At 74.2% G+C, this 112,158-nt stretch carries 103 protein-coding genes, 1 tRNA gene and 1 pseudogene (1 of these 105 only partly in view); 43 read left to right on the forward strand and 62 right to left on the reverse strand.

All coding sequences use genetic code 11. The features are described 5' to 3' along the window. Positions 1–114 precede the first annotated feature (114 nt). Both AB0398_RS27845 and AB0398_RS27850 read right to left on the reverse strand, forming a co-directional pair. Positions 115–780 carry a response regulator transcription factor gene (locus AB0398_RS27845; protein ID WP_015037008.1) on the reverse strand — a complete coding sequence of 222 codons (666 nt, stop codon included), beginning with the start codon at positions 778–780 and terminating at the stop codon, positions 115–117. A 270-nt stretch (positions 781–1,050) separates the two neighbouring features. Continuing rightward, on the reverse strand, positions 1,051–1,746 hold the full coding sequence (locus tag AB0398_RS27850; protein ID WP_366378378.1) for a DUF3000 domain-containing protein: 696 nt from the start codon (positions 1,744–1,746) through the stop codon (positions 1,051–1,053). 91 nt (positions 1,747–1,837) lie between these two features. On the opposite strand from AB0398_RS27850, the gene hemE reads away from it, so the two are divergent. Continuing rightward, positions 1,838–2,914, forward strand: coding sequence for a uroporphyrinogen decarboxylase (gene hemE, locus AB0398_RS27855; RefSeq protein ID WP_366378379.1), 1,077 nt, complete (start codon positions 1,838–1,840; stop codon positions 2,912–2,914). 119 nt (positions 2,915–3,033) lie between these two features. Here the strand turns inward: hemE and AB0398_RS27860 are convergent, their stop codons facing one another. Together AB0398_RS27860 and AB0398_RS27865 are read right to left on the reverse strand one after the other, a co-directional pair. Further along, complete coding sequence (locus AB0398_RS27860) at positions 3,034–4,407, reverse strand: FAD-dependent oxidoreductase (RefSeq protein WP_366378380.1); 1,374 nt, start codon at positions 4,405–4,407, stop codon at positions 3,034–3,036. Between the two features lie 10 nt (positions 4,408–4,417). Further along, positions 4,418–5,419 (reverse strand): DUF4349 domain-containing protein, encoded by a 1,002-nt coding sequence (locus AB0398_RS27865; RefSeq protein ID WP_366378381.1) that lies wholly within the window; start codon positions 5,417–5,419, stop codon positions 4,418–4,420. 156 nt (positions 5,420–5,575) lie between these two features. Here AB0398_RS27865 and hemG point away from each other — a divergent pair, with 156 nt between their 5' ends. Next, complete coding sequence (hemG, locus tag AB0398_RS27870; protein ID WP_366378382.1) at positions 5,576–7,072, forward strand: protoporphyrinogen oxidase; 1,497 nt, start codon at positions 5,576–5,578, stop codon at positions 7,070–7,072. Between the two features lie 17 nt (positions 7,073–7,089). Continuing rightward, on the forward strand, positions 7,090–7,803 hold the full coding sequence (gene hemQ / locus AB0398_RS27875; protein WP_366378383.1) for a hydrogen peroxide-dependent heme synthase: 714 nt from the start codon (positions 7,090–7,092) through the stop codon (positions 7,801–7,803). 212 nt (positions 7,804–8,015) lie between these two features. On the opposite strand, the gene AB0398_RS27880 is transcribed toward hemQ, so the two are convergent. The 3 genes from AB0398_RS27880 to AB0398_RS27890 form a co-directional block, all read right to left on the reverse strand. Further along, positions 8,016–9,050, reverse strand: coding sequence for a TIGR04222 domain-containing membrane protein (locus tag AB0398_RS27880; protein WP_366378384.1), 1,035 nt, complete (start codon positions 9,048–9,050; stop codon positions 8,016–8,018). 2 nt (positions 9,051–9,052) lie between these two features. Continuing rightward, a complete protein-coding gene (locus AB0398_RS27885; RefSeq protein ID WP_366378385.1) occupies positions 9,053–10,438 on the reverse strand; it encodes a DUF692 domain-containing protein in 1,386 nt (461 codons plus the stop codon). Positions 10,439–10,552: 114 nt separating this feature from the next. Next, positions 10,553–11,236 (reverse strand): peptidyl-tRNA hydrolase, encoded by a 684-nt coding sequence (locus tag AB0398_RS27890; RefSeq protein WP_366378386.1) that lies wholly within the window; start codon positions 11,234–11,236, stop codon positions 10,553–10,555. A 95-nt stretch (positions 11,237–11,331) separates the two neighbouring features. On the opposite strand from AB0398_RS27890, the gene AB0398_RS27895 reads away from it, so the two are divergent. The 3 genes and pseudogenes from AB0398_RS27895 (at position 11,332) to AB0398_RS27905 (ending at position 12,210) form a co-directional block, all read left to right on the forward strand. After that, the gene (locus AB0398_RS27895; RefSeq protein ID WP_366378387.1) at positions 11,332–11,661 is read left to right on the forward strand and encodes a hypothetical protein; all 330 of its coding nucleotides are present in this window, start codon (positions 11,332–11,334) and stop codon (positions 11,659–11,661) included. Beyond that, a pseudogene (locus tag AB0398_RS27900) lies at positions 11,658–11,885 on the forward strand (ABC transporter); the annotation flags it as partial. The gene AB0398_RS27895 and the pseudogene AB0398_RS27900, both read left to right, overlap by 4 nt. A gap of 115 nt (positions 11,886–12,000) precedes the next feature. Next, the gene (locus AB0398_RS27905; RefSeq protein ID WP_366378388.1) at positions 12,001–12,210 is read left to right on the forward strand and encodes a hypothetical protein; all 210 of its coding nucleotides are present in this window, start codon (positions 12,001–12,003) and stop codon (positions 12,208–12,210) included. Positions 12,211–12,228: 18 nt separating this feature from the next. Here the strand turns inward: AB0398_RS27905 and AB0398_RS27910 are convergent, their stop codons facing one another. The 5 genes from AB0398_RS27910 to zapE all read right to left on the reverse strand — a co-directional run bounded on the left by AB0398_RS27910 (position 12,229) and on the right by zapE (position 17,284). Continuing rightward, positions 12,229–13,122, reverse strand: coding sequence for a polysaccharide deacetylase family protein (locus AB0398_RS27910; protein WP_366378389.1), 894 nt, complete (start codon positions 13,120–13,122; stop codon positions 12,229–12,231). 102 nt (positions 13,123–13,224) lie between these two features. Beyond that, positions 13,225–14,106, reverse strand: a complete 882-nt coding sequence (locus tag AB0398_RS27915) for a PPK2 family polyphosphate kinase (protein WP_366378390.1) — start codon at positions 14,104–14,106, stop codon at positions 13,225–13,227. Between the two features lie 80 nt (positions 14,107–14,186). Beyond that, complete coding sequence (locus AB0398_RS27920) at positions 14,187–15,563, reverse strand: alkaline phosphatase PhoX (protein ID WP_366378391.1); 1,377 nt, start codon at positions 15,561–15,563, stop codon at positions 14,187–14,189. A 171-nt stretch (positions 15,564–15,734) separates the two neighbouring features. Then, complete coding sequence (locus AB0398_RS27925) at positions 15,735–16,160, reverse strand: OsmC family protein (protein ID WP_366378392.1); 426 nt, start codon at positions 16,158–16,160, stop codon at positions 15,735–15,737. 38 nt (positions 16,161–16,198) lie between these two features. After that, complete coding sequence (gene zapE / locus AB0398_RS27930) at positions 16,199–17,284, reverse strand: cell division protein ZapE (protein ID WP_366378393.1); 1,086 nt, start codon at positions 17,282–17,284, stop codon at positions 16,199–16,201. A gap of 63 nt (positions 17,285–17,347) precedes the next feature. Here zapE and AB0398_RS27935 point away from each other — a divergent pair, with 63 nt between their 5' ends. From AB0398_RS27935 to msrB, 4 genes are all read left to right on the forward strand, one after another. After that, the gene (locus tag AB0398_RS27935) at positions 17,348–18,124 is read left to right on the forward strand and encodes a pyrimidine reductase family protein (protein ID WP_366378394.1); all 777 of its coding nucleotides are present in this window, start codon (positions 17,348–17,350) and stop codon (positions 18,122–18,124) included. 105 nt (positions 18,125–18,229) lie between these two features. Further along, a complete protein-coding gene (locus AB0398_RS27940; RefSeq protein WP_366378395.1) occupies positions 18,230–18,700 on the forward strand; it encodes an indole-3-glycerol phosphate synthase in 471 nt (156 codons plus the stop codon). A 172-nt stretch (positions 18,701–18,872) separates the two neighbouring features. Next, a complete protein-coding gene (murC, locus tag AB0398_RS27945) occupies positions 18,873–20,264 on the forward strand; it encodes a UDP-N-acetylmuramate--L-alanine ligase (RefSeq protein ID WP_366378396.1) in 1,392 nt (463 codons plus the stop codon). A gap of 23 nt (positions 20,265–20,287) precedes the next feature. Then, complete coding sequence (gene msrB / locus AB0398_RS27950) at positions 20,288–20,695, forward strand: peptide-methionine (R)-S-oxide reductase MsrB (protein WP_366378397.1); 408 nt, start codon at positions 20,288–20,290, stop codon at positions 20,693–20,695. A gap of 115 nt (positions 20,696–20,810) precedes the next feature. On the opposite strand, the gene AB0398_RS27955 is transcribed toward msrB, so the two are convergent. The 4 genes from AB0398_RS27955 to AB0398_RS27970 form a co-directional block, all read right to left on the reverse strand. Continuing rightward, positions 20,811–22,448, reverse strand: coding sequence for a DUF4157 domain-containing protein (locus AB0398_RS27955; RefSeq protein WP_366378398.1), 1,638 nt, complete (start codon positions 22,446–22,448; stop codon positions 20,811–20,813). Between the two features lie 203 nt (positions 22,449–22,651). Next, a tRNA-Ser gene (locus AB0398_RS27960) sits at positions 22,652–22,724 on the reverse strand. A gap of 70 nt (positions 22,725–22,794) precedes the next feature. Then, on the reverse strand, positions 22,795–24,174 hold the full coding sequence (locus tag AB0398_RS27965) for a hypothetical protein (RefSeq protein ID WP_366378399.1): 1,380 nt from the start codon (positions 24,172–24,174) through the stop codon (positions 22,795–22,797). 70 nt (positions 24,175–24,244) lie between these two features. Further along, positions 24,245–24,607: a helix-turn-helix domain-containing protein gene (locus tag AB0398_RS27970; RefSeq protein ID WP_366378400.1), complete on the reverse strand. Its 363-nt coding sequence runs from the start codon at positions 24,605–24,607 to the stop codon at positions 24,245–24,247. Between the two features lie 171 nt (positions 24,608–24,778). Between AB0398_RS27970 and AB0398_RS27975 the strand changes: the two genes are divergently transcribed. Continuing rightward, a complete protein-coding gene (locus AB0398_RS27975; RefSeq protein WP_366378401.1) occupies positions 24,779–25,630 on the forward strand; it encodes an NAD(P)-binding domain-containing protein in 852 nt (283 codons plus the stop codon). A gap of 25 nt (positions 25,631–25,655) precedes the next feature. Here AB0398_RS27975 and AB0398_RS27980 read toward each other — a convergent pair whose 3' ends face one another. Next, a complete protein-coding gene (locus AB0398_RS27980) occupies positions 25,656–26,222 on the reverse strand; it encodes a CchlQ (RefSeq protein ID WP_366378403.1) in 567 nt (188 codons plus the stop codon). A 150-nt stretch (positions 26,223–26,372) separates the two neighbouring features. On the opposite strand from AB0398_RS27980, the gene AB0398_RS27985 reads away from it, so the two are divergent. Then, a complete protein-coding gene (locus tag AB0398_RS27985; protein WP_366378404.1) occupies positions 26,373–27,089 on the forward strand; it encodes a hypothetical protein in 717 nt (238 codons plus the stop codon). Between the two features lie 13 nt (positions 27,090–27,102). Here AB0398_RS27985 and AB0398_RS27990 read toward each other — a convergent pair whose 3' ends face one another. The 3 genes from AB0398_RS27990 to AB0398_RS28000 are packed head-to-tail and all read right to left on the reverse strand — an operon-like array spanning position 27,103 to position 28,981. Further along, positions 27,103–27,888: an SDR family oxidoreductase gene (locus AB0398_RS27990; protein ID WP_366378405.1), complete on the reverse strand. Its 786-nt coding sequence runs from the start codon at positions 27,886–27,888 to the stop codon at positions 27,103–27,105. 11 nt (positions 27,889–27,899) lie between these two features. Then, entirely contained in the window at positions 27,900–28,139 is a 240-nt protein-coding gene (locus AB0398_RS27995) for a DUF397 domain-containing protein (protein ID WP_366378406.1), read from the reverse strand. Further along, positions 28,136–28,981 (reverse strand): helix-turn-helix transcriptional regulator, encoded by an 846-nt coding sequence (locus AB0398_RS28000; protein ID WP_366378407.1) that lies wholly within the window; start codon positions 28,979–28,981, stop codon positions 28,136–28,138. The genes AB0398_RS27995 and AB0398_RS28000 overlap by 4 nt, the downstream gene beginning before the upstream one ends. 150 nt (positions 28,982–29,131) lie before the next feature. Here AB0398_RS28000 and AB0398_RS28005 point away from each other — a divergent pair, with 150 nt between their 5' ends. Further along, positions 29,132–29,599, forward strand: coding sequence for an ATP-binding protein (locus AB0398_RS28005; protein WP_366378408.1), 468 nt, complete (start codon positions 29,132–29,134; stop codon positions 29,597–29,599). Here the strand turns inward: AB0398_RS28005 and fusA are convergent. Both fusA and AB0398_RS28015 read right to left on the reverse strand, forming a co-directional pair. After that, positions 29,559–31,565 (reverse strand): elongation factor G, encoded by a 2,007-nt coding sequence (gene fusA / locus AB0398_RS28010; protein WP_366378409.1) that lies wholly within the window; start codon positions 31,563–31,565, stop codon positions 29,559–29,561. The genes AB0398_RS28005 and fusA overlap by 41 nt on opposite strands. Before the next feature lie 363 nt (positions 31,566–31,928). Continuing rightward, on the reverse strand, positions 31,929–32,345 hold the full coding sequence (locus tag AB0398_RS28015; protein WP_366378410.1) for a VOC family protein: 417 nt from the start codon (positions 32,343–32,345) through the stop codon (positions 31,929–31,931). Between the two features lie 185 nt (positions 32,346–32,530). Between AB0398_RS28015 and AB0398_RS28020 the strand changes: the two genes are divergently transcribed. The 3 genes from AB0398_RS28020 to AB0398_RS28030 all read left to right on the forward strand — a co-directional run bounded on the left by AB0398_RS28020 (position 32,531) and on the right by AB0398_RS28030 (position 35,356). Further along, on the forward strand, positions 32,531–33,055 hold the full coding sequence (locus AB0398_RS28020) for a tetratricopeptide repeat protein (RefSeq protein ID WP_366378411.1): 525 nt from the start codon (positions 32,531–32,533) through the stop codon (positions 33,053–33,055). 110 nt (positions 33,056–33,165) lie between these two features. Further along, positions 33,166–34,125 (forward strand): hypothetical protein, encoded by a 960-nt coding sequence (locus AB0398_RS28025; RefSeq protein ID WP_366378412.1) that lies wholly within the window; start codon positions 33,166–33,168, stop codon positions 34,123–34,125. A 73-nt stretch (positions 34,126–34,198) separates the two neighbouring features. After that, a complete protein-coding gene (locus tag AB0398_RS28030; protein ID WP_366378413.1) occupies positions 34,199–35,356 on the forward strand; it encodes an aminopeptidase P family protein in 1,158 nt (385 codons plus the stop codon). A 14-nt stretch (positions 35,357–35,370) separates the two neighbouring features. Here the strand turns inward: AB0398_RS28030 and treZ are convergent, their stop codons facing one another. Together treZ and AB0398_RS28040 are read right to left on the reverse strand one after the other, a co-directional pair. Next, positions 35,371–37,122, reverse strand: a complete 1,752-nt coding sequence (treZ, locus tag AB0398_RS28035; RefSeq protein ID WP_366378481.1) for a malto-oligosyltrehalose trehalohydrolase — start codon at positions 37,120–37,122, stop codon at positions 35,371–35,373. A gap of 81 nt (positions 37,123–37,203) precedes the next feature. Then, on the reverse strand, positions 37,204–38,151 hold the full coding sequence (locus AB0398_RS28040) for a GNAT family N-acetyltransferase (protein ID WP_366378482.1): 948 nt from the start codon (positions 38,149–38,151) through the stop codon (positions 37,204–37,206). 307 nt (positions 38,152–38,458) lie between these two features. Here AB0398_RS28040 and AB0398_RS28045 point away from each other — a divergent pair, with 307 nt between their 5' ends. From AB0398_RS28045 to AB0398_RS28055, 3 genes are all read left to right on the forward strand, one after another. After that, positions 38,459–39,007 (forward strand): DUF1707 and FHA domain-containing protein, encoded by a 549-nt coding sequence (locus tag AB0398_RS28045; RefSeq protein ID WP_366378414.1) that lies wholly within the window; start codon positions 38,459–38,461, stop codon positions 39,005–39,007. A 166-nt stretch (positions 39,008–39,173) separates the two neighbouring features. Continuing rightward, positions 39,174–40,373, forward strand: a complete 1,200-nt coding sequence (locus tag AB0398_RS28050; RefSeq protein WP_366378415.1) for a cytochrome P450 — start codon at positions 39,174–39,176, stop codon at positions 40,371–40,373. Positions 40,374–40,457: 84 nt separating this feature from the next. After that, on the forward strand, positions 40,458–40,955 hold the full coding sequence (locus AB0398_RS28055; protein WP_366378416.1) for a hypothetical protein: 498 nt from the start codon (positions 40,458–40,460) through the stop codon (positions 40,953–40,955). A 45-nt stretch (positions 40,956–41,000) separates the two neighbouring features. Here the strand turns inward: AB0398_RS28055 and treY are convergent, their stop codons facing one another. Together treY and glgX are read right to left on the reverse strand one after the other, a co-directional pair. Beyond that, positions 41,001–43,373 carry a malto-oligosyltrehalose synthase gene (gene treY / locus AB0398_RS28060; RefSeq protein ID WP_366378417.1) on the reverse strand — a complete coding sequence of 791 codons (2,373 nt, stop codon included), beginning with the start codon at positions 43,371–43,373 and terminating at the stop codon, positions 41,001–41,003. Positions 43,374–43,514: 141 nt separating this feature from the next. Continuing rightward, positions 43,515–45,638 carry a glycogen debranching protein GlgX gene (gene glgX / locus AB0398_RS28065; protein WP_366378418.1) on the reverse strand — a complete coding sequence of 708 codons (2,124 nt, stop codon included), beginning with the start codon at positions 45,636–45,638 and terminating at the stop codon, positions 43,515–43,517. 479 nt (positions 45,639–46,117) lie between these two features. Here glgX and AB0398_RS28070 point away from each other — a divergent pair, with 479 nt between their 5' ends. Further along, complete coding sequence (locus AB0398_RS28070; RefSeq protein WP_366378419.1) at positions 46,118–47,440, forward strand: SAV2148 family HEPN domain-containing protein; 1,323 nt, start codon at positions 46,118–46,120, stop codon at positions 47,438–47,440. A gap of 90 nt (positions 47,441–47,530) precedes the next feature. Then, positions 47,531–48,256 (forward strand): 3'-5' exonuclease, encoded by a 726-nt coding sequence (locus tag AB0398_RS28075; RefSeq protein WP_366378420.1) that lies wholly within the window; start codon positions 47,531–47,533, stop codon positions 48,254–48,256. A gap of 63 nt (positions 48,257–48,319) precedes the next feature. On the opposite strand, the gene AB0398_RS28080 is transcribed toward AB0398_RS28075, so the two are convergent. Next, positions 48,320–49,147: an alpha/beta hydrolase gene (locus tag AB0398_RS28080; protein WP_366378421.1), complete on the reverse strand. Its 828-nt coding sequence runs from the start codon at positions 49,145–49,147 to the stop codon at positions 48,320–48,322. A 111-nt stretch (positions 49,148–49,258) separates the two neighbouring features. After that, entirely contained in the window at positions 49,259–50,116 is an 858-nt protein-coding gene (locus AB0398_RS28085; RefSeq protein WP_366378422.1) for an aminoglycoside phosphotransferase family protein, read from the reverse strand. A gap of 309 nt (positions 50,117–50,425) precedes the next feature. On the opposite strand from AB0398_RS28085, the gene AB0398_RS28090 reads away from it, so the two are divergent. Next, positions 50,426–50,980, forward strand: coding sequence for a DUF1697 domain-containing protein (locus AB0398_RS28090; protein ID WP_366378423.1), 555 nt, complete (start codon positions 50,426–50,428; stop codon positions 50,978–50,980). A gap of 94 nt (positions 50,981–51,074) precedes the next feature. On the opposite strand, the gene AB0398_RS28095 is transcribed toward AB0398_RS28090, so the two are convergent. Then, positions 51,075–52,703 (reverse strand): FAD-binding oxidoreductase, encoded by a 1,629-nt coding sequence (locus AB0398_RS28095; RefSeq protein ID WP_366378424.1) that lies wholly within the window; start codon positions 52,701–52,703, stop codon positions 51,075–51,077. Positions 52,704–52,870: 167 nt separating this feature from the next. On the opposite strand from AB0398_RS28095, the gene AB0398_RS28100 reads away from it, so the two are divergent. Then, positions 52,871–53,071 (forward strand): hypothetical protein, encoded by a 201-nt coding sequence (locus tag AB0398_RS28100; protein WP_366378425.1) that lies wholly within the window; start codon positions 52,871–52,873, stop codon positions 53,069–53,071. 18 nt (positions 53,072–53,089) lie between these two features. Here AB0398_RS28100 and AB0398_RS28105 read toward each other — a convergent pair whose 3' ends face one another. Further along, on the reverse strand, positions 53,090–53,797 hold the full coding sequence (locus tag AB0398_RS28105) for a class I SAM-dependent methyltransferase (protein ID WP_366378426.1): 708 nt from the start codon (positions 53,795–53,797) through the stop codon (positions 53,090–53,092). A 203-nt stretch (positions 53,798–54,000) separates the two neighbouring features. On the opposite strand from AB0398_RS28105, the gene AB0398_RS28110 reads away from it, so the two are divergent. From AB0398_RS28110 to AB0398_RS28125, 4 genes are read left to right on the forward strand one after another with little or no spacing between them, the layout of a single operon-like run. Beyond that, positions 54,001–55,170, forward strand: a complete 1,170-nt coding sequence (locus tag AB0398_RS28110) for a polyprenyl synthetase family protein (protein ID WP_366378427.1) — start codon at positions 54,001–54,003, stop codon at positions 55,168–55,170. Further along, positions 55,167–56,723, forward strand: coding sequence for a phytoene desaturase family protein (gene crtI, locus AB0398_RS28115; RefSeq protein WP_366378428.1), 1,557 nt, complete (start codon positions 55,167–55,169; stop codon positions 56,721–56,723). Before AB0398_RS28110 ends, crtI begins: the two co-directional genes overlap by 4 nt. Then, a complete protein-coding gene (locus AB0398_RS28120; RefSeq protein ID WP_366378429.1) occupies positions 56,720–57,817 on the forward strand; it encodes a phytoene/squalene synthase family protein in 1,098 nt (365 codons plus the stop codon). The genes crtI and AB0398_RS28120 overlap by 4 nt, the downstream gene beginning before the upstream one ends. Positions 57,818–57,822: 5 nt before the next feature. After that, entirely contained in the window at positions 57,823–58,809 is a 987-nt protein-coding gene (locus AB0398_RS28125) for a DUF5914 domain-containing protein (protein WP_366378483.1), read from the forward strand. Positions 58,810–58,839: 30 nt separating this feature from the next. Here AB0398_RS28125 and AB0398_RS28130 read toward each other — a convergent pair whose 3' ends face one another. The 16 genes from AB0398_RS28130 to AB0398_RS28205 all read right to left on the reverse strand — a co-directional run bounded on the left by AB0398_RS28130 (position 58,840) and on the right by AB0398_RS28205 (position 75,509). After that, complete coding sequence (locus AB0398_RS28130; RefSeq protein ID WP_366378430.1) at positions 58,840–60,417, reverse strand: FAD-dependent oxidoreductase; 1,578 nt, start codon at positions 60,415–60,417, stop codon at positions 58,840–58,842. After that, on the reverse strand, positions 60,404–61,618 hold the full coding sequence (locus AB0398_RS28135; RefSeq protein ID WP_366378431.1) for a lycopene cyclase family protein: 1,215 nt from the start codon (positions 61,616–61,618) through the stop codon (positions 60,404–60,406). The genes AB0398_RS28130 and AB0398_RS28135 overlap by 14 nt, the downstream gene beginning before the upstream one ends. A gap of 258 nt (positions 61,619–61,876) precedes the next feature. After that, positions 61,877–62,626, reverse strand: coding sequence for a sirohydrochlorin chelatase (locus AB0398_RS28140; protein ID WP_366378432.1), 750 nt, complete (start codon positions 62,624–62,626; stop codon positions 61,877–61,879). A gap of 16 nt (positions 62,627–62,642) precedes the next feature. After that, entirely contained in the window at positions 62,643–63,530 is an 888-nt protein-coding gene (locus AB0398_RS28145) for an ABC transporter permease (RefSeq protein ID WP_366378433.1), read from the reverse strand. Next, complete coding sequence (locus AB0398_RS28150) at positions 63,517–64,311, reverse strand: ABC transporter ATP-binding protein (RefSeq protein ID WP_366378434.1); 795 nt, start codon at positions 64,309–64,311, stop codon at positions 63,517–63,519. The genes AB0398_RS28145 and AB0398_RS28150 overlap by 14 nt, the downstream gene beginning before the upstream one ends. 37 nt (positions 64,312–64,348) lie before the next feature. Further along, positions 64,349–65,488, reverse strand: a complete 1,140-nt coding sequence (locus tag AB0398_RS28155; protein WP_366378435.1) for an aliphatic sulfonate ABC transporter substrate-binding protein — start codon at positions 65,486–65,488, stop codon at positions 64,349–64,351. A gap of 211 nt (positions 65,489–65,699) precedes the next feature. Next, the gene (locus AB0398_RS28160; RefSeq protein WP_366378436.1) at positions 65,700–67,043 is read right to left on the reverse strand and encodes a GTP-binding protein; all 1,344 of its coding nucleotides are present in this window, start codon (positions 67,041–67,043) and stop codon (positions 65,700–65,702) included. Next, the gene (cysD, locus tag AB0398_RS28165; RefSeq protein WP_366378437.1) at positions 67,043–67,978 is read right to left on the reverse strand and encodes a sulfate adenylyltransferase subunit CysD; all 936 of its coding nucleotides are present in this window, start codon (positions 67,976–67,978) and stop codon (positions 67,043–67,045) included. Before cysD ends, AB0398_RS28160 begins: the two co-directional genes overlap by 1 nt. Next, positions 67,975–68,556 carry an adenylyl-sulfate kinase gene (gene cysC / locus AB0398_RS28170; protein WP_366378438.1) on the reverse strand — a complete coding sequence of 194 codons (582 nt, stop codon included), beginning with the start codon at positions 68,554–68,556 and terminating at the stop codon, positions 67,975–67,977. Before cysC ends, cysD begins: the two co-directional genes overlap by 4 nt. Beyond that, on the reverse strand, positions 68,556–69,263 hold the full coding sequence (locus AB0398_RS28175; RefSeq protein ID WP_366378439.1) for a phosphoadenylyl-sulfate reductase: 708 nt from the start codon (positions 69,261–69,263) through the stop codon (positions 68,556–68,558). The genes cysC and AB0398_RS28175 overlap by 1 nt, the downstream gene beginning before the upstream one ends. Next, on the reverse strand, positions 69,260–69,439 hold the full coding sequence (locus AB0398_RS28180; protein ID WP_366378440.1) for a hypothetical protein: 180 nt from the start codon (positions 69,437–69,439) through the stop codon (positions 69,260–69,262). The genes AB0398_RS28175 and AB0398_RS28180 overlap by 4 nt, the downstream gene beginning before the upstream one ends. Beyond that, positions 69,436–71,133, reverse strand: a complete 1,698-nt coding sequence (locus tag AB0398_RS28185) for a nitrite/sulfite reductase (protein ID WP_366378441.1) — start codon at positions 71,131–71,133, stop codon at positions 69,436–69,438. The genes AB0398_RS28180 and AB0398_RS28185 overlap by 4 nt, the downstream gene beginning before the upstream one ends. Positions 71,134–71,270: 137 nt before the next feature. After that, positions 71,271–71,354, reverse strand: a complete 84-nt coding sequence (locus AB0398_RS28190; RefSeq protein WP_310591794.1) for a putative leader peptide — start codon at positions 71,352–71,354, stop codon at positions 71,271–71,273. A gap of 135 nt (positions 71,355–71,489) precedes the next feature. Continuing rightward, positions 71,490–72,059, reverse strand: coding sequence for a GNAT family N-acetyltransferase (locus tag AB0398_RS28195; RefSeq protein WP_366378442.1), 570 nt, complete (start codon positions 72,057–72,059; stop codon positions 71,490–71,492). 178 nt (positions 72,060–72,237) lie between these two features. Continuing rightward, entirely contained in the window at positions 72,238–73,533 is a 1,296-nt protein-coding gene (locus AB0398_RS28200) for a GAF domain-containing protein (protein WP_366378443.1), read from the reverse strand. Between the two features lie 320 nt (positions 73,534–73,853). Next, complete coding sequence (locus tag AB0398_RS28205; protein WP_366378444.1) at positions 73,854–75,509, reverse strand: acyl-CoA dehydrogenase family protein; 1,656 nt, start codon at positions 75,507–75,509, stop codon at positions 73,854–73,856. A gap of 17 nt (positions 75,510–75,526) precedes the next feature. Here AB0398_RS28205 and AB0398_RS28210 point away from each other — a divergent pair, with 17 nt between their 5' ends. The 3 genes from AB0398_RS28210 (at position 75,527) to AB0398_RS28220 (ending at position 79,536) form a co-directional block, all read left to right on the forward strand. Continuing rightward, entirely contained in the window at positions 75,527–76,651 is a 1,125-nt protein-coding gene (locus AB0398_RS28210) for a YihY/virulence factor BrkB family protein (RefSeq protein WP_366378445.1), read from the forward strand. A gap of 336 nt (positions 76,652–76,987) precedes the next feature. Beyond that, entirely contained in the window at positions 76,988–78,097 is a 1,110-nt protein-coding gene (gene rsgA / locus AB0398_RS28215) for a ribosome small subunit-dependent GTPase A (protein ID WP_366378446.1), read from the forward strand. Positions 78,098–78,171: 74 nt separating this feature from the next. Then, on the forward strand, positions 78,172–79,536 hold the full coding sequence (locus AB0398_RS28220; RefSeq protein WP_366378447.1) for an AlkA N-terminal domain-containing protein: 1,365 nt from the start codon (positions 78,172–78,174) through the stop codon (positions 79,534–79,536). Between the two features lie 3 nt (positions 79,537–79,539). Here AB0398_RS28220 and AB0398_RS28225 read toward each other — a convergent pair whose 3' ends face one another. The 3 genes from AB0398_RS28225 to AB0398_RS28235 form a co-directional block, all read right to left on the reverse strand. Continuing rightward, positions 79,540–79,941 (reverse strand): PPOX class F420-dependent oxidoreductase, encoded by a 402-nt coding sequence (locus tag AB0398_RS28225; RefSeq protein WP_366378448.1) that lies wholly within the window; start codon positions 79,939–79,941, stop codon positions 79,540–79,542. Positions 79,942–80,026: 85 nt separating this feature from the next. Then, entirely contained in the window at positions 80,027–80,509 is a 483-nt protein-coding gene (locus tag AB0398_RS28230) for a DUF456 domain-containing protein (RefSeq protein ID WP_366378449.1), read from the reverse strand. A gap of 105 nt (positions 80,510–80,614) precedes the next feature. Next, a complete protein-coding gene (locus AB0398_RS28235) occupies positions 80,615–81,598 on the reverse strand; it encodes a helix-turn-helix domain-containing protein (RefSeq protein ID WP_366378450.1) in 984 nt (327 codons plus the stop codon). Between the two features lie 230 nt (positions 81,599–81,828). Here AB0398_RS28235 and AB0398_RS28240 point away from each other — a divergent pair, with 230 nt between their 5' ends. From AB0398_RS28240 to AB0398_RS28255, 4 genes are all read left to right on the forward strand, one after another. Further along, complete coding sequence (locus tag AB0398_RS28240) at positions 81,829–85,590, forward strand: S8 family serine peptidase (protein WP_366378451.1); 3,762 nt, start codon at positions 81,829–81,831, stop codon at positions 85,588–85,590. A gap of 123 nt (positions 85,591–85,713) precedes the next feature. Next, positions 85,714–87,330: a protein phosphatase 2C domain-containing protein gene (locus AB0398_RS28245; RefSeq protein ID WP_366378452.1), complete on the forward strand. Its 1,617-nt coding sequence runs from the start codon at positions 85,714–85,716 to the stop codon at positions 87,328–87,330. Positions 87,331–87,357: 27 nt separating this feature from the next. Continuing rightward, positions 87,358–89,100 carry a pyruvate dehydrogenase gene (locus AB0398_RS28250; RefSeq protein ID WP_366378453.1) on the forward strand — a complete coding sequence of 581 codons (1,743 nt, stop codon included), beginning with the start codon at positions 87,358–87,360 and terminating at the stop codon, positions 89,098–89,100. An 86-nt stretch (positions 89,101–89,186) separates the two neighbouring features. Further along, positions 89,187–89,591 (forward strand): ATP-binding protein, encoded by a 405-nt coding sequence (locus AB0398_RS28255; RefSeq protein WP_366378454.1) that lies wholly within the window; start codon positions 89,187–89,189, stop codon positions 89,589–89,591. Between the two features lie 39 nt (positions 89,592–89,630). Here the strand turns inward: AB0398_RS28255 and AB0398_RS28260 are convergent, their stop codons facing one another. Both AB0398_RS28260 and AB0398_RS28265 read right to left on the reverse strand, forming a co-directional pair. Next, entirely contained in the window at positions 89,631–90,743 is a 1,113-nt protein-coding gene (locus tag AB0398_RS28260; protein WP_366378455.1) for a DUF2637 domain-containing protein, read from the reverse strand. A 194-nt stretch (positions 90,744–90,937) separates the two neighbouring features. After that, entirely contained in the window at positions 90,938–91,804 is an 867-nt protein-coding gene (locus tag AB0398_RS28265; protein ID WP_366378456.1) for a (2Fe-2S)-binding protein, read from the reverse strand. 194 nt (positions 91,805–91,998) lie between these two features. Here AB0398_RS28265 and AB0398_RS28270 point away from each other — a divergent pair, with 194 nt between their 5' ends. Together AB0398_RS28270 and AB0398_RS28275 are read left to right on the forward strand one after the other, a co-directional pair. Next, entirely contained in the window at positions 91,999–92,862 is an 864-nt protein-coding gene (locus AB0398_RS28270; RefSeq protein ID WP_366378457.1) for a GntR family transcriptional regulator, read from the forward strand. Positions 92,863–92,927: 65 nt separating this feature from the next. Further along, complete coding sequence (locus AB0398_RS28275; protein ID WP_366378458.1) at positions 92,928–94,598, forward strand: WD40 repeat domain-containing protein; 1,671 nt, start codon at positions 92,928–92,930, stop codon at positions 94,596–94,598. A gap of 33 nt (positions 94,599–94,631) precedes the next feature. Here the strand turns inward: AB0398_RS28275 and AB0398_RS28280 are convergent, their stop codons facing one another. After that, positions 94,632–95,420 carry a hypothetical protein gene (locus AB0398_RS28280; RefSeq protein WP_366378459.1) on the reverse strand — a complete coding sequence of 263 codons (789 nt, stop codon included), beginning with the start codon at positions 95,418–95,420 and terminating at the stop codon, positions 94,632–94,634. 333 nt (positions 95,421–95,753) lie between these two features. After that, positions 95,754–97,451: a PucR family transcriptional regulator ligand-binding domain-containing protein gene (locus AB0398_RS28285; RefSeq protein WP_366378484.1), complete on the reverse strand. Its 1,698-nt coding sequence runs from the start codon at positions 97,449–97,451 to the stop codon at positions 95,754–95,756. 318 nt (positions 97,452–97,769) lie between these two features. Here AB0398_RS28285 and AB0398_RS28290 point away from each other — a divergent pair, with 318 nt between their 5' ends. From AB0398_RS28290 to AB0398_RS28310, 5 genes are all read left to right on the forward strand, one after another. Further along, entirely contained in the window at positions 97,770–98,660 is an 891-nt protein-coding gene (locus AB0398_RS28290) for a xanthine dehydrogenase family protein subunit M (RefSeq protein WP_366378460.1), read from the forward strand. A gap of 1 nt (position 98,661) precedes the next feature. Next, positions 98,662–99,249 (forward strand): (2Fe-2S)-binding protein, encoded by a 588-nt coding sequence (locus tag AB0398_RS28295; protein ID WP_366378461.1) that lies wholly within the window; start codon positions 98,662–98,664, stop codon positions 99,247–99,249. Positions 99,250–99,251: 2 nt separating this feature from the next. Beyond that, positions 99,252–101,657, forward strand: coding sequence for a xanthine dehydrogenase subunit D (gene pucD / locus AB0398_RS28300; protein WP_366378462.1), 2,406 nt, complete (start codon positions 99,252–99,254; stop codon positions 101,655–101,657). Positions 101,658–101,863: 206 nt separating this feature from the next. Further along, entirely contained in the window at positions 101,864–103,330 is a 1,467-nt protein-coding gene (locus tag AB0398_RS28305) for an NCS2 family permease (protein ID WP_366378463.1), read from the forward strand. 38 nt (positions 103,331–103,368) lie between these two features. Beyond that, positions 103,369–104,505 (forward strand): XdhC/CoxI family protein, encoded by a 1,137-nt coding sequence (locus AB0398_RS28310; RefSeq protein ID WP_366378464.1) that lies wholly within the window; start codon positions 103,369–103,371, stop codon positions 104,503–104,505. A 30-nt stretch (positions 104,506–104,535) separates the two neighbouring features. Here the strand turns inward: AB0398_RS28310 and AB0398_RS28315 are convergent, their stop codons facing one another. After that, complete coding sequence (locus AB0398_RS28315) at positions 104,536–105,312, reverse strand: restriction endonuclease (protein WP_366378465.1); 777 nt, start codon at positions 105,310–105,312, stop codon at positions 104,536–104,538. A 165-nt stretch (positions 105,313–105,477) separates the two neighbouring features. Beyond that, positions 105,478–105,651, reverse strand: coding sequence for a CsbD family protein (locus AB0398_RS28320; RefSeq protein ID WP_366378466.1), 174 nt, complete (start codon positions 105,649–105,651; stop codon positions 105,478–105,480). A 158-nt stretch (positions 105,652–105,809) separates the two neighbouring features. Between AB0398_RS28320 and AB0398_RS28325 the strand changes: the two genes are divergently transcribed. Then, positions 105,810–106,199, forward strand: a complete 390-nt coding sequence (locus tag AB0398_RS28325; protein WP_366378467.1) for a hypothetical protein — start codon at positions 105,810–105,812, stop codon at positions 106,197–106,199. Positions 106,200–106,212: 13 nt separating this feature from the next. On the opposite strand, the gene AB0398_RS28330 is transcribed toward AB0398_RS28325, so the two are convergent. Together AB0398_RS28330 and AB0398_RS28335 are read right to left on the reverse strand one after the other, a co-directional pair. Then, positions 106,213–107,055, reverse strand: coding sequence for an oxidoreductase (locus AB0398_RS28330; RefSeq protein WP_366378468.1), 843 nt, complete (start codon positions 107,053–107,055; stop codon positions 106,213–106,215). A gap of 126 nt (positions 107,056–107,181) precedes the next feature. Then, positions 107,182–107,562: a MerR family transcriptional regulator gene (locus AB0398_RS28335; protein WP_366378469.1), complete on the reverse strand. Its 381-nt coding sequence runs from the start codon at positions 107,560–107,562 to the stop codon at positions 107,182–107,184. Positions 107,563–107,647: 85 nt separating this feature from the next. Between AB0398_RS28335 and AB0398_RS28340 the strand changes: the two genes are divergently transcribed. Further along, positions 107,648–108,895: an MFS transporter gene (locus AB0398_RS28340; RefSeq protein WP_366378471.1), complete on the forward strand. Its 1,248-nt coding sequence runs from the start codon at positions 107,648–107,650 to the stop codon at positions 108,893–108,895. A gap of 7 nt (positions 108,896–108,902) precedes the next feature. Here the strand turns inward: AB0398_RS28340 and AB0398_RS28345 are convergent, their stop codons facing one another. The 5 genes from AB0398_RS28345 to AB0398_RS28365 form a co-directional block, all read right to left on the reverse strand. Continuing rightward, entirely contained in the window at positions 108,903–109,286 is a 384-nt protein-coding gene (locus AB0398_RS28345) for a GntR family transcriptional regulator (protein ID WP_366378472.1), read from the reverse strand. After that, positions 109,283–110,071: a hypothetical protein gene (locus tag AB0398_RS28350; RefSeq protein ID WP_366378473.1), complete on the reverse strand. Its 789-nt coding sequence runs from the start codon at positions 110,069–110,071 to the stop codon at positions 109,283–109,285. The genes AB0398_RS28345 and AB0398_RS28350 overlap by 4 nt, the downstream gene beginning before the upstream one ends. A gap of 101 nt (positions 110,072–110,172) precedes the next feature. Further along, complete coding sequence (locus AB0398_RS28355; RefSeq protein WP_366378474.1) at positions 110,173–111,489, reverse strand: ROK family protein; 1,317 nt, start codon at positions 111,487–111,489, stop codon at positions 110,173–110,175. 152 nt (positions 111,490–111,641) lie between these two features. Beyond that, positions 111,642–111,887, reverse strand: a complete 246-nt coding sequence (locus tag AB0398_RS28360; RefSeq protein ID WP_121832319.1) for a hypothetical protein — start codon at positions 111,885–111,887, stop codon at positions 111,642–111,644. Beyond that, on the reverse strand, positions 111,884–112,158 hold the end of the coding sequence (locus AB0398_RS28365) for a TNT domain-containing protein (RefSeq protein ID WP_366378485.1). Its footprint extends 361 nt past the window's final position; the window shows 275 of its 636 coding nt (coding positions 362–636); its start codon lies beyond the right edge, outside the window; it ends in the stop codon at positions 111,884–111,886. Before AB0398_RS28365 ends, AB0398_RS28360 begins: the two co-directional genes overlap by 4 nt.

A 112,158-nucleotide genomic window follows, 5' to 3' on the forward strand; every position in this document is an offset into this window, starting at 1 on the left:
CACTTCATTTTTTTTTTTTTTTGTTTTTCGTGGTGCGGTTTCCGCGCCCCGCCGCGCGGGCCGTCGCCCCCCCCCCCCCCGCCCCGCCCCCCCCCGCCGCCTGTCCACCGCAGGTCAGTGGATGATCCCCGTCCGCAGGGCCACCGCGACCATGCCGGCGCGGTCTCCGGTGCCCAGCTTGCGGGCGATGCGGGCGAGGTGGCTCTTGACGGTCAGGGCGGACAGGCCCATGGAGACGCCGATCGCCTTGTTCGACTGGCCCTCCGCGACGAGCCGCAGCACCTCGACCTCACGGCCGGAGAGCTCGCGGTAGCCGCCCGGGTGGCTCGGGGCACCCGGGGGGCGGCGGTGGCCCAGACGGGCCGCCGCGGCGCCGATGGGGGCGGCGCCGGGACGGGTGGGGTGACCGATGTTGGTCCGGGTGCCGGTGACGACGTAGCCCTTCACGCCGCCCGCGAGGGCGTTGCGCACGGCGCCGATGTCGTCGGCGGCCGAGAGGGCGAGGCCGTTGGGCCAGCCCGCGGCGCGGGTCTCGGACAGCAGGGTCAGGCCGCTGCCGTCGGGCAGGTGGACGTCGGCAACGCAGATGTCGCGCGGGTTGCCGACGCGGGGACGGGCCTCCGCGATGGACGACGCCTCGATCACGTCACGTACTCCGAGGGCCCACAGGTGACGGGTCACGGTGGAACGGACGCGCGGATCGGCCACGACGACCATGGCCGTCGGCTTGTTCGGGCGGTAGGCGACCAGGCTTGCGGGCTGCTCGAGGAGAACGGACACCAGGCCTCCTGGGGGGAAGGTGGGGGGACGGAGCCGGCTCGGGGAAGAAGCCGGGGGCGGACCCGTGCTGTGAACGGGGTCACTGACTCCTTCGGCAGCATGACCGCCCGCCTTTAGGGAAAGATCACGATTTGGTGAGTAACAATTAGGGCAATTCGGACGCCTGATCGATCATCCTACGAGCGGGCCCCGCTCCGTCACCCTCCCGGGGGAGCCCCGGAGCGCCTTTCCGAACGCCCTGTACAACGCGCCGGAGCGCTCCGGGAAACGTCAGACCTGCTGCGGACCCCGCCGCTGCGGCAGCGAGACGACGCCCCCGCCCGTGGCCGTCCCCGCCGCCCCCGGCTCGGCGGACGCGGGCGGCAGCCCCGCGATCTGGCAGAGCAGGTCGCACCAGGCCGCCAGGTGCGCCCCCGTGTCCGGCACCCCGTTCAGGCCCTCGCGCGGCGTCCAGGAGGCCCGGATCTCGATCTGGGTCGCCGGCCGCCGGTCCGCGAGTCCGCCGAAGTAGTGCGAGCCCGCCATCGTCACGGTCCCGCTCGCCTCCCCGTACGCGAGCCCCCGCGCCTCCAGGGCCCCCGTCAGCCAGGACCAGCACACCTCCGGCAGCAGCGGGTCCGCCGCCATCTCCGGCTCCAGCTCCGCCCGCACCAGCGTCACCAGGCGGAACGTTCCCTTCCAGGCCTCGTGCCCGGCCGGGTCGTGCAGCAGGACGAGCCGCCCGTCCGCCAGGTCGTCCTCGCCGTCGACGACCGCCGCCTCCACCGCGTACGCGTACGGGGCCAGCCGCTGCGGCGGTCTGGTCGGGTCCACCTCGATCTCGGGCCGCAGCCGCGCCGCGCGCAAGGCCTCCACCGCCCGCCGGAAGGCCGGTGGCACCGGGTTCGCCTCCGTACTGCCCGCCGTTTCGTCCGTCCCTCGATCGCCGTCGGAATGATCGGAAAAGTGTCCCTGAGCCGCAGCCATGCGGGGAAGAGTAGGCGGAACGGGGCCTCCGTGCAGGGAGGGACACCCGGCCCGGACGAGCGGCTTCCCGCCACATGCGAAGATTCTGGGCGTGAGTGCCAACGACAGCCCGCAGGGCCAGCAGACGAAGCAGCAGTCGCGGACGTACGACTCCGCGTTCCTCAAGGCGTGCCGGCGCGAGCCGGTGCCGCACACCCCCGTCTGGTTCATGCGGCAGGCCGGGCGCTCCCTCCCCGAGTACCTGAAGGTCCGCGAGGGCATCCCCATGCTGGAGTCGTGCATGCGGCCCGAGCTGGTCACCGAGATCACGCTCCAGCCGGTGCGCCGCCACAAGGTCGACGCCGCCATCTACTTCAGCGACATCGTCGTCCCCCTCAAGGCCATCGGCCTCGACCTCGACATCAAGCCCGGCGTCGGCCCGGTCGTCGCCGAGCCGATCCGCACCCGCGCCGACCTGGCCCGGCTGCGCGACCTGACCCCCGAGGACGTCCACTACGTCACCGAGGCCATCGGCATGCTCACCGGCGAGCTGGGCGACACCCCGCTCATCGGTTTCGCCGGCGCGCCCTTCACCCTCGCGAGCTACCTCGTCGAGGGCGGTCCGTCGCGTAACCACGAGCACACCAAGGCGCTCATGTACGGCGACCCGCAGCTCTGGGCCGACCTCCTCGACCGCCTCGCCGAGATCACCTCGACCTTCCTCAAGGTCCAGATCGAGGCCGGCGCCTCCGCCGTGCAGCTCTTCGACTCCTGGGTCGGCGCCCTCGCCCCGGCCGACTACCGCCGCTCCGTGATGCCCGCCTCCGTGAAGGTGTTCGACGCGGTCGCCGGCTACGGCGTCCCGCGCATCCACTTCGGCGTCGGCACCGGCGAGCTGCTCGGCCTCATGGGCGAGGCGGGCGCGGACGTCGTCGGCGTCGACTGGCGCGTCCCGCTCGACGAGGCCGCCCGCCGCGTCGGCCCCGGCAAGGCGCTCCAGGGCAACCTCGACCCCGCCGTCCTCTTCTCCTCCCGCGAGGCCGTCGAGACCAAGACGGACGAGGTCCTGGCCGCCGCCAAGGGCCTGGAGGGGCACGTCTTCAACCTGGGCCACGGCGTCCTGCCGACCACCGACCCGGACGCGCTGACCCGCCTCGTCGAGTACGTGCACACCCACACGGCCGTCTGACCCGACCGCCGGGAAGCACCGCCGAGCACCCGCACGACCGGCCGACCGCCGGGAACCACTCACGCGACGGCGACGGCCGCCGGGGCACCCCCCGGCGGCCGTCGCCGTACGGGCTCCCTTCAGCCCGCCGCGCGGACCGCCGCCGTCGCCTTGCGGGCCGCGACGAGCACCGGGTCCCACACCGGCGAGAACGGCGGCGCGTACCCCAGGTCCAGGGCCGTCATCGCCTCCACCGTCATCCTCGCCGTGAGCGCCACCGCCGCCACGTCCACCCGCTTCGCCGCGCCCTCCCGGCCCACGATCTGCGTCCCGAGCAGCCGCCCGGTCCGCCGCTCGGCCAGCATCTTCACCGTCATCGGCGCGGCCCCCGGGTAGTAGCCCGCCCGGCTCGTCGACTCGACCGTCACCGTCACGAACCGCAGCCCCGCCTCCCGGGCCTCCTTCTCCAGCAGGCCGGTCCGCGCGATCTCCAGGTCGCACACCTTCGACACCGCCGTGCCCACCACGCCCGGGAAGGTCGCGTAGTCGCCGCCGACGTTCGTCCCGATGACCTGGCCCTGCTTGTTCGCGTGCGTCCCGAGGGCCACGTGCCGCATCCGGCCCGAGACCAGGTCCAGGACCTCCACGCAGTCGCCGCCCGCCCAGACGTTCCCGTGCCCCCGCACCCGCATGCCCAGGTCGGTGAGCAGCCCGCCGTACGCCCCGAGCGGCAGCCCCGCCTCCTCGGCGAGCGAGGTCTCCGGCCGCACGCCCGTGCCCAGGACCACCACGTCCGCCGGATACTCCTCCTCGTCCGTCGCCACCGCACGGACCCGGCCGTCGGGCCCGGTGAGGACCTTCGTGACCGCCGCCGAGTTGACCGTCCTGATCCCGAGCCCGTCCATCGCCGCGTGCACCAGCCGGCCCATGTCCGGGTCGAGGGTCGCCATCGGCTGCTCGCTGCGGTTGAGGACGGTCACCTCGTAGCCCCGGTTGAGGAGCGCCTCGGCCATCTCCACGCCGATGTACCCGGCGCCGACCACCACCGCCCGCCGGCCCTCCGTGCCGGAAAGCGCGTCGATCAGGGCCTGGCCGTCGTCCAGGTTCTGCACGCCGTGCACCCCGGGCGCGTCGATCCCCGGCACCGGCGGGCGCAGCGGCCGCGCCCCGGTCGCGATCACCAGCTTGTCGAAGCCGGTCCACTCCTCCGCGCCGGACTCCAGGTCCCGGGAGCGGACCCGCTGCCGCTCGACGTCGATCTCCGTCACCTCGGTCCGCGTCCGCAGGCCGATGTCACGGGCCCGGTGCTCCTCGGGGGACCGGGCGATCAGCTCGTCGCGCGAGCCGACGTCCCCGCCGACCCAGTACGGGATGCCGCAGGCCGAGTACGAGGAGAAGTGACCGCGCTCGAAGGCGACGATCTCCAGCTCCTCCGGGGACTTGAGCCTGCGCGCCTGCGACGCGGCGGACATGCCCGCCGCGTCGCCACCGATGACCACCAGTCGTTCGCTCATGGGGACGACGCTACTTCTCCGGCGCCTCCGCCGGACGGGGGGCCGCCTCCTCGGGGCGCGGCCCCGGCACCGGGGCGGGGCGGCGGGCGGCGAGCCGGGGGCGGACCAGCCGGCGCCAGAGGACGAGGGCGACCAGACCGACCGCGAGCCACGGGGCCAGGGCGGCGAGCACGACCAGGACCCAGGCCACCACGGCGACCAGCGCGTTCCAGCCGCCGCCCAGCGCGTCCAGGAAGCCGGGACGGCCCTCCTCCTCCGGCTCCCCGGCCTTCGGCTCCTCCTTCCGCTCCTCGGTGAGCTGGAGGGTGATCGTCGCCAGCGACGTCCGGTCCTTCAGCGAGGACTGCTGGGCGAGCAGCGCCTCCAGGTCCGCCTGACGCCGGCTCAGCTCGGCCTCCAGGGTCACCACGTCGGACAGCCGGTCCGCCCGGTCCATCAGCTCCCGCACCCGCGCCACGCTCGCCCGCTGGGTGGCGATCCGGCTCTGCACGTCCACCACCTGGTCGGTGACGTCCTGCGCGTCGGCCTTGCGGCCCAGCAGCCTGCCGGTGCCCGCCAGTTCGGCGAGGACGGAATCGTACTTCTCCTGCGGCACCCGCAGCACGATCCGCGAGGCGAGGTACGCGTCGTCGACCCGCTCCGTCGACTCGTTCTCGACCCGCCCGCCCGCGTCCACCGCCGCCGTACGGGCCGTGGCCAGGGCCTTCGCCGTGTCCACGACCTCCACGGACAGTGAGGCGGTGCGGATGACGTGCTGCGGGGCCGGCGCCTTCGCCGGGGCCTTGCCGGAACCGGAACCGGAACCCGTACCGGAATCGGCCCCGGAACCGGAGGAGGGCCCCGAGGCCCCCGAGGACCCGTCCGCCGTGCCCCCGCCCGGCGCCCGGTCGGCGGGCTGCGCCGCCCGTGCCCCCGCCTCCTTGTCGCCCGCGTCCGACCCGCCCGCGCCGCAGCCCGTCAGAACCAGTGAAGCCGTCAGCAGGACGGCGGCCGCCGTACTCGTTCCCCGCACGGGATCCCCCAAGGTGGTGATGTCTTCGGCAGTGCCTTCTCGGTGATGCCCCTTTGACGCACGACCCCGTGGCGCGGGTTGCCGTTCCGCGGTAGCGATGCGGTCACGGTCGGGCCTCGGAACGGGAGCGGACGGGCGATTTGAGAGAGTGGTCCCATGAACGCGGACACCACGGCACCCCACGTCGTCGTCGCCGGGGGCGGGATCACCGGCCTCGCGGCCGCCCACCGGCTGGCCCTCGCCGGCCACCGGGTGACCCTCCTCGAAGCGGACGGCCGGCTCGGCGGCAAGCTCCTCGCCGGGGAGGTCGCGGGCGCCCCCGTGGACCTCGGCGCCGAGTCGCTGCTCGCCCGCCGCCCCGAGGCGGTCGCCCTCGCCCGCGCCGTCGGCCTCGGCGACCGGCTCCTCGCCCCCGCCACCGCCACCGCGTCCGTCTGGTCCCGGGGCGACCTCGTCCCCATGCCGAAGGGACACGTCATGGGCGTCCCCGGCGACGCCCGCGCGCTCGGGGGCCTCCTCTCCGAGGAGGGCGTGCGCCGGATCGCCGCCGACCTCGACCTGCCGCCCACCGAGATCGGGGACGACATCGCCATCGGCGCGTACGTCGCCGCCCGCATGGGCCACGAGGTCGTCGACCGCCTCGTCGAACCCCTCCTCGGCGGGGTGTACGCCGGGGACGCCCACCGCATCTCCATGAGGGCCGCCGTCCCGGCCCTCTTCGAGGCCGCCCGCGAGCACCCCACGCTCACCGCCGCCGTCCGCGCCGTCCAGCGGGCCGGCGCCGCCGTCCCGGCCGACGCGGCGGGCGCCGCCACCGGCCTCGGCGGCTCCGTCTTCGCCGGCGTCGAGGGCGGTGTCGGCACCCTGCCCGGCGCCGTCGCCGGCGCGGTCCGCGCCGCCGGCGGCGAGATCCTCCTGAACGCCCCCGTGACGGCGCTGCGCCGCACCGGGGCCACCGGCTGGCAGGTCGTGAGCGGCGACCGCGTCCTCGCCGCCGACGCCGTCGTCCTCGCCACCCCCGCCGGGCCCGCCGCCGCGCTCCTCGCGGAGCACGCCCCCGCCGCCGCGCGCGAACTCGACGCGATCGAGTACGCCTCCATGGCCCTGGTCACCTTCGCCTTCCGCCGCTCGGACGTCTCCCTCCCGGCCGGCTCGGGCTTCCTCGTGCCCCCCGTCGACGGCCGCACGATCAAGGCCTCCACCTTCTCCTCGCGGAAGTGGGGCTGGGTGGCCGACGCGGCCCCCGACCTGTTCGTGCTCCGCACCTCCGTCGGCCGCCACGGCGAGGAGGAGCAGCTCCACCGCGAGGACGCCGACCTCGTCGACGCCTCCCTCAAGGACCTCGCCGCCGCCACCGGCCTCGGCGCCCGCCCGGTCGCCACCGAGGTCACCCGCTGGACCGGCGGCCTGCCCCAGTACCCGGTCGGCCACCTCGCCCGCGTCGCCCGCGTCCGCGAGGCCGTCGCCGCCCTGCCCGGACTGCGGATCGCGGGCGCCGCGTACGACGGCGTCGGCATCCCCGCCTGCATCGCCTCGGCGCACCGCGCGGCCGACGGGATCGCGGGCGCGCCCACCGGCGGAGGCTCCGGTTCCGCCGACGAGATCATCGCCACGTCGGAAACGGCGGCCCCCGGTGCGGGGCACTCCTCGTGACGGGCGAGAATAGGCGTATGAGTGCGCCCGAAAAGATCCCGAACGCCGGTAAGAAGGCGAAGGACCTCAACGAGGTCATCCGCTACACCCTGTGGTCCGTCTTCAAGCTGCGCGACGTCCTGCCCGAGGACCGGAGCGGCTACGCCGACGAGGTCCAGGAGCTGTTCGACCAGCTCGCGGCCAAGGACATCACCGTCCGGGGCACGTACGACCTCTCCGGTCTGCGCGCCGACGCCGACGTCATGATCTGGTGGCACGCCGAGACGAGCGACGAGCTCCAGGAGGCGTACAACCTCTTCCGCCGCACCCGCCTGGGCCGCGCCCTGGAGCCGGTCTGGTCGAACATGGCGCTGCACCGCCCGGCCGAGTTCAACAAGTCGCACATCCCGGCCTTCCTGGCCGACGAGAACCCGCGCGACTACGTCTCGGTCTACCCCTTCGTCCGCTCCTACGACTGGTACCTGCTGCCGGACGAGGACCGCCGCCGGATGCTGGCCGACCACGGCAAGATGGCCCGGGGCTACCCCGACGTCCGCGCCAACACGGTCGCCTCCTTCTCGCTCGGCGACTACGAGTGGCTCCTCGCCTTCGAGGCCGACGAGCTGCACCGCATCGTGGACCTCATGCGCCACCTGCGCGCCTCCGAGGCGCGGATGCACGTCCGCGAGGAGGTCCCGTTCTACACCGGCCGCCGCAAGGACGTCGCCGACCTGGTGGCGGGCCTGGCCTGACGGCCGTACGAAACCCGGTGGCGGCCCGGCTCCCGGCCGGGCGCGCCATCCTCCGACCCGGAAGGTCAGACGGCCGGCGGAAACCATCCGCCCGCCGCTCCAGCGACACCGGGTCCGGCTCCTGGTGCGGCGCGCGTCACGCGCGCCGCACCGGCGTCATTTCCGGGACCTTTTCCGCGCCTTTTCCGCCCCTTCTCCGCGCGTACGGGCGGTCAGCTGCTGGAGCTGGAACACGAGCTCGAACTGGAGCTTGAGCACGAGCTGGAGCTCGAACTCGAACACGAGCCGGAACTCCCCCCACAACTGCCGGCGCCCCCTCCCGAGCAGGATCCGGAGGAGCAGGAGCCCGACGAGCAGGAACCCCCGCCGCCCCCGCCTCCACTGCCGCACGAGCCCGAGTCCGCGCACCACACGGCGACCACGCCGAGCGCGTCCGCGCCCGGGGAGGACGAGGAGGAGTGGTGGTGCGGGGACGGCCCCGAGCGCCCGCCGCGTCCGGGCCTCCGCGGCCCGTTGACGCGGGCGGCGGCGAGGAGTTGCTCCCGGAGCACCGGGTCCGGCAGCGCCCGCAGCCCGTGGAGGGCCACGAGGTGGCCCGCGTCCGCGAGGTGCCCCCGCTCGCTCCCGTACGCGGCGAGCGCCCGCCGGCCCGCCGGGGTGACCCGCCCGGCGGAGGCCGTCCCGCAGACCACGGCCGCGGCGCCCATGGCGAACAGCGCCGGGACCACCTTGAAGGTGAACGGCACCGAGAACCCGTCGTCCGTGGCGAAGTCGGCGACCGTGAGGAAGAACGAGACCGGGAACAGGACGAACGCCGCGACGCCGACCACGACGCACCACCGGTTCGTGACGCGCCGCGTCGCCGGGTCCACGAGGAGCCCGCGCTCCGCGAGCCCGTCGCCGATCTCCTGCACCGCCGGATGCCGCATCACGGCGAGCCGCAGGTGGTGCAGGGCCCCGTGCGGGGCGGCGGCGTGCTCCTGGAGCACCGCGCGCTCCACCAGGTCGCGCGCGGTCGGGCGCACGACGGCCACGACGCCTGGCCCGCCGACCGCGATCCGGCCGTCCGCCTGGAGGGCCGCGAAGGCGCTGTCGGCGACCCTGGCCGGACCGCCGTGGAGGAAGGCGGCCTCGTACCGGTCGTGGACCGGCCCGCCGGAGCCGCCGCGCGACCGGACGACCCGGGTGACGAGCAGGGCGACGGCGACGGCGGCCACGAGGTAGTACAGGGCGATCGGGAGGCCCATGGTCATCTCCGTACGAGTGCGTGGCGGGCGGCCCGGACGAGCCGCGCGGCGGGGCCCGGCGGGCGGCTGCCGGAACGGTCCTGCCACCACCGGGTGAGCAGGCGGTGCGCGGCCGGGTCCTCCGGGCGCCCGGCGAGCAGCAGGTGCTCGGCGAAGTCGAGCGCGTCCCGGCGGTAGCCGCCGTTCATGGGACGGGACCGGGCGTACGCGAGGAACGCGGGCCGGAACTCCCGGCCCAGGATCCCGGGCAGCTCCGGCGCGACCTTCGCGACCACCCCGGCCCGCTTGGCCGCGAGCGCCCGGCTCTGCACCCCGATCCGCCGGCTGTCGAACCCCTCGGGCACGGGCGTCCCGGCGACGAGCGCCGAGAGCAGCGAGGCCTGCGCGAGCCCGAGCCGCTGCCGCGCGCCCCCGTCCGGTACGGGCACGGGCACGACGGCCTCCGGCGCCGCCGGGGGCGCGTCCGGGACGACCCCGGGCATCGGCCCGCCGGAGACGCGGGCACCGGCGCCGATGAGCAGCGGCCGACCGGCCGGCCGCTCCGCCGCCGCCTCCCGGCGGACGGACGCCCCCGCCACCGTCGCCCGGATCACGGTCAGTTCCTCCGCCAGCTCCGCCGCCGCCGGGAAGTCGTCGTCCCGCTCCAGGAGCACCCCCGGCGGGGAGACCCGGGAGGCGAGGTCGGCGAGGACGTCGAGGACCGGGCGGGGCACCGGGTGGGCGTGCGTGTCGTGCCAGACGCCGTCCCGCTCGACGCCGCCCGCCACGTGCACGTACGCGATGGCCTCGACGGGCAGCTCGGACAGGGCCCGCGCCGGGTCCTCGCCGCGGTTGACGCGGTTGGTGTGCAGGTTGGCCACGTCGATGAGGAGCCGCACCCCCGTGCGCTCCACCAGCTCCGCGAGGAACCGCCCCTCCGTCATCTCCTCGCCCGGCCAGGAGATCAGGGCGGCGATGTTCTCCAGGGCGAGCGGCACGGGCAGCGCGTCCTGGGCGATGCGCACGTTCTCGCAGAGCACGTCGAGGGCGTCCCGGGTGCGGGGCACGGGCAGCAGGTGGCCCGCTTCGAGCGCCGGGGACGCCGTGAGCGCCCCTCCGGCCCGTACGAACGCGATGTGCTCGGTGACCAGCGGCGCCCCAAGCGCCACCGCCTTCTCGCCGAGCGCCGCGAGCCGGCCGGGATCCGGCCGGCCCGCGCCGCCGAGCCCGAGCGAGACGCCGTGCGGCACGACCGTGACGCCGCGCCGCCGCAGCCGGGTCAGGGAGTCGGGCAGATGGTCCGCGCAGATGTTCTCCGCGACGACCTCCACCCAGTCGACCCCGGCCAGTCCCTCCACCGCCTCCGCGATCTCGGGACGCCAGCCGATGCCGATGCCGAGTTCCGTCATGGTCCCCCTCCTTCGGTCCTCAGTTCCCCTGTGATGGCCCACGCGGGAACGTTCGAACCCCGGGAGGGGGACGTTCAGAGCTTCATTTGAGGTTTCGGGGCTCCGGTGGTCGTCTCAGTCGGTCCGGGGGAACGCCGACACCACCGTGGCCGAGCCCGGGGCGATCTCCGTGAAGCCCGCGTCGCGGACGACCGGGAGGCCGCTCGTCGTGAGGGCGGGCCAGTCCGCGGCCGGGGCGGTGCGCACGGCGAGCGGGAAGCCCGCCTTCCGCCAGGCCTCGCGCCCGTCCTCCGGCATGGCCCACCAGAGGAGCTGGGCGCCGTGGCCCGCCTGGGCCATCGACTTGCCAGCCGACATGTCCAGGTCCGGGTTGAACCACAGCACCGCCGCCCCCTCCGGCACGGGGCCGGGGGCGGCCGGGTCGTCGAGGTCGGTGCCCGAGACCTGGAGGCGGGCCAGGTCCTTGGGCCAGCCGTCGAGCGGGACCGGCGGGAAGACCCGCACCTCCGCCTCCGCGCCGGTGACCGTGATGCCGGGGAGCGCGCACGCCCGCCGCCACTCGGCGCCGCGCGCCCGGCGCACCACCTTGCGGATCCGGGCGTCCTGCCAGTCGGCCATGGCTCGCGCCCACTCGCCCTCGCCGGTGGAACGCCCGTCGGTCAGGATCTCCAGGACGGCCCGCGCCGCGGTCTCCAGGGCGTCGGTACGGGCCGGGGGCGCGTCGCGCTCGATCCGTACCACCAGGGGGAGGACGAACTGGGGCTTCTCGTCGCGGAGATCGGTCTCGTCGCTGTTCACCGGGCAAGTCTGCCATCGCCGCCACGAGCGCCGTCACCGGCGCCGTGACGAGCGGTTCTTGTGGGAATCGCCGCGTCCGCGCCAGGATGCCGCCCATGACGGGTGATCTCTCCGCCGGTGGGCGGCCGAGGCTGGAGAGGGCCGGGCGCCGGCACGGCCCGCGAGGGCCGTGGGCGCTGCGCGGGGTCGACCTCGCCCTGCCTCCCGCCGCCCTGGTGCGGATCACCGTCTCCGGCGGGCGCGCGCTCCCCGAACGGCCGCCGGGCGGACCGGCCGTCGCGCCCGGCCCCGACGGCACCACCGTCCCCACGATGGGCGAGGCCCACTCCGACGCCCTGCTCGGGGCGCTCCTCGCGGCCTCCTGGCACGTCCACCGGCTCCACACCGGGCGGACCGAACCCTCCGAAGGGGGCGTACGGGCATGACGGCGCTGCTGCGCTACCAGTCGGGTCTCCTCCTCCGCTCGCGGCGGTGGCTGGCGCCGCTCCTCCTGTACGCGGTCTTCATCGGCGTCGGCGTGCGGGCGGCCGAGCCGGTGCTCGACGCGCTCGGGTTCGCCGCCGCCGCCCTGCTGCCGGTGACGGCCTGGACGGTGCGGATCTGCCTCACCCAGGAGCCGCCCGCCGCGCGGAACGTGGTCGCGGCCGCCCTGCTCCTCGCGGCGGGGGCGGCGTTCCTCGCCTGCCGCGCCACGGCACGCCTGGAGTGAGCGCGGCCGGATCGCGTACGGCCGGGGCGGGCGCGCCGGGAGTACGCTCGGACACATGACCGAGACCACGCCCGCGTCCGCATCCGTGTCCGCGTCGTCCTGCACTCCCGAGCCCGCCCCGAGGCCCGAACCGGCGGCCGAGGGTCCGTTCGCCGCCTGCGTGCTGTGCCAGGAGCCGACCGAGTACCCGGCGTCGGCCAAGGGCGTCACGCTCTGCCCGGTGTGCGAGTGGCAGGAGGCCCAGCGCATGTCGTGCTCCGGCTGAGACTCCTCCCGGGGCGCCTCAGCCGCGCATGAGGTCGGACACCTTCACGAAGCGGTAGCCGCGGGCCCGCAGCTCCGGGACGATCCGGCGGATCGCCCGCTCGGTGACGGGCGCGGCGCTGCGCGTGCAGTGCATGACCACGAGCGAACCGGGCTTCACCCCGTCGAGCACCTGCTCCGCGACCGCGTCCGCGTCCTTCGCGAAGGCGTCCCCGCTGACCACGTCCCACTGGACCGCCGTCACCCCGGCGGGGCCGAGGGCGCGCAGGGCCGTGTCGTCGTAGCAGCCGCCGGGGAAGCGGAAGTACGGGACGACGTTGACGGCCCCGGCGTCCCGGAAGGCGTCGAAGGCGCGCTGCACGTCCGCCGCCATGTCGGGCCCGGGGACGGTGGGCAGGCCGTAGCAGGGGGACGCGAAGGCGTAGTGGCTGTACGAGTGGTTGGCGATCTCGAAGCGCGGGTCGCCGCCGATGGACCGGGCCTGGTCCGGGTACTCCTCCGCCCAGCGGCCCGTCATGAAGACGGTCGCGTCCACTTCCAGGCGGCGCAGGGTCGCGATGAGCTCCGGGTTGTCGAAGCGCTCGCCGCGCGCGGCCCTGGGCCCCTGGTCGGCCGTCATGTCGGCGTCGAAGGTGAGCGCCACGACCTTCTCGGCGCCCTTCGGGGAGTTCGCGGCCCGGCGCGTGTAGACGGGGGTGAGCCCGTTCGGGCCGGGCGCCATGGTGGGCGCGGCGGCGGGCTCGGCACCCGGCTTGGGCCGGGCGGCGTCGCTCGTGCTCGCGCTCGCGGAGGGCGAGGGGACGCCGGCCGACGCCTTCGCGCTCGGGGCCTTGGGGGCGGCGCCCTCGCCGCAGCCGACGAGGACGGCCCCCAGTAGACCGAGGGCCGCCACTTTTCGTACAGGAATATTCACGATCGGAAGTTATCCGATCAAAGTTATTAATGCTCGCGACCCGGCAGGAGGGGTGCCCGAGTCCATGCGCCGGGCCGACACACGGCCCTGCGGGCGGCCCGCTCAGGAGGCCAGGAGCAGTTTCCGGCTCTCCTCCACGTCGAAGTCCCCCGGCGGGTACTTCGGGTCCAGCGCCTCCAGGTGTTCGAGGAGGAGCTTGCTGATCGCCCAGTTCCGGTACCACTTGCGGTCCGCCGGGACCACGTACCAGGGCGCCGTGTCCGTCCCGCAGCGCTCCAGGGCCAGTTCGTAGGCCTTCCGGTAGTCCGGCCACAGGGCCCGTTCCTCGATGTCGCCCATGTTGAACTTCCAGTGCTTGTCGGGGTCGTCGAGGCGCTGGAGGAGCCGGGCGCGCTGTTCCTCGTACGAGAGGTGGAGGAAGACCTTGACCACCGTCACGCCGTCGTCCGCGAGGGACTTCTCGAAGTGGTTGATCTGCCGGTAGCGGCGCTTGATCTCGGAGCGGGAGACCAGCTCGTGGACGCGCGGGACGAGGACGTCCTCGTAGTGCGAGCGGTCGAAGATGCCGATCTCGCCCGGGAGGGGCAGCGCCTTCTCGATCCGCCAGAGGAAGGGGTGCTCCTTCTCCTCGGTCGTCGGGGCCTTGAAGCCCCGCACCCGGCAGCCCGACGGGCTGAAGAACCCGATCACGTGCTTGACCGTGCCGCCCTTGCCGCTGGTGTCCATGCCCTGGAGGACCAGGAGCAGCCGCCGGCGGTCCCCGGCGGTGCTCGACGCGTACAGGCGCTCCTGGAGGTCGGCCAGGCGCGGCCCGAGGCCGGCGGTGGCGGCCGTGCCGGCCGCCTTGTCGGCGGGGCCGGCCGGGATGCCGCGGGCGTCGTACGAGGCGAGGTCGACCGGCTCGCCCACGGGGACGCGCAGGACGTCCCGCAGCACCGGCTCCCGCTCCTCGCGCCGCTTCTTGCCCTCGTGCTTCTTCGGCATCTCGCGCTCCTTCCGCAGTCCCGCCCTCCTGCCCCCGATCCTCCACCGCAACCGGGCCGCCCGCGACCTCCGGGGACGGGTCAGCGGCGCCAGGGGCCCGTCACGGCGAACGTCGTCCCCGGCGTGTAGCAGTTGACGTACATCGTGCTCCGGTCCGGCGAGAAGGTGACCCCGGCGAACTCGCCCCACTCGGGCTCCCCGGGCGTGCCGATGTTCTGCCGCCCCCGGGCCACCGGATAGACCTCGCCCCGCTCGCTCACCCCGAAGACGTGCTGCGCGCCCCCGCCGTCCTCGCTGACCATCAGGCCCCCGGTCGGCGCCAGACAGATGTTGTCCGGCGACTCTCCCGGCAGTTGCACGTCGGTGCTCGGGCCGAAGAGCACGACGAGGGTGAGGCGGCGCCGGTGCGGCTCGTACTTCCACACCTGGCCGAAGTGGGTGGCCGCCGAGCCGTCCCCGGCCCGCGCGAACGACGACACGAAGTAGACGGCCCGCCCGCCCCAGTAACAGCCCTCCAGCTTCTGCGCGTGCGTGATGCCCTGGGGGCCGAAGTCCTGGAACCTGATGGGCGTTCCGGCCGCGAGCGGATCCGGTACGGGGACCCATGCGACGCCCTCGAAGCGGGCGCCGGTCTCCTGGACCGCGGAGAGGTCGGGGACGCCCGGCACCCGCATCGCCTCCAGGGCGCCGCCCGCGCGCAGCGAGCCCGTGCCGCCGAGCGGCTTGCGGGGGAGGAAGCGGTAGAAGAGCCCGAAGGGGCGGTCGAAGGCGTCCTCCGTCTCGTACACGATGCCGCTGTGCGGGTCGACGGCGACGGCCTCGTGCTGGAAGCGGCCCATGGCGGTGAGCGGGACGGCCCCGGTGCGGCGCGGATCGGCGCCGTCGACCTCGAAGACGAAGCCGTGGTCCTTGGCGTAGCCGTTCGTGCCGGCCTTGTCCTCGGTCTCCTCGCAGGTCAGCCAGGTGTTCCAGGGCGTGGGCCCGCCCGCGCAGTTGACGGCCGTGCCCGCGACGGCGACCCGCTCGCCGAGGACATTGTTCCGGCTGTCGAGTTCGAGGGCCGTGCAGCCGCCCTTGGCCGCCGGGTCGTACGTGAGGCCGGGGACGGCCGGGACGCCGATCTTCCCGGTGACCTTGTTCTCGTGGTTGCGGACCAGGTGCACCCGGCCCCGGTGGCCGGGGAAGGCGCCCATGCCGTCGTGGTTGCTCGGGACGGGCCCCTCGCCGGAGCGGAGCGGGTCGCCCTGCCGGGAGAGGACCTTGTACCGGAAGCCGGCCGGCAGGTCGAGGAGGCCGGCGGGGTCGGGCACGAGGGGGCCGTAGCCGCCCCGGGGCGGACGGTCGCCGGGCGCGGCCGAGGCGCTTCCCGCGAAGAGTTCGGAGAGGGCGCCGGTGAAGGCGATCCCGGCGACGGACGCGCCGGTGCGGGACAGGATCTGACGTCGTGTTGCGGACATGGGCAACGGGCTCCCCTGCTGGAGGACAGGATGTGACGCTCCGTCGTGTCACGTGTTGCCTGTGTGACGTGCGACCCGCACGTGTGTATCACGCACTCCGGTGGCGCGTGAACCATGCGGGCCGCAACTGTCGGGTGTGGTGCGGTTCCTGACCGGTGGTCAGGTGCGGAATCAGCCCAGTTCGGCGGTGAGGGTGATGTTCGTGCCCGACAGCGCCTGGCTGACCGGGCAGTTCTTCTTCGCGTCCTCCGCCGCCGCCCGGAAACCGTCCTCGTCCAGGCCGGGGACCTCGCCGCGCACGGTCAGGTGGATGCCGGTGATGCCCTCGCCCGGCTGGAAGGTGACGTCGGCCTTGGTCTCCAGGCGGGCGGGCGGGGTGCCCGCGCCGGCCAGGCCGTGGGAGAGGGCCATCGAGAAGCAGGAGGAGTGCGCGGCCGCGATCAGTTCCTCGGGGCTGGTCTTGCCGTTCGGCTCCTCCGACCGGGCGGGCCAGGAGACGTCGAACTGTCCGACGCCGGAGGAGTCGAGGGAGACGACGCCGGAACCCTGGATGAGGTTGCCCTCCCAGACGGTGTGGGCGTGACGCACGGTGGCCATGGTGGATCCCTTTCGATCGGTCGGGTACGGCCCCCAAGCTACTGCGCGACGAGCCCCTTCGCGTCGCGGGCGAGCGCGGTGAGCCGCGAGATCGCCCGGAAGTACTTCTTGCGGTACCCGCCGTTCAGCATCTCCTCGCTGAACAGGCGGTCGAAGGGCAGGCCGGAGGCGAGCACCGGTATCTCGCGGTCGTACAGCCGGTCGGCCAGGACGACGAGCCGCAGCGCGGTCGACTGGTCGGGCACGGGCCGCACGTCGGTGAGGCAGACGGCGGTGAGGTCGTCGGTCAGGGCGCCGTACCGGCTCGGGTGCACCCTGGCCAGGTGTTCGAGCAGGTGCGGGAAGTCGTCCAGGGAGGCGCCCGGCGTGGCGTAGGCGGTCTCCGTGACGGTCTGGTCGGAGTGCGGCGCGGGGGCCTCGGGCAGGCCGCGGTGGCGGTAGTCCTCGCCGTCGATCCGCAGCGGCCGGAAGTGGGCGGAGAGGCCCTGGATCTCGCGGAGGAAGTCGGCGGCGGCGAAGCGGCCCTCGCCGAGCTTGCCGGGGAGCGTGTTGGAGGTGGCGGCGAGCGCCACGCCCGCCTCGACCAGCTTGCCGAGGAGGCTGGAGACGAGGACGGTGTCGCCCGGGTCGTCGAGCTCGAACTCGTCGATGCAGAGGAGCCGGTGCCCGCTCAGCGTCCGCACGGTCTGCTGGAAGCCGAGCGCGCCGACCAGGTTGGTCAGCTCCACGAAGGTGCCGAAGGCCTTCAGGGCGGGGTCGGCGGGGGTCGCGTGCCAGAGCGAGGCGAGCAGGTGGGTCTTGCCGACGCCGTACCCGCCGTCCAGGTAGACCCCGCGCGGCCCGGTGGGGGCGGCCGGCTTCTTCGCGAACCAGCGGCGCTTCCCGGCGCCGGAGGCGTGCGCCCCGCCCAGACCCTCGGCGAAGGCGCCCAGGACCTCGACGGCCTGCGTCTGGCTGGGCTGGTTCGGGTCCGGTATGTACGTGTCGAAGCGCACGGAGTCGAAGCGCGGCGGCGGCACCATCTCCGCCACGAGGCGCTCGGCGGGGACGTGGGGCTCTCGGGAGCAGAGCGAGAGCGGGGCCGCTGCGGAGGAGACGGCTTCGGTGAGGGCACGGGTCGACACAGTTCCCCACTGTAAGCGCCATGTCAGACTGCCTGGATGCGACGCCTGTTTCCTGTGACGGACATGACAGCCGGACCGGCCGCGCCGACCGCGCCCGCCGGACCGGCCCCCGGGGCCGGGGACGGCGACTGGTCCCTCGACGCGCTCGCCGACGCCTACGCCTACCCGGAGGGCGACGGCCCCTGGCTGCGGGCCAACATGGTCTCCTCGCTCGACGGCGCCGGCCAGCACGAGGGGCGCTCCCAGCCGCTCTCCTCCGACACCGACATGAGGATCTTCGGGACCCTGCGCGGGCTCGCCGACGTGATCGTGGTGGGCGCGGAGACCGTACGCCTGGAGGGGTACCGCCCCGCCCGCGCGCGGGAGGCCTTCGCGGAGCGCCGGGCCGCCGCCGGGCAGGGTCCGGCCCCCGTGATCGCCGTGGTCACCGGCTCCCTCGACCTGGACTTCTCGCTTCCGCTCTTCACCGCGCCACTGGTGCCGACCCTGGTCCTGACCGGGAGCGGGGCGCCGGCCGAGCGGGTCCGGGCGGCCCGGGAGGCGGGGGCGGAGGTGCTGTTCGCGGGCGACGGGGCCCGGGTGGACCCCGCCCGTGCCCTGGCGGCGCTGACGGAGCGCGGCCTGCGGCGCCAGCTCACCGAGGGCGGGCCGAGGCTGCTCGGCCAGTTCGTGGCGGCGGGGGTCCTGGACGAGCTGTGCCTGACGATCTCGCCGACGATGACGGCGGGGGACGCCCAGCGGATCGCCGGAGGCCCTCCGGTGGCCGTCCCGACACGCTTCCAGGTGGCTTCCGTCCTGGAGCGGGACGGCTTCCTCTTCACCCGCTACCTTCGGTCCTGAGAAAAGCGGAATTCGCCGTTCCGCTTACCGTCCGCTGGGCACACTTACAGTCGCAGACCCCGTGCGAACACGGGGAAGGATGGTTTCCGCAGAAGGGCTCCCGAGGTGTTCACAAGCGTTCTGATGATCGAGAAGCCGCTGACGTCCGTGGACGTGGAATTCGTCACCACGCTGCACGGCGACGAGGGCGTGTCCTTCATCGTTCTGATGCAGCCGCGCGGTGACCAGGCCGATGTACTGCTGCGTGCCATCGACGACGTCGCCATGGGCGAACTGAAGGAAGCGGCCCGCGAGGGCGAGGAACCGGAGGGCCGGGAGGCCAGGCCCCCCGCCGAACAGGCCCTGGAGCACTCGCTCCAGGCCCTCAGGGACGCCGGCTGCGAGGCGGTCGGCCAGGTCGTCGAGGACCACCCGCTCGACCGGATGAGGGCGGTCGTCGACGAGGCGGGGGCGGACGAGGTGATCGTCCTCACCGCGCCGCACTACGTGGAGGAGTTCTTCCACCGGGACTGGGCCTCCCGGGCCCGCCACAAGGTCGGCGTCCCGGTGCTCAAGCTCTTCGCGCACAGCGAGTGACCGGGCGGTGACGGCCGGGCCCGCGCTCCGTGCGGGGGGCGCGGGCCCGGCCGTGCCCCGCCGGGCGGGCCCGGTGTGAACCACTAGGCTGGGTCCCACACCTGAAGCACACCCAAGAACACCCAAAGCACACCCAAGAACACCCAACGAAACGTCTCGGGGAGAGATCCACATGGCACCCGCCATTCCCGCCGCCATGGAACGGCCGCACTTCATCGGCATCGGCGGTGCCGGGATGTCGGGCATCGCCAAGATCCTGGCCCAGCGCGGCGCCAAGGTCGCCGGCAGCGACGCCAAGGAGTCCGCGACCGCCGAGGCCCTGCGCTCCCTCGGCGTCACCGTGCACATCGGCCACGCGGCCGAGCACCTGGCCGACGACGCCTCCGCCGTCGTCGTCTCCAGCGCCATCCGCGCCGACAACCCCGAGCTGGCCCGCGCCGCCGAGCTCGGCATCCCGGTCGTGCACCGCTCCGACGCGCTCGCCTCCCTCATGGACGGCCTGCGCGCGATCGCGGTCGCCGGTACGCACGGCAAGACGACGACCACCTCCATGCTGGCCGTCGCCCTCACCCACCTCGGCCTCGACCCCTCGTACGCCATCGGCGGCGACCTGGCGGGCCCCGGCACCAACGCGCTGCACGGCGACGGCGAGGTCTTCGTCGCCGAGGCCGACGAGAGCGACCGCAGCTTCCAGAAGTACGACCCCGAGGTCGCGATCGTCCTCAACGTCGAGCTGGACCACCACGCGAACTACGCGTCCCTGGAGGAGATCTACGAGTCCTTCGAGGCCTTCACCGCCAAGATCCGCCCCGGCGGCACCCTGGTCGTCGGCGAGCACGCGGGCGCCCGCGAGCTGGCCCGCCGGGTCGCGGACCGCGAGGGCCTGGAGATCGTCACGGTCGGCGAGTCCGAGGACTCCGACGCGCGCATCCTGAAGATCGTCCCGAACGGCATGAAGAGCGAGGTGACCGTCGCCCTCGACGGCGCCGAGCACATCTTCACCGTCTCGGTCCCCGGCCGCCACTACGCCCACAACGCCGCCGCCGCGCTCGCCGCCGGCGCCCGCGTCGGCATCGACCCGGCCGAGCTGGCGCAGGCCCTCACCGCCTACACCGGCGTCGGCCGCCGCCTCCAGCTCAAGGGCGAGGCGAGGGGCGTGCAGGTCATCGACTCGTACGCGCACCACCCCACCGAGATGACCGCCGACCTGGAGGCCATGCGGGGCGCCGCGGGCGACTCCCGGCTCCTCGTGGTCTTCCAGCCGCACCTGTTCTCCCGGACCCAGGAGCTGGGCGAGGAGATGGGCGACGCGCTGGCCCTCGCGGACGCCTCCGTCGTCCTCGACATCTACCCGGCCCGCGAGGACCCGATCCCGGGCGTCACCAGCGAGCTGATCGTCGAGGCGGCGCGGAAGGCTGGCGCCGACGTGACGCCCGTCCACAACAAGGGTGCCGTGCCCGAGATCATCGAGGGAATGGCCGGACCCGGCGATCTCGTTCTCACCATGGGGGCGGGCGACGTCACGGACCTCGGCCCGCGCATCCTGGACCACCTGTCGAAGTAGTGCGGAGCAGAGGGAGCGAGCCGATGGCGTACGACGTCGAGAAGCCGGACGAGCAGTGGCGTGCGGAGCTCAGCCCGGCGGAGTACCAGGTGCTGCGCCAGGCGGGCACCGAGCCCGCCTTCCGCGGCGAGTACACCGACACCACCACCAAGGGCGTCTACTCCTGCCGGGCGTGCGGCGCGGAGCTTTTCACCTCGAACGAGAAGTTCTCGTCGCATTGTGGCTGGCCGTCCTTCTACGACCCGAAGGACTCCGACGCGGTCGAGCTGATCGAGGACCGCACCCACGGCATGGTCCGCACCGAGGTCCGCTGCTCCCGCTGCGGCTCCCACCTGGGCCACGTCTTCGAGGGCGAGGGCTACCCGACCCCGACGGACCAGCGGTACTGCATCAACTCGATCTCGCTGCGGCTGGAGCCGGTGGAGGGCTGAGAGGGCCGACGGAAGGTCTCCGGGCGCGCCGCCCGCCGTGCCGGGCGCCGCGCCCGGCACGGCCGACAAGCCCCCGGCCCTCTCGAACCGACCTCTGGCCCTCTCGAACCGACCTCTAGCCCTCTCGAACCGACCCCTGGCCCGCCAGGATGTCGGCGAAGACGATCACGGCCGCGCTCTCGCCGTACTTCGCCGACTGCTCCTGCCGGAAGTCGCCGCTCCGCACGAGGATCCGGCGGATGTGGATCTTCGTGCCGATGGGGAAGGTCATCTCCTGCTCGGACTGGTTGTTCCTGCCGAGCGCCCTTCCCCGGTGGCCCTCCGGGAGGCCGAACTCCCAGACGATCTCCTTGCCGGCCACGTACGTGTGGGTCAGCGGATCGCCGTACGTGGTCGACAGGATCGCCGGCCACTCGATCGTCTGGTCGACCGAGACGTAGCCGCCGTCCGGGTGGCTCTCCTGCTGCTTGAGGACGCCGCCGAACGAGTCGTACATGTGCCTGCTGTCGCCCCGCAGCACATTGCCCTCCTCGTTCGCGCGGGACGCCTCGAAGTCGTCCCACACGCCGTTGATCCGGGCGAAGATGTCGAAGGTGTCCGCGAGGTGCTTCTCGTCCCACGACCCCGTGGTCTGCTCGTCCGCGTAGCCCCGCGCCATGGCGATGCTGCGCCACGCGTCGAGCACCGCGCTCTCCTTCGACGTGTAGGAGAAGCCGGGGGCGGCGATCTCGCCAGGGGCGAAGCCGACCTGCACGAGTGCCGCGAGGAGCGGGTTGATCCGGCGGTAGTCGGCGCTGAGGTAGTTCTCGCCGAGGTCGAGGTCCTTCTGCTTCTGCTTGGCCGCGACGGCCGCCGGGTCCAACTCCAGGGCGCGAGCCGCTTCGTACTCCGCGCGGGACGCCTCCCGCCCCTCGGCCGTCCCCCACGACTTGTCCTTGGTGGAGGCCCGGGGCTTCCTGCCGTCCGCGCCCGCGGAGATCAGATAGGACCCGAAGCCGAAACCGAGGATCGTCTGCCCCTCCACGTCCCCCTCGTCCGTGTGCTTGACGACCGGGGTCCCCTTCGGGAGGCCCGCCGCGAGGGTGCGCTGCACGGGCGCCTCCGCCGCACCGGCCGTCCCGGAGCCCGCCGCACGCCCCACGTCGGAGGAGGCCCGGGGGGCCGGACGGCTCATCACCGCGCGGGCGTTGGCCTCGGCCTCGCGCTCGAAGCGGTCGGAGGGGTCGGAGACTTTCAGCCCGTCGCCGTTGTCGGTGCCGCTGACCGGCCCCCGGCGCTGCTGGATGACGTGGGTGAGCTCGTGGGCGAGGGTGTGCGCGTCGTGCCCGCCCTCGCCGAGGACGACGTGGTTGCCGGAGGTGTAGGCCCGCGCGCCGACCTCGGCGGCGGAGGCCCTGGCGGCGCCGCCGGTGTGGACGCGTACGTCGGAGAAGTCGGCGCCGAGCCGGGACTCCATGTCCGTACGGGTGGCCCGGTCCAGGGGCCGGCCGGGGCGGCGCAGGACGTCGTGGACGGAGGAGCGCTGGACGGCGGGGGCCGCGACGCCCTCGTGGCCGCAGCCGTCTCCGTGCCGGTGCCCCTCCGCGTCCGGGCCGTGACCGGCCCGGCGGAGCATCTGGACGACCGCCGCGTTGCCCACGGCGCCCTGGAGGGAGAGGAGTTCGGACCGTGGGCGCTCGGCCTCGGCGGGCGCGTGCCTCGCCTCCCGGCCGGCCTTGGCCCCGGTGGCCTGCTCGTTCTCCCGCTCACGCATCGGGCTCCGCCCCTCCTGGGATCGTCGGCAACGTCTCAGTCAACCCGAAGGGCACGGCCCGGCGGAAGGTACTTCGGGGCAGAATCGGGGCCCCCGCGACGGTCTCCCGCGGCACTTCCGTACAGACGCCGCGGCTCGGTGGGGGCCGTGCCCCGCGCCGTTCCGCTGCGCGGATCATGTCCGACGCCCGGAGAGGGGAACGGCGGCAAGGACAGGATTCGAACCTGCGTCCACCCGGAGATCGAGCCGGGCGCTCCTCCGCAGAGCTTCCTTGCCGCCGCCCCGATCATCCGTCCGGACGGACGACCGGAGCAAACGATTAACACCACCGGGACCGGCCGGCCCGTCACAGCCATTCGGCCGCCGCGGCCCGCTGGCCCCTCCCCGAGAAGACCCCGGCCGACCGCCGCAGGGCGCTCGCCGTCAGCGGATCGGCGACGGCCACGCCGTGGACGAGTTCCGGCGTACGGCGGAACGGGGCGGGCTCCGCCACCGGCCGGGGCGCCGTCCAGCCGCCCGCCACCGGATCCACGCCGTACCGCGCGCAGACCGCCTCGACCAGCGAGCGCGGACACTCCTCCTCGCCCCGGAGGACCGCCCACGGCCGCGGCAGCTCCGCCCACACGTACGTGTCGGGGTGCAGGCCCCCGCCGCTCCTGCGGTGCCAGTACGCCACGTCCGCTGCCATCAGCCGCGGCACCTTGCCCGGACACACGCGGTCCAGGACCTCCTCCTGTCCCAGCTCCGTCATCAGGGCGAACCAGTGGGCCCGCGCGGTGCTCCACGCCTGGGCCGCCTGGTTCCACGTCGAGGAGTCGTGCCCCGGGCGCACGACCATGCTCGCGGGCTCGATGGAGGACGAGCGCTCCCACGCGTCTTCGAGGAGTTCGGCCACCTCGCGCAGGAAGCGGTTCCAGCGGACCAGGAGCCGGACGAGCTCGTCGTCCGACAGGTGCCCGAGGACCTCGGGGACGGGGTGCACGTGCGCCACCGCGTACCAGTTCGTCCGCTCCTCCGCCGCCCGCAGCCGCTGGAACAGCGCGTCCGCCACCTCGTCGTACGGCCTGCGCTGCCCGCCGTTCGTGAAGACGCTGCGCATGTACCCGCGGGCCGTGAGGTAGGCGACGAAGGCCGCCGTGTCCGGATCGCCCGCGAACTCCTCGTACGACAGGGTGTGCGCGAGCGCGCCCTTGCCGGTGACGACGACCTCGCGACGGCGCTGCTCGTGGAGGAGCCGGGCCAGCTTGGCCTCCATCCGGCGCAGCAGCCGGAAGCGCTTGTTGTACTGCCGCTTGGACAGCTCGCCGATCCCGGCCTCGGCGCGCTCCGCCCGGTTCAGCCGGTCCATGCCGAAGTCGTTCTCCCCGTACTCCCGGTGTATCTCCTCGCCGGCCCGCCGGATCACGGCCTCGATCCGGGCGGGGTCGTCCCCGGCGTCCTCGGGGAGCGGGGGCAGCGAGGGGAAGAGGGCCGCGGCGCGGCCGAGTTGGCGCCGGGCGCCGACGGGGTGGGCGAAGTCCTCCAGCATGGAGGTGTATCCGTGCCACACCCTGCTCAGCGCGTGCGCGGCGGCCTTCTCCAGAGCGGCCGCGGTCGCGGGATCGGGCGTGACCCGGCGGGCGGCGAACAGTTCCTGGACCAGATGGGCGATGTCCTCGGGGCGCTTGCGGAGCCGGAGCGAGGCGTGCAGATGACGCAACTGCTCCTCGGCGGGGTGCGACGGCATGCGGCTCACCCTGTCAGCACCGCCGCGGCGGCTCCACCGAATAAGGGGACCGCGCCTTCGCGACCAGGGCCTACCCGGCGTCGACGGAGACCTTCTCCGCGCCGATCCGCCGCATCCGCTCGGTGCCCCACTCGCCGAGGGAGTCCAGGGCGGCGTTGAGCGAGACGCCGTGCTCCGTCAGGGAGTACTCCACCTTCGGCGGCACCTCGGGGTACACCTCGCGGTGCACGAGCCCGTCCTCCTCCATCTCCCGCAGGTGCTGGACCAGCATCTTCTCGCTGACGCCCGGCAGGCCGCGCCGGAGTTCGGTGAAGCGGCGGACCCCGTGGTGTTCCAGCTCCCAGAGGATCAGCGACTTCCACTTGCCGGTGACCACGTCCATCGCCGCGTCGATCCCGCAGAAGTAGGGACCGCGTCGTGCCGATGCCGCCATCAGCCCTCCCTCGCACCGTACTTACCTCGGGGTGAGTACCCCACTAATTAGTCCGTACTGGTCAACCCTACCGGCGGCGCGGAGGATCGAAGGCGAACGGGGAACACGAGAGGGAGCACCGAAGATGACGACCGACGGCACGGCAACGGCAACGACAGCGGTAGCGTCCGGGTGAGCGTGCTCGGCCTGGGAGCGATGGGCGGCGCGCTCGCGACCGCCCTGGTGAAGGCCGGACACACGACGACGGTCTGGAACCGTTCACCGGGAAAGGCGGACGACCTCGTCGCCCTCGGCGCGCGGGCCGCCGCCACGGCCGCCGACGCGGTCCGGGCCGGAGAGCTGGTGGTCGTCTGCCTCCTCGACCACGCGTCGGTCCACGAGGTGCTCGATCCGCTCTCCGGCGACCTGGCCGGACGCGCCCTGGTCAACGTGACCACGACGTCCCCCGAGCAGTCGCGCGAACTGGCCGCCTGGGCCGACCGGGCCGGGATCGCCTACCTGGACGGCGGGATCATGGCCGTGCCCCAGATGATCGGAGGGCCCGGCTCCTCGGTCCTCTACAGCGGATCGGCCGAGGTCTTCCAGCGGTACGGGCCGCTGCTCGACCTGTGGGGGACCGGCGACTACTTCGGCGAGGACGCCGGCCTCGCGTCCCTGTACGACCTCGCCCTGCTCGCGGGCATGTACGTCATGTTCGCCGGGTTCATGCAGGGCGCCGCCATGGTCGCGCCGGCCGGGGTGTCGGCGCGCGAGTTCGCCGCCAGGGCCGCGCCCTGGCTGACCGCGATGACCGGCTCCTTCCAGGAGTACGCCGAGGTGATCGACGGCGGGGACTACACCGTGGAGGGACAGCAGAGCCTGGAGTTCTCCGACCTCGGCGACATCCTGGCCGCCGGCTCCGCCCAGGGCGTCGGCACCGAGGCGGTCGCCATGGTCCAGGAGCTGATCCGGCGTCAGGTCGACGCGGGCCACGGGGCGGAGGGGTTCGCCCGCGTCTTCGAGAGCTTCAGGCGTCCGGCCTAGGGCGTGCCGGGCGTCGTGGCCCCGGTCATGATCCGCCCGAAACGTCCTGAGCCGTACGCCCCGCGCAGTGCGGGCAGCGCTCGCGGCCGTCCCACGCGGACCAGCCGAAGTCGGCCGGGGCGAGGGCGCGGCCCTCCAACTCGTCGCGGACGGCCTCGCGGTAGGCCCAGACGGCGTCCAGGTAGGGGTGGTAGACGTCGTGGAAGGCGGGATCCGAGATCCCGGCGCCCCCGGCGACCGTCCTCCGCAGGGCGCGCAGGTGCTCGAACATGGTCTGGCCCGCCCTCGTGACCCCGGCACTGCCGTCGAGGAAGAGGCGTTCGCGCACCTCGTAGACCCGGGCGTCCGTCAGCGCCGACCGGCTCGCCTCCTCCAGGCCGTCCGCCCCGGCGCCGTCCCCGTTCTGCGCCAGCCTGCGCAGCTCGGTGTGGGCCGCGCCCGCCGCCGCGATGAACTCCGTGTAGACGTCCCGGCGGCGCTCCTGGAGACCGCGCCGGTGCTCCTGCCCGGTGCGCAGGCGGTCGGCGAGGACCGCGCCCGCCATCGCGATCAGACCGCCGCCCACCGTGGCGACCAGCGTCCCCCACTCCATGCCGTGCCCCCCCGTCGGCGTTCCGGAGGGACGCCCCCGCGCCGCCTCCCCGCCCCCGATCATGCCCGAAGACCGAGGCCCGCCGCCGCACCTGCGGCGGACCCGGACCGGGCTGGTAGCTTGAGCCGCTCGTATCTTCCTGGGGGGCTCGTGCGAACGACATCGACCGTGGTGACGGCCGCGCTGCTGTGCGTGGTGACGGGTGCCGCCCTGGCCGGCTGCTCGGACGACGCGGCCCCGCCGGAGCCCTCCGCCGGGGAACTGCTCGACCGTGCGAACGAGACGATGAAGGCGCTCACCTCCGTGACCGTCGACTGGACCCACACCGGGGTCGCCACCGGCGCCCGTCAGACCGGCCGCATGACGACCGACCTCAAGGACACGTGCACGTCCAGGGTGACCTGGACCAACAGCGGGACCTACGAACAGATCCGGCTCGGGGACACGGCCTACGCCCGCGTCGACCGTGCCTCCCTCAAGGGCCCCGAGAGGGAGACGACCAGCCCGAGGACGGCCAGGCCGGGGAAGCCGGACCTCTGGCGCAAAGCCCCCGTCGACAAGGAGACGGCCGAGGACGGACCGACCGCCTGCACCCGCGAGTTTGCCTCCTTCGGCACCGCCGTCAAGGGCGGGCGGACCAAGGTCGGCGACACCCCCGCCGTCCCCCTGGTCGTGAACGACAAGGCGGAGGAGGGCGGCACCTACACCTTCTACGTCGCCACCGAGGGCGAGCCGTACATCCTCAAGGTCGACTACAAGGGCCCCACGCACCGGACCACCACCACGTTCAGCGCCTTCGACCGCCCGCTGGACGTGCGGCCCCCGGCCGACGCCGACGTGCTGGTCGCGGCCCCGGCCGGGGACTGAGGAGCGGCCCCGCTCAGTGGACGGACAGACCGCCGTCCACGAAGAGGGAGTGCCCCGTGACGTACGCGGAGGCCGCGCTCGCCAGGAAGACGGCCGCGCCCGCGAAGTCCTCCGCGAGCCCGTTGCGGCCGATCATCGTGCGGGCGGCCAGCGCGGCGACCTTCTCCGGGTCGGAGGAGAGCCGCTCGTTCAGCGGGGTCATCACGAAACCGGGCACGAGCGTGTTCGCCGTGACCCCGTACGGAGACCACGCCTCCGCCTGCGAACGGGCCAGCGACTCCAGACCGCCCTTCGACACCCCGTACGCCCCGCTCTGCACGAACGCGCGGTGCGCCTGCTGCGAGGTGACGTGGATGATCCGCCCGAAACCGCGCGCGGCCATCCCGGGCCCGAACCGCTGACCCAGCAGGAACGGCGCCTCCAGGTTCACCGTCATCGTCGCGTCCCAGACGTCCTCGCCCAGCTCGCCCAGCGGCGGGCGGAGGTTGATCCCCGCCGAGTTCACCAGGACGTCCGGCTCCCCGAAGACGGCCGCCGCCTCCTCGGCCCCGGCCCTGATCCCCTCCCGGGTGCTCAGGTCCGCGCTCACCCAGGCCGCCCGACAGCCGTCGGCCGTCAGTTCGTCCACGGTCGCGACGAGCTCCGGTTTCCTACGGGCGAGCACGACCACCTTCGCCCCGGCGCGGGCCAGCGCCCCGGCGACGGCCCGGCCGATACCGGAGCTGCCTCCCGTGACGAGGGCGGTGCGCCCGTCGAGCGAGAAGAGGCCGGAGAGGTAGTCGGCCGGGTTCGTGCTCATGGTGACGCCCTTCAGCTCAGCCGGGTCAGGAACGCGGACCAGGCGCCGGGGGAGAGGGCGAGCTGCGGACCGGTGACGTTCTTGGAGTCGCGGACGTGGACGGTGGAGGGGCAGGAGGCGACCTCGACGCAGTCGCCGCTGCCGCCGCTGCTGTAGCTGGACTTGTGCCAGGACAGGGCGACTTCGACGCAGTCGCCGCTGCCACTGCTGCTGTAGCTGCTCTTGAACCAGGCCAGGTCTGTGGTGCTCATGGCGCTCCTCGCATCTCCTGCAACAGGCTCACGGAGTCCTCTGCGGAGAGAGCCTGTGCCCGCATCCTGGCATATCGCTTCTGGAGGATGCTGACCACTTTGGCGTCGGACATGAGGAAGCCGTTTTCCTGCCCTTCGCAGTACGCGTACCACTTGTTCTCCGGAGTCTCCAGGAGCTGAAGTGGCCCGTCGAGGCCTGCGTGGTGTCCGCGTACCTGCGGCATGACCTGGATGTCGATGTTGCGCCGCGCGGCCATGTCGAGGATGTGCTCGATCTGCTCCCGCATGACCTCCGGTCCGCCCGTCTGGCGACGCAGCACGTGCTCCTCGATGATGAAGCTGTAGATCGTGTGGGGGCGGTCGGTGAGCAGTTTCATCCGCTCGACACGCGCCACGAGCTTCGACTCGATCTCGTCGTCGCCCAGCGCCGGGATCTGCTTCTCGAACAGTGTCTTCGCGTACGTCGGAGTCTGGAGCAGCCCCGGCACCAGCCGGTTCTCGTACGTGTAGAGCGTCACCGCCTTGAGTTCCAGCTTCGCCCACTGGCGGAACCACTTCGCGAGGCCCGGCTTGCGCGTCAGGTGCTTCGCCGCGCCCTGGATCGCCCCGAACGCGTCGAGCACCACCTCCGACTGCTCCACGAAGTCGTCGGACGGGAAGCGCCGGCCCTGCTCGATCGATGCCACCGTCGGTACGGAGTACCCGACGCGCGGCGCGAAGGCCTCCTGCGTCAGCCTGGCCCGCTTGCGGAAGGCCTTGACCACCTCCCCGAAGGCCTTCAGGCTGTCCGTCGCCTCCGGTTCGCTCCCGCTCTGTCCCTCGTCCGGCACCGCGTCCGTCACTCCGGCCACCTCCCGCACCCGTGCGCTCGTCTGAACGGCCCCATCGTCACGGATGGTGACGGGTACGGTCCAGAGTGTGAACCCGTACGCTGTCGCAGCGTACGGGTTTCTGAGCTGGCAACCCGCCCCGCACGACGTCACATTGGCCCCATGACCTCCCCCGTGACCCGCGAAGTGCCCGTCACCGTACGTGTGTTCGCGCAGCGCTTCAGCTCGACCCCGCGCGGCGCCCGGCTCGCCCGCCGGCTCGCCGTGCTCCAGCTCGACCGCTGGGGCGTCCCGTACGGCTCCGAGACCTCCGAGACCGCCGCGCTGCTGGTCGCCGAACTCGCCGCGAACGCCGTCACCCACGGCCGGGTGCCCGGGCGCGACTGCGAGCTGACGCTCTCTTACACGCCGGGGCTGCTGCTCCGCGTCGACGTCTCCGACACCCGGGGCGAGCGGCGCCCGGCCGCCGTCGCGCAGGGGCCCTTCGACGAGGGCGGGCGCGGATTACTCCTGGTCGAGGCGCTGGCCTCGCGGTGGGCCGTGCTCGACCGCGTACCGGTCGGGAAGACCGTACGGGCCGAGCTGGACCTCAGCCCCGGGCCGGCTCGTACCCGGCCGGGCGGGTCGTGAAGGTGCCCCGGCCCTGGGTGCGGCCCCGCAGGCGGGACGCGTAGCCGAACAGCTCGGCCAGCGGCACCGTCGCCGCCACCACCGCCGTACCGCCCCGGGCGGTCTGGTCGGTGACCCGGCCCCGGCGGGCCGCGAGGTCGCCGAGGACCGCGCCGACGGACTCGGCGGGGACGGTGACGGTCACCTCGGCCACCGGCTCCAGGAGGGTCATCGCGCTCGCCCGGAGCGCCTCGCGCAGGGCGAAGCGGCCCGCCGTGCGGAAGGCCATCTCCGAGGAGTCCTTCGGGTGCGTGGCGCCGTCCGTGAGCGTGACCCGGACGCCCGTCACCGGGTGGCCGCCGAGCGGGCCCTCCAGGAGGGCGTCCCGGCAGCCGGCCTCGACCGCGCGGACGTACTCCTGCGGCACGCGACCGCCCGTGACGGTGGACCGGAACGCGAACCCCTCGTCTCCCTCCAGCGGTTCGACGTCGAGGACGACGTGGGCGAACTGGCCCGCGCCGCCGTCCTGTTTGACGTGGCGGTACAGCAGGCCGGTGACGCCCTTCGCCACCGTCTCCCGGTACGCCACCTGCGGGCGGCCGACCGCGACCTCCAGGCCCCGGTCGCGGCGCAGCTTCTCCACCGCGACCTCCAGGTGCAGTTCGCCCAGGCCGGACAGGACGGTCTGGCCCGTCTCCGGGTCGGACCGGACGACGAGCGACGGGTCCTCCTCCGACAGGCGGGCGAGGGCCGTCGCGAGGCGGCCGGTGTCCGTGGTGCGGCGGGCCTCGACGGCGACCGAGACCACCGGGTCGGCGGTCGTCGGCGGTTCGAGGACGACCGGCGCGGCCGGGTCGCACAGGGTCGCCCCGGCGCGGACGGACTTCGGGCCGACGACGGCGACGATGTCACCGGCGCGCGCCGCTTCGACCTCCGTCGCCCGGTCCGCCTGCACGCGCAGGATGCGGGCGATCCGCTCGGTGCGTCCGCCGGTCGCGTCGAGCACGGTGTCCCCCTTTCCGATCGTGCCCGCGTAGACGCGGACGTAGGTCATGCGGCCGGTGGCCGTGGCGTTCACCTTGAAGGCGAGCGCGGTGAACGGCGCCTCCGGGTCCGCCGGGACCTCGCCGCGCACGGGCGGCAGATCCGACGGGGCCGGGAGGTAGGCGACGACGGCGTCGAGCAGGGGCTCGATCCCCCGGTTGCGGTAGGCCGAGCCGCACAGCACGACCACGGCCTCCCCGGCGAGGGTGAGGTCGCGGAGCGCGCCCCGCAGGGTCTCCTCGGCCAGCTCCTCGCGGGCGAGGAACTCCTCGAAGGCGCCCGGATGCAGCTCCGCCACGGCCTCCTCCAGGCGGCGCCGACGGTGCCGGGCCTCGTCGAGGAGGTCGTCGGGGACGGCCCGCTCGTCGTACGCGTCGGCGCCGTCGGCCCACACGTACGCCCGCATCCGGAGCAGGTCCACGACGCCGGTGAAGCCGTCCTCGCGCCCGATCGGCAGCTGGACAGGGAGCGGGACGGTGCCGAGCCGGTCGCGGATCGACGCCACGGCGGCGTCGAGGTCCGCGCCCGCCCGGTCCAGCTTGTTGACGAACGCGAGGCGCGGGACGCCGTGCCGGTCGGCCTGCCGCCACACCGTCTCGCTCTGCGGCTCGACGCCCGCGACGGCGTCGAAGACCGCCACCGCGCCGTCGAGGACGCGCAGCGAGCGCTCGACCTCGTCGGAGAAGTCGACGTGGCCGGGCGTGTCGATCAGGTTGATCCGGTGGCCGGCCCAGTCGCAGCTGACGGCCGCCGCGAAGATCGTGATGCCCCGGTCCCGCTCCTGCGGGTCGAAGTCGGTCACGGTGGTGCCGTCGTGCACCTCGCCCCGCTTGTGGACGGCTCCGGTCAGGTACAGGACCCGCTCGGTGACGGTGGTCTTGCCGGCGTCGACGTGGGCCAGGATGCCGAGGTTGCGGACGGCGGTGATCTCAGGGGTGCGCACGGTCTCGTGCCTTTCGCTGCTGCGGTGGTGGAACGGGCAGCGCGATTCCCGGACGACGTTCAGGTACGGCAGGCGTACGGGGTCGTCACGGGCGGCGATGGCGGGCGCGCAGCCGCCACCGCGCGGACGGGGAGGCGAGGATCACGTCGTACCGGGCACGGGAGGAGGACACGGCGACGGCGGCGTGGCTGCGCACGGTCTTCTCCCCTCGGACGGACGTCTGACGGCGCCACCGAACGGTGCGCCGGGACGTGAGTGTAGGGAGCCGAACGGGCCGTGGGACAACGGTTTTTCACGGGGCCGCGCGGGACGCGGCCCCTGGACCGGGGCCCGGCCGCGAGCCGGCCCCGGAGGCCCCCGGGACTACGCGGCCGCGTCCGCCGGCTGGAGGAGGTCCCAGCGGTTGCCGTACAGGTCCTCGAAGACGGCGACCGAGCCGTACGGCTCGTGGCGCGGCTCCTCCAGGAACTTCACGCCGGCCTCCGTCATGCGGGCGTGGTCGCGGGCGAAGTCCTCGGTGTGCAGGAAGAAGCCGACCCGGCCGCCGGTCTGGTTGCCGACCGAGGCCTCCTCGGCGTCGTTCTTGGCGCGGGCGAGGAGCAGCCCCGCGTTCCCGAGGCCGCCGACCCCGGCCGCGCCGGGCGGACGGACGACGACCCAGCGGGTGCCGCCGCCCCGGTCGGTGTCCTCGACGAGGTCGAACCCGAGGGCGTCGGTGTAGAAGGCGATGGCCTCGTCGTAGTCACGGACGACGAGGGTGACGAGTGCGATGGACGGCATGGAACCAAAAGTAGTACGTATCGGTCTACCCGCGTCAACCGGCACGCCCGCCGTGAAGAACGCCCGACATGGACACGCAACAATTCGAGCGCCCCGCGGCCCGGGGAGGGCCCGGCGGACATCGGGACCGCGCCCGCCCCGACGAGCCGTACCGGCGGAGCGGCCCTGCCCCTAGGGTGGGCGCCATGACCGACGACCAGGACTGGGAGCGCCGGATCGCCGCGCTCTGGGAGCGCATCGACGAGCACGAGCCCGCCGACTTCCGTGCCCGCGTGGCCGGGCTCGCCGCCGAGCGGCCGGACGGGGACGCCGCCGCCCTCTTCGAGCAGGGCGCCGCCCACGACTCCACCGGCCTGCCCGAGGAGGCCGTCGCGTACTACCGGCGCGCCCTCGACCTCGGCCTCACCGGACTGCGCCGCCGCCGCGCCGTGATCCAGCTCGCCAGCAGCCTGCGCAACCTCGGCCGGCCCGACCGCGCCGTCGAACTCCTCACCGCCGAGCAGGCCCTCCCCGCCGACCGGCTCGACGCCGACGAGCGGGCCCTCGCCGGAGCCGTCGACGCCTTCCTCGCCCTCGCCCTGGCCGACACCGGCCGCGACCGCGAGGCCGCCTCCCTCGCCCTGGGTGCCCTCGCGCCCCTGTTGCCCCGCTACAACCGCTCCCTCGCCCACTACGCCCGCGCCCTCCTCACCGCCCCCGACGGCTCCTGAGCGGCGGCGCGGCGAACCGGCCCCGCCGGTGGCCGAGTTGACCCGTCCGTAAGAGGGCCGACATCCGCACTCGCTACCCTGGCCCCAACGGCGACGGAAGGCGGGCGGGCGTGGGCTGGCTTCGGCGGGGACCCAGGCGGGACGGCGACGACGCGCCGAGGGATCCCGAGTTCGCGTACCTCTCCCGGAACGAGGCCGCGCTCTTCCGCGGCCGGGTCCGGGAGACCTTCGCCGAACTCGGCCTGGAGGTCACCGTCTACGCGGACCACGTCATCGACGACCGGGGACGCCGCTTCGGACTCACCAACCTCGCCGCCGTCTGCCACCAGGACCGGCGCGGCCCCCGCGTCTGGCCCGGACTGATCCGCCGCCACATCGAGCTGGTCGTCCGCGCCATGGACGGCCCCTCCGCGCTCGACACCCTGCCGCCCGAGCAGATCCGCTCCCAGCTCTACCCCCGGGTCGTCAGCGGCGACGGCATCGACGCCGGCTCCTTCGGCTACGCCAGGACCGTCGCCCCCGGCCTGTACGAGATCCTCGCGCTCGACCTGCCCGAGAGCGTCATGATGCTCACCGACGACGCCCTCGCCCGGCTCGGGAACCACGCGCAGCTCCGCGACCGGGCCCTGCGCAACCTGCGCGGCCTCCCCGTCGAGGGGCACGAGACCGTCCGCGACGCCGACGGCATGTGCTTCGAGGTCGTCCTCGGCGACTCCTTCTACACCGCGAGCCGCGTCCTCGACCTCGACGGGGTCGTCCGGCGCGTCACCGGCCTCCCGCTCGGCGAGCACGGCGCCCTGGTCGCCCTGCCCTTCCGGCACCAGCTCGCCTTCCACCCCATCCGGGACACCTCCATCATCCCGGCCCTCGGCGCGATGGCCTCCTTCGCCGCCACCGGCTACGAGGACACCTCGGGCGCCATCAGCCCGTACGTCTTCTGGTGGCGCGACGGCACCCTCACCCAGCTCAGCGAGCACGACGAGGAGCGCGGCGACCTGCGGATCGTCGTCGGCGACGACTTCCAGGAGCTCCTGGAACGGCTCATCGCCCAGGGTCCCGACCGCCACTGACCGGTCGCGGCGCGGCCCCCCGCCGGGCAGGATGCTGTACGTCCGGGACGCAGCGGTCCGAGAAGGAGCCCCCATGCCGAGCACCCCCGACGGCGCCCCCTCCTCCGCCGAGGAGCCCGTGCCCTTCACCGCCGACGACTACCGGGCCCGGATGGCCCGCGCCGCCGAGTCCGCCGCCGACGCCGGGCTCGCGGGCCTGCTCGTCGCCCCCGGACCCGACCTGGTCTACCTCACCGGGTACCGGCCCACCGCGATCACCGAGCGCCTCACCGTCCTCGTCCTGGCGGCCGGACGGGAACCGGTCCTGGTCGTCCCCACCCTGGAGGCCCCCGACGCCGAGCGCTCGACCGGAGCCGCCGCGCTCACCCTGCGCGACTGGACCGACGGCAAGGACCCGTACGCCGTCACCGCGCCCCTCCTCGACGACGGCGGGCGCTTCGGCATCAGCGACAACGCCTGGGCCCTGCACCTCCTCGGCCTCCAGCGGACCCTGCCCGGCACCTCGTACGTCTCCCTCACCGAGGCCCTGCCGATGCTCCGGGGCGTCAAGGACGCCCACGAACTGGCCCGGATCGCGGCCGCCGGGGCCGCCGCCGACCGGGCGTACGGCGAGATCCTCAAGGTCCGCTTCGAGGGCCGCAGGGAGACCGACGTCGCCGCCGACCTCGCCGCGCTGCTGCTGCGCTTCGGGCACTCCCAGGTCGACTTCACCGTCGTCGGCTCCGGTCCCAACGGCGCCAACCCGCACCACGAGGCCGGTGACCGGACCATCGAGCGCGGCGACATGGTCGTCCTCGACTTCGGCGGCCTCAAGCACGGCTACGGCTCCGACACCACCCGCACCGTCCACGTCGGGGAGCCCACCGACGAGGAGCGGCGCGTCCACGACCTCGTACGGGAGGCCCAGCAGGCCGGTTTCGAGGCCGTACGGCCCGGGGTGGCCTGCCAGGACGTCGACCGGGCGGCCCGCAAGGTCATCACGGACGCCGGCTACGGCGCGTACTTCATCCACCGCACCGGCCACGGCATCGGCGTCACCACCCACGAGCCCCCGTACATGATCGAGGGCGAGGAGCTGCCGGTCGTGCCCGGCATGTGCTTCTCCATCGAGCCCGGCGTCTACCTGCCGGGCCGCTTCGGCGTCCGCATCGAGGACATCGTCACGGCCACGGAGGACGGCGGGGCGCGCCGCTTCAACAACACCCCGCACGAGATGGCGATCGTGGAGTAGGGGGAACCGGCGGATCAGCCGTCCGCCAGCACCACCGCCGACTCCGCCGGCACCCGCAGGACCCCGTCCTCCGCCGGCGGGTCGACCGGCTCCCAGGACGCCAGGACCCGGTCCCGGCCGTTGGAGCCGAGCGGGATCACCGCCGGCTCCTTGCCCAGGTTCACCGCCACCCGCAGGTCCCCGCGCCGGAAGACCAGCCAGCGGTCCTCCTCGTCGTAGGCGACCTTCACGCCCCCCAGGTCCGGGTCCGTCAGGTCCGGCAGGGTGCGGCGCAGCGCGATCAGCTCCCGGTGCCAGGCGAGCAGCCGCCGGTGCGGGTCCTCCTCGCGCTCGGTCCGGTCCAGGACCGAGCGGTCCCGGGTGGCCCGGTCCTGCGGGTCGGGCACCTCGTTCTCGTCCCAGCCGTGCTCCGCGAACTCCCGCCGCCGCCCCCGCCGCACGGCCTCCGCGAGCTCCGGATCGGTGTGGTCGGTGAAGTACTGCCAGGGCGTCGTCGCCCCCCACTCCTCGCCCATGAACAGCATCGGCACCGACGGCCCGGTCAGGACCAGGGCCGCCGCGCAGGCGAGCAGACCGGGGGAGACCGAGGCCGAGAGGCGGTCCCCGAGGGCCCGGTTGCCGATCTGGTCGTGGGTCTGCGCGTACCCGAGGAAGCGGTGGGCGGGGGTCCGCTCCCGGTCCACCGGCCGTCCGTGGTGGCGGCCCCGGAAGCTGGAGTACGTGCCGTCGTGGAAGAAGACGTGCGTGAGCGTCTTGGCCAGCGCCGCCATCGGGGCCCGCGCGAAGTCGGCGTAGTAGCCCTGGGACTCGCCGGTCAGGGCGGTGTGCAGGGCGTGGTGGAAGTCGTCGTTCCACTGGGCGTGCAGCCCGACTCCGCCGAGCGCGCGCGGGGTCGTCGTGCGCGGGTCGCCCATGTCGGACTCCGCGATCAGGAAGTGCTGGCGGCCCTGCTCCCGCGCCAGTTCGTCCACGGCCGCCGACAGCTCCTCCAGGAACGTCAGGGCCCGGGTGTCCGCGAGCGCGTGCACCGCGTCGAGCCGCAGCCCGTCGATCCGGTAGTCCCGCAGCCAGGCGAGCGCGCTCCCCAGGAAGTACGCCCGCACCTCGTCCGAACCGGCCGCGTCCAGGTTCACCGCCGAGCCCCACGGCGTGTGGTGGGCGTCGGTGAAGTACGGCCCGAAGACCGGCAGGTAGTTGCCGGACGGGCCCAGGTGGTTGTGGACCACGTCGAGGACCACGCCCATGCCGAGCCCGTGGGCCGTGTCCACGAACCGCTTCAGCGCCTCGGGACCGCCGTACGGCTCGTGCACCGCCCACGGCGCCACCCCGTCGTACCCCCAGCCCCACGTCCCCGGGAACGGGCACAGCGGCATCAGCTCCACATGGGTGACGCCGAGGCCCGCCAGCTCCCCGAGGCGCCCGGCCGCCGCGTCGAGCGTGCCCTCGGGCGTGAAGGTGCCGACGTGCAGCTCGTACAGGACGGCGCTCCGCAGCCGCAGCTTCGGGGACTCATTGCGCCAGGCGTGGGCGGAGTGGTCGACGACCGCGCTCAGGCCGTCGGGACCGTCGGGCAGCCGGCGGGAGCGCGGGTCGGGCAGCACGGGGCCGTCGTCCACGGCGAAGCCGTACCGGTCGCCGTCCCCGGCGGGCGCCACGCCCGTCCACCAGCCGTCCCGCTCGGCGTCCCTCTCCAAAGGATGGCCGCTGCCGTTCAGCTCCAGCGTCACCCGGTCACGGGCGTTCGGCGCCCACACCTCGAAGAGCACGGGAATCCCCTCGTCGTCGGAACCGGTCGGCCGTGCGGTGGGCACGGCCGGCCACCGCGACCATCCTGGCAGTCGGGGCCCCTACGTGCCCGGCGCGTCCCACACGTAGTTGATCGCGCGCTCGAACGTGTCGTAGCCCGTACGGGCGAAGGCGGCCGCCATCGGCACGTTCCCCAGGTCCGTGGCCGCCCGGATCCGGGGCACGCCGACACCGGCCAGGATCCGGGTCCCCTCCGCCAGGACGTCGTCGACGTATCCGTGCCCCCGGTGGGCGGGCAGCACACCGATGTACGCGATCGTGTGGTGGTAGTTGTTCCGGGCGGGGACGACGAAGCCGACCGGCTCGCCGGTCCCCGGCAGCACCGCCACCCGCCACCACTCGCGGGGCGAGGAGTAGTGCGCGAACTCCTCGTCGTAGTGCCGCTCCGCCGCCTCCCGCGCCGAGAGCCCGGACTCCAGCTCGGCCCGTCCGTGCGCGTCGAGGGTGCCGTCGAGGACCGGGACCATCAGGGAGACGAGGTCCTCGCGGTCCCGCACCGGACGGAACTCCAGACGCCCCGCCGACTCCGGCACGGGGGTGCCGGGCCGCCACTCCAGGCGCAGCCGCTCCACGAGGGGGCGGGCGCCCGAGCGCTCCAGGACGGCGAGGACCGACTCCAGATGCGACCGGACCTCCGGGTCCTCGCGCCAGTCGGCCGGGAGGAACCGCCCGTACTCGGGGCGCCGCGCGCCCGCCGGGACGACCGCCGCCGTCGCCGTCTCCAGGAGCCGCAGGCCGACGTCGGCGCGCTCCTCCCCGGACAGCTCCGGGGCCAGATCGAAGAAGTCGAGCGCCTGCGGTCCGGCGCCCGCCGCGTGGGTCCACCAGGCGATCCGGCCGAGGAGCCGGTCGCCGTCCAGGGCCACCCACATCCACTCCGGGAGGCGGCGGCCGGCGGCGAGGTCGTCGGCGAGCTCGTGGTCGAGCGAGTAGGTGAGACGGAGGAAGAGGTCCAGCTCCTGCGGTCCCGCGAGCGGGCGTATCACGATCACGTGTGGTGTTCCCCTGGGGAGTTCGGTGACGAGGCCGGGTGACCGTAGCAGTGATCTTGGAGAAGGGGGTACGGAGTTTTCCGCGGGTCGGCGGGGTCTGCGGGGTCGGCGGGGTCTCCGGGGGCGGCGGGTCGGCGGGGCGGCCGTGGCGCGGGTCACCGGGGTCGGTCGCGGCCCCGGGCGGTCCCGGTGCGGCTTCGGCGTGACCTCGGTGCGGTCCCGGTGCGGCTCCGGCGCGACCTCGATGCGGCCTTCCCGGGGCCCTTCTGGACACTTCGGGCCCGTCGGGCCGACAATCTCGGGTGTGACGACCCCTTTCGAGCTTCCGGCGAACTCCCCTCGGCTGACCGACGCCGAGCGGGACCGCGCGCTGGTGCTGCTCCGTGAGGGCGCCGCCCAGGGCCGCCTCTCGCACGACACCTTCCTCTTCCGGATGGAGCGCGCGCTCCAGGCCCGCCGGCCGGACGAACTCGACCTGCTCGTCGCCGACCTGAGGACCGAGGGGACCTGGACCCGGCGCGCGGTGGGCGTGGTGGAGCGGATGTCCGCGTTCACGGCGAAGCTCGGGCGTGCCTGGCACGCGGAGCGGCTGCCGAAGCTGCTCCTTCCGCACCCCGGTCCGCACCCGCTGCGGATAGGCCGCGACCCGGTCAACGGACTGCGGCTCAGCCACGAGACCACCTCCCGGCTGCACGCCGAACTCTCGCTCCAGGGCGGGCTCTGGGTGCTGCGCGACCTCGGCTCGACGAACGGCACCACCGTCAACGGGCGCCGGGTGACCGGCGCGGTGGTGGTGCGGCCCGGGGACGTGATCGGCTTCGGCCAGATGTCGTTCCGCCTCTCCCACGGCTGAGCGCCCCTCCCTCTCTCCCTCCCTTCCGTCCCAGCCGGACGGCCCCGGAAGGTTCACCCGTTCGGCGGTGCATGGGTGGGCGGTGGGGAGCCCCGGATGGTGGGCTGGAGCGGACGCGGGCCACGTTCTCCGGCCGCGGCACCCACCGCCGACCGCAGGGGGCGTGATGACCGCCGAACCGACCCGAGGCACGGGCGACGACCGGCCGGAAGACCGGGGCGTCCGCGACGGCCGGCCGGAAGACCCGGACGTCCGCGACGACCGGCCGGAGGAGTCCGGCGGGGCCTGGACCCGACTGCCGCTCATGCAACCCGCCACTCCCTCGGCCGCCGCCCCCGTGGAGCCGGGCCCGCACCGCACCCCGTCCGTACGGACCGGCCGGAGCGCCGCGCCCCTCCCCGGCCGTGTGCGCACCGCGCCCGGCCCGGCCGTCGGCACCGGCCGCGCCGGCGGGCGGACCGTCGCGCCGAGCCCCCTCGACCCCGGCGCCTCGCAGGACCCGCACGGCATCCACCGCAGGCTCCGCGAGGAGTTCCCGCTGACCTACGACCCGCTGCTGCGCGCCTGGGTCCTCAGCCGGTACGCGGACGTGGCCACGGCCCTCACCGACGCCCGCTTCACCCACGGCCACCGCCCCGGCGACCCGCCGTGCGTCCGGGCCCACGTCGACGTCGACACGGCCGCGCTGCGGTCCGTCACCGAACGCACCGCGTACGTCCTCGCCCGCCGGATCGCCGAGCGGCCGCAGGCCGACCTGGTCGCCGACTTCTGCCACTGGCTGCCCGCCGGAACCGTCGCCGCCGCCGTCGGCGTCCCCTACCGGGACATGATGCGGCTCGTACGGGGCCGGGCGGCCGGGGCCCTCGCGGGGGAGTGCGGCACCCAGATCGCCGTACGGGAGAAGGCGCTCGCCTCCTTCCTCGGCAACGTCCTCTCCGACCCCGACCAAGTCGCCGCCCTCCGCGACGCGCCCGCCGCGCTCGTGGCCCGCGCCTGGACCGAGTCGCTGCGCCGCGACCCGCCCGTGCAGATCGCGGTGCGCCGCACCGCCGCCGAGGTCCCGGTGAGCGGCGGCACCGTCCCGGCCGGCGCGTCCGTCGCCCTGCTCGTCGGCTCGGCCGGCCGGGACCCGGAGCGCTTCCGGGAGCCCGACCGCTTCGACCCGCTCCGCGACGACCCGGGCCAGCTCACCTACGGCCCCGGCTTCTGCCCGGCCGTCCTCCTGGCCGGCATCGAGGCCGAGTACGCCCTGCGGGCCCTCTTCGCGGAGATGCCCCGGCTGCGCCTCGCCGACGGCTTCCGGCCCACCCCCGCGGGGCTCATCACCCGTGCCCCGCGCACCCTGATCGTCCGTCCCAGAGGCTGAGGCGCGACCCCGCCGCCGCTGCTAGGGTGACGTGCGCTCGTCAACCGAGCCGTATTTACTACCACTTTCAACGGGGTTTGAAACATGAAGATGCGTCATGTCCGCGCGCTCGCCGTCTTCGGCATCGCGCTCGTCGCGCTGACCGGTGCCCGCGGCTCGGGCGGTGGCGGCTGCGACAACCACAGCAGCTCCGGCTCCAGCTCCAGCAGCTCCGGCGGCGGCAGCGGCAGCCACCACGACAGCGACGACAACAACGGCACCTCCGGCGGTTCCGTGTCCGGCGGCTCCAGCGGCGCGAACAAGGCCCTGCGCGACATCACCATCGACACGTGCGCCTACGACGCGGCGACCAAGAACCTCACCGCGCGCATCACCATCAAGAACGACGGCGTGCTCGACTACGACTACGACGTCACGCTGCAGTTCAAGGGCGCCTCCGCGGTCTCGGCGACCGCCACCACGACCGACATCGCGGTCACGGCGGGCGCCTCCAAGAGCGTCGACGTGACCACCGCGTACCCCGGCACCGGCGACGGCTCCGAGTACACCAAGTGCGAGGTCACGCGGGCCAACCGCTCCTGACCCGCGAAGGGGGGCGCGGTCCGCGCCCCCCTTCCGTCATCTCCGTCATCCCGCCTCGTCCGGGATCCGGGCGAGCAGCGCCACCGGCCGCTCCTCGAAGAGCTCCGCCAGCTTCAGCTCCGTCGCCGGGCCGCCGGTGAACTCCCGCACCCCGCCCAGGGCGTCGGCCCAGCGGCCCTCCGGCAGCACCAGCTCCGTGTCCTGCCAGCCGCCCGCCTCCGCGAGCCGCAGCGGGAGCCGGGTGACCGCCGTCACCACCTCGCCCGCGCGGGCGAAGGCCAGGCAGTGGCCGGCGGCCGGTCCCTCGGCCGTCAGCGGCACGTACGCGCCGCCGGGGCCGAAGGCCCCCGGACGCTCGCGCCGCAGTCGCAGCGCCGCCCGGACCAGGGCCGTCCGGTCGTCGTCCGGGCCGGCCGCGAACGGCGCCCGGTTGTCCGGGTCGACCAGCGCCCGGTACTCCCGCTCCGTGTTCTGGTACAGCTCCGGCACCCCCGGCATCGTCAGCTGCGCGAGCAGCGCGCCCAGCGCGTGCGCCCGGATGTGCGGCTCCAGGGCGAAGGCCGCCTCCGAGGCCGCCCGGAGCGGGATCCGGCCGGGCCCGGCCGCCGCGAACTCGGCCACCGCCCGCTCGTACCCCTCGTCCGGCTCGGTCCAGCTCGTCCTGAGCCCGGCCTCCCGCACGGACTTCAGGAGCGCGGGCACCAGCCGGTCCGCGTCCGGCGTGCCGAGGCCGAAGGCGGTCTGCCACGCCGTCCACGCCAGGTGCTGGTCGGGCGCGGGCACCCCCGCCACCTCCCCGAGCAGCTCCGCCCACACCTCCGGGCACTGGGCGAGGACCGCGATCGCGGCCCGCACCTCCGCGCTCCGCTTGGTGTCGTGGGTGGACAGGACCGTGCCCGTGGCCGGCCAGTCCCGCGCGATCCGCAGGCAGTACGCGTGGAACTCCTCCACCGGCACCGCCGGGCGCCCCGCGTCGCCGCCCACCTCGTTCGCCGAGAGCAGCGGCGTGTACCGGTAGAAGGCCGTGTCCTCCACGGACTTGGCCCGCAGCGCCGACGAGGTCTGCGCGAACCGGGCCCGGAACGCCCGGTGCTCGGGCCCGTCGCCCCGCAGCCCGAGGGCCAGGTCCCGCACCAGGTCGACCGCCGTCGCCTCCTCCTCCACCGCGAACGCGGCCTTCGCGCCGCGCGCCGCCTCCGGGGTGATCACCTCCTCGCCGCCGGTCCGGTAGGTCCGGTAGACCGGCACCCGGACCATGAGCTCCCGGATCGCGGTGCGCAGCGCCCAGGGCGCGTGGTCCCGCAGGGCGGGATCGGCGGCGCAGATCCGCTCCGCGATCCGGGTCAGCGCGGCCGTCTCGGCGGCCAGGTCGTGCCCGGCCACCTCGTACGCGGCGCGCCGCTCGGTCGCCTCCCAGCGGCCGCCCCGGTCGGCGGCCTTGCCGACGAACCCCCGGTACAGCTCGGCGAGCGTGTCGGCGCCCACGGGGTCGGTGAAGACCCCGTCGAGCCGCCGCAGCGCGTCGTATCCCGTGGTGCCCGCCACCGGCCAGGCGGCCGGCAGTTCCTCCGCACCGGTGAGGATCTTCTCCACCACCGTCCAACAGCGCCCGCCGGTCGCCTCCGCCAGGTCCTCCAGATAGCCCTGCGGGTCCGCGAGGCCGTCCGGGTGGTCGATGCGCAGCCCCTCGACCACCCCGTCCGCGACCAGCTCCAGGATCTTCGCGTGGGTGGCCTCGAACACCCCGGGCTCCTCCACCCGCACCCCGATGAGGTCGGAGACGGTGAAGAAGCGCCGGTAGTTCAGCTCGGTGCGGGCCAGGCGCCACCAGGCGAGCCGGTACCACTGGGCGTCGAGCAGTTCGTCGAGCGGCAGCCCCTCCGTGCCGGGGCGCAGCGGGAACTCCTGTCCGTCCAGGCGCAGCACCCCGCCGGAGACCCGCAGCCGGTCCCGTACCTCGGGGAGCCGGGCGGGCAGCACCGGGAGCAGCAGCCTGCCGTCCCCGGCCCGCCAGTCCACGTCGAACCAGCGGGCGTACGGCGAGTCGGGACCGTCGCGGAGCACGGCGCGCAGCGCGTGGTTGTGGACGGGGGAGGCCGCCATGTGGTTGGGCACCAGGTCCACGACCAGGCCGAGCCCGTGCGCCCGCGCGGTCGCGGCCAGGGCCCGCAGCCCCTCCTCGCCGCCCAGCTCGGCCCGTACGGACCGGTGGTCGGTGACGTCGTAGCCGTGGGTCGAGCCGGGCACCGCCTCCAGGACGGGGGAGAGGTGGAGGTGGGAGACCCCGAGACCGGCCAGGTGCGGCACGGCGCGCTCGGCGGCCGAGAACGGGAAGTCCGGCTGGAGCTGGAGCCGGTAGGTGGCGGTCGGCGGGGCGGTGGGGCGCGAGAGCGGGGACGGGGCCGGAGAGGAGGTCATGCGAACGTACGTACCCCGCTGGAGGGCCTCTGTGTCATCGCCTCCGGGTCCGTCCGTGCCCACCGCGCCGGATTCCCTCGAAAGGATGACGCCGAACGGCCCCGCCGGTCTCCCGGCGGGGCCGTGGCCCGGAGGCGGCGGTCAGGCCGGCCGGCGCAGCACGGTCAGGCTGAGCGGCGCGAGCCTCACCCGCTCGCCGCCCGCCAGCTCCGGTCCCTCGTGCGGCGGCATGCCCTGCGGGTCGGAGGTGTCCACGACCATGCGCCAGTAGTGGCCGTGGCTGTCCGGCACCGAGAACTCCAGCTCCTTCGACGAGGCGTTGAACATCAGCAGGAAGGAGTCGTCGGCGATCCGCTCGCCCTGCGTGCCCGGCTCCGAGATCGCGTTCCCGTTGAGAAAGACGGTCAGCGCCTGGGCGTGCGCCGCCTGCCAGTCCCGGGAGGTCATCTCCTCGCCCTCGGGCGTGAACCAGGCGATGTCGGTCAGCTCGTCGTGGGTGCCCTCGACCGGCCGCCCGTGGAAGAAGCGGCGCCGCCGGAAGACGGGGTGCTCGCGGCGCAGCCGCACCATGGCCCGCGTGAAGCGGAGCAGGGTCGCCTCCACCTCGCTGTTCTCCTTGGGCCACCGCACCCAGGACACCTCGTTGTCCTGGCAGTACGCGTTGTTGTTGCCGCCCTGCGTGCGCCCGAACTCGTCGCCGTGGCTGAGCATCGGCACGCCCTGCGACAGCATCAGGGTGGCGAGGAAGTTGCGCATCTGGCGGGCGCGCAGCTCCGCGATCCCGACGTCCTCGGTCTCGCCCTCCGCGCCGCAGTTCCACGAGCGGTTGTGGCTCTCGCCGTCCCGGTTCTCCTCGCCGTTCGCCTCGTTGTGCTTCTCGTTGTACGAGACGAGGTCGCGCAGGGTGAAGCCGTCGTGGCAGGTCACGAAGTTGACCGAGGCGAGCGGACGCCGGCCGTCGTCCTGGTACAGGTCGGAGGAGCCGGTCAGCCGGGAGGCGAACTCCGCGAGGGTGCGCGGCTCGCCCCGCCACAGGTCCCGCACGCAGTCCCGGTACTTGCCGTTCCACTCGGTCCACAGCGGCGGGAAGTTCCCCACCTGGTAGCCGCCCTCGCCCACGTCCCACGGCTCGGCGATCAGCTTCACCTGGCTCACCACCGGGTCCTGCTGCACCAGGTCGAAGAAGGACGAGAGCCGGTCCACCTCGTGGAACTGGCGGGCCAGGGTGGCCGCCAGGTCGAAGCGGAAGCCGTCCACGTGCATCTCGGTCACCCAGTACCGCAGGCTGTCCATGATCATCTGGAGCACGTGCGGGGACCGCATGAGCAGCGAGTTCCCCGTGCCGGTGGTGTCGAAGTAGTGCGCGGGCGCGTCGTCCACCAGCCGGTAGTACGAAGGGTTGTCCAGGCCCTTGAAGGAGAGCGTCGGGCCCAGGTGGTTGCCCTCGGCGGTGTGGTTGTAGACCACGTCGAGGATGACCTCGATGCCCGCCTGGTGCAGCGCCCGGACCGCCGACTTGAACTCCAGGACCTGCTGGCCCCGGTCGCCCCAGGACGCGTACGCGTTGTGCGGGGCGAAGAAGCCGATCGTGTTGTAGCCCCAGTAGTTCGAGAGCCCCGCGTCCGCGAGCCGGTGGTCGTTCACGAACTGGTGCACGGGCATCAGTTCGAGCGCCGTCACCCCCAGCTCCTTCAGGTGCCCGATCACCGACGGGTGCGCCAGGCCCGCGTACGTGCCCCGCAGCTCCTCGGGGAGGTCCGGGTGCAGCATCGTCAGGCCCTTCACGTGGGCCTCGTAGATCACCGTGTGGTGGTACTCGGTGCGCGGGCGCCGGTCGTCGCCCCAGTCGAAGTACGGATTGACCACGACCGAGGCCATCGTGTGCGGGCCCGAGTCCAGGTCGTTGCGCGCGTCCGGCCTCCCGAACGGGTAGCCGTACACCGCCTCGCTCCACTCGACCCGCCCCGACACCGCGCGCGCGTAGGGGTCGAGCAGCAGCTTCGCCGGGTTGCAGCGCAGCCCCTGCTCCGGGGCGTACGGGCCGTAGACCCGGAACCCGTACCGCTGTCCTGGCATCACGCCCGGCAGATAGGCGTGCCGCACGAACGCGTCGGACTCGCGCAGCTCCACCGCCGTCTCCGAGCCGTCGTCGTTGAGCAGACACAGCTCGATCCTGTGGGCGGCCTCCGAGAAGACCGCGAAGTTGGTTCCCGCACCGTCATAGGTGGCGCCCAAGGGGTACGCCTGTCCCGGCCAGACCTGCATGGATACGACTATTCCTCTTCTGTCCGGGTTCTTCTGGATGGTCTTCGGCCAGATCCTGCCCGAAAGAGGCGCGAGTTCCCAGGACTTCGCCCGGTCCTGCCGGGTGACCGCCGACCGCGCGGGGGACGGGGAGGAAATGTGTACGAAATGACATCCCGCCACCCGGGGGAACGGGCAACTCGGGAGACTCCGGACGGACCGCCTCCGGAGTCAACATCGGGTTCCGCCGCGTCGCCCCGGGCGGCGCCCGGCGTCCGGACCCGGCCCACCGCCCGGCCCCCGCCGGCACCCCGGGGCGCAACCGCTATGAATCCGCTCACTCCACCCGATCTCGCCCCGCGGAACGGGCGCTTCCGGCTTGCCAGTTGAGGAAGGAGCCTGACGATCCTGCTGCACCGCCTCCCGCTCCCGGAGTACCCTTCCTTGATCGTTGTCGGAGTGGTCGAAACGAGTGTCCAGGAGCAGAAGGCGGTGCGCGGGTGAGCTCGGGAGGTCTGGAGCTGCCCCCAGGGGACGCGGATCGGGACGGAGGCCCGGCCGGCCCCGCCGAGGCGCCGCCCGGAGCGGCCGCACCCCCGGGGGCCGGTGTGCCGCCGGGCGCGGTCACGCCCGCGGGGGCCGGTGCGCCGCCCGGCACCGTCGCCGTGACCAGGCCCGTCGAGATAGGGGCCGCGCTCGACTGGGACGCCGAGGCCTGGAGCGAGGTCCGCACCCGGGCCCAGCGCGCCGGCCGCGCCTACATCTGGCTGAATCTCGTCGAACAGCGCCTGCGGGCCGTCGTCGCCGCCGTCCTGCGGCCCGTGTACGAACCGGTCCACGGCGAGGAGTGGGTGGTCGCCGCCGCCGGCCCGGCCGGCCAGGAATGGGTGCAACGCGCGGTCGCCGTGCGCGAGGTCTCGCGCCGCAAGGGCTACCTCCTCGACCCGGCCGACGACAACGTCCTGAGCTTCCTCACCCTCCCGCAGCTCCGCGAACTGATGGTGCAGCACTGGCCCTGCTTCGAGCCCTACTTCGACGACCGGCGCGAGGTCGAGCTCGCCCTCGACGAGCTGGAGGTCACGCGCAACGTGGTCTCCCGCAACCGGGCCCTCTCGCTGACCGTCCTCGCCCAGTCCGAACGCGCCTCCGCCCGCATCCTGGAGATCCTCGGCAGCGGGGCCGGGGTCCCGTCCGCCGACCGGCTCCCCGTGGACGCCGTCGAGGACCTCGTCGGCGACCGGTACGCGGACGTGGTGCAGGTCCACCCCGACCGGGTCCGGCTCCAGCGGCAGCTGCCCGCCGAGGACCTCTTCGGCGGCGCCCGCCGCCTCGACGCCACCGGCATAGGCCTGAACCTGCTCGTGCAGAACTTCTCCGGGCGCCGCATGGTGCGCCTCGCCGAGTCCGGCTGCCGGACCCGGCTCCTCTTCCTCAACCCCGCGAGCAGCGCCGTCAAGCGCCGCGAGCGCGAACTCGGCCTCAAGAAGGGCGAGCTGAGCCGCTCGGTCGAGATGAACATCCTCCACATGCGCCGGGTCCGCTCCAAGCTCCGCGACCCGGGCGCCTTCCAGATCCACGTCTTCGACGAGACCCCCCGCTTCACCGCCTACCTGGTGGACGGCGACGGCCCCGACGGGGTCGGCGTCGTCCAGTCCTACCTGCGCCGCGCCCGGGGCATGGAGGCCCCCGTCCTCGTGCTGCGCGGCGGCGGCCGGAACGTGGTCCGCCACGACCGGCACGCCCGCGACGGGGACCACGGACTGTTCGAGACGTACCGGGAGGAGTTCGAATCGGTCTGGCTCGACTCCCGGCCCGTCTCCTGATCCCCCGGTACGAGGGGGACCCGAGGCGGTTGTCAGTCCCGCGTGCGAGGGTGGTCAGTACCACGGGGGAGATCACGTAAGGAGGACCCGATGGCTTGGCACGGCGAGACGCTGGTCGGCTTCGACCTGGAGACGACCGGCACCGACCCGCTGGAGGCCCGCATCGTGACGGCCTCGATCGTGGAGGTCGAGGGCGGGGGACGCGTCGCACGGCGGCGGGACTGGCTCGCCGACCCGGGGGTCGAGATCCCGGAGCAGGCCGCCGCGATCCACGGCATCACCACCGAGCGCGCGACGGCCGAGGGCCGGCCGGTGCGCGAGGTGGCCGACGAGATCGCGAAGGCCCTCGCGGAGTACTGGGAGGACGGCGTCCCGGTCGTGGCGTACAACGCCTCGTTCGACCTCACGCTCCTCGCCGCCGAGCTGCGCCGCCACGGACTGCCCTCGATGGAGGAGCGGCTCGGCGGGACGGAGATCGGCCCGGTCGTCGACCCGTACACCATCGACCGCGCCGTCGACCGCTACCGGCGCGGCAAGCGGAACCTGGAGGCGGTCTGCGCGGAGTACGACGTCGTCCTCGAATCCGCGCACGAGGCCGCCGCCGACGCGCTCGCCGCCGTCCGGGTCGCCGTGGCGATAGCCGAGCGGCACCGGCGGGTCGCCGAGCTGGACCCGGCCGAGCTCCACGCGCGCCAGATCGACTGGTACCGCGCCTGGGCCGAGGACTTCCAGGCCTTCCTGCGCCGCAAGGGGAACGCGGACGCGGTCGTCGAGACGGCGTGGCCCCTGCGCGACGCGGCCGTGCCGGCGCGCTAGGGGCCGCCGGGACGGCCGGTTCCCCTCGCGGCCGGTTCTCCGTGAGGCCGGTTCTCCTCGCGGCTAGTTCTCCTTGAGGAAGGAGAGCAGCAGCTCGTTCACCTTCTCCGGCCGGTCGAGCTGGAGCCAGTGGCCCGCGTCCTCGACCCGCTCGTAGCGCCAGCTCCCGGCGACGTGCTCGCCCGTACGGGACATCGAGCGCTCGGTGAGGAAGCGGTCGCCCGTCGACCAGACGCCCATCACCGGAACGGCCTCCGGAAGCGGCGGCGCCGACCCGTCCGCGCCGAACAGGGCCTCCGGCGGCAGCCCCGCCCGGTAGATGTTCAGCGCGGCCGTCAGCGCGCCCGGCGCCCGCAGCGGCTCGATCACCGACTCCGCGTCCGGGTGCTCGGCCAGCATCTCGCGCAGCTGCGCGAAGTCGTTCCGCGCGAGCCAGTCCTCGGCGACCCCGGCGAGCTGGAACAGCAGCATGTACCAGGAGCGCTGCCGCTGCTCCCAGCCCGCCTCCAGGTTCGCCGTCAGGTGCCCCACCGACAGCAGGCTCAGGCTCCGCACCCGGTCCGTCACGGTGTGGGCGAGGCCCTGGGCCACGCCCGAGCCCCAGTCGTGGCCGACCAGGTGGAACCGGTCCACGTCCAGCCGGGCGAGGAGTTCGAGCAGGTCGCCGACGTGCTTCGCCGGGTGGTACGCCTCCGGGCCGCCCACGGGCCGGTCCGACGCGCCGAAGCCCCGCAGGGTGGGGACCACGCACCGGAAGCCCGCCGAGGTCAGGGCCGGGACCTGGTGGCGCCACAGGTGGCGGCTGTCGGGAAAACCGTGCACAAGGAGGACGGCCGGGCCCTCACCGCTCACCTCGACGTCCAGCGTGACGTCCGACAGTTCCACCCGCATCGCAACTCCCTGGTCCCGTCGTCCGGTTCGACGGGATCATGATGGCAGAGCGGGCGCGCCCCGGGCGGGTGCGGGGGCGTCGGAAGGGCCGCGCGTCAGAAGGATCGCGCGTCAGAACGGGTACCAGCGCACCTCCGGGTCGCCGTCCCGCAGCGAGGCCACCCGCCGCTCGAACTCGGCCAGCGCCTTCGGGTTCGTCGGCGCGTGCTGGGCCACCCACGCGCAGCTCGCGGTCTCCCGCGCCCCGCGCAGCACCGCGCACCCCTCCCACTCCCGCACGTCCCAGCCGTACGCCTCGGCGAAGGCGTCGTACGCGGCCGGGTCGAGGCCGTACCGGTCCCGGGAGAGGGCCAGGACGACGAGGTCGTGCTCGCGCAGGTCCGAGGAGAAGGTCTCCAGGTCGACCAGGACCGGGCCGTCCGGGCCGACGTGGACGTTCCGGGGCAGGGCGTCCCCGTGGATCGGGCCCGGGGCCAGGCGCGGGGTCAGGGCGGCGGCCGCCGGGGCGAAGGAGTCGCGCCGCTCGCGCAGGAAGACCGCGTCCGCCGGGTCGATCGCGTCCCCCGCGAGCCGCAGCCACCGCTCGACGCCGCCGAGCAGCTCGCGGCGGGGGAGCGCGAAGCCCTCCGGCTCCGGCAGGGCGTGGACCCGGCGCAGCAGCGGGGCGAGGTCCCGGGGGGCGGGCGGCCGGACCGCCCCGGGCAGCCGGTGCCAGAGGGTGACGGGGTGCCCCGCCACCAGCCGGGGCTTCTCCTCCGCCGCCCGCACGGCCGGGACGCCGGCCTCCGCGAGCCAGGCGGCGAGCGCCAGCTCCCGTTCCGCCCGTCCGAGCAGCTCGGCGTCCCGGCCGACCTTCACCACCAGGTCGCCCACGGCGAAGACGGCGTTCTCCCCGAGCGCGAGGAGCTCGGCCTCCCCGGCCGGCAGCCCCGCCCCGTCCAGGACCTCCCGTGCCCGCGCCTCGTCCATCGACCTCTCCCTCACCTGTGCGTTCGCGTCGAAGTCTCGCATCCGCCCGGGCGCGGCGACCGGGCGCCCGCCCGCTATCGGAGCAAATGAACGGTTCGCGGACGGCCCGTCATTACGAAACCTTGTTGAAAAAGTCACAGTAGGGTGAAGGTCCTTCTCCCGCTCCCCTTCATCGGACAGTGTTCGAACCGGCCACCGTGCCGCCCCCCACGAGGCGCGGTGGCCCTTTCGCGCCCGGAGCCCGGGAACGACCGCGACGGAGGACGACCGCGACGGCGGGTCCGGGCCGTAGGGCCGTAGGTTGGGGCCATGACGCAGACATACGCGGCGCTGCTCCGGGGCATCAACGTGAGCGGACACCGGAAGGTCCCCATGGCGGAGCTCCGTTCCCTCCTCGAAGGCCTCGGCCACGGAGGCGTCCGCACCCACCTCCAGAGCGGGAACGCGGTCTTCACCACGGACACGGGCGCCTCGGAGGACGAGCTCACGGCCGCCCTCGAAGCCGCGATCGAGGACCGGTTCGGGTTCCGCGTCGACTGTCTCGTCCGCGACGGCGCCTACCTCGCCGCCGTCGCCGACGCCTGCCCGTTCCCCACCGCCGGGATCGAGGGCAAACAGCTCCACGCCTTCTACTTCTCGGGCCCTCCCGACGCCGAGCGCTTCGCCGCGATCGACCAGGAGGCCTACCACCCCGAGGCCTTCGCCCTCGGCGACCGGGTCCTCTACCTCCACGTCCCCGACGGCCTCGGCAGGTCCAGGCTGGGCGAGGTCGTCTCCCGGCCCGCCCTCTCCGAGGGGCTGGTGGTCACCGCCCGCAACTGGAACACGGTCCTCAAGCTGGTGGAGCTGACCCGGGAGGGCTGAGGAGGCGGCCCGAGGGCGGCCGGCACCTCCGGCGACGGCGGCCCGCCCGGGGCTCGTTCGGGCAGGGCCGACGCCGACGACGTACGCCCGGGACTCATCCGGCCAGGGCCGCCCCGGGGCGCAGGGGGTCGACGAGGACCCCCGGGTTCAGGATTCCGGCCGGGTCCAGGGCCGCCTTGCCGGCCCGCAGGGCGGCGGCGAACAGGTCGGGGCGCTGCCGGTCGTACCAGGGCCGGTGGTCGCGGCCCACCGCGTGGTGGTGGGTGATGGTGGCGCCGCCGGCGACGAGCGCCTCGGAGACCGCCTCCTTGATCTCGTCCCACTGCCGCACGGTGTCGCCCCACCGGCCCGTGGCGTAGATCCCGAAGTACGGTGCGGGGCCGTCGGGGTAGACGTGGGTGAAGCGGCAGGTCACCACGCCCTCCGCGCCGACCTGGCGCAGGGCGTCGCGGGCCGCGGCGTCGACGGACGCGCGCAGGGCGTCGAACCGGTCCCAGGTGCAGGCCGTCTCGAAGGTCTCCACGATCATGCCCTGGGCGGCGAGGGCGTCCCGCTGGTAGGGCATGCGCAGGAAGGAGTCCCGCCAGGTGCCGGCCGCCCCGGTGCGCGCGGACCGGTCGGCGGCGTCGGTGTGGCGGGCCGGCTCGGACAGGGTGCCGCCGTGGTCCCGGCACAGTTCCAGGGCGCGTTCCATCCACGCGTGCACGGGATGGTCGGCGGACTCGAAACCGAGCACCAGGACGGCGGTCGGCGAACCGGCGTTGACGAAGGCCTCGACGGGGTCCAGGAGGCGGCAGTTGGCCGGGTCCAGGCCGGACTGGGACAGGGCGCGCACCGCCCGTACGCCCGCGTCGTGGTCCGCGAACCCCACCGAGGCGTCCGCGCGCCACCGGGGCCGGTCCTGGAGGCGGGCCCAGGCCTGCGTGATGACGCCGAGCGACCCCTCCGAGCCGAGGAACATCCGGTCGGGGGACGGCCCGGCGCCCGAGGCCGGGAGCCGGCGGGACTCCACGACGCCCCGGGGGGTGACGACCCGCAGCGATTCGACGAGGTCGTCGATGTGGGTGAGGCGCGTCGCGAAATGCCCTCCCGCCCGGGTGGCCAGCCAGCCGCCGAGGGTGGAGAACTCGAAGGACTGGGGGAAGAACCGGAGCGTGTGGCCCGACGGGCGCAACTGCTCCTCCAGGTGCGGGCCGAGGACCCCGGCCTGGACGAGCGCGGCCCGGCTGGTGCGGTCGACCTCCAGGACCCGGTCCATCGCGCCCAGGTCCAGGCTGACCGTCCCGGCGTAGTCGTCGCCCACGCGGGGTTCGACGCCGCCCACCACGGACGAGCCGCCGCCGAAGGGGACGACGGCGATGCCCGCGCCGCCGCACCAGTCCAGGACGTCGACGACCTGCTCCTCCGAGGTCGGGCGCACCACGAGGTCGGGCACGTGGGGCAACTGCCCGAGCAGCGCCCGCACCACGTCGCGGAACGCCTGCCCGTGGCTGTGCGCGAGCCGGTCGCGCACGTCCTCGGAGGCGATCGGCGCCAGGGCCGGCGGTGGCTGGATCCTGCTCCGGCCGACGCCGAACGACTCGATCGCGGGGGGCTCGTGCACGGTCGGGTCGGCTCCCGGCAGCATCGCGACGGTGCGACGGGCGAGTTCCTCCCGTTCCCGGCCCGTCACCGCGTCCTCCTCGTTCCCCCATCCCCACCACGAACGCGTCGTGCCCCTCATGAACGCACCGCCGATCCGGACGCCGGGTAAGTTACCTGCCGGTCACATTCGCACGGGGCGGGCCCGGGGACAAGACCGGCGGCGGCGACGGGAGAGGACATCCGCCGGGGCGATCCACCGGGGAATTCTGGGAGTGTGTCGCCCGGAAGCCGAGGCGGTCACGCGGGATGACCCCGGTCGACCAGATCCATCTGGCCACCCTGTTCCACACCCTGGTCGGCGCGGGCTGCACCTCCTGCATCCTTCACCGGTGGGCCGACCCCGAGGAGCGGGCCCCGGCACGGCGGACCAACACGGTCGTCGCCGTGGCGACCACGGCCGCGTACCTCGTCGCCAACGCCGTCAGCATCGGTCTCGCGGTCACCTGAGCCCCGTTCGGACACCTCCTAGGGGGCGACCCCGACGAACGTGTGCGTGATGCCCGTCTGCCAGCCCGGCTGCGGCAGCGCCCGCACGCCCGTGAAGCCCGCGCGGCGCAGCCGGGCGGCGAAGGCGGGCGCGGTGTCGAAGTCCAGGACGCTGTGCCACAGGTGCCGGTAGAGCGCCTCGTCCCCGTGGCGGCGCCCCCACGGCAGGACGACCGCGCCCATCACCGCCGACCACACCGCCCGGTGGGCGGCCCGGCCCCCGAGGGCGTACTCGTGGACGACCAGGCGCCCGCCCGGCCGCAGGACCTCCCGCACCCGGTCGAGGGCCCCGTCGGGATCCGCGACGTTGCGGAACAGGTAGGCGGCGAAGACCGCGTCGTACGGGCCGCGTACCCCGGCCTCCGCCAAGCCCTCCACGGGCGCGTGCACGAAGGAGACCCCGGGCGGCCACGGCTTGTCCCGCGCCCGGTCGAGCATCCCGGCGGACGCGTCGACCCCGGTGACGGACGCCCCGGGCGCGGCCCGGAGCAGCGCCCGCGTCGACGCCCCCGTACCGCAGCCGAGGTCGAGCACCGACCACCCGAGACCCGCGCCGGGCAGGGCGAGGCGGCGGGCGGAGCGGAGCAGGTGCCGGTGGTAGCCGGGGCTCGCCGAGGTCATCCGGTCATAGTTCCGCGAGGCGCGGTCGAAGGCGTGGGCGAGGTCGGTGTCCCGCAGCAAGGTCATGGTCCGCTCCTCCGTCGGTTCGCCGGGAGTCCCGCACCGGGCTCCGCCCGTAGTGTCGCCCAGTCGGGGCGGACGCGGGCGTCGCCGGGCGGTCATTGGGCCGGGCGGCCCAAGGAACGGTGCATCCGATGCCCCCGGCGGTACTGAATGACCCATGAGGACGAAGAGATGCCGCCCGGCGAGCGAGGGGTGAACCGATGCGCGTGCCCGATCCACTTCAGGTAGACGAGGGGGTGCCGGCCGTTGTCGAGGAGCATCTCGCCGCCGTCCTCCGGCAGCGGGCGGCCGACGCGGCGGACGCCGACCCGGACTTCGCGTCCGACATCGCCGACCGCGTGGCGGCCTTCGCCCTGGGCGGCGGCAGGCGGCTGCGCGCCGAGTTCCTGTGGTGGGCGATGCGGGGCAGCGGCGGCGGGGCGCGCGAGACGCCGGCGGCCCTCGGGGTCGCGGCGGCCCTCGAACTCATCCAGACGTGCGCCCTGATCCACGACGACGTGATGGACGGCTCGCCCCTGCGCCGGGGCCGCCCCGCCGTGCACGTGCAGCTCGACGCGCTCTACGGCACCGGGGAGCGCGCGCTGCCCTGCGGCACGTTCGGCGGCGCCGCCGCCGTCCTCGCCGGAGACCTGGCCCTGGCCTGGGCCGACGACGCCTTCGTGGAGTCCGTGGCGGGGCTGCCGTCGGCGCCCCGGGCCGCCGGGGTCTGGCGGGTGATGCGCACGGAGATGGTCGCGGGCCAGTACCTCGACCTGCGCGGCCAGGTCACGGGCGAGGGCTCGGCCGAAGGGGCGGCGCGCACGGCCGTCCTGAAGACGGCCCTCTACTCGATGGGACACCCCCTGGCCCTGGGCGCCACGCTTGCCGGAGCGCCCGAGGGCACGGTCCGCGCGCTCCGCGAGGCGGGGCGGTCCGCCGGACTCGCCTTCCAGCTCCACGACGACGTGCGGGGCGCCTTCGGCGACCCGGCGGCCACCGGGAAGCCGGTCGGCGAGGACATCCGGGAGGGGAAGGCGACCTACCTCCTGGCCGTCGCCGGGGAGCGGTGCGCCGAGCTGGGGGACCGGGCGGGGCTCGGACTCCTGGAGCGGATCACCGGCGGAGCCCGTACGAGCGAGGAGGACGTGGACCGCGCGCTCGACCTGCTCGTCGCCTGCGGGGCCCGGGACCGGGTCGCCCGGCGGGTCGAGGAGCTGTGCGCCCGGGGCGCGGAGACGGTGGCGCGCGCCGGGCTCGCGCGGGAGGCCACCGACCGGATCGGGGAGCTCTTCGGAGCGGCCTGCGGACTGGAACCGGGGCGCGCCACCGCCCCGCCGGAGCCGCCCGCGCCCGCCGTCCCGCCCACCCTTCCGGTTCTGATCGGGGAGGCCCGGTGAGGACGATCACGGGACCGACGGACCACGTCGTCGTGGTGGGCGCGGGACTCTCCGGGCTCGCCGCCGCCCTCCACCTCCTCGGCGCCGGACGCCGGGTGACCGTCGTCGAGAGCGACCCGCTCCCGGGCGGCCGCGCCGGCCGCCTCGACCTCGGCGGCTACCGGACGGACACCGGGCCGACCGTCCTCACCATGCCCGACCTCCTCGACGAGGCCTTCCGGGCGGTCGGGGACTCCCTGCGCGACCGGGTCGACCTCGTCCCGCTCCACCCGGCCTACCGGGCCCTGTTCGCCGACGGCACCCGCTTCGACGTGCACACCGACGCCGACGCCATGGAGGCCGAGGTCGCCGCCTTCGCCGGACCCCGCGAGGCCGCCGGCTACCGCCGGCTGCGCCGCTGGCTGGAGGAGCTGTACGCGCTCCAGAAGCGCCGCTTCATCGACGCCAACTTCGACTCGCCCGCCCAGCTCCTCCACCCCGACCTCGCCCGGCTCGCCGCCCTCGGCGGCTTCGGCCGGCTCGACCGGGCCGTGGGCCGCTTCCTGTCGGACGAGCGGCTGCGGCGCGTCTTCTCCTTCCAGGCCCTGTACGCGGGCGTGGCACCCTCCCGGGCCCTCGCCGCCTACGCGGTGATCGCCTACATGGACACCGTCGCCGGGGTCTACTTCCCGCGCGGCGGGATGCACGCCGTACCGGCGGCCATGGCGGACGCGGTGGTACGGGCCGGCGGCACCGTCCGGTACGACGAGCCGGTCACCGCGCTCGAACGCCGGGGCGAGCGCGTCACCGCCGTCCTCACCGCACACGGCCGGATCCCCTGCGACGCGGTGGTCCTCACCCCGGACCTGCCCGTCGCCTACGGCCTCCTCGGCCGCGAACCCCGCCGCCCCGTCCGGCTGCGGCACTCCCCGAGCGCGGTCGTGATCCACGCCGGGACGGACCGCACCTGGGAGCAACTGGCCCACCACACCATCTCCTTCGGGCACGCGTGGGAGGGCACCTTCCACGAACTGATCGACCGGGGCCGCCTGATGAGCGACCCCTCGCTCCTCGTCACCCGCCCCACGGCCACCGATCCGACCCTGGCCCCGCCCGGCCGCCACCTGCACTACGTCCTCGCCCCGTGCCCGAACACCTCCGCCGGACCGGACGCCGCCCACTGGGGCGACCTCGGACCGCGCTACCGCGACGTGCTCGTCCGCGAGCTCGAACGCCGGGGCCTCGACGGCTTCGGCGACGCGATCGAGGAGGAGGCCCTGGTGACCCCGGCGGACTGGACGGCCCGGGGGCACGCCGCCGGCACCCCCTTCTCCGCCGCCCACACCTTCGCCCAGACCGGCCCCTTCCGGCCCCGGAACCTGGTGCGGGGCACCGCCAACGCCGTCCTCGCCGGCTGCGGCACCACCCCCGGCGTGGGCGTTCCCACGGTGCTCCTCTCCGGGAAGCTCGCAGCGGCCCGGATCACCGGCGGCCCCGCCCGCCCCGGTCGGCGCCCCGCGCGACCGGCGGCGGACCGGACGCGGGTGCCCGGCACGAGCGGAGTCGCGCGATGACGGCCCGCGAGCTGGACGCGGCCGGCATCACCGACCCGCGCCTGCGGGCCGCGTACACCGCCTGCCGGCGCCTGAACGCCCGCCACGGCAGGACGTACTTCCTGGCCACCCGCCTCCTGCCCGTCGACCGGCGCGCGGCCGTCCACGCCCTGTACGGCTTCGCGCGGCGCGCCGACGACATCGTCGACGACCTGGGCACCGACGCGCCGCCGGAGGAGCGCGCCGCCGCCCTGGACGTCCTGGAGAGCCAGTGGCGGCACGCCGTCCAGGGCGGGGAGGTCCGCGAACCGGTGGTCATGGCGGCGGCCGACGCCCGCGCCCGCCACCACATCCCCGAACGCCACTTCACCGACTTCCTGGCGTCGATGCGCAGCGACCTGACGGTCGAGCGGTACCCGACGTACGCCGACCTCCACGCCTACATGCACGGCTCGGCGGCCGTCATCGGACTCCAGATGGTCCCCGTCCTCGGGACCGTCGTCCCCCGCGCGGAGGCCGAGCCGTACGCGGCGGCCCTCGGCCGGGCCTTCCAGCTGACCAACTTCCTCCGCGACGTGGGCGAGGACCTCGACCGGGGCCGCGTCTACCTGCCCCTCGACCTCCTCGCCGCGTACGGCGTCGAACCCGACCTGCTGATGTGGAGCAGGATGACCGGCTGCCGGGACCCCCGGATCACCGCCGCGCTGCGGGCCGCCGCCGCCCTGACCCGGGGCGTCTACCGCGAGGCCGAGCCCGGCATCGCCCGGCTGGCCCCCGTCTCGGCGCCCTGCGTGCGGACCGCCTTCGTGCTGTACCGCGACATCCTGGCGGCCATCGAGCGCGACGGGTACGCGGCGGTGCACCGCCGGGCGGTCGTCGGCCGCCGCCGCCGGGCGGCCGTGGCGGCGCGCGGCCTGGCGGGCGCCCTCGCCGCCCGCACCCTGCCGGAGCGCGCCCGCACCGCCCCCGCCGTCCCGGCCGTGCCGCGCACGGAGGTGCGCAGGACGTGGGCGAGGAGCGGGGCCGAACTCGACCGCGCGACGCGGACGGCGGGCGCGACGGAGACGACCGGCACGACGGAGACGACGAGGATGACGGGGGGCGGCGAGCGGTGAGCGCGATGCGGAGGCCGGAGATCCCGCTGCGGCTGCGCCGGAACGCCGTCGCCTGGGAGCGGCAGCGGCCGACCTGGCGGGACGCCAAACCGGCCCTGATCGCCGAGGCACTCGACCGCGCCGGGACCCGTCCCACGGGCAACTGGTTCGTCGTCGGCGGCAGCCGCGACCTCAAGGACGGCCGGCCGCTCGGGCGGACCGTCGCGGGCACCGAGGTGGTCCTCTGGCGCGACGCCGAGGGCGAGCCCCACGCGGGCCCGGGAGCCTGCCCGCACCTGGGGGCGCCGCTCAAGGACAGCGTCGTGCGGTGCGGGACGCTGATCTGCCACTGGCACGGACTCGCCCTGGACGGCGGCCCCTTCGCGGGCTGGGCGCCGTGGCCCGTCCACGACGACGGGACGCTCCTCTGGATCAGGCTCGACCGGGTCGGCGGCGAGACCCCGACGGAGCGGCCCCTCGTGCCCGAACGCCCGCCCGCGGACGGGGCGGTCGCCGCCGTCTACACGGGCGTGGGCACCTGCGAACCGGAGGACGTCGTCGCCAACCGGCTCGACCCCTGGCACGGCGCCTGGCTCCACCCGTACTCCTTCGTCGACCTGGAGGTGCTGCGCACCCCGACGGAGGAGGACGACGAGCTGGAGGTGGAGGTGTCGTTCAAGGTCGCCGGTCGGGTCGTGGTGCCCGTCCGGGCCGTCTTCACCGCGCCCGGCCCGAGGACGGTCGTCATGCGGATCACGGCGGGCGAGGGGACGGGATCGGTGGTCGAGACGCACGCGACGCCCCTGACCCCGCCCGGCGCCCGGCGCCCCCGCACGGCCGTCGTGGAGGCCGTCGTCGCCGGCTCGGACCGGCGGGGATTCGCCGTGGCCCGCCTGGCGACGCCGCTCCTGCGCCCGGCGATGCGGGCGGCGGCGGGGCGTCTGTGGCGCGACGACCTGGCGTACGCCGAACGGCGCTGGTCCCTGCGGGCGCGGGGGCTGTTCCCGGGCTGAACGAACGGTCCCCGGCCCACCGGGGACCGGTCAGTACTCCCCGTACGCCCGGGACGCCGCCCTCAGGAGCGCCGACCGGCCCCGCCGGGGCACCGTCCACAGCGTCTGGCCCCGCAGGCCCCAGCGCCACAGGTGCGCGTTGGCGGCCAGGAAGCCCGTGGTGGCGGCCCGTTCCATCAGGGCCACCGGGAGGTCGGTGCGTACCAGGTCCCCGGCGACGGTGACGGTGGGGTCGGAGGTGTCGACCGAGGGCCGGTCCGCGTGGCTCCCGACGGCGAAGAGCGGGCAGTCGTCCCGCCACTCGTCGCGCCGGTCCACGATCCGCGCGGCGGCCGTCTCCGGGTACACGCGGCGGAGCCGCGCGACCAGCTCCCGCGCGACCGGTTCCGGACCCGCCGCCGCGTCCGCCGCGTAGGCGTGCAGCTCGACCACGGAGCCGCCGGTCTTCCCGGCCCAGCGGGCGGCCTCGCCCTCCCACCGGTCGAGGACGCTGACGTTGTCCAGCGGGCCGTGGCCGCCGGTCCCGAGGAAACCGGGCCGGTCGGGGGCCACGGGACGGTCCAGCCAGAGCCGGGTGACCAGGAACGGAGGGGCCGTGCGCAGCGCGGCGACCCGGGCGCGCCAGGCCTCGTCGCACAGCGAGGGCGAGGCCGCCGCGACGGCCCGGAGCCCGCCGGTGTCGAGCGCGAGGACCAGCGCGTCGACGCGCTCCGTACCGCTCGGGCCGTGCACCAGGTGGCCCCCGTCCGGCGCGGAGTCGATCCGGGCGACGGGGGCGCCGGTGCGGATGTCGACGCCGTGGCCCTCCAGGTAGCGGGCGAGGGGGTCCCACAGGGCCTGCGGATAGGGCTCGTCGGGCACGTCGAAGAGCAGCCCCTCGGAGGAGCCCAGGAAGTAGATGTGGAACATCAGGGCGAGTTCGGCCGCCGACAGCTCCCCGGGGTCGGCGAAGAAGCTGCGGGAGAAGACCTCGAACGCGAGGTGCCGGGCCTTCTCCGGGAAGCGGATCCGGTCGAGCAGCTCCCACGCGCTCATGCCGTCGTACCGCTCGTGGACGCCGGGCAGGCGCACGTCCAGGAGGGGCAGCGCCGCCCGGGGGTTCATCCGGGCCAGGTCCCGCGCGCCGAAGGAGGGGCTGAGCGCGGCGAAGCCCACGGCGCTCCACGGCGGCGTGCGGGGCACCCGCGCGAAGCTGTCGTACAGGCCCGAACCGTGCAGCAGGGGGTAGTCGGGCAGCGGCCGCAGCCGCTCCAGACCCGGGTCGACCCGCCTGAGCAGCCCGCGCAGGTTGTAGTACTGCCGGAAGAAGGCGTGGAAGCCCCGGCTCATCGTCGCGGCGGAGCCGTCCGCCAGCTCCACGGGCCACCCGGCGAGCCGGCCGCCGAGCGACGCCTCGCGCTCGTACAGGGTGACGCGGACCCCGCGCTCCGCGAGGACGGTCGCGGCGGCGATGCCCGCGATCCCGCCCCCGACGACCGCGCAGCGCGGCCCGTCCCGGCCCGCCCGGTCCCGTCCGGGGTGCGCGGGCAGGACGGCCGCCCGGCGGTCGCGGCCGCGGCGCGGCACCGGGGGCCGCTCCGGGGCCGAGGGGTGGTCACGACCGGTCATCGGGGGCCTCCTGGTGCGGTCCCGGCCGGGGGAGCCGGGGGAGTAGGGGGACTTCGGCCGCCGTGCGGAGCATGGCGGGGACGGGCGTGCGCAGCCCGATGGAGAACTCCTCGGCCGGGCCGGTGGCACCGTCCAGGAAGCGGAGCAGGCGCTCGCAGGGGACGCGGGCGAAGAGCCCGGTGAAGAAGGCCGGGCCGTCGATCCGTCCCGTGTCGAGGCCGCGCAGCAGCACGGAGTCCATCGCGAGCGCCCGGGAGGAGTACGCGGACGGGGGCACCGGCCGGCGGCCCCGGTGCAGGGCGTCCGCGACGGCGCGCGCCTGCCGCTGGATCGCCGCGAAGGCGTACCCGGTGGAGGGGCGGACGGCCCCGCCCGCCGCCCCGACCCGGAAGACGTGCCGGCCGGCCTCGCGGGCGTGGCGGCCGTCGCTCATCGGGATGACCCCCTGCTCGGTGTCGAGCACCCGGAAGGGGCCGAGCCGCAGCACGTCCCGGGTGTACCGGGCCAGGGCCCGGTCGTAGGCGGCGGGCGTCAGCGGGGCCCGGCCGAACTCGGTGTACTCGACGAGCGCCTCGTATGGGCTCGTGGGCAGCACGTAGCCGAAGGAGAGGCCGTGGGCCGGCTGGGGCGTGCGGAAGTCCATCAGCTCGACGACGTCCGGCGCGAACACCGGCCGCTCGGTCCGCACGAACCAGCCCCGGAAGTGCTGGAGCAGGGCGGTGCGGGCGGGCGGCGCGGCGGCGGGCGGCCGGGAGTCGAAGACCCAGCGGGCCGGGAGCCGCGAGACGGTCCCGTCGGCCGCGCGGCAGACCACGACGGCGCCGCCCGGCCCGTCGGCCACCTCCTCCACGACGGCCTCGACCCGGCGCAGCGCGGAGAGCCTCGGCCGCAGGCCCCGCTCGAACTCCCCGGAGCGCAGCATCTTGTACCGCAGGCCGCCGAGGGGCCGTACGGGCCCTGACCCGTCCGGGCCCCGCACCCGCAGCCCGTCCCAACTCGCGGTCAGGAAAGGGTCGTACGCGCCGGGCCCCGACTCCCAGAAGCACCAGGTGCGCTCGGGGGGCCGCAGCGGGCCCGGCGGGGCCTCGACGAGGGTGACGCGGGGGGCCGGAACGCCGTCCGGGGGCGCGAGCAGCCGCCACGCGAGGGAGAGCCCGGCCGCGCCGCCCCCGACGACGACCACCTCGGTACCGGTGTCCACGGGCGTCCGTCACCTCCCCTCACGTCACCTCGGAAGCGGTCCCGGTGGGTGTACCCGGGAACGGGGGCGATGCGTGGCCCCGTGCTGCATTCGGCCCATCGGGGGGCGGCGGATGCGGCGGGGGAGGAGGTGTCGCGAAAGTTCGGGGCCGGGGCGTGTCCGGCGGAACGGGGCCGGGGCGTGTCCGGCGGAACGGGGCCGGGGCCGCGCCCCTGATCCGCCGGACACACCCCAAGGCCGCTCATGGGCCGGGTCGGCTCAGCCGGCCGCCGCCGTCACCCGCTCGGCCGCCCGCGCCGCCCCGTCGTACCGGGCGAGCAGCAGCCGGGCCAGCTCGGGCGCCGGGCCGAGGACGTCCGCCAGGACGTCCGCCTCCGCCGCGCCCGCCGTGATCCGGTCGGGGAGACGCCCCGGCGCGATCACGTACGGGGCGACCGCCACCCGCCGGACGCCCGGCTCGGCGCGCAGCGCCCGTACGGCGTCCTCCGTACGGGGAAGGGATGCGGAGGCGAACGCGGGCCGCACGGAGCACCAACCGGTGCGCCGCAGCTCCCGCGCCGTTTCTGCGATCACCGCGATCGCCTCCGGGTCGGTGGAGCCCGCCGAGGCCAGGACGACCCCGGTCGCGCTCTTGTCGCCGGGCGCGAGCCCGGCCTCGTACAGCCGCCGTTCCACCGCCGCGACGAGCAGCGGCGACGGGCCCAGGACCTCCGCCTGCCGGATCCGCAGCGCGGCGGGGGCCTGCCGCAGGACGGCCGGCACGTCCGCCTTCGCGTGGAAGGCGCGGGTCAGGAGCAGCGGCAGCGCCACCACGTCCCGCACGCCCTCGGCGGCGAGCCGGTCCAGGACCCCCGCCACCGACGGCAGGTTGAAGTCCAGGAACGCCGTCTCCACGCGCAGCCCCGGCCGCAGCGCACCGGCCCGGCGCACCAGCGCCTGGACGGTGGCCGCGTGCCGCGGGTCGCGGCTGCCGTGGGCGATCACGAGGAGGACAGGGGGGTGGTTCATGGTGGTTCGGCTCACTTCACTTCACGAGCAGGCCGCGGCTGCGGAGCACCCACCGCTCCAGCGGGCTGAAGATCAGCAGGTCGATCGCGATGCCGACGATCAGGATCAGCAGGATCGCCAGGAACACGCCGGGCAGGTCGATGTTGTTGCGGCCGTTCTCCAGGAGCTGGCCCAGGCCGAGGCCCAGGTCGGGGGAGGAGGCGATGATCTCCGCGGCCATCAGCGAGCGCCAGGAGAACGCCCAGCCCTGCTTCAGGCCCGCCAGGTAGCCGGGCAGCGCGGCCGGCAGGACCACGTGCCAGGTGCCCTTGAGTCCGGTGGCGCCCATGGTGCGGCCGGCCCGCAGGAACAGCGGCGGGACCTGGTCCACGCCGGAGACCAGTCCGTTGGCGATGGACGGGACGGCGCCGAGCAGGATGACGGTGAACATCATCGCGTCGTTCAGGCCGAACCAGAGCACGGCCGGCGGCACCCACGCCACCGAGGGCAGCGACTGCAGACCGGACAGGATCGGGCCGATCGCGGCGCGCACGAACTTCACCCGGGCCACGAGCAGGCCCAGCGGGGTGCCGATGGCGAGGGCGAGCAGGAAGCCCGCCAGGCCCCGGGACACGCTGGTCCAGATGACCTCCAGGAGGGTGCCCTGGAGCCACATGTCGACCAGGCCGTCCCACACCGCGGACGGCGCGGGCAGCTTGGTCTCCTCGGTGATCCCCGCGGAGACGAGGACCTGCCAGACGGCGAGGACCAGGGTGACGGCGAGGGCGGGCGGGAGGACCTTCTTGACGAGGACCTCGCGGACCGGGGTGCGGCGGATCTCGACCGCGTCCAGGGCGTCGAGCCCGGCCTCCAGACCGGCGAGGTCGTCCGCCTTGGCCTTCGGGGCGGTGTCAGTGCTGGCCATGGCGGCGGATCTCCCCACGCAGGTGTTCAGTGATCTCGACGGACAGCTCGGCCACGTTCGCGTCCTCGATGCGGCGCGGCTGCGGGATGTCCACGGTCCACTCCTTCGCCACCCGGCCGGGCCGGGAGGAGAGCAGGACCACGCGCTGGGCGAGGCGGACGGCCTCGCGCACGTTGTGGGTGACGAAGAGGACGGACAGGTTCGTCTCCTCCCAGATACGGGTGAGCTCGCCGTGCAGCACGTCGCGCGTGATGGCGTCCAGGGCCGCGAACGGCTCGTCCATCAGCAGGAGCTGGCTGTCCTGGGCGAGCGCCCGGGCGAGGGCCACCCGCTGCCGCATGCCGCCGGACAGCTCGTGCACCCGCTTGCCGTACGCGCCGCCGAGCCGGACGAGTTCGAGCAGCCGCTCGGCCTCCGTCCCGCGCTCGGTCCGGGGCACCCCGCGCAGCCGCAGGGCGAGTTCGATGTTCTTGCCCGCGGTCAGCCACGGGAAGAGGGCGTGCTCCTGGAACATCAGGGCCGGCCGGCCGCCCGGGGTCGCGATGGACCCCTGGGTCGGCCGGTCGAGGCCCGCGACCAGGTTCAGGAGCGTGGACTTGCCACACCCCGAGGCCCCCAGGATGGTGACGAACTCGCCGGGCGCGACGTCGAGGCTGACGTCGTCCAGGACGAGCTGGGTACCGGCCGGGCCGGTGAAGGACTTCGAGACGTGCTCGATCCGGGCGGCGTGCGTGTGCTCCGCCGCCGTGCCCTCGGCCGCCTTGGCGAGCGTCGTGGCCATGGTCGTCACCTCCTGGGGTTCGTGGATGCGCCGTCGGTTACTTGGCGCCGAGGCCGGCGTCGGAGACCTCGGGCTTGCCGGCGGCCTTCAGCACCTTGTTGAGGAGCGTCAGGTCGTAGATGCCGGCCAGGTCGGGCTGCTTGATGAGCCCGGCCTTGACGGCCCACTCGGACTGGGTCTTCAGCGTCGCGGCCAGCGGGTCGTCGGTGATCGCGATGCTGGGCCACGCCGGGTCGATGACCTTGGCGTCCAGGGCCTTGCCGCCGAGGCTCTTCAGGGCCGCGTTGGCGGACTCCTTCGCCTTGTCCGGGTTGGCGTTGATCCACTCGTTGGTCTTCACCGTCCCCTTGAGGACGGCCTCGACGACGTCCGGGTGCTCCGCGAGGAACTTCTGCGACACGATGATGTTCGTGATCACGAACTTCTTGTCGGGCCACAGGCTAGTCTCGTCGAGGAGGACGGAGCCGCCCTGGGAGACCAGCTTGGACGCGGTCGGCTCGGGCACCCAGGCGCCGTCGATCGAGCCGGACTTGAAGGCGTCCGGGGTGACCTTGTTGTCCGTGCGGACGACCGAGACGTCGCCCTTGCCGGACTCGGGGTCGACCTTCCAGCCCTTCTCGGAGATCCAGTTGAGGAGCGCGACGTCCTGCGTGTTCCCCTTCTGCGGGGTGGCGATCCTCTTGCCCTTGAGGTCGTCCAGGGTCTTGATCTTCGCCGGGTTCACGACCAGCTTCACGCCGCCGGAGGCGGAGCCGGAGACGATCCGCAGGTTCTTGCCCTTGGACTTGACGTACGCGTTGATGGAGGGCGAGGGGCCGATGAAGCCGATGTCGAGGGAGCCGCCGTTGAGCGCCTCGATCTCGGACGGGCCGGCGTTGAAGGTCTGGGGCTTCAGCGCGGTGGCGCCCAGCTCCTTCTGGATCAGTCCGTCCTGGACGCCGATCAGCGCGGTGGCGTGCGTCAGGTTCGGGAAGTAGCCGATCCGCACCTCGGAGGCGGAGAGCTTCTTCGCGTCGGCCGCGACCGGAGCCTTCTTGTCGGAGGACTCGTCCTTCTTCGCGTCGGAGCCGTAGCCGCACGAGGCGAGCGTCCCGATCAGCAGGGGCAGGGCGGCGGCGGCGACGACGCCGCGGCGCAGGGTCTTACTCGTGGTGCGGGCGTTTCCGTTGGCAGACACGCGAGGCTTTCCTCTCGGCACGTGGTCTCATGACGCACGTCTTCGGCGATGGAGCAGGGGCGGGTACGGCTCGTGGGGGGTGTGGGCGCGCAAGCGGTGCGCGTACGTCATCGCGCACATCGCGCCACCCCTCCCTGGCCGCTGCCGAGGGTGCCGCTGCCGACGCGGCCCCCCTCCTTCGCGAAGGTCGAGTAGATGTCGGAGAGCATGTCTAGAAGTCCCATCCTTCCTCGTCCTCGGTCGCCACGACCGCCTTGGCGGTGGCGAAGGACTCGCCCGCCATGCCGGCCGCGAGCGTGGTGCCGTCCGCCGGGTCGATCAGCAGGAACGAACCGGTGCGGCGGGAGTCCGCGTACGCGTCGAGCGCGAGCGGCTCGGCGGTCCGGACCACGACCCGGCCGATGTCGTTGGTGACCAGCTGCCCGGGGTCCGGGTGCTGGGAGAGGTCGTCCAGGGTCAGCCGCGAGGGGATGTCCTTGACGATCGCCTTGACCGTACGGGTGGTGTGCTTGAGCAGGACCCGCTGGCCGACCGCGAGCGGCCGGTCCGCCACGTGGCAGACGGTCGCCTCGACGTCCTGGCTGGTGGCCGGGGCGTCACCGGTGGGGGCGAGCAGGTCGCCGCGCGAGATGTCGATGTCGTCCGCGAGCCGGATCGTCACCGACTGCGGCGCCCACGCGATGTCGACGGCCTCGCCGAGCGCGTCGATCGCGGTGATCGTGGAGGTCTTCCCGGACGGCAGTACGGTGACCTCCTCGCCGACCCGGAAGGCCCCGGCGGCGATCTGGCCGGCGTAGCCCCGGTAGTCGGGGTGCTCGGCGGTCTGCGGCCGGATCACGTACTGCACGGGGAAGCGGGCGTGGCAGGCCGTCAGGTCGTGGCTGACCGGGACCGTCTCCAGGTGCTCCAGGACCGTCGGGCCGCCGTACCAGTCCATGTTCGCCGACGGCTCCACGACGTTGTCGCCGGCCAGCGCCGAGATCGGGATCGCGGTGATCTCCGGGACACCCAGCTCGGAGGCGTACGTCGTGAACTCCTCGGCTATGGAGGCGAAGACGGGCTCGGCGTAGTCGACCAGGTCCATCTTGTTCACGGCCAGGACCACGTGCGGGACGCGGAGCAGGGCGGCGACGGCGGCGTGCCGGCGGGTCTGCTCCACGACGCCGTTGCGGGCGTCGACCAGGACCACGGCCAGCTCGGCGGTCGAGGCGCCGGTGACCATGTTCCGGGTGTACTGCACGTGCCCGGGGGTGTCGGCGAGGATGAACCGGCGCCGGGCGGTGGCGAAGTAGCGGTAGGCCACGTCGATGGTGATGCCCTGCTCGCGCTCGGCCCGCAGGCCGTCGGTGAGCAGCGCCAGGTCGGGCGCCTCCTGGCCGCGGGAGCGCGAGGCGTGCTCCACGGCCTCCAGCTGGTCGGCCAGGACCGACTTGGAGTCGTGCAGGAGCCGGCCCACCAGGGTGGACTTGCCGTCGTCGACGGAACCGGCGGTCGCGAAGCGCAGCAGGGTGGTGGCCGCCGTCAGGTCGGCCGGCTGCTCGGTGGACGTGCTCATTAGAAGTACCCTTCGCGCTTGCGGTCTTCCATCGCGGCCTCGGACAGCTTGTCGTCGGCCCGGGTGGCGCCCCGCTCGGTGAGCCGGGAGGCGGCGATCTCCGCGATCACCGCGTCGAGCGTGGTGGCGTCGGAGTCGACGGCGCCGGTGCAGGACATGTCGCCGACGGTCCGGTAGCGGATCAGCCGGGTCTCGACCGTCTCGGTCTCCTTCGGGCCGCCCCACTCGCCGGCGGTCAGCCACATGCCGCCGCGGGCGAACACCTCGCGCTCGTGGGCGAAGTAGATCTCCGGCAGCTCGATCCCCTCCCGCTGGATGTACTGCCAGACGTCCAGCTCGGTCCAGTTGGACAGCGGGAAGACGCGGACGTGCTCGCCGGGGGCGTGCCGGCCGTTGTAGAGCTGCCACAGCTCGGGGCGCTGGCGGCGCGGGTCCCACTGCGAGAACTCGTCGCGCAGGGAGAAGACGCGCTCCTTGGCGCGGGCCTTCTCCTCGTCGCGCCGCCCGCCGCCGAAGACGGCGTCGAACCGGTGCTGCTGGATGGCCTCGGTCAGCGGCACGGTCTGGAGCGGGTTGCGGGTGCCGTCGGGGCGCTCGCGGAGCTTTCCGGCGTCGATGTACTCCTGCACGGAGGCGACGTGCAGCCGCAGCCCGTGCCGCTCGACCGTGCGGTCGCGGTACTCGATGACCTCGGGGAAGTTGTGCCCGGTGTCGACGTGGAGCAGCGTGAACGGCACCGGCGCCGGCGCGAACGCCTTCAGCGCCAGGTGCAGCATGACGATGGAGTCCTTGCCGCCGGAGAAGAGGATCACCGGCCGCTCGAACTCCCCCGCCACCTCGCGGAAGATGTGCACCGCCTCGGACTCCAGGGAGTCCAGGTGCGACAGCGCGAACGAGCCGTCGGTCGTGTCGTGGACGTGGGCGACAGTGGTCACAGCAGACCCTTCTCGGTGAGCAGCGCGTGGAGCTGCGCCGCGGACTCCTGCACGGTCTGGTTCTGGGACTCGATCCGCAGGTCGGGCGCCTCGGGGGCCTCGTACGGGTCGTCGACCCCGGTGAGGCCGCTGATCTCGCCCGCCGCCTGCCTGGCGTACAGGCCCTTCACGTCGCGGACGGAGCAGACCTCGACGGGGGTGGCCACGTGCACCTCGACGAAGGCGGTGCCCTCGGCGTGGTGGCGCTTGCGGACGGCCTCGCGGCTGTCGGCGTACGGGGCGATGACCGGCACCAGGACCTTCACGCCGTGCGAGGCGAGCAGCTCGGCGACGAAGCCGATCCGCTGCACGTTGGTGTGCCGGTCCTCGCGGGTGAAGCCGAGGCCCGCCGAGAGGAACTCGCGGATCTCGTCGCCGTCGAGGACCTCGACGCGGTGGCCCTCGCCGCGCAGCCGTCCGGCCAGCTCGTACGCGATGGTCGTCTTGCCGGCGCTCGGCAGGCCGGTGAGCCAGATGGTGGCACCGGTCACGTGGTTCTCCCGGGAGGTCTCTGAAGGGGGACGGGGGGTCGTGGTCATCAGCCGTGCAGCCCGCACTCGGTCTTGGCGCGGCCCGCCCAGCGTCCGGCGCGGGCGTCCTCGCCCTCCAGGACCCGGCGGGTGCAGGGGGCGCAGCCGACGGAGGCGTACCCGTCCATGAGGAGCGGGTTGGTGAGGACGCCGTGCTCCGCGACGTACGCGTCGACGTCGTCCTGGGTCCAGCGGGCGATGGGCGAGACCTTCACCTTGCGGCGCTTCTCGTCCCAGCCGACGACCGGGGTGTTCGCCCGGGTCGGGGACTCGTCGCGGCGCAGTCCGGTGGCCCACGCGCGGTAGGCGGTCAGGCCCTCCTCGAGGGGGGCGACCTTGCGCAGCGCGCAGCACCGGTCGGGGTCGCGGTCGTGCAGCTTCGGACCGTGCTCGGCGTCCTGCTCGGCCACCGTCTGCCGCGGCGTCAGGGTGATGACGTTGACGTCCATGACGGCGTCCACGGCGTCGCGGGTGCCGATGGTCTCCTCGAAGTGGTAGCCCGTGTCGAGGAAGACGACGTCCACGCCGGGGCGGACCCGGGAGGCGAGGTGGGCGACGACCGCGTCCTCCATGGAGGAGGTCACGCAGAAGCGCGCGCCGAAGGTGTCCACGGCCCAGCGGAGGATCTCCGTCGCGGGGGCGTCCTCCAGCTCGCGGCCGGCCCGTTCGGCGAGTGCCTTGAGGTCGGCCGCGGTGACGTCCTGAGCGATCGTCATGTCTCGTCCCCTCCAGAAGGATTGCTCGAAGTGCCCGGGGCGAGCAGCCCCAGGAACTTCAACTGGAAGGCCCGGCTGCACGCGGCGCATTCCCAGGCGCCGTGACCCCGCTCGTTGGGACGCAGGTCCTCGTCGCCGCAGTAGGGGCAGAAGAAGGGCGCGGCACGCTCGCTCATGACAGGGCCTCCTCGGAGGCGCGGGCCGCCCAGGTCGCGAAGCGCTCGCCGGTCTCGCGCTCCGCCTGGAAGCGCTTGAGGACCCGCTCCACGTAGTCGGGGAGCTCGGCCGCGGTGACCTTCAGGCCGCGGACCTTGCGGCCGAAACCGGCCTCCAGGCCGAGCGCGCCGCCCAGGTGCACCTGGTAGCCCTCGACGCGGTTGCCCTCGTCGTCCAGGACCAGCTGGCCCTTGAGGCCGATGTCCGCGACCTGGATGCGGGCGCAGGCGTTCGGGCAGCCGTTGATGTTGATGGTCAGCGGCTCGTCGAAGTCCGGGACGCGGCGCTCCAGTTCGTCGATGAGCGAGGAGCCGCGGCCCTTCGTCTCGACGATCGCCAGCTTGCAGAACTCGATGCCGGTGCAGGCCATCGTGCCGCGCCGGAAGGGCGAGGGGGTGACCCGCAGGTCGAGCGACTCCAGGGCGGCGACCAGCGAGTCGACCCGGTCCTCCTCGATGTCGAGGACGAGCATCTTCTGCTCGGCGGTGGTGCGGACCCGGCCGGAGCCGTGCGCCTCGGCGACCTCGGCGATCTTCGTCAGGGTGGCGCCGTCGACGCGGCCGACGCGGGGCGCGAAGCCGACGTAGAACCGGCCGTCCTTCTGCCGGTGCACGCCGACGTGGTCACGCCAGCGGCCGGCGGGCTGCTCGGGCGCGGGTCCGTCGGTCAGCTTCCGCTTCAGGTACTCGTCCTCCAGGACCTGCCGGAACTTCTCCGGGCCCCAGTCGGCGACGAGGAACTTCAGCCGGGCGCGGTTGCGCAGCCGGCGGTAGCCGTAGTCGCGGAAGATCGAGATGACGCCCTCGTACACGTCGGGCACCTCGTCGAGCGAGACCCAGGTGCCGAGGCGGACGCCGAGCTTGGGGTTGGTGGAGAGGCCGCCGCCGACCCACACGTCGAAGCCGGGGCCGTGCTCCGGGTGGCGCACGCCGACGAAGGCGATGTCGTTGATCTCGTGCGCCACGTCGAGCAGCGGCGAGCCGGAGACCGCCGACTTGAACTTGCGGGGCAGGTTGGAGAAGTCCTTGTTGCCGACGATCCGGCGGTAGATCTCGTCGATGGCGGGCGTGCCGTCGATGATCTCCTCGGCGGCGATGCCGGCGACGGGGGAGCCGAGGACGACGCGCGGGGTGTCGCCGCAGGCCTCGGTGGTGGACAGGCCGACCGCCTCCAGGCGGTTCCAGATCTCGGGGACGTCCTCGATGCGGATCCAGTGGTACTGGACGTTCTGCCGGTCCGTGATGTCGGCGGTGCCCCGGGCGAACTCCTCGGAGATCTCGCCGACGACCCGCAGCTGCTCGGTGGTCAGCCGGCCGCCGTCGATGCGGACCCGGAGCATGAAGTACTCGTCGTCCAGCTCCTCCGGCTCCAGGACGCCCGTCTTGGTGCCGTCCAGACCCTGCTTGCGCTGGGTGTAGAGGCCCCACCAGCGCATGCGTCCGCGCAGGTCGTTGGGGTCGATGGAGTCGAAGCCGCGCTTCGAGTAGACCGTCTCAATACGTGTCCGCACATTGAGACCGTCGTCGTCCTTCTTGAACTGCTCATTGCCGTTGAGGGGGGTGAAGTGCCCCACGGCCCACTGACCCTCGCCGCGGTGACGTCCGGCCTTGCGGCGGGCGGCGGCGGGGGTGGTGTTTTCCGGGGTGGCGGCCATGGCGTTTCGTCCTTCGGGACTGCGAGAGGGCGGCTCTGACCTGCACACTCACGCTCGTGTCGGAGGGTGGCGCGGCAGTGCGCAGCAGGATGGGGCAGAGTCGGGTGGAAAGGGTGATCGCGGCGGTGCTGGTTCCCTCAGCGCGCCGGACAGATGGCGCTGGACATGCGGCCGAGGTCGACGTGCCGCCGACTCACCAAGGCAATTCCAGTTCCAGACATGGCGGAAGCGTGTCACGGGACTTTGGAACCAGTCCAGCATCGTCCAGGATATGGACATTGTCGTCTCGTTCACTGAGACGGTGTGTTCTGGGTCACGCGAAAGGGGCCCCGGCGAGGGCCCCTTGTCGTCCTGCCTCAGGCGTGCGCACCGGGCCACGGGCCGGGCGTCACGGTCTCCTCGGCCTGCTCCACCTTGGTGTCGAACAGCCGGAAGCCGCGCCGCTCGTAGTTGGCCATGGCGTGCGGGCCGTCGAGCGAGCAGGTGTGCAGCCAGACGCGCTCCGTGGCCTCCCGGCCGGGCCAGCGGTCGGCCAGGTCCCAGGCGCGGGCCGTCGCGTACGACAGCAGGTGCCCGCCGATCCGGCGGCCCCGGAAGGCCGGGATCAGGCCGAAGTAGACGATCTCCACCACGCCGTCGGCCTGGGCCTCCAGCTCCACGTACCCGGCCGGCGTCCCCTTCTCGTACGCCACCCAGATCTCGGCGCCCGGCTTCTCGACGATCTCCTGCCACTGCTTGTAGGTCAGGGACAGGCGGTCGGACCAGCGGATGTCGCCGCCGACGGCGGTGTAGAGGAAGCGGCTGAACTCCGCCGACGGCACCTCGGCGCGCCGGACCGCCACGTCGTCGCCCTCCGGCGGGGTGGCGGGGCGCAGGTCGGACGGGGAGGTCTGTTCGAGGGACCAGGTGGTGAGAGTGATGCTCATGGGGCCATCGCATCATGCGGGGCGCGAGATGCCCAGGGCGGCCCCGGGGAGGGGGAGGCTCCTGGGGAGACGGGTGTCCGCATGGTGGACGGGGGCGCCGCGCGGGCCGGCCCGTGACGCCGGGGGCCGGGATCCGCCGCGTACCGCAGCCCGCCCCGCGCCCGCCCCGTATCGCCGGCTACCCCCGTACCCCCTCCCGCACCGCCGGTGCCGTCGAGTGGGGCAGCAGGTCCGCCGGGAGTTCCGGGCGGAGGACCTCCACCGTCACCTCCTCGCGGAAGCGGTACGGGCGGTGGGCCAGGACCCCCGCCAGGGTCCGGCGCACCCGGGACATCTCGGCCCGCACGGTCACCGTCCTCGTCCGGTCCCCGAACACGTCCTCCGCCAGCTCCGCCGCCGTCCGCCCGTGCCGGTGCAGCGCCAGGACGTAGAGCAGCTCGGCGTGCCGGGGGCTGAGCTCCTGCTGCCAGCCGCCCGCGGGGCCCGAGACGGACACCGTCCAGCGGCGCGGCCGGCTCAGGTCGAGGACCACCCGCTGCGCCGCCTCCGCGTCCGGCTCGCCGGCCGCCCCGGCCTCCTCCTCGACCCGCAGCAGCCAGCCGCCCGGCAGCGGCTCCACCGCGCAGGTCCCGAGCGAGGGCAGCCAGACCCGTCCGGCGCCGAAGGACTTGGGCAGCGGGATCCGGTCCACCGGCGCGAGCCCGGTCACCGCCGCCGTCCAGCCGTGGGCGTCCACCGCGACGGCCCGGCCGCCCACCCGGCACAGGATCGGCGCGGCGACCGACCGCAGCCGCTCGACCGCCCGGCGGTGCCGCTCCCGCATCTCGGCCTCGGCGAGCTGCGCCACCGAGTCGACCAGGGCCAGCATCGCCGGGTGGAAGGTGGAGGCCGGGCCGCTGACGTCGAGGATGCCCAGGAGCCGCCGGTCGCGCGGATCGCGCACGGGCGCGGCGGCGCAGGTCCAGTTGTGCAGCGTGTGCAGGTAGTGCTCGGCGGAGTGGACCTGCACCGCCCGGCCCAGGGCGAGCGCCGTGCCGACCGCGTTGGTGCCGGTCGTGTGCTCGGTCCAGGCCGCCCCCTCCTCCAGACAGATGCCGTTCGCCCGCCGCAGCACCCCGGAGTTCCCCTGGCGCCACAGCACCCGGCCGTGCTCGTCGGTGACCACCATGATCTGGAGGGAGGCGTCGGCGATCCCGGCGAGACCGCCGGTCAGCGTCTGCATGACGTCGGAGAGGAGCGTGGTCCTGCGCCGCTCCTCCAGTTCGTCGCGCTGGAGCAGCACGCTGCTCGTGCCCCGGTCGGGGTCGAGGCCGAGCCGGGCCATCCGCTGCCAGGACGCGTCGATGACCGGGCGGGGCGCGATCGGCGGCGTCCGGCCCGCCAGCGTCTCCTCGCGCACCCGGTGCAGCAGCCGGGCGGCCCGGGCGGCGTCCATGGCGGCCAGCCGGCCCATGTCGAGCTGCGTGTTCTTCATCGGTCTCTCCCAGCCACCCGGGGTGCTGTATCGGTTCCGCACAGGGCAGACGGCCGGAGTTCCGCACGGGGACGGACGTCCGGAGCGTCGGTGCCCATCGTGCCGCCCGGGACCGTCCGGCGAGACCCGGTTCGGGTAATCCTGCAACCCTTTGCAACTCTCGCCCTCACCCGCCCTCCTGGACGAGGCTTGTGCGAGCGGCGGGTGGTGCCGTGTCGGCGCAGCACCACCCCCGCTTTTTCGCGTGCGCCGTGCGGGCCCGTCACACCGGTCCGCCGTGCGGGCCCGTCACACCGGTCCGCCGTGCGGGGCTCCCGCCCCTACACCTCCACCCGCGCCCGCTCCACCACCGCCCGCAGGTCCAGGGTGTGCGGCAGTGTCCCGAAGGCCGCGCCGCCGTCGCCGCCCAGCCGCGCCGCGCAGAACGCGTCCGCGACCTCCGGCGGGGCCCACCGCACGAGCAGCGCGCCCTGGAGCACCAGCGCCATCCGCTCCGCGAGCCGCCGCGCCCGCGCCTCGATCCCGCTCAGGTCCGCCAGCTCGGCGAGCAGCCCCCGCACCGCCCGGTCGAACCGGTGGTCCGCGCCCCGCGCCGCCCCGACCTCCCGCAGGAACGCGTCGAGCGAGAGCGGCTCGGTCCGCAGCCCCCGCACCACGTCCAGGGCCTGCACGTTCCCCGAGCCCTCCCAGACCGAGTTGAGCGGCGACTCCCGCAGCAGCCGGGGCATCCCCGACTCCTCCACGTACCCGTTGCCGCCCAGGCACTCCAGGGCCTCGGCCACCACCGGCGTGCACCGCTTGGTCACCCAGTACTTCGCCACCGGCACCGCGATCCGCAGCAGCGCCCGCTCCCGGTCGGCGTCCGCCCCGCCGCCCTCCGCCGCGTCGTACGCCGCCGCCAGCCGCATCCCCAGGACCGTCGCCGCCTCCGACTCCAGGGCCAGGTCCGCGAGCACGTTCCGCATCAGCGGCTTCTCGGCCAGCGGCCCGCCGAAGGCGCTGCGGTACGTGCAGTGGTGCACGGCCTGCGCCACCGCCTGCCGCATCAGCGCCGCCGAGCCGAGCACGCAGTCGAGCCGGGTCGCCGCCACCATGCCCATGATCGAGCGGAGCCCGCGCCCCTCCTCGCCGATCCGGCGCGCCCACGTCGTCCCGTCGAACTCCACCTCGGCCGAGGCGTTCGACCGGTTGCCCAGCTTGTCCTTCAGGCGCTGGATCGCGAAGGCGTTGCGCGAGCCGTCCGCGAGCACCCGCGGCACCAGGAAGCAGGTGAGGCCCGCCGGGGCCTGCGCCAGGACCAGGAAGGCGTCCGACATCGGAGCCGAGCAGAACCACTTGTGCCCGGTCAGGACGTACTCGCCCGCCGCCGCCAGCGGGCTCGCCTCCGTGGTGTTCGCCCGGACGTCGCTGCCGCCCTGCTTCTCCGTCATCGCCATCCCGAGCAGCACGCCCGGCTTCTCCGCGACGGGCAGCAGCGCCCGCTCGTACACGTGCGAGCGGGCCGCCGGCTCCCACACCTCCGCGAGCTCCGGCTCGATCCGCAGCGCGGGCACCGACGCGTGGGTCATCGACAGCGGACAGCCGTGCCCCGCCTCCGCCTGCGTCGCCACCAGGAACCCGGCGGCCCGCCGCACATGCCCGCCGGGAAGGTCCCACGCGTCGGTCAGCCCGGCCGATACGGAACGCCCCAGGAGCCGGTGCCAGGCCGGATGGAAGCGGACCTCGTCGACCCGGTGGCCGTAGCGGTCGTGGGTCCGCAGCCGCGGCGGGTTCTCGTCCGCCTGCTCGCCCCACTCCCGCACCTGCTCCGAACCCGTCGCCCGGCCGAGCAGCGCGAGCGACTCCCGGGCCTCCCCGAGCAGCCCCGGATCGAGGTGCCGTTCGACCGCCTCGACCAGGGCACGGTCGCCCGTGAAGACGTCGTACCCGACCAGGGGAGGGGGCTGATTGGTCACTGTGTGGGTGGTCCGCGCCATGCGGATACGGTAAGCAGGTGCAGGCAGCAAGCGAAACACCCGAACGGCCCGAGCGGCGGCCCTGGAGCAGGCTCCACCGCGCCCGTGTCCTCTACCGCAACGTCTCGAAGCGGAAGATGGTCTGGCTGCTCCTGAAGGACACCGTCAACTCGTGCATCGAGTACCGGATCCTCGGCCTCGCCGCCGAGGCCGCGTTCTTCACCCTGCTGTCCCTGCCGCCCCTGCTCCTCGGCCTGATCGCGCTGCTCGGCTACGCCGACGACTGGACCAACACCGACACCGTCACCAGCATCCAGGAGAACATCCTCCGCGCCGCCGGAACGGTCCTCTCCGACCGGGGCGTCGAGGAGATCGCCAAACCGGTCCTGGACGACGTCACCCGGGGCAAACGGCCCGACCTGATCTCCCTCGGCTTCGCCATCGCCCTCTGGTCCGGCTCCCGCGCGGTGAACGTCTTCATCGACACCATCACCGTCATGTACGGCCTCGACGGGCACCGCGGCATCGTGAAGACCCGGCTCCTCGCCTTCCTGCTCTACCTCGTGGCCCTGGTCATCGGCGCCGTCGTGCTGCCCCTCGCCGTCGTCGGCCCCGACCGGGTCGTCGAGCTCATCCCCTGGGGCACGGAGGTCGTCTCCGTCCTGTACTGGCCGGCCGTCATCCTCCTCTCCATCGCCTTCCTCACCACGCTCTACCACGTGTCCGTGCCCGTCAGGTCGCCGTGGATCGAGGACATCCCCGGCGCCCTCGTCGCGCTCGCCATGTGGACCCTCGGCAGCTTCCTGCTGCGCATCTACCTGACCAGCCAGGTCGAGGGCCCCACCATCTACGGCTCCCTCGCCGCGCCCATCGCCGTCCTCCTCTGGATCGGCGTCTCCGCCTTCGCCGTCCTCGTCGGCGCCGCCGTCAACGCCGCCATCGACCGCGTCTGGCCCTCCGTCGCCACCGCCGCCGCCCGCGAGGCCAACGAACGCGCCCGCGCCGTCCAGGCGGCGGAACTCGTCGCCCGCGTCCGCGCCGAGGCCGACGACGTCGACGAGGACGACCCGGACATGCCCTCCGAGTTCCCCGAACGCTGGTCGAAGTTCCTGCCCCCGGACGACGTGAAGTCCCGCCTGCACTCGAACTGGGAGAAGGACTGACGCCGGGGGAGAAGCCGTACCGGTCCCGTGCTCTCCGAAGGGAAGTCCGGGGAACCGGTCTCGTACGGTCCCGCTCCGTCGTCAGCGGCGTTTAAACCGGTGGTGCCGTGCCCCGGGACGGGGCTATGGTGCTGCCCATCCGTTCGCGAGCGAACGGTGTCGGTACGTCGGTACGTCGAGAAGAAACCGGAGGTGAGGACATTGATGACTGTCACGGTGACGGGCACTGCCCGCATTCAGGAGTTCATCGTTCCCACCCCCGTGGCCTCCGGCTGACACCCACTCGATCCGCGCGCTCGGAGCGCGCCGCCGGGGCCGCCCTTCGAAGGGTTCCCCTTGTCTTCCTCGCTTTCCCTCGGTTCCTCCTCCCCGCTCGACGCCCACGGCTGGGACTCCGGCTGGGCCGCCGCCTTCGCGCCGTACGCCGCGCGGGGGCTCGTCCCCGGGCGGGTCGTCCGGGTCGACCGCGGGCAGTGCGACGTCGTCACCGCCGACGGGACCGTCCGCGCCGACACGGCGTTCGTCACCCCGCACGACCCGCTCCGGGTCGTCTGCACCGGTGACTGGGCCGCCGTCGACCCCGAGGGCGCCAGTGACCCCCGGTACGTGCGGGCGTGCCTGCCGCGCCGTACCGCCTTCGCGCGCTCCACGTCCTCCAAGCGGTCCGAGGGGCAGATCCTCGCCGCCAACGTCGACCACGCCGTCATCGCCGTCTCGCTCGCCGTCGAGCTCGACCTCGGCCGGATCGAACGCTTCCTCGCCCTGGCCTGGGAGTCCGGCGCCCAGCCGATCGTCGTCCTCACCAAGGCGGACCTCGTCCCCGACCCCGTCGGCCTCTCCTACCTCGTCGAGGACGTCGAGACCGTCGCCCCCGGCGTGCGGGTGCTGCCCCTCAGCTCGGCCACGGGCGAGGGACTCGACGTGCTCTCCGCGGTGGTCGCGGGCGGCACGACCGTGCTGCTCGGCGTCTCCGGCGCCGGCAAGTCGACCCTCGCCAACGCCCTCGTCGGCGAGGACGTCATGTCCGTGCAGGCCGCCCGTGACGTCGACGGCAAGGGCCGTCACACCACCACCACCCGCAACCTCTTCGTCCTGCCGGGCGGGGGCGTCCTCATCGACACCCCCGGCCTGCGCGGCGTCGGGCTCTGGGACGCCGAGGCCGGCGTCGGCCAGGTCTTCTCGGAGATCGAGGAGCTGGCCGCCGACTGCCGCTTCCACGACTGCGCCCACGAGGCGGAGCCGGGCTGCGCGGTGGCTGCCGCCATCGAGGACGGCACCCTGCCCGTCCGCCGTCTGGAGAGCTTCCGCAAGCTCATGCGCGAGAACCAGCGGCTCGTCGCCAAGACCGACGCCCGTCTGCGGGGCGAGATCCGCAGGGACTGGAAGCGCACGATGACCGCCGGCCGCGCCGCCGTCGAGTTCAAGCGCAACGGACGCCTGCGGTAGCCCGTACGGCCCCGGGGAGCGTGGTGTCCGAAAACCGCGAGCCCCGGGCCGTGCGCCGCCGCACACTGGAGACCGTGAGGGACGACGACACCCGCTACGAGGCGGTCAGCAGCAGGGACGCGCGGTTCGACGGAGAGTTCTTCTTCGCCGTCCGCACCACCGGCATCTACTGCCGCCCCAGCTGCCCCGCCGTCACCCCCAAGCGGCGGAACGTCGCCTTCTTCCCGACGGCCGCCGCCGCCCAGGGCCACGGCTTCCGGGCCTGCCGCCGCTGCCGCCCGGACGCCGTGCCCGGCTCCGCCGAGTGGAACGTCCGGGCCGACGTCGTCGGCCGCGCCGTGCGCATGATCGGCGACGGCGTCGTCGACCGCGAGGGCGTCCCCGGCCTCGCCGGACGCCTCGGCTACAGCACCCGCCAGGTCCAGCGCCAGCTCACCGCCGAACTCGGCGCCGGGCCCGTCGCCCTCGCCCGCGCCCAGCGCGCCCACACCGCCCGGCTGCTGCTCCAGACCACCGACCTCCCCGTCACCGAGATCGCCTTCGCGGCCGGCTTCGCCAGCGTCCGCCAGTTCAACGACACGATCCGCGCCGTCTACGCCCGCACCCCCACCGCCCTGCGGGCCGAGGCCGGCACCGGCGCGGGAGCCCGCACCGCCCTCGCCGCCGGGGTGCCGCTGCGGCTCGCCCACCGGGGGCCGTACGCGGCCGGCGAGGTCTTCGACCTGCTCGCCGCCGAGGCCGTGCCCCGCGTCGAGGAGGTCACCGGCGCTCCCGGCGCCCGCACCTACCGGCGCACCCTCCGCCTCCCGTACGGCACCGGGATCGTCTCCGTCGACGAGCGCTCCGCCGGGCGCTGGCTGGACGCCCGCATCCACCTCACCGAGCTGCGCGACCTGACCACCGCCGTGCACCGGCTCCGCCGCCTCTTCGACCTGGACGCCGACCCCTACGCCGTCGCCGAACGGCTCGGGGCCGCGCCCGGGCTCGCCGCCGAGGTGGCCGCCCGGCCCGGCGTGCGCTCCCCGGGCACGGCCGAACCCGAGGAGTTCGCGCTGCGGACCCTCCTCGGCGCCGAGGGGTCCGCCCGGGCCGTCGAGGAGCACGGCACCTCCCTGGCCACCGCCTGCGGCGGCCTCACTCACCTCTTCCCGGCGCCCCGGGACCTGACCGGCCACCCCGTCGCGGGCCCGCTGGCCCGCGCCCTCGCCGACGGAGCCGTACGGCTCGACCCCGGAGCCGACCGCGACGAGGCCGAGCGCGCGCTGCTCGCCGTCCCCGGAGTGACCCCCGGGGCCGCCGCCCTGATCCGGATGCGGGCACTCGGCGACCCCGACGTGACCCCGCCGGGCGACCCGGAGACCGAGGAGTGGCGGCCCTGGCGCTCCTACGCCGCCCGCTACCTCAAGGTCCCGGCCGCCCCCGGACCCCGCTCCGGGTGACCCTCAGGAGTCCGCGCCCCGGGAGTCGTCGAGTCCCCAGCTGTGGATCCGGTGCGGACGGATCCGGACGACCTCCTCGCTGAAGTGCGGCCCCAGGCCGTGCGGGCCCACGAGCAGCTCCGCCTCGCCGCGGATCTCGACGCCCCGCACCCGCCAGGGACGGACGCTCACCACGTCGTCCACGACCAGGGCCACCTTCGGGTTCTCCCGCAGGTTGCGCCACTTCTTCGTACGGCCCATCGCGAACCCGCCGATCAGGACGGTGCCGTCCTCCTGGGGAAAGAACCCCACCGGGTTGGCCTGCGGCTGCCCGGACGGGTCGACGGTCGCCATCCGGCCGAGCCGACCCCGGTCCTCCGTGAGGTAGGTCCACTCCGTCTCGCTGAAACCCTCGAAGTTCCTCATGGGCCCAGGATCGCGCCGATCCCCGCCCGGCGGATCGGCGGCGGGACCGACGCCGCCTCCGTCTCCGGGACCAGGACCCGCGGCCTCAGCCCCAGAGCACCGCCCCCGCCCACGCCCCCACGATCAGCAGACAGGCGAACAGCTCCACGAGCACGCTCGTGCCGGCCGCCCGCATCACCGTCCGGGTCGCCGCCCTGGCCTGCCCGTGGCCGCCCAGGCGGAGCCGCTCCGCGAGGTAGATCCCGCCCACGAAGCCGGGCACCGCGCCGACCACCGGGACCAGGACGAACCCCAGGAGCGCGCCCGTCCCGGCGTACGCCACCATCCGGCGGGTGATGCCGACCCCCCGGAACCGGCGCGCCGGCAGCTGCCAGACGACCACCTGGGTGAGGAGCAGCAGACCGGTCGAGGAGGCGAGGAGGATCCAGGCGAGGTCCGTCCGCTCGTGCAGCGACCACCAGAGCATCGCCGCCCACACCAGCCACGTTCCCGGCACGCCGGGCGCCAGGACCCCGAACAGACCGAGCAGCATCACCGTCGCGACCATCAGGAGCTGCCACACACCCACGCTGCCCAGCGTGCACGACACCGTGGATTCCCGCAGGTCGCGGCGGGCGGACGGGGGACGGGCGCCCGGCTCCGGTTCGGGCCCCGGCCCCGCACGCCCCCGCCCTCACCCCCGCGCCACCCACCCCTTCTCGTACGCGTGCCAGCCCAGCTGCAGCCGGGTCGAGACGCCCGACAGCTCCATCAGCCCCTTCACCCGCCGCTGCACCGTCCGCAGCCCCAGGTCGAGCTGCTTCGCCACGCTCGCGTCCGTCATCCCGGCGAGCAGCAGGGAGAGGACCTCCAGGTCCACCGCGTCCGGGCCCGGCGCCTCGTCCTCGGTGATCTGCGCGCCCGACCCGAGACGCAGCGGCAGCGCCTCCCGCCACACCGACTCGAAGAGCCCCATCAGCGATTCGAGCAGCCCGCTCGCGTGTACCACGATCGCCGCCGGCTCCACGCCCCGCCCGGTCAGCGGCACCATCGCCAGGGACCGGTCGGCGACGACCAGCTTCGTGGGAACCCGGTCCGCGACCCGGATGCGCTCCTCGCGGCCCAGCGCCGCCGAGAGCTCCATCAGCCCCGTCGGCAGGGACAGCACCTCGCGCTCGATCACCACCCGGTAGCGCACCCCCCGCCCGGCCGCCTGCTCCTCCGCGTCGTTCTCCAGGCCGGAGACCGCGATCGGCTTGCCCGTCACCAGGGCGCAGACCTCCTCCGTCGCGCCCAGCTGGAGCTGGAGGAAGCGGTGGGTCACCGCGCTCGCCCCGGTCACCACCTCCACCAGGTCGTGCACGGCCGCCTCCGCCGCCTCCGCCCGGTACTCCTCGGCGAGCAGCGCCGCCGCCAGCTCGGCCTGCTCCAGCTCGTGACGCTGCTGGGTGAGCAGCGCGCCGAGCGCCACCCCGGGCGGGGCCGCGACCCACCGCCCGGTGCAGGCGGAGGACTGGGCGGCGAGCCCCTGCGACTCAAGGCGCCGCAGGGCCCGTTCGGTCTCCTGCTCGGGCAGGGCGAGCCGGTGGGCGAGGTCCGTGACCTCGGCCGCGCCCAGCGAGACCAGAGCGCGGTACGCCGATTCCTGGCGCTCGTCGAGTCCTATCGCTCCCAGCATGGTGCCCCACCCCTCGCCCCACCCGCGCCGGGCGACCCGTCTTCCGGGGACGCCCGCCGGAGGCTTTCGTTCCGTCGGTGACCTGGCGGAAAACGGCCACGGCGTATTCCCGCCCGGCCCATCATCCCTGTACCGCCCTCACCTCTGCCAATGTGGCGCCACCGCAGCACCAACAGCCTCCGGGAACGGGCGATTCGCTCCGCCGTGCCCGGAAAACGATGGGGAGAGTGATGCGCCCGATTTCGCGTACGGCCCTGGGGGCGGCGACCGCCGCCGTCCTGGCCGCCACCGCGGTCGTGCCGTCCGTGGCGAACACGCCGCAGGACGGAACGGCCGGCAAGCGGCCCCTGGCCGGCAGCGAGGCCTCGGCCCGCGCCGGGGCCCGGACCACCACGGTGACCCTGGTCACCGGCGACCGCGTCCTGGTCACCCGCGACGCCGCGGGCGTCCCGGCGGCCACGGCCCTCCCCGGCGAGGACGGCACCGTCCCCCTCGTCCAGACCCGCCGCTCCGGCCGGGACCTGTACGTCTACCCCGAGGCCGCCACCGCCGCGCTCGCCGCCGGACGCGTCGACGAGGAGCTCTTCAACGTCACCGGCCTGATCCGCCAGGGCTACGACGACACCGCCACCACCACCCTGCCGCTCATCGCGGTCTACGGCTCCGACGTCGCCCGCTCCGCCCCCCTCGCTCCGCGCGGAGCCCGGCGCGGCCAGGTCCTCAAGGCCGTCGACGGCGTCGCCCTCCGGGCCGAGAAGAAGACCGCCGCCACCTTCTGGGCCGAGGTGGACGCCCCGAAGGCCCGCACCGCCTCCGGCATCGAGAAGCTCTGGCTCGACCGCAAGGTCGAGGCCACCCTGGAGCGCTCCACGAAGCAGGTCCACGCCCCCGAGGCCTGGGCCGCCGGCTACGACGGCAAGGGCACCAGGGTCGCCGTCCTCGACACCGGCGCCGACACCGACCACCCCGACCTCAAGGGCCGCGTCGTCGCCTCGGAGAACTTCACCGACTCCGACACCACCGGCGACCGCCAGGGCCACGGCACCCACACGCTCTCCACCGTCGGCGGCTCCGGCGCCGCGAGCGGCGGAAAGAAGAAGGGCGTCGCGCCCGGCGCGGAACTCCTCAACGGCAAGGTCCTCGACGACTCCGGCTCCGGCGCGATCTCCTGGATCATCGCCGGCATGGAGTGGGCCGTCGCCCAGGGCGCCGACGTCGTCTCCATGAGCCTCGGCAGCCCCGTACCCACCGACTGCACCGACCCGATGAGCGTCGCCGCCGAGGAGCTCGCCGAGAACGAGGGCACCCTCTTCGTCGTCGCCGCCGGAAACACCGGCCCCTCCCTCAACACGGTCTCCTCGCCCGGCTGCGCGCCCGGCGTCCTCACCGTCGGCGCCACCGACCGCGACGACTCCACCGCGTACTTCTCCAGCCGCGGCCCGACGCTCGTCAACCACACGCTCAAGCCGGAGATCGCCGCGCCCGGCGTCGCCATATCCGCCGCCGCCGCGGGCGGCCGGGGCGTGTACGCCTACCGGTCCATGTCCGGTACGTCGATGGCCACCCCGCACGTCGCGGGCGCCGCCGCCGTCGTCAAGCAGCGCCACCCCGACTGGACCGCCCAGGAGATCAAGGCCGCGCTGGTCGCCTCCGCCGAGAGCGACCTGCCCGGCGACGTCCGCGAGGTCGGCGCCGGCCGCCTCGACGTCAAGGCCGCCGTCGACCAGAAGGTCCTCGGCGCCCCCGCCGTCCAGGGCGGCACCTTCCCCTGGCCGCAGGACAGGAGCGACCGCACCACCGTCTCCGTCCCGTACACCAACACCTCGAAGACCCCGGTCACCCTGGACCTGGCCGTCGAGCGGGTCACCGGCAACGACGGCTCCCGCGTGAGGCCGACCGTCGCCCGCCTCGGCGAGCGGACCGTCACCGTCCCGGCCGGCGCCACCGTGAAGGTCCCGCTGGAGCTCGACCCGGCCGCCCGCCTGGACCGCGCCCAGTACGGCGACGTCACCGGCCGCGTGATCGCCACCGGCAGGGGCGGCGTCCACGTCTCCACGCCGTTCTCCCTGTACGTCGAGCCCGAGACCGTCACCCTCCGCGTCAAGCTGGTCGACCGCCTCGGCCGGCCCGCCTCCGGCGCCTCCTCCCTCGACGTCATCGGCACCGACGACGCCGGCGGCGAGCGCCGCTTCAACGAGGGCGCCACCGACCAGGTCTTCCGCCTGCGCCCCGGCGGCTACTTCCTCTCCTCCTACGTCACCACGCCCGACGCGGGCGAGGGCGCGGCGCTGACCGACTCGCTCAGCTACCTCGGCCGCCCGCGGTTCGAGCTGAAGAAGGACACCACCGTCGTCCTCGACGCCCGCAAGGCCCACAAACTGTCCGTGCGGACCGACAAGGACGCCGAACTGCGCGGCGCCACCCTCGCGTTCGCCCGCTCCTGGGACGACACCTGGACGCACGCCGGCACCGCCGCCGGACCGCGCACCATCCGCGCCTACTACGCCTCGGTCGAAGGCCGCGCCGACGACGGCGACTTCGAGTTCGGCAGCTACTGGCGGGCCGCCGCCCCGCAGATCACCTCGCTGCGCACCGGCGACGGACTGGCCCTGCACCCGCTCACCGGCTCCCTCGCCTCCGACAACCTCGACGGCACCGGCTCCGCCCGCCTCGTCGACGCCGGAACCGGCACCCCCGAGGAGCTCAAGGCCGCCGGCGTCAAGGGCCGCGTCGCCCTCGTCCGCCTCCCCGACGACTCCACCCAGGCGAGCACCCTCGCCCGCGACGCCAGGGCCGCCGGAGCCGTCGCCGTCCTCGCCCACCACACGGCCCCCGGCCGCTGGTACCCCGGCGGAGGCTTCATGGGCAACGGCCTCCCCGTCCTCTCCGTCCCCTCCACCGAGGCCGCCGCGCTCCTGAGGAAGCTGGCCACCGGCCCGGTCGTCCTCGCCTGGAAGGCCACCGCGAAGAGCCCGTACGTCTACAACCTCGCGTTCCCCGAGACCGGTGCGATCCGCTCCGCCAAGGAGTACCGGGTCCGCGACGGCGCCCTCGGCCGCACGGACTCCACGTACGGCTCCACCGGCGTCGCCACCGACTTCTTCGACAGCCCCGCCGCCCACCGCCCCAACGGCACCCGCGTCTTCTTCGGCTCTCTCGAAACGGTCCCCGTACCCGGCACCCGCACCGAGTACTACTCGGCCGGCGACACCGCCTGGGAGCAGCTGATCGGCAGCAACTTCCCCTTCGGCGAGCTCATGGCCGGCGCCCGCCACGCCTACAGGGCCGGGGAGAGGCGCACCGAGCGCTGGTACGACGGCGTCCTCGCCCCCACCGCCCCGCGCGACGCCACCGGGAAGCCGGTCCTCGTCGCCGAGCGCCAGGGCAACCTCATCGGCTTCGCCGCCGCGATGTGGGGCGACTCCACCCATCACGCCGAGCCCGGCTCCTTCGGCGACATCGGCAACCTGCGCCTCCGCCGCGACGGCGAGCCCATCGGCGAGACCGGCTGGCCGTACGGCGTCTTCGAGGTCCCGGCCGAAGCCGGGAGGTACACGCTCGAACAGAACACCACGAAGATCGGCAGCAGGGTGTGGAACCGGTCCACCTCCGTCAACTCGGTGTGGGAATTCACCTCCAAGCTTGACGAGAGCGTCTATTCTCAGGGCATCCCGATTCTCTTCCCCCGGTACGACCTTCCGGAGGACGGCCTCAAGACCCTCGCCGCGACCGACGGCCAGCACATCGGCCTCACCGCTACGGGACACGCGGGCCACACCCCCGCGGCGCTCACCTCGGCCAGGCTCTCGTACTCCTACGACGGCGGCACGACCTGGACCGAAGCGCGGGTCTCCCGGCAGGGCGGCCGCTGGACCGCGACCGTGAACCACGCGGGCGCGACCGGCGAGCAGGTCACCCTGAAGACCGAACTGACGGACGCCGGGGGCAACTCCGTCACCCAGACCGTGGTCCGCGCCTACGACGTGCGCTGACCACGCCGGTCCGCCGGGCGTCCTTCCCGTGGGGGGTGGGGCCGCCCGGCGGACCACCCATTCGCCGCAACGCTTTTTCCGATGCGCCGTTTTCGGGCCCTCCGAGCGGTGGACAATAAGGGCATGACTCAGCAGGGGGACAGCTGGTGGGACAAGCTCTACGACGAGTCGGCGCCGGACACGGCCCCGACGGTCTCGGGTGACACGCTCGACGACCACTTCGCCACGGCGGCCCGCGCCACGACGGACCCGCCGGGCGGGGCGCCGACCGACGCGGCGGTCCCGGCCGCCGCGAAGAGCCCGACCGACGTGAAGAGCCCGACCCGTCCGGCGGGCCCGGACCCCCGGGCCGCGACACCGGCCCCGGTTCCGGCACCGGCTCCGGTTCCGGTTCCGGCCTCGGTTCCGGCACCGGCACCGAGGAGCACCGCTCCCGGCACGGACCCGGAACCGCCGCCCGTACCGACCGCACCACCCACGCCGACCGCACCACCCACGCCAGCCGCACCACCCGTACCACCCGCTCCCGTTCCGCCCGTTCCCGGGCGGGCCCCCTGGGAGGCCGCCGAGACCGGGCCGCGGACCTTCCCCGCCCCGCCGGTCGAAGCGCCCACCGTCCAGGTGCCGGTGCCTCCGGACCCGCCGGGACAGGACCCGGAGCCGGAGAAGGAACAGGAGCCGGAGGCGGAGCAGGCATCGGCCCCTACCGACCACGCCCCGACCGTCCAGGTCCCCGTCCCCCGCCCCCGTACCGGATTCGTCGGCAGCAGGCCGCCCACCTACGAGCCCGAGCCCACCGCCCTGCCCGTCGCCCGCCCCGGCGAACTCGCCGGCGTGGTCGCGGACACCGTCCTCGACGGCGCCCGCTACGGCACCTGCACGCTGCGCGCCGTCTCCGTGCGCGGCGACTCGGCCCGCTTCCGGGGCGAGCCCCGCCGCGACGCCCTCCTCACCGCCCGCTTCGGCCACGACGAGGCCGCGCTCGTCCTCGTCGCCGTCGCCGCCGGATCCCGGACCACCGAGGACGCCCACCTCGCCGCCGCCGACGCCTGCCGCTGGATCGCGGAGGCCGTCTGCCGCAGCCACGGCCGGCTCTCCGAGGACATCAGGTCCGGCCGCCGCGGCGACCTCAAGTCCGGACTGCACCGGCTCACCGACCGCACGTACGGCAAGCTGCGCGCCCGCGCCGCCGAGCGGGGCCTCGCCCCCGACGAGTACACCGCCTCCCTCCGCTGCCTCCTGCTCCCCGCCGACCCCGACTGCCGCACCCGGGTCTTCTTCGGCATCGGCGGCGGCGGGCTCTTCCGGCTCCGCGACGGCGTCTGGCAGGACATCGAACCGCTGCTGCCCGAGCGGGGCGCCGTCACCGGCGCCCCCGTCGTCGGCTTCGGCTCCCCGCCGCCCGCCCCGTCCGTCCCGGAGGCGACCGAGGAGGAGGACCGGCTCACCATGGACCTCGGCATCACGACCGCGCCCGGGCCGCTCGTGGAGGAGCCCGTGCCGCCGCCCGCCGAGCCGTTCCGCTTCCGCGCCTCCGTCGCCCGTCCCGGTGACACCCTGCTGCTCGCCTCGCCCGGCCTCGCCGACCCCGTGCGCGGCGAGCCCGGCCTCGCCCGTGAGCTCGCCGACCGCTGGGCCGACGCGGAGCCGCCCGGCCTCGCCGCCTTCCTCGCCGACACCCAGCTGAGGGTGACCGGTTACGCCGATGACCGTACGGGGGTGGCCGTCTGGGAGGCGTGATCCGCCGGGCCGTGTGTTGATGGGACCATGGCCAAGCAGAACGTAGCGGAGCAGTTCGTCGACATCCTCGTGCGCGCGGGCGTGAAACGCCTCTACGGAGTGGTCGGCGACAGCCTGAACCCGGTCGTCGACGCGATCCGCCGCACCAAGGGGATCGACTGGATCCACGTCCGGCACGAGGAGGTCGCCGCCTTCGCCGCGGGCGCCGAGGCCCAGATCACCGGTGGCCTCGCCGCCTGCGCGGGCTCCTGCGGGCCGGGCAACCTGCACCTCATCAACGGCCTGTACGACGCCCACCGCTCCATGGCCCCGGTCCTGGCCCTCGCCTCCCAGATCCCGTCCAGCGAGATCGGCCTCTCCTACTTCCAGGAGACCCACCCGGACCAGCTCTTCCGCGAGTGCAGCCACTACAGCGAGCTGATCTCCAGCCCGAAGCAGATGCCCCGGCTGCTCCACACGGCGATCCAGCACGCCGTCGGCCGCGGCGGCGTCAGCGTCGTCTCGCTGCCCGGCGACGTCGCTGCCGAGCCGGCCCCGGAGAAGGCCGTGGAGTCCGCGCTCGTCACCACCCGGCCCACCGTCCGCCCGGGCGACGCCGAGGTCGACGCCCTGGTCCGGATGATCGACGACGCCGACCGGGTGACGCTCTTCTGCGGCAGCGGCACCGCCGGGGCCCACGCCGAGGTCATGCGGTTCGCCGAGCGGATCAAGGCGCCGGTCGGCCACGCCCTGCGGGGCAAGGAGTGGATCCAGTACGACAACCCGTACGACGTCGGCATGAGCGGACTGCTCGGGTACGGCGCCGCCTACGAGGCCACCCACGAGTGCGACCTGCTGATCCTGCTCGGCACCGACTTCCCGTACAACGCCTTCCTGCCCGACGACGTCAAGATCGTCCAGGTGGACGTCAGGGCCGAGCACCTCGGGCGCCGCTCCCGGCTCGACCTCGCCGTCTGGGGCGACGTCCGGGAGACCCTGCGCTGCGTGATCCCCCGGGTCCGGGCCAAGAAGGACCGCCGCTTCCTCGACAAGATGCTCAAGAAGCACGCCGACGCCCTCGAAGGGGTCGTCAAGGCCTACACCCGCAAGGTCGAGAAGCACACCCCGATCCACCCCGAGTACGTCGCCTCCGTCCTCGACGAACTCGCCGACGACGACGCCGTCTTCACCGTCGACACCGGCATGTGCAACGTCTGGGCGGCCCGTTACCTCACGCCCAACGGGCGGCGCAGGATCATCGGCTCGTTCAGCCACGGCTCGATGGCGAACGCCCTCCCGCAGGCGATCGGCGCCCAGTTCACCGACCTGAACCGCCAGGTCGTCTCGCTCTCCGGCGACGGCGGCTTCTCCATGCTCATGGGCGACTTCCTCACCCTGGTCCAGTACGACCTGCCCGTGAAGGTGGTGGTGTTCGACAACTCCTCGCTCGGCATGGTCGAGCTGGAGATGATGGTCGCCGGCCTGCCCTCCTACGGGACGACGAACAAGAACCCGGACTTCGCCGCCATCGCCCGCGCCGCCGGGGCCTACGGCGTCCGCGTCGAGAAGCCCAAGCAGCTCGCGGGCGCGCTCAAGGACGCCTTCAAGCACAAGGGCCCGGCCCTGGTGGACGTCGTCACCGACCCCAACGCGCTCTCCATCCCGCCCAAGATCAAGGCGGACATGGTGACCGGCTTCGCGCTCTCCGCCAGCAAGATGGTCCTGGACGGGGGCGTGGGCAGGATGCTCCAGATGGCCCGCTCCAACCTGCGGAACGTTCCCCGGCCCTGACCCTCCGACACGACCCATGTATGCCGACGGTCCTGTGGGGCATGCATCCCCGTGAGCCTGTTCGACGCGACCACGGGTGGGGGGACATGACCGGGGAGGCACGACAGCCGACTCAGCTGCTCAGAAAGGTGGGGTGCGCGGATCTCACCGCGGTGCCGGAAGTGCGGCACGCACTGCGGGAACTGCTGCGGAAGTGGGGCGACCCGGGCGCCTCGGACGTGGCCGAGCTGCTCACCAGCGAGCTGGTGACCAACGCCCTGGTCCACACCGACCACGGGGCCGTCGTGACCGCGACGGTCGTCCCCGAGCAGTTACGGGTCGAGGTGCGCGACTTCGTCCCCGGCCTGACCGCGCCGGAGGCACCGCCCGCCGACGACCGCACGAACGGCCGGGGGCTCGTCCTCGTCCAGGCGCTGGCCGACTCCTGGGGGGTCGAGGACCGGGGGGTGGGCAAGGTGGTGTGGTTCGAACTGAACGGCGGGGCCGCCTGAGGGGGCGACCCCGCCGTTCTCTCTGCTTCCGTACTGTGCTCAGCCGAACTGCTGCTCCAGGTCCTTGAGCTTGCGCTCCAGGGAGTCGAGACGGGGCAGCGCCTGGGTGTCGTCCTCGGCGGTGAGGTCCACCGCCCGGGAGTCTCCCGTACGGGGCTCATCGCCCCTCACGGCTTGCAGGGACGGCCGGGGGCGAAGCGGCAGCTGTCCGGGATCCGCTATGGCGGGCTCCACGACGGGGGCCTGGACGGCACCCGTCGTGGAGCCCGACCCGGAGACCTGGGCGGGCGCCGTGCCCGGGGCGGCCGTGGCGTTCAGCGCCGCCATCTCGACCTGGCGGCCACCGCCGCGACCGAGCCCGAAGGACCGGTGCTGACGGTTGATCGCCTTGAGCCGGGCCCGGTCCAGCTTCACCTGGCCCCGCCTGCGGATCCGGTTCTGCTCCTTCTCCTTGCGGTCCTCGCGCACCTCGTCGACCGCCTCGTCCAGGGTCCGCACGTTCTCCAGGAGCATCAGGGACCAGGCCGCGAAGGTCTCCCGGGGCGCCCTCAGCCAGCGGACGATCCGGATCTGCGGCAGCGGACGGGGCACGAGGCCCTGCTCGCGCAGTGCGGCCCGGCGCGTCTGCTTCAGCGCCCGGTCGAAGAGGACCGCCGCCGAGAGGGACATCCCCGCGAAGAACTGCGGGGCTCCGTCGTGGCCGAGGCCCCTGGGCGCGTGCACCCAGTTGAACCAGGCCGCCGCGCCCGCGAACAGCCAGACGAGCAGGCGCGAACCGAGGGCCGCGTCGCCGTGGCTGGCCTCGCGGACGGCGAGGACCGAGCAGAACATGGCCGCGCCGTCGAGCCCGAAGGGCACGAGGTACTCCCAGCCGCCGGAGAGGCTGAGGTTCTGGCGGCCGAAGCCCACGAGGCCGTGGAAGGAGAGCGCGGCCGCGACGGCCGCACAGCAGAACAGCAGGCCGTACGAGGCGAATCCGTAGATCGCCTCCTTGCGCCTCCGGCGCTCCTCGCTGCGTTCCCAGGAGTCCTCGGCCGGGGCCTGGTCACCGGCGCGCTTCCCGCGCGCGAGCACCGCCACCGCCGTCAGGACTCCGGCGACCATCACGCCGCCCGGGAGCAGCCAGTCCAGCGATATGTCGGTCAGTCTCATGCGGTGTCCCTTGCATCGCGGTAGGGCGTTCGGTCGCCCATACTGACCGACCCCGAGCGGCGCTCACGCCGTTTCGGGGCAAGAGCACGCCAACGGGGTGCCGGTCCATGCGAATAGGGGCGATCTGGTCGAACACCCTTGCAAGGAAGGGGAGTTGCGTTCGATTGACGCCACCCTTCCGGGTGGCGTAATCGTCAGGCGGCCGCGGTCAGCCGGCGGACCCGGTCGGCGTCGCAGGTGCGCGGGCAGGTGACGCAGGTGTCCTCGGGGCGCAGCGTGTAGAAGAAGCAGCAGGTGGCCCGGTCCCGGGTGGTGAGCGGGGCGCCGTCCGGACCCTCGGCGCCGGGCAGCTCCCGGAAGCCCGCGGCCCCCGCGTACGGCTTGTGCGGCTTGGCGGTGCCCGGCATCAGGAGCTCCAGCTCCTCCGTGGCCCGCCGCTCCTCGCCGAGCAGGTTGCCGACGTACCAGAGGCCCTCGACGATCTCGTCCGTCGCCATGCCCCACAGGGCCCGGCGGCCGCGCCGCATCCGGGAGCCGAAGCCGTCGAGGACCGCCTCGAAGTGCTCGGCGAGCGAGGAGCGCACCTCGGCCCGCAGCGCCTCCTCGTCGGCGACGACCCGGGCGCCGGGCAGGTCCGCGGCGGGGTCGCCCGGCAGGCAGGCGAACTCCTCGATCCGGACCGCCATGCGGCCGAGCGTCCGCTGGAAGGCGACGTTCCGGACGGGGAGGCGGGGCACCCGGCGGTTCAGGAACCACGGGACGGTGACCAGGAGGCAGGCGGGCCAGGCGTAGCGGTGCAGCCCGAAGCTGGCGACGACGTCCGGACGGGCCTGCGCGCCGTAGTCGCGCCGCACCTGCTCGTCGTCCCAGGCCAGGAAGGCGTCCAGCTCGGCTCCGCCGGCCGCGAGTTCCTCCGCGCCGACCCAGCCCTCGCCGTACGGCAGGAGGTCGCCGGGGGCGTGTTCCTCTATGCGCAGGTACGAGAAGACCTCGGCGAGGCGGGCGTAGGAGGCCGCGACGGGCGAGGCGGAGGGGGCGGGCAACAGGGTGGGGACGGTCATGCGGACCACCGAATCGCGATCGTTGACAGGTAAGGCTTACCTTACCCGATTCGATCGGGTGTCTCACCACCAGCACACCGTTCCGGACCTGCGAGGCGTCTCTCACACCCCCGGTACCGGTCCGTTCGCCTATGGTGCACAGAGGACCCGCGCGACGCGAGCCGGGCCCGGTACGAGGCCCCAGGAGGACCCGGGTGGAGCAGGGAGCGGCGCGCGAGCGGACGACGGAGACCCCGTCCCCGGCCTCGCCCCCCGCCGACGCCGGGGACGGGGAGCCGACGGACCCGGCCGGGACCCCGGACGCGCGCTCCGCCCGCGTACCGGGCCAGGCCCGGAGCGGGGAGACGGGCGGGGGAGCGGAGCCGGCCTCCGTCGGTCCCCCGTACGCGCGCGGCGAGCACACCCACGCCGGGCCGGCCGGGCTCGTGCCCCGGACCGTGCGGCGGCACTCCGTGCGCGGGCAGGTCCTCGAAGCGCTCCGCACCGCCCTGGTCGGCGGCGAGCTCGTCCCCGGCGAGGTGTACTCCGCGCCCGCCCTCGCCGAGCGCTTCGGCGTCTCCGCCACCCCCGTCCGCGAGGCCATGCAGCGCCTGGCCGTCGAGGGCGCCGTCGAGGTCGTGCCGAACCGCGGCTTCCGCGTCACCGAGCGCACCCCCCGCGAGCTGGCCGAGCTGGCCGAGATCCGCGCGCTCATCGAGGTCCCCGTCATGCTGCGGCTCGCCCGCACCGTCCCGGCCGCCCGCTGGGCCGAGCTGCGCCCGCTGGCCGAGGCCACCGCGACGGCCGCGGCCCGGGGCGACCGCGCCCACTACGCCGAGGCCGACCGCGCCTTCCACCGGGCCGTCCTCTCCCTCGCCGGGAACCAGCAGCTCCTCGCCGTCGCCGACGACCTCCACCGCCGCTCCCAGTGGCCCCTGATCAGCGCCCCCGCCGTCAGCCACGGCGTCCTCGTCGCCGACGCCGCCGAGCACACCGCCCTGCTCGACGCCCTGATCGCCCAGGACCTGACGGTCGTCCGGACCCTGGTACGGGAGCACTTCACCGGATCGGAGTGCTGAGCGCCCGGGACGACTAAGGTCGTGTGCGTCAGCCGCTCGCACCGTGCCGTCCGTGAGGTGTCACCATGCCGTCCGCGACCCCGTCCCCGGCCTGGGACGGACGCCGGCCCGCCACCGGTACGGAACCCGGGGCCGCGGCCCTGCTCGGCTGGCTCACCGACCCCGACGCGCCCCGGCTCTGCCTCGTCACCGGCGCCCCCGGGAGCGGCAAGACGGCCCTGCTCGGCTGGCTCGCCGCGCACGGTCCGCGCGCCGGCCGGCCGCGCCGCCGTCCCGCCCGGGTGCTCGTCCCGCTGGCGGGACAGTGCGCCCTCGGCGTCACCTGGACCGTCGCCGACCGCCTCGGCGTGGTCGCCGAGACCCCCGGCGACCTCGTCGACGCCCTCGCCACCGGCGAGGCGCGGCCCACCGGCCGGGCCGTCCTCCTCCTCACGGACCTGCACGCCGCCGCCGAACCCGAGGCGCTCGCCCGGCTGGTCGCGGAACTCGCCGGGGTGGGCCGGGTCCGCCTCGTGGTCGAGGCCCGCGACGACACCCCCGCCCTCGCCGTCCTGCGCGCCGACCGCCGAGCCGCCGTCGTGGACCTGGACGGCGACCCCGGCCCCCTCGACGCGGCCGGGGAGCCCGCCGCCCGGCCGCTGCCGGACCTCTCCGACCCGGCCGCCGTCTGCGCCGCCGACCCGCTGCTCGTCACCACGGCGTACGTCACCGGCTCCGCGCCGGCCGGGGTGCCCGGCACCCTCGACGGGCCCGAACCGTCAGGCCGCCCCGGCGAGACCACCGCCGACGACCACGGCGGCCTGCGCACCGCCTGGATGCGGGCCGGGCAGTCGCTCTGCCGCGCCCAGCCCCGGGCGGAACGGGCCCTGGTGCTGCTCGCCGCGCTCGGCGACGGGGCCGACCCCCGGCTGCGCCCCGCCCTCGCCGACCTCGCGGCGGCCGCGCCCTGGCGGCTCCGCTGGGCCCGTCACCGGGGCGATCTGACCCCGCCCTGGCCGGGCCCGGTCGCCGTCCTCGGCGCGGCGGGCGGACCGCTGGAGGGCACCCTGCTCGTGGGCGACCGCACCGGCACCGTACGCCTGCTGCGCGAGGCCGACGCGAGCTCCGCCGGGCGCCTGGCGCACACCGTCCCCGGCCGGATCGCCGCCCTCGCGCCCGCGCCGGACGGCACGGTGCTGATCCTGGACGACCGGGGCCGGCTGCACGCCGTACGGGGGACGGCGCCCCGGCCCCCGTACCTGGAGCGCCTCACCGAGGCGGTCTCCGCGACCCTCGCCCGCCATCCCGGCACGGCCCTCGCGGCGATCGGCGGCTCGGTGGTGGTGGGGGACCGGCTCGGCTCCGTGCACGCCTTCGGCCTCACCGGCCTCCACCAGGCGGCCTCCCACAGCGGCCGGGTCACGGCGGTCGCGGCGGTGGAGTCCGAGACCCCCTTCGTCTGCTCCGGCGGTGCCGACGGGACCGTACGGCTCTGGACGCCGGGCCGCGACCCGCGCCCCGAGCCGCTCGCCGAACGCCGCTCGCCGGTGGTCTCGCTGCACGCCGCGGAGACTCCGCACGGCCCCCTGGTCGCCGCGGCCTGGGCCGACGGGCTCGTCGAACTCCACCGGCCGGAGGGCGGCCCGAAGCTCTCCTTCCGCCCGGGCCCCCCGGTCCGCGCCGTCGCCGTCACCGGCTCCGGGTCCCTCCTCGTCGGCACCGACGAGAGCCTGCTGTGTCTCGCGGCGAAGAGGTGACCCGGCGTCAAGAAGTCCTGCTGTCAAGGTCTTTCATGCGGCCGGGTGTGGGGTGAGCTGGGCCGACAGCCAGGTCGGCACCCCGCCGAGCAGCCGGAAGAGGCGCCGCGCCTCCGCCCGCAGCCGTCCGGCCTCCGGTTCGGTCTCCGTGGTGGCCAGGGCGGTGAGGGCCGGAGCCGTACCCACCAGATAGCCCAACTCCTCGCGGATCCGCAGCGATTCGGCGAACCCGTGCCTCGCCTCCGCCAACTCGCCGTCCCGCAGGGCCAGTCCGGCCAGATGGCGCCATGTGGAGGAGAGCAGCAGCGAGTCCCCCTGGGCGACCGCCCCCGCGTGCGCCCTGCGGTACGCGGCGCGGGCCGCCTGCGGGGAGTCGCCGAGGTTCTGGGCGACGAGGCCGCGCCGGAAGTCGAGCAGCGGCCGGCCCTCGGCGGAGGGGGCGGTCAGGGCCGCCGCCCGGCCCAGGGCCATCCTGGCCTCGTCGGCCCGGTCGCGGACCCCGAGGAGGGTGGACGCGTAGGCGAGGTAGCCGCGTTCACAGGCGGCGGCCCCGCGCTCCTCGTCGGTGCGGGCGACCGCCTCGGCCGTCCGCAGGGCCTCCTCGGCGTCGGCCCAGCCCTTCTCGGTGTAGAGGCAGCGCTCGATGAGCAGCGCGGCCCGTTCGAGCGCCGCGGCCGGTTCGGCGGCGCGCGGCGCGAGCAGCGCGGCCGCGTCCGTCCAGCAGCCCCGGGAGCGGAGACGCCACACGGCGGTCTCCACGGGAGTCTTTTTGCCGTGGGCGAGGGACGGATCCGCGCCATCCCTTGATTCGGAACCAGACATGGCGGTATCCGCCACATTGCCCTCCCCGAGCGCGCCGTCGAGCTGTTGAGTAGACCCGCATCTCAGCACGAAGCGGCATACCCGGCCAAGGGGTCGGGTGAAAGATTTCACAAAGGGACGATCGGTGTGGTGACCACCCTTCGGGGCGCCTCCGACGACCCGTCAGATCGCCGCCGGGCCCGGGATCCGGCCCCAGCGCGGCCTGTCGGCAGCCCCGGCCGACAGGGCCCCACCAGCCCGTACGCCACTCCTTCGGGCTCCTCCGAACGAGTGAATTTCCGGATGCTTTTCCGGGCCTCCGACGGGCCTCCGACGGGCTTCCGCCGAAGGCGCTCAGCTCATCCGCAGCGCCAGGAAGAAGTCGAGCTTGTCCTCCAGGCGGGACAGGTCCCGGCCGGTGAGCTGTTCGATCCGGCCCACCCGGTACCGCAGCGTGTTCACGTGCAGGTGGAGCCGGGACGCGCAGCGCGTCCAGGAGCCGTCGCAGTCCAGGAAGGCCTCCAGGGTCGGGATCAGCTCCGCCCGGTGGCGCCGGTCGTAGTCCCGCAGCGGGTCGAGCAGCCGGGCCGTGAACGCCCGGCGGACGTCGTCCGGGACGAACGGCAGCAGCAGCACGTGCGAGGCCAGCTCGTGGTGGCCGGCCGCGCAGACCCGGCCCGGCCGGGCCGCCGCGACCCGGCGGGCGTGCCGGGCCTCCTCCAGGGCCCCGCGCAGGCCCTCCGCCGAGTGCACGGCCGCGCTGACGCCCAGGGTCAGGCGCCCGTCGTCGGCGAGGCCCGCGGAGAGCGGAGCCCGTACGGCGGCGAGGAGCGCGTCCGCGTGCAGGCCGACGGCGGGGGCGCCGTCCGCGTCCTCGCTCTCCGGCGGCGGCCCGGCGGCCAGCGGCACCAGGGCGATGGCCTCGTCCCCGCTGTGCGCGACGGCGATCCGGTCGGCGGACTCGGCGCCGACGGCCGCCGGGTCCACGAGGATCTCCTCCAGGAGCGCCTGCGCGACCGGCCCGCCGTCCACCGGGGACCCCTGGCCGGCCTCCTGCTCCCACTCCACCCGGGCGACGACGACCTGCCAGTGCGGGGCCGTGCCGAGTCCGGGCAGCAGCACCGGGGCGGCCACCCGCAGCCGGGCCGCGATCTCGGCGGGCGCGGCACCCGTCTGCACCAGCTCCAGGACCTCCTGGGCGAGCCGGCGCCGCACCGTGCGGGCCGCGTCGCGCCGGTCCCGCTCGACCGCGATCAGCTGGGTCACGCCCTGGAGCAGGTCCAGCCGGGCGGCCGGCCAGTCCCCGGCGTCCGCCTCGACGGCGAGCAGCCAGTCCGAGAGGACCGTCTCGCGCACGTCCCGGACGGCGGGGGCCGCGCCCCGGCCGGTGTTGCGGATCGGGAAGAGCGAGTACGTCGTGCCGCCGCCGGAGACCCGGTGCGGGCCGCGCCGGCCGGTCCGGACGGCGGCCAGGTGCTCACCGGCCAGGGAGGCGGCGAGCGCGCTGTCCAGGGGCTCCCCGGCGCCCGCGATCCGGCGGCCGGTGGGGGAGAGGACCCAGGCCCGCAGGTCCAGGTCGGAGCCGAGCAGGTCGAGGACGACCTCGGGACCGCCGCCCGCCGGGCCGGAGGTCATCAGGCGCCGGTGCCGGTCCACGACGGCCGCCAGGTCCCCGGCCCGCTCGCCGGACACCTGTCGAACAACGTGCTCGGTGATCGTCGCGAACGCAACGGACTCGTTGACCGCGAAGAGCGGCAGCCGATGGCGCGAACACGCCTGTACGAGATCGTCGGGGATGTCCCCGAGCTCCGCCTCGCCCGCCGCCAGCGCCGCCACCCCGGCCGATGCCAGGATCCGGACGAAGGGCTCGGCGTCCTCGGGCTCCCGCAGCCAGGCGAGCCCGGTCAGGACCAGTTCCCCGCCGGACAGGTAACGGCTGGGGTCCTTGAGGTCCGTCGTCATCACGCCCCGGACGGTGCGGTCCAGCTCGTCGTCGCCGCCGAGCAGGCGCAGCCCCAGCGCGTCGTTCTCCAGCAGTGCGCGCAGCCGCATGATGTCGCCGCCGTCCTTCTCGTCAGTGGTCGTGGTGGTCGCGTTGTCGCATTGTCGACGGTTCGGTGGTGCCACCGTTTCCATGGGGAAACGGTGAGGTTTCCGTTCTCCGTCTTTCGTTCGAATCTACAAGACGACGGTGGACACCAGCCAACTCCTTCATGTTTTCGGTGACTGCACCCAGGAGAACGTGGCCTTGTGTACTAGGCCACACACCGCGTGAACAGCACATGAACAAGTCGAGGGCCGGCCGTCTTCCCGGGCCCATCCGCACCGCACTGATCATCCGATCACCAGAATCACTAGAAGAGAGCCACCATGGACTTCCTTCGCCCCGCCAGCTGGGAGGAGGCGCTCGCCGCCAAGGCCGAGCACCCCACGGCCGTGCCCATCGCGGGCGGTACCGACGTCATGGTCGAGATCAACTTCGACCACCGGCGCCCCGAGTACCTCCTGGACCTGAACCGTATCGAGCTGCTGAGCGAGTGGGAGGTCGGCGAGGAGAACGTCCGGCTCGGCGCCTCCGTCCCGTACACCCGGATCATGGAGGAGCTGCGGGCCGAGCTGCCCGGCCTGGCGCTCGCCTCGCACACGGTCGCCTCCCCGCAGATCCGCAACCGCGGCGGCGTCGGCGGCAACCTCGGCACCGCCTCCCCGGCCGGCGACGCCCACCCGGCCCTGCTCGCCGCGGGCGCCGAGGTCGAGGTCGAGTCCGTGCGCGGCAGCCGCTTCATCCCGATCGACGCGTTCTACACGGGCGTGAAGCGCAACGCCCTGGAGCCCGACGAGCTCATCAAGACCGTCCACATCAAGAAGGCGGACGGCCCCCAGCAGTACTCCAAGGTCGGCACCCGCAACGCGATGGTCATCGCCGTCTGCGCCTTCGGTCTCGCGCTCCACCCGGAGACCCGGACCGTGCGCACCGGCATCGGCTCCGCCGCGCCGACCCCGATCCGCGCCAAGGAGGCCGAGGCCTTCCTGAACGCGGCCCTGGAGGAGGGCGGCTTCTGGGACAGCGGAAAGATCATCACCCCGTCGATCGCGAAGCAGTTCGCCGACCTCTGCTCGGGCGCCGCGAACCCGATCGACGACGTCCGGGGCACCGCGAAGTACCGCCGCCACGCCGTCGGCATCATGGCCCGCCGCCAGCTCGGCTGGACCTGGGAGCAGTACCGCGGCACCGGCCGCACGCTTGAGGGAGCTGCATAACATGCGCGTCAATTTCACGGTCAACGGACGTCCGCAGGAGGCCGACGACGTCTGGGAGGGCGAGTCCCTCCTCTACGTCCTGCGCGAGCGGATGGGCCTTCCCGGCTCCAAGAACGCCTGCGAGCAGGGCGAGTGCGGTTCCTGCACGGTCCGCCTCGACGGCGTCCCCGTCTGTTCCTGCCTCGTCGCCGCCGGCCAGGTCGAGGGCCGCGAGGTCGTCACGGTCGAGGGCCTCGCCGAGTTCGCCAAGGAGCGCACGGAGCACGGCTCCTGCGGCACGGGCGCCTGCGGCACCCCGCTCGACGCCGCCAAGAAGTGGCAGGCCAAGCCCGGTCAGGACTCCCAGACCGGCGAGGGCGTCGAACTCTCCCCGATCCAGCAGGCGTTCATCGACGCCGGCGCCGTCCAGTGCGGCTTCTGCACCCCCGGTCTGCTGATCGCCGCCGACGAGCTCCTGGAGCGGCAGAGCGACCCGTCCGACCAGGACATCCGTGAGGCCCTCTCCGGCAACCTGTGCCGCTGCACGGGCTACGAGAAGATCCTCGACGCGGTCCGCCTCGCGGCCGCCCGTCAGGGAGAGGCGGTCTGACCATGGCGCAGAACACCCGTACCGCACCCGCCGGTACGCCCACCAACGTCACCCAGAACCACACCAAGGGCGGCATCGGCGAGTCCACGCTCCGCCCCGACGGCACCCTCAAGGTCACCGGCGAGTTCGCGTACTCCTCGGATATGTGGCACGAGGACATGCTCTGGGGCCAGACCCTCCGCTCCACCGTCGCCCACGCCGAGATCGTCTCCATCGACGTCTCCGAGGCCCTGGCGATGTCCGGCGTCTACGCCGTCCTCACCTACGACGACCTGCCGGCCGAGATGAAGAACTACGGCCTGGAGATCCAGGACACCCCCGTCCTCGCCCACGGCCGGGTGCGGCACCACGGCGAGCCGGTCGCCCTGATCGCCGCCGACCACCCGGAGACGGCCCGCCGCGCCGCCGCCAAGGTGAGGATCGAGTACAAGGAGCTGCCCCTCGTCACCGACGAGGCCTCCGCGCTCGCCCCCGACGCGCCCCTCATCCACGAGGGCCGCGACGACCACCACGCGGGACACGTCCCGCACCCCAACATCGTGCACCGCCAGCCGATCGTCCGCGGCGACGTGGCGGAGGCCCGCAAGCGGGCCGACGTGATCGTCGAGGGCGAGTACGTCTTCGGCATGCAGGACCAGGCCTTCCTCGGCCCCGAGTCCGGCCTCGCGGTACCCGCCGAGGACGGCGGCGTCGACCTGTACGTCGCCACCCAGTGGCTCCACTCCGACCTGCGCCAGATCGCGCCCGTCCTCGGCCTGCCCGAGGAGAAGGTCCGCATGACGCTCTCCGGCGTCGGCGGCGCCTTCGGCGGACGCGAGGACCTGTCGATGCAGATCCACGCCTGCCTCCTGGCGCTCCGCACCGGCAAGCCGGTCAAGATCGTCTACAACCGCTTCGAGTCCTTCTTCGGCCACGTGCACCGCCACCCGGCGAAGCTCCACTACGAGCACGGCGCCACCAGGGACGGCAAGCTCACCCACCTCAAGGCCCGGATCGTCCTCGACGGCGGCGCCTACGCCTCGGCCTCCCCGGCCGTCGTCGGCAACGCCTCCTCGCTCGGCGCCGGCCCGTACGTGGTCGAGGACGTCGAGATCGAGGCGGTCGCCCTCTACACCAACAACCCGCCCTGCGGCGCGATGCGCGGCTTCGGCGCCGTCCAGGCGTGCTTCGCGTACGAGGCGCAGATGGACAAGCTCGCGGCGAAGCTGGGCATGGACCCGGTCGAGTTCCGGCAGATCAACGCCATGGAACAGGGCACGCTCATGCCCACCGGACAGGTCGTCGACTCGCCCGCCCCGGTCGCCGAGCTGCTCCGCCGGGTCAAGGCCCGCCCGCTGCCGCCCGAGCGCCAGTGGGAGTCGGCCGGCGAGGGCGCGGACGTCCGCGCGCTGCCCGGCGGCCTCTCCAACACCACGCACGGCGAGGGCGTCGTCCGCGGCGTCGGCTACGCCGTCGGCATCAAGAACGTCGGCTTCTCCGAGGGCTTCGACGACTACTCGACCGCCCGCGTGGTCCTCCAGGTCATCAACGGCGAGCCCGTCGCCATGGTCCACACGGCCATGGCGGAGGTCGGCCAGGGCGGCGTCACCGTGCACGCCCAGATCGCCCGCACCGAGCTCGGCGTCACGCAGGTCACCATCCACCCGGCCGACACCCAGGTCGGCTCCGCCGGTTCCACGTCCGCCTCCCGGCAGACGTACATGACCGGCGGCGCGGTGAAGAACACCTGCGAGGCCGTCCGCGAGAAGGTCCTGGAGATCGGCCGCCGCAAGAACGGCTCCTACCACCCCGCCTGGGCGACCGCCGAACTCCTCCTGGAGGGCGGCAAGGTCGTCACCGACGGCGGCGAGGTCCTCGCGACCCTCGCCGACGTCCTGGAGGGCGAGGACCCGGTCGACCTGGAGCTGGAGTTCCGGCACCGCCCGACCGTCCCCTTCGACCTGGTCACCGGCCAGGGCGACGGCCACGTCCAGTACACCTTCGCCGCGCACCGCGCGGTGGTCGAGGTGGACACCGAGCTCGGTCTCGTCAAGGTCGTCGAGCTCGCCACCGCCCAGGACGTGGGCAAGGCGCTCAACATGCTCTCCGTCGTCGGCCAGATCCAGGGTGGCACCACCCAGGGCCTGGGCGTCGCAGTGATGGAAGAGATCATCGTGGACCCGAAGACCGCGAAGGTGCGCAACCCCTCCTTCACGGACTACCTGATCCCGACGATCCTCGACACGCCGACCATCCCGGTCGACGTGCTCGAACTCGCCGACCCCAACGCGCCGTACGGCCTGCGGGGACTCGGCGAGGCCCCGACCCTGTCGTCCACCCCGGCCGTCCTCGCGGCGATCCGGAACGCCACGGGCCTGGAGCTCAACAAGACGCCGGTCCGCCCCGAGGCGCTCACCGGCACCCTGTAGGACCCTCCGGGCGGTACGGCCCATCCCGGGAACGTCACCCTTCCCCGCCCGTACCGCCCGGAGCCCCCCACGCACCACCCCCGTTCGTCTCGGGCCGTCCCCCGGGTCGTGCAGCCACGCAGCATCCCAAATCCCGCGGCTTCAGCCGGACCAGAACCCTTCGAAGTCCGACGCGGGTGCCCCTTTGAACCTTGGGAGTAGGCCCCATGACCCAGTCGTCAGTGGAGCCCAAGACCAGCGCCGAGGACGCGGGCTCCGGCTCGCGCACCCCCGCCGGCAGGTCTTGGCTCGACCGGTACTTTCACATCTCGGAGAGAGGATCCACCGTCGCGACGGAGGTCCGCGGCGGCGTCACCACCTTCATGGCGATGGCGTACATCCTCCTGCTCAACCCCCTGATCCTCGGCGGCAAGGACGTCGACGGCAATCTGCTCAGCCAGCCGGCGCTCATCACGGCCACCGCCCTCGCCGCGGCCGCGACGACCCTCCTGATGGGCTTCTGGGGCAAGGTCCCGCTCGCCCTCGCCGCCGGTCTGAGCGTCTCCGGCGTGATGGCCTCGCAGGTCGTCCCCGTCATGACCTGGCCGCAGGCCATGGGCATGTCCGTGGCGTACGGCGCGGTGATCTGTCTCCTGGTGGTCACCGGCCTCCGCGAGATGATCATGAACGCGATCCCGCTCGCCCTGAAGCACGCCATCACCATCGGCATCGGCCTCTTCATCGCGATCATCGGCTTCGTGAAGGCCGGCTTCGTCCACGAGAACCCCGCCCCGGGCGGCGGCCCCGTCTCCCTCGGCCCGGCCGGCGAGCTCCAGGGCTGGCCCGTCCTGATCTTCGCCTTCACCCTGCTCCTGATCTTCGCCCTCCAGGCCCGCAACATCCCCGGCGCCATCCTCATCGGCATCGTCGTCGGCACGGTCGTCGCGGTCGTCCTCAACGCGGTCGCCGACATACCCGCCAAGGCCTGGTTCTCCGGCCCGCCGGAGCTGGACGGCAGCGCGGTCTCCGCCCCGGACTTCTCCCTCATCGGGGACGTGTCCTTCAGCGGCTGGGGCGACGTCGGCTACATCACGATCACCATGATCGTCTTCACCCTGGTGCTGGCCGGCTTCTTCGACGCCATGGCGACCATCCTGGGCGTCGGCACCGAGGCCAAGCTCGCCGACGACAAGGGCCGCATGCCCGGCCTCTCCAAGGCCCTCTTCATCGACGGGGCCGGCGGCATCATCGGCGGCGGCGCCGGCGCCTCGGGCCAGACGGTCTTCGTCGAGTCCGCCACCGGCGTCGGCGAGGGCGCCCGCACCGGCCTGGCCTCCGTGGTCACCGGCGGCTTCTTCGCCCTCTGCCTCTTCTTCACCCCGCTCACCGCGATCGTCCCCCAGGAGGTCGCCGCCGCGGCCCTGGTCGTCATCGGCTCGATGATGATGCAGAACGCCAAGCACGTGGACTGGAGCGACCGCTCCGTGGCGATCCCGGTCTTCCTCACCGTGGTCCTGATGCCGTTCACGTACACCATCACCACGGGTGTCGCCGCCGGTGTCATCTCCTACGCGGTGATCAAGACCGCCCAGGGGAAGGCGCGGGAGGTCGGGGCCTTCATGTGGGGCCTGACCGCGATCTTCATCGTGTACTTCGCCATCCACCCGATCGAGAGCTGGCTCGGCGTCGGCTGACGCCCCACCGCCCTCCCGCACCCCCAAGGAGAACCGAGATGCTGGACATCGCCGAAGAGCTGCACCGGTGGGTCGAGCAGGGACGCGCCTTCGCCGTCGCCACCGTGGTGGCGGTCGGCGGCAGCGCGCCCCGGCAGCCGGGCGCCGCACTCGCCGTCGACAGCGAGGGCACGGCGATCGGATCGGTCTCCGGGGGGTGTGTGGAGGGCGCGGTCTACGACCTGTGCGTCCAGGCCCTCGACGACGGCCGGACCGTCGTCGAGCGCTTCGGCTACAGCGACGAGGACGCCTTCGCCGTCGGCCTGACCTGCGGCGGGATCATCGACATCCTCGTCACTCCGGTCCGCGGCGGGGTCCTCCCCGCCGCGCTCGCCGCCGCCGTCGAGGGCGAGGCGGCGGCCCTCGCCCGGATCGTCTCCGGCCCCGACGACCTGCTCGGCAAGTCCCTCCTGGTCCGCCCCGACGGCTCGTACGAGGGGAAGTTCGGCGGTCACCCCGAGCTGGACCGCACCGCGGCCGGCGAGGCCCGCGCGATGCTTGACGCGGGCCGCACCGGCACCGTGGAGATCGGCGAGGACGGCAGCCGCTGCGGACAGCCCCTGACCCTCCTGGTCGAGTCCTCCGTCCCCGCCCCCCGCATGATCGTCTTCGGGGCCATCGACTTCGCCGCCGCGCTCGTCCGGGTCGGCAAGTTCCTCGGCTACCACGTCACCGTCTGCGACGCCCGGCCCGTCTTCGCGACCCCGGCCCGCTTCCCCGAGGCCGACGAGATCGTCGTCGAATGGCCGCACCGCTACCTGGAGTCCACCGAGGTGGACGGCCGGACCGTGCTCTGCGTCCTCACCCACGACGCCAAGTTCGACGTCCCCCTGCTCCGGGTCGCCCTGCGGCTCCCCGTCGCCTACGTCGGCGCGATGGGCTCCCGCCGCACCCACGAGGACCGCAACGAGCGGCTGCGCGGGGTCGGCGTCACCGAACTCGAACTCGCCCGCCTGCGCTCCCCGATCGGCCTCGACCTCGGCGCCCGCACGCCGGAGGAGACCGCCCTCTCGATCGGCGCCGAGATCGTCGCCCACCGCCGGGGCGGCACGGGGGCCTCCCTCACCGGCGCCCACACCCCGATCCACCACGACGGCCCCCGGGGGCCGGTGGGCCGGATAGGGTCCGTGGCCTGAGGTCCGTGGCTCGGGGAGACGCCCCCGCCGTCAGGCCGGATCCACCGGAAGCGTCTCCCACGGGGGAGGCGCGAGCTGGTCCGTCCAGGCGGCCAGGGCCTCGCCGTCCACGCAGACGATCCCGCAGGTGTCGGCGTACTCGGCGGCCGGCGCGGTGAGGGAGCTGGTGGTCACGAGCACGGCCACATCGGCCTCGTGGACCGTGAAGCAGGTGCCGCCGAACCGCTGGAGGTCCTGGGAACCCACCCGGTGGTCCTCCGCGTACTGCTTGCACTGGAGCACCACCCGGCGCCCGTCCGCGGTCGTCGCGATCACGTCGGCGCCCAGGTCGCCCGCGCCGCCGACCACCTCCACGGGGGTGCAGCCGTCCCGGGCACAGAGCGCGGCGACCGTGTGCTCGAAGCCGTCGGGGTCCACCGCCATGTGATCCAGCGCCGTGTGATCCAGAGTCGTGTGGTCCACCATCGTGTGGTCCAGCACCGTGTGATCCAGCGCCTCCGGGACGGCGCCGGGCACGTCCGGGACCGGCGCGGCGACGGCCGTACGGAAGGCCGCACGCCGCCCGGCGGACGCCGCGCCCCTCCTGATCAGCGCGAACCCGACGGCCAGCGCCCCGAGGGCGGCGAACGCCACCAGGAGGGCGGAAGACACCCCCGAGCCGCGGTCCCCGGCCGCCTCGGCCGTCTTGAAGAAGAGCGCCAGACCGCCCACGCACGTCCCCGCGAGCCCGATCGCGAGCACCAGGTCGCGACCGATCGCCACGGGGCCGCGCCGGAGCGCGCCCCTGTCCTGCCCGACGGATCCCATCAGGGCCCCTCCCTCCCTCGCGTACGACTCCTCGCGTACGACCCCACTTGTACGGCCCCACCTGTACGACCCCGCCCGTGCGACCCCTCGCGCACGGCCCCGCACGCGCCGCGCCCCCGACCCCCGTGAGGGGCCGGGGGCCGCGGCATGTGCCGACCCGGAGGGTCAGCGCTTGAAGGCGTCCTTCGTCTTCTCCTTGGCCTCCCGGGCGTCGCCCTTGGCGCGCTCGGCGCGGCCCTCGCCGGCCATCCGCTCGTCGCCGAGCGCCCGGCCCGTGTTCTCCTTGACGGCGCCCTTGACCTGCTCGCCCTTGGCCTTCATCTTCTCGTTGCCCGACATGTCGGCTCCTCTCCGAGAACCTGGAAAACCCTTGCCTTGGTGAAATGCCGCATAACCGCGAACCGGCCCCCGAAACGGGGCCGGGGCTTCCGGACCGCGATAATCGAGGCGGCCACGCGTGCGCGCGGCCCGACCATCCCGAGGACGAAGGACCGACGATGCTGAAAGAGGGCCGGCGCGTGCGGCTCACGGTGGACCTCAGGCTGGCCGGAGAGGTCGTCCCGGCCGGCGGACCCCCGGCGGAGAGCGGCGCCGGGGCGGGGTTCCTGGCCCTGGCGGCGGGCGCCGAGGGCACGGTCGAGCGGGTGGACGAGGACCGTCCGCAGGGTCCGGAGGTGCGCGAGTACGAGCGGCTCAAGTCCCTCCTGGACGACTTCGGCCACCAGATGCCCCCGGCCAGCAGGCAGCAGCTCGAAGAGCGGGTCGATGCCCTGGAGCCCGCCTGGACCGCCTACCTGGAGCGGAAGCTCCGCACGACCGTCCGCGTCCGCTTCGACAACGGCTTCGTCCTCGACGACGCGCCCGGGGACCTCTTCGCCCCCGTCTGACCGGGGCGCCCGGTCAGCGGGCGGATTCCTCGATGCCGGTCGAGAGGGCCACGTGACGCCATCGGTCGAGTTCGCGCCGCACCAGGTCCAGCTTCGCCTCGACGCGTTCGACCGCGTCCGCGCCCAACTGCAGCCGCAGCGGGGGCTCGGTGGCCTCGGTGACGTCGACGACGGCCCTGGCCGCCTTCACCGGATCGCCCGGCTGGCGGCCGTCGTTCCGGGCCAGCGCCTCGCGCACCGGCCCCGCGCCGACGGCGTAGTCCTCGATGGAGGCCGGTTCGACCCGGATGCTGGAGGCGCTGAGGAAGTCGGTGCGGAATCCGCCCGGTTCCACGATCGTGACGCGCACGCCGAGCGGGGCCAGCTCGCCGTGCAGCGCTTCGGAGACGCCCTCCAGGGCGAACTTCGACGCGCCGTACAGGCCCGCCGCCGGAGCGGTGGCGAAGCCGCCCACGGAGCCGATGTTCACGACGTGTCCGGACCGCTGGGCGCGCAGCGTCGGCAGGGTCGCCCGCAAGGTGTTGAGCACGCCGAACACGTTGACGTCGAACAGCGCGCGGGCGGCCTCGTCGGAGATCTCCTCGATCGCGCCCACCAGGCCGTGACCGGCGTTGTTGACCACGACGTCGATCCGGCCGAACTCCTTCAGGCCCGCCTCCACCGCGGCCGCCAGCTGTTCCGGTTCGGTCACGTTCGCGCTCACCGCCAGCAGTCCGTCCGGCTTCTCCGGGTACGCGTGGAGCACCGCCGACGCGTCCCTCGCCGCGGCGATCACGCGATGCCCGCGGCCCAGCGCCTCCCGGGTGATCTCCGCGCCGAGCCCGCGCGAGGCACCCGTGACAAACCAAACACCCATGTTCTCCCACCGTCCGATCGTCTTGTGGCCGACGGACCGACGCTAGAACTTGGAGTGCTGTCTAGGTCAACAGGCTTGTGGCGGAAGGCCGTTCGCTGGATCCGCGCCCCGCCGCACCGGTAGGCGTCAGGCGGCCGGTTCGGCCGGAACCGCCTTCCGGACGTCCGCGAGGTACGCGGTCATGGCGTCCCGGTTGCGGGTCAACCGGTCGATCCGCTGCGCCATGCGCGCGCACTCCAGTTCCAGGAGCGCGATCGTCTCCGGCGTCGGGTTCGGGATGTCGATGCGGCCGGGCGGTCCCAGGCAGGGCAGGATCCTGCGGATCGTCTGCGTCGAGAGGCCCGCGTCGAGCAGCCCGCGCACCTGCTGGACGCGGTCCACGCAGGGCTCGGGGTAGTCCCGGTAGCCGTTGGCGCACCGGTGGGAGGCGATGAGGCCCTGCTCCTCGTAGTAGCGCAGCATCCGGCGGGAGACCCCGGTGCGTTCCGACAGCTCCCCGACGCGCACGATCCCCGCCCTCCCCGCGTTCCCGCGACGCTCTTCCGGATCCCGCTTGACCTTCACATCAATGGAAGGGTTCGACCATGCTGTCATGTCGAGCACAGACCTGACCAGAGGACCCTCCCACAGCCCCGCTCCCTCCTCCCGGCGGGCCGAAAGCCCTTCCCCGTCCGGCGGGTTGCCCCTGTCGGCGCTGCTCGCGCTTGCGACCGCCGTGTTCATCACGAGCCTCACCGAGACGCTGCCCGCCGGGCTGCTGCCCGCGATGGGCGGCGACCTGGGCGTCAGCGAGTCCGCCACCGGGCAGACGGTGACGATCTACGCCCTCGGCACCGTCCTCACCGCCATCCCGCTCTCCGCCGCGACCGCCGGATGGCGCCGCCGCCGGCTCCTGCTGACGGCCATGGGCGGGTTCGCCCTCGCCAACACCGTGACGGCGCTCTCCACCTCCTACCCGCTGACCATGGGGGCCCGGTTCGCCGCAGGGGTCGCGGCGGGCCTCGCGTGGGCGCTGCTCGCGGGCTACGCCCGGCGGATGGCTCCCGCGCACCTCCAGGGCAAGGCCATCGCGGTGGCCATGGCGGGCATCCCCGTCGCGCTCTCCCTCGGCGTGCCCGCCGGGACGTTCGTCGGCAGGGTCGTCGACTGGCGGACGGCCTTCCTCGTCATGACCGGCCTGACGCTGGTCCTCCTCGGCTGGATCCTGGCCGCCGTCCCGGACTACCCGGGACACCGCCCGGAGAAGGGCTCCTCACCGTCGATGACGGCCGCGCTCAAGGTCCCCGGCGTCGCCCCGGTCCTCGCCGTCACCCTCGTCTTCGTCCTCGCCCACACCCTCCTCTACACCTACATCGCCGCCTTCCTCGACCGGCTCGGGATGGGCGGCCGGGCCGACACCGTCCTCCTGGTCTTCGGCGCCGCCTCGCTGCTGAGCATCTGGGCCGTCGGCACCCTGATCAACCGCCGGCTCCGGGCCCTGATGATCACCGGCACACTGCTCGTCGCGGTGGCCGGCGGGATCCTGGCGCTGTTCGCGCGGTCGTCCGCGCTCGTGTACGGCGCGGTGGTGCTCTGGGGCCTGGGCTGGGGCGGCGCGCCGACCCTGCTCCAGACGGCGGCGGGCGACGCGGGCGGCGAACAGGCCGACGCCGCGCAGGCGATGCTCGTCACCCTCTGGAACGTCGCCATGGCGGGCGGCGGGGTGGTCGGCGGCCTCCTCCTCGACGCGTTCGGCACCGGGGCCCTCCCCTGGAGCGTGCTCGCCCTCCTGGTCCCCGTGGCGGCCGTGGTCGTCGCGGCCCGCACCCACGGCTTCCCCGCCCGCAGGGAAGGATCTTGACGGCTCGTCAGGCGGACGGCGCGTCCAGGGCCGCCCGTACAGCGGCCAGGACGGCCGTCTCGTCGGCGCCCGTCGCGCGGGCCCCGGCGACGTACGCGCGGGCGAGCCGGGTGAGGGCGGCGGTGTCGACGGGGGCCGCGCCGGGGCGGGCGGCGACCCTGGTGCCCGCGCCCCGCCGGGTGCGGACCAGGCCCGCCGCCTCCAGCTCCTTGTAGGCGCGGTTCACGGTGCCGGGGGCGAGCCCCAGGTCGGCGGCGAGCTGTCGGACGGTGGGGAGCCGTTCGCCCTCCGGCAGGACGCCGCCGTCGATGAGCGCCGCGAGCCGGGAGCGGATCTGCTCGTACGGCGGGACCGGGCCGGTCGTGTCCACGCGTACGGCCGGACCGGTCACGGCCCGCTCCGGGGGGAGGCCGGCGGGGCGAGGACGGTGAACAGCGACCACAGCGTCGTGCCGGCCGCGACCGCGGCGACCGGCAGCAGGAGCAGCCCCGCGGTGTGGACCAGGGGCCCCACGCAGGACAGCGAGCGCAGCGCGCCGGAGGCGAAGAGGGCGGCGCCGGCCAGCGGCGCCGAGACCAGGAGGCCCCACGCGGCCGTCACGGCACGACCGCGTTCCCTGCGCCGCCGCGCGTCGTCCGCCGTCGCCGCGGAGTCGCCCCCGGGGGCCGGGCGCCCGGTGATGCGGCGCAGGGCACAGCCGCAGGCGGCGGTGCCGGCCGCGAGGGCGGCGAGCACCGGGAGGCCGTAGAAGAGGCCGGGCCAGGGCCCCCGGGACTCGGTGAGGCCCGTGCAGGCGACGCTGAGCGTGCGGCCCGCCCTGCCCATGTCGTCCGGGGAGGCGGTGAGCGCGGCGACGGTCAGCAGCGCGAGGAGTACGGCGGCCTCGGCGGCGAGCAGGAGACCGAGGCCGGCCGGCAGGACGTCGCGGACGCGGCGCGGGACGAGGCCCGCGAGCCGCACCGCGCCCCCGGGCCCCGGCGTCAGCGCGTCGGCGGCCAGGACGCCCGCCGTGGCGCAGACGGCGAAGACCGGCAGGGCGTGCAGGACGCCGAGCCCGAGCCCGGCGTCGTGGGCGACCGTCCAGGCCGCCGCCGCGCCGGTCGCCGCGGCGCCCCACCGGACGAGCAGTTCGGCGCGGGCCGGCCGGAGCGGGGCGGGCGGGGCGGAGCCGGGCATGGGGACCCCCGTCGGAACTCTTGTGTCATGTGTCGAGTACAAGATGGCGGGCCCCGCGACTTGTGTCAAATGAATGACACAAGTCGCGGGTGGGGGCGGAATCAGTGTGCCGTCCGCTCCCGTACGGCCGTCGCCCACACCGGCTGCTCCTCGGCGGCCTCGCCCCCGGTCTCGGCCCGCCGCCCGCCGCGCGCGAAGAAGTCCGCGAGCGGCAGGATCGCCGCGCCGACCGTGACCGCGTCCGGGCCGAGTGTTCCCAGGCCGATGCCCACGCGGGCCGCCGGGTACTTCAGGGCGTACTCCCGCGCGTACCGCTCGACCGTCTCCAGGAAGCGGGTGCCGAGCTGGAGTCCGGCCCAGCCGCCGATGAGGATGCGCTCGGGCTGGAAGAGGTTGATGAGGTCGGCGAACCCCGCGCCCAGGTACTCGGCGGTCTCCTCCAGGACGGCGAGCACCGTGGGATCGGGCGGGGTCCCGGCGTCGGCGGGGTACGCGGCGGCGAGCATGGCGGTGAGGGCCGTCTCCTCGTCCGTGCCCTCCGGGGGGTGCCCGCCCGCCTCCCGCCAGCGTTCGAGCAGCGCCTCCGCGCCCGCGTACGCCTCCAGGCAGCCCAGGGCGCCGCAACGGCAGCGGCGCCCCCGCACCCGTACCTTCAGATGGCCCCATTCGACCGCCCGCCCCGGCCCCGTCGGGTCGGTGACCACGCAGGCGCCGACGCCGGAGCCGAAGAGCACGACGACGGCGCTGCGGGCGCCGCGCCCGGCGCCGAACCACATCTCGGCCTGGCCGAGGGTCTTGGCGCCGTTGTCGATCCAGTACGGCACCGAGGCCGGGAGTTCCACGTGCTCGCGCAGCAGGCGCTCCAGGGGCACGGCGTCCCAGTCGACGGTCTGGCCGTGCACGACCGCGCCGTCCTCCGGGGTCCTGGCCACGATGCCGGGCACGCCGACACCGACGCCGAGGAGCTGTTCGGCGGGCACGTCCGCGGTCCGCAGCACCTCCGCGATGCCGTCCCGGACGTGGCCGACGACGACCCCGACCTCGTACCGGTCGTGCGGATGCGGACCGCCCACGGCCAACGGGCGCTCGGCGCGGGCGAGTTCGGTGAGGGCGAGGTCGAACAGCTCGATCCTGATCCGGGTCTCGCCGACATCGACGCCGATCATGAAGCCGCTGCCGGGGGAGATCCGGAGCAGGGTACGGGGGCGCCCGCCGGCCGAGTCGACGCTGCCGGCCTCCTCGACCAGCCCCTCCGCGACGAGCTCGGCCACCACGTTGCTGATCGAGCCTGAGCTCAGTCCGGTCGCGGGGCCCAGCGAGAAGCGGCTCGTCGGCCCGTCGAAGTACAGGCGCTGGAGGACGGCGGTGCGGTTCTCGCGCCGCAGGTCACGGACGGTGCGTCCGTTCCGCTTGGTCACTGGGCCCCCTGGTGAAGTAGTCCTCGTCGAACATACCGCTGCGGGGCCGGGGAGGCGACATTATCTTTAGCTTTAAGTCATGAGGTGAAATAAGCCGGTCGGGCCCCGTCGCCTTCACTTCCCGAACGCGGGACGTGCCGGCGGGGTGCCTCCTAGGCTCCCAGGAGGGTCCGGAGGTGGGCGCAGGCGTCCGCCTCGGCCGGGTGCGTGGCGACCGGCTCGTACGCGCCCCGCTCGTACACCCCGGTCTCCCAGCCGCCCCCGCCCGGCGCCGCCCGCAGATAGGCGAAGTCGGTCGGGACGGGGGAGGGTTCGTGGACGCCCTCGATCCAGTAGTAGCCGGCGGGCACCCCGGCCTCCTGGAGGGCCCGTTCGAGGGTGCGGCGGTGGTCGGTCATGCGGGCACGCGCACGAGGTAGCCGTTGTCGAGCAGCCACTTCACATTGAGCCGCTGCCCCTCGCCCGGGTCCAGGAAGGCCGGGTCCAGCTTGATCTGGCGGCCGCCGCCCGGCTGCTCGAACCAGGGCGCGACGGAGCCCTCCCAGACCGCGAACGCCCGCGTCACCTCGTACAGGTGGTAGTCGCAGGGAAAGGCGGCGTCACGGGTGTTGAGGTTCTGCGGGGGCAGCGCCCGCTTCGCGTAGGCGTCGCCCGCGGGGGCCAGGTAGC

Origin of the sequence: Streptomyces sp. NPDC086147, from assembly GCF_040702165.1 — a bacterium.
Lineage (GTDB): Bacteria > Actinomycetota > Actinomycetes > Streptomycetales > Streptomycetaceae > Streptomyces.

What these genes read in the sequence shown, in the direction of transcription:
- AB0398_RS28315 (WP_366378465.1), bottom strand. Translation starts at nt 105,312, where the DNA reads ATGGGATCCGTCGGGCAGGACAGGGGCGCGCTCCGGCGCGGCCCCGTG.
- hemQ (WP_366378383.1), top strand. Translation starts at nt 7,090, where the DNA reads ATGAGTGCGCCCGAAAAGATCCCGAACGCCGGTAAGAAGGCGAAGGAC.
- AB0398_RS28015 (WP_366378410.1), bottom strand. Translation starts at nt 32,345, where the DNA reads ATGCCGTCCATCGCACTCGTCACCCTCGTCGTCCGTGACTACGACGAG.
- AB0398_RS28055 (WP_366378416.1), top strand. Translation starts at nt 40,458, where the DNA reads ATGAAGATGCGTCATGTCCGCGCGCTCGCCGTCTTCGGCATCGCGCTC.
- AB0398_RS28255 (WP_366378454.1), top strand. Translation starts at nt 89,187, where the DNA reads ATGACCGGGGAGGCACGACAGCCGACTCAGCTGCTCAGAAAGGTGGGG.
- AB0398_RS28150 (WP_366378434.1), bottom strand. Translation starts at nt 64,311, where the DNA reads ATGGCCACGACGCTCGCCAAGGCGGCCGAGGGCACGGCGGCGGAGCAC.
- glgX (WP_366378418.1), bottom strand. Translation starts at nt 45,638, where the DNA reads ATGCAGGTCTGGCCGGGACAGGCGTACCCCTTGGGCGCCACCTATGAC.
- AB0398_RS28310 (WP_366378464.1), top strand. Translation starts at nt 103,369, where the DNA reads ATGCTGGACATCGCCGAAGAGCTGCACCGGTGGGTCGAGCAGGGACGC.
- AB0398_RS27970 (WP_366378400.1), bottom strand. Translation starts at nt 24,607, where the DNA reads ATGGCGGCATCGGCACGACGCGGTCCCTACTTCTGCGGGATCGACGCG.
- AB0398_RS28145 (WP_366378433.1), bottom strand. Translation starts at nt 63,530, where the DNA reads ATGGCCAGCACTGACACCGCCCCGAAGGCCAAGGCGGACGACCTCGCC.
- AB0398_RS28250 (WP_366378453.1), top strand. Translation starts at nt 87,358, where the DNA reads ATGGCCAAGCAGAACGTAGCGGAGCAGTTCGTCGACATCCTCGTGCGC.
- AB0398_RS27905 (WP_366378388.1), top strand. Translation starts at nt 12,001, where the DNA reads ATGACCGAGACCACGCCCGCGTCCGCATCCGTGTCCGCGTCGTCCTGC.
- AB0398_RS28005 (WP_366378408.1), top strand. Translation starts at nt 29,132, where the DNA reads ATGACCTCCCCCGTGACCCGCGAAGTGCCCGTCACCGTACGTGTGTTC.
- AB0398_RS28320 (WP_366378466.1), bottom strand. Translation starts at nt 105,651, where the DNA reads ATGTCGGGCAACGAGAAGATGAAGGCCAAGGGCGAGCAGGTCAAGGGC.
- AB0398_RS28100 (WP_366378425.1), top strand. Translation starts at nt 52,871, where the DNA reads ATGACCCCGGTCGACCAGATCCATCTGGCCACCCTGTTCCACACCCTG.
- AB0398_RS28050 (WP_366378415.1), top strand. Translation starts at nt 39,174, where the DNA reads ATGACCGCCGAACCGACCCGAGGCACGGGCGACGACCGGCCGGAAGAC.
- AB0398_RS28240 (WP_366378451.1), top strand. Translation starts at nt 81,829, where the DNA reads ATGCGCCCGATTTCGCGTACGGCCCTGGGGGCGGCGACCGCCGCCGTC.
- AB0398_RS28105 (WP_366378426.1), bottom strand. Translation starts at nt 53,797, where the DNA reads ATGACCTTGCTGCGGGACACCGACCTCGCCCACGCCTTCGACCGCGCC.
- AB0398_RS28140 (WP_366378432.1), bottom strand. Translation starts at nt 62,626, where the DNA reads ATGAACCACCCCCCTGTCCTCCTCGTGATCGCCCACGGCAGCCGCGAC.
- AB0398_RS28290 (WP_366378460.1), top strand. Translation starts at nt 97,770, where the DNA reads ATGGACTTCCTTCGCCCCGCCAGCTGGGAGGAGGCGCTCGCCGCCAAG.
- AB0398_RS28130 (WP_366378430.1), bottom strand. Translation starts at nt 60,417, where the DNA reads ATGACCGGTCGTGACCACCCCTCGGCCCCGGAGCGGCCCCCGGTGCCG.
- AB0398_RS27965 (WP_366378399.1), bottom strand. Translation starts at nt 24,174, where the DNA reads ATGCCGTCGCACCCCGCCGAGGAGCAGTTGCGTCATCTGCACGCCTCG.
- AB0398_RS28275 (WP_366378458.1), top strand. Translation starts at nt 92,928, where the DNA reads ATGCCGTCCGCGACCCCGTCCCCGGCCTGGGACGGACGCCGGCCCGCC.
- hemG (WP_366378382.1), top strand. Translation starts at nt 5,576, where the DNA reads ATGAACGCGGACACCACGGCACCCCACGTCGTCGTCGCCGGGGGCGGG.
- AB0398_RS28340 (WP_366378471.1), top strand. Translation starts at nt 107,648, where the DNA reads ATGTCGAGCACAGACCTGACCAGAGGACCCTCCCACAGCCCCGCTCCC.
- AB0398_RS28180 (WP_366378440.1), bottom strand. Translation starts at nt 69,439, where the DNA reads ATGAGCGAGCGTGCCGCGCCCTTCTTCTGCCCCTACTGCGGCGACGAG.
- AB0398_RS28205 (WP_366378444.1), bottom strand. Translation starts at nt 75,509, where the DNA reads ATGGCGCGGACCACCCACACAGTGACCAATCAGCCCCCTCCCCTGGTC.
- pucD (WP_366378462.1), top strand. Translation starts at nt 99,252, where the DNA reads ATGGCGCAGAACACCCGTACCGCACCCGCCGGTACGCCCACCAACGTC.
- AB0398_RS28200 (WP_366378443.1), bottom strand. Translation starts at nt 73,533, where the DNA reads ATGAAGAACACGCAGCTCGACATGGGCCGGCTGGCCGCCATGGACGCC.
- AB0398_RS27880 (WP_366378384.1), bottom strand. Translation starts at nt 9,050, where the DNA reads ATGGGCCTCCCGATCGCCCTGTACTACCTCGTGGCCGCCGTCGCCGTC.
- AB0398_RS27885 (WP_366378385.1), bottom strand. Translation starts at nt 10,438, where the DNA reads ATGACGGAACTCGGCATCGGCATCGGCTGGCGTCCCGAGATCGCGGAG.
- AB0398_RS27915 (WP_366378390.1), bottom strand. Translation starts at nt 14,106, where the DNA reads ATGCCGAAGAAGCACGAGGGCAAGAAGCGGCGCGAGGAGCGGGAGCCG.
- AB0398_RS28295 (WP_366378461.1), top strand. Translation starts at nt 98,662, where the DNA reads ATGCGCGTCAATTTCACGGTCAACGGACGTCCGCAGGAGGCCGACGAC.
- AB0398_RS27925 (WP_366378392.1), bottom strand. Translation starts at nt 16,160, where the DNA reads ATGGCCACCGTGCGTCACGCCCACACCGTCTGGGAGGGCAACCTCATC.
- AB0398_RS28330 (WP_366378468.1), bottom strand. Translation starts at nt 107,055, where the DNA reads ATGGGTGTTTGGTTTGTCACGGGTGCCTCGCGCGGGCTCGGCGCGGAG.
- AB0398_RS27860 (WP_366378380.1), bottom strand. Translation starts at nt 4,407, where the DNA reads ATGAGCGAACGACTGGTGGTCATCGGTGGCGACGCGGCGGGCATGTCC.
- AB0398_RS28305 (WP_366378463.1), top strand. Translation starts at nt 101,864, where the DNA reads ATGACCCAGTCGTCAGTGGAGCCCAAGACCAGCGCCGAGGACGCGGGC.
- AB0398_RS28020 (WP_366378411.1), top strand. Translation starts at nt 32,531, where the DNA reads ATGACCGACGACCAGGACTGGGAGCGCCGGATCGCCGCGCTCTGGGAG.
- AB0398_RS28030 (WP_366378413.1), top strand. Translation starts at nt 34,199, where the DNA reads ATGCCGAGCACCCCCGACGGCGCCCCCTCCTCCGCCGAGGAGCCCGTG.
- AB0398_RS28190 (WP_310591794.1), bottom strand. Translation starts at nt 71,354, where the DNA reads ATGTCTGGAACTGGAATTGCCTTGGTGAGTCGGCGGCACGTCGACCTC.
- AB0398_RS28245 (WP_366378452.1), top strand. Translation starts at nt 85,714, where the DNA reads ATGACTCAGCAGGGGGACAGCTGGTGGGACAAGCTCTACGACGAGTCG.
- AB0398_RS28235 (WP_366378450.1), bottom strand. Translation starts at nt 81,598, where the DNA reads ATGCTGGGAGCGATAGGACTCGACGAGCGCCAGGAATCGGCGTACCGC.
- treY (WP_366378417.1), bottom strand. Translation starts at nt 43,373, where the DNA reads ATGACCTCCTCTCCGGCCCCGTCCCCGCTCTCGCGCCCCACCGCCCCG.
- AB0398_RS28225 (WP_366378448.1), bottom strand. Translation starts at nt 79,941, where the DNA reads ATGAGGAACTTCGAGGGTTTCAGCGAGACGGAGTGGACCTACCTCACG.
- AB0398_RS27850 (WP_366378378.1), bottom strand. Translation starts at nt 1,746, where the DNA reads ATGGCTGCGGCTCAGGGACACTTTTCCGATCATTCCGACGGCGATCGA.
- AB0398_RS27995 (WP_366378406.1), bottom strand. Translation starts at nt 28,139, where the DNA reads ATGAGCACCACAGACCTGGCCTGGTTCAAGAGCAGCTACAGCAGCAGT.
- AB0398_RS28360 (WP_121832319.1), bottom strand. Translation starts at nt 111,887, where the DNA reads ATGACCGACCACCGCCGCACCCTCGAACGGGCCCTCCAGGAGGCCGGG.
- AB0398_RS27935 (WP_366378394.1), top strand. Translation starts at nt 17,348, where the DNA reads ATGACAGCCGGACCGGCCGCGCCGACCGCGCCCGCCGGACCGGCCCCC.
- AB0398_RS28075 (WP_366378420.1), top strand. Translation starts at nt 47,531, where the DNA reads ATGGCTTGGCACGGCGAGACGCTGGTCGGCTTCGACCTGGAGACGACC.
- AB0398_RS28280 (WP_366378459.1), bottom strand. Translation starts at nt 95,420, where the DNA reads ATGTCTGGTTCCGAATCAAGGGATGGCGCGGATCCGTCCCTCGCCCAC.
- AB0398_RS28095 (WP_366378424.1), bottom strand. Translation starts at nt 52,703, where the DNA reads ATGAGGGGCACGACGCGTTCGTGGTGGGGATGGGGGAACGAGGAGGAC.
- AB0398_RS28185 (WP_366378441.1), bottom strand. Translation starts at nt 71,133, where the DNA reads ATGGCCGCCACCCCGGAAAACACCACCCCCGCCGCCGCCCGCCGCAAG.
- AB0398_RS27980 (WP_366378403.1), bottom strand. Translation starts at nt 26,222, where the DNA reads ATGGAGTGGGGGACGCTGGTCGCCACGGTGGGCGGCGGTCTGATCGCG.
- cysC (WP_366378438.1), bottom strand. Translation starts at nt 68,556, where the DNA reads ATGACCACGACCCCCCGTCCCCCTTCAGAGACCTCCCGGGAGAACCAC.
- AB0398_RS28080 (WP_366378421.1), bottom strand. Translation starts at nt 49,147, where the DNA reads ATGCGGGTGGAACTGTCGGACGTCACGCTGGACGTCGAGGTGAGCGGT.
- AB0398_RS28195 (WP_366378442.1), bottom strand. Translation starts at nt 72,059, where the DNA reads ATGAGCATCACTCTCACCACCTGGTCCCTCGAACAGACCTCCCCGTCC.
- AB0398_RS27955 (WP_366378398.1), bottom strand. Translation starts at nt 22,448, where the DNA reads ATGCGTGAGCGGGAGAACGAGCAGGCCACCGGGGCCAAGGCCGGCCGG.
- AB0398_RS28325 (WP_366378467.1), top strand. Translation starts at nt 105,810, where the DNA reads ATGCTGAAAGAGGGCCGGCGCGTGCGGCTCACGGTGGACCTCAGGCTG.
- AB0398_RS28350 (WP_366378473.1), bottom strand. Translation starts at nt 110,071, where the DNA reads ATGCCCGGCTCCGCCCCGCCCGCCCCGCTCCGGCCGGCCCGCGCCGAA.
- msrB (WP_366378397.1), top strand. Translation starts at nt 20,288, where the DNA reads ATGGCGTACGACGTCGAGAAGCCGGACGAGCAGTGGCGTGCGGAGCTC.
- AB0398_RS28260 (WP_366378455.1), bottom strand. Translation starts at nt 90,743, where the DNA reads ATGAGACTGACCGACATATCGCTGGACTGGCTGCTCCCGGGCGGCGTG.
- AB0398_RS28175 (WP_366378439.1), bottom strand. Translation starts at nt 69,263, where the DNA reads ATGACGATCGCTCAGGACGTCACCGCGGCCGACCTCAAGGCACTCGCC.
- AB0398_RS28120 (WP_366378429.1), top strand. Translation starts at nt 56,720, where the DNA reads ATGACGGCCCGCGAGCTGGACGCGGCCGGCATCACCGACCCGCGCCTG.
- AB0398_RS28085 (WP_366378422.1), bottom strand. Translation starts at nt 50,116, where the DNA reads ATGGACGAGGCGCGGGCACGGGAGGTCCTGGACGGGGCGGGGCTGCCG.
- AB0398_RS27895 (WP_366378387.1), top strand. Translation starts at nt 11,332, where the DNA reads ATGACGGGTGATCTCTCCGCCGGTGGGCGGCCGAGGCTGGAGAGGGCC.
- AB0398_RS27990 (WP_366378405.1), bottom strand. Translation starts at nt 27,888, where the DNA reads ATGAGCACGAACCCGGCCGACTACCTCTCCGGCCTCTTCTCGCTCGAC.
- AB0398_RS28125 (WP_366378483.1), top strand. Translation starts at nt 57,823, where the DNA reads ATGCGGAGGCCGGAGATCCCGCTGCGGCTGCGCCGGAACGCCGTCGCC.
- AB0398_RS28285 (WP_366378484.1), bottom strand. Translation starts at nt 97,451, where the DNA reads ATGCGGCTGCGCGCACTGCTGGAGAACGACGCGCTGGGGCTGCGCCTG.
- murC (WP_366378396.1), top strand. Translation starts at nt 18,873, where the DNA reads ATGGCACCCGCCATTCCCGCCGCCATGGAACGGCCGCACTTCATCGGC.
- AB0398_RS28090 (WP_366378423.1), top strand. Translation starts at nt 50,426, where the DNA reads ATGACGCAGACATACGCGGCGCTGCTCCGGGGCATCAACGTGAGCGGA.
- AB0398_RS28265 (WP_366378456.1), bottom strand. Translation starts at nt 91,804, where the DNA reads ATGACCGTCCCCACCCTGTTGCCCGCCCCCTCCGCCTCGCCCGTCGCG.
- AB0398_RS27920 (WP_366378391.1), bottom strand. Translation starts at nt 15,563, where the DNA reads ATGTCCGCAACACGACGTCAGATCCTGTCCCGCACCGGCGCGTCCGTC.
- AB0398_RS28160 (WP_366378436.1), bottom strand. Translation starts at nt 67,043, where the DNA reads ATGAGCACGTCCACCGAGCAGCCGGCCGACCTGACGGCGGCCACCACC.